A 113980-nucleotide genomic window follows, 5' to 3' on the forward strand; every position below is an offset into this window, starting at 1 on the left:
GTTTTGCAGCAGCAGTTTTAGCAGCTGGCTTCGCGGCAGGTTTTGCAGCAGCGGGTTTAGCGGCTGGCTTCGCAGCTGGTTTCGCAGCAGCGGTTTTAGCAGCTGGCTTCGCGGCTGGTTTCGCAGCAGCGGTTTTAGCAGTTGGCTTGGCAGCTGGTTTTGCAGCAGCGGTTTTAGCAGCTGGCTTGGCGGCTGGTTTTGCAGCAGCGGTTTTAGCGGCTGGTTTGGCGGCTGGTTTTGCAGCAGCGGTTTTAGCGGCTGGCTTGGCAGCTGGTTTTGCAGCAGCGGTTTTAGCGGCTGGTTTGGCAGCTGGTTTTGCAGCAGCGGTTTTAGCAGCTGGCTTGGCAGCTGGTTTTGCAGCAGCAGTTTTAGCCGCTGGTTTGGCAGCCGATTTAGCCGGTGCTTTTGCCGCAGGCTTGGCCGCAGCTTTTGCAGGTGCCTTGGCAGCGACTGCCTTGCTGGCTGGTTTTTTCGCCGCGCTGGCTGCAACGGCCTTAGCCGGAGCACGGGTGCTCAGCACTTTGCCTACAGCTTCCTTCACACGACCAACACCCTGGGCCAATTTCAGGCTCTCGGAAGCATCACGCTTGAGTTGGGAAATGTAGGTGCGGGTTTCGGATTGACGATCCTTGAGGGCGTCGAGCAAGTCCTCAAGTTCTTTGACGGCGTCCTTGGCCTTGGCTTGTGCCTTGGCTTTGCCAGCGGTCGCTGCGCCTTGCAGTTTGGTGCGGGATTTGTGCAGTTTTTCCTGAGCTTTGCCGCGTTGTTTTTCAAGCTTGGCGAGCAACTTCTCAGCATCAGCCAAGGCTTGTGAACAGGCGCTTTCCAAATGTTCGAGCAGGCTGCCCGAAAGTTGTTGGAGCAAATGCAACGGGGTATTTACAGGCTTCTGTTTGGCCGACATGGTTTACCTCCTGGCTGACGTGGGTGCGGCTCATACTAGCCCTCTGCTCTTACCGCCGCTAGGGCATGTTGACAGTATCGATTGGCTTGCGTTGCACCGCACGAAAATTCTTATTGATATAACGAAAATCCACGCCACTTTTTAAGCATTCACACTGGCATAATCCATCGCACTTTCGGCTGGAGAACGCCCATGTCGCGTTACCTTTTTTTAGTGTTGAGCGTGGTGCTTTGCGTGGCCAACGCAAGCGAGAAATCCCCCTCCAAAGATGACCACGACCTGGCCTACAGCCTGGGCGCGAGCCTGGGTGAGCGCCTGCGCCAGGAGATGCCTGGGTTGCAGGTAGAGGCGCTGATCGACGGACTCAAACAGGCCTATCAAGGTAAGCCACTGGCCCTGGACGACACACGCATCGAACAGATCCTTGCCCAGCACGAAGCACAAAACGCGCCGGACAATCGAGCACCACAAAGTGAAAAGGCACTCGCTGCCGAGCAACAATTTTTAGCCAGTGAAAAATCCAAAAGTGGTGTGCGTGAATTGGCAGACGGCATCCTGCTGACCGAACTGACCCCTGGCAGCGGGAAGAAACCGGCGGCCGATGATCGCGTGCAAGTGAATTATGTTGGGCGGTTACCCGACGGGACCGTCTTCGACAAGAGCACACAACCTCAGTGGTTTCGCCTGGACAGTGTGATCAATGGCTGGCGCAGTGCGTTGCAACAGATGCCGGTGGGCGCGAAGTGGCGCCTGGTGATTCCATCCGACCAAGCCTATGGCGCTGATGGCGCAGGCGAACTGATCCCGCCTTATACGCCGCTGGTATTCGAGATCGAATTGCTCAAGGCGGGCGCCTGAGCCCAAACGAAAAACGGTGCGCAATGCGCACCGTTTTCTTGTGTCGGGGGGAGTCAGGCCTTAGCCGTCAACTCTTCCTTGTGAGCGTTGTGCAGCACTTCGATCAGGCAATCTTCCAGCTCGAAACGCTCGTGAAGCAAACCACCCAGCTCTTTGAATTTTTCTGCAACGCACTGGCCGGCATCACACAGGTCGTTGAACGCCAGCAGCTTCTCGGTGATGACATCGATGCGCGGGTAAATCGTCTCCGCCAAATCGAGGCCACGTTGATCGTCGAAAGCCTCGGCCTCTTTGGTCAACTGCTCGTAGACACCGAAGTGCCCCGCCGATACGTAGTCCACCAATACGCCGCAGAATTCCTGCAATGGCTTGCGGTTCTCGCTGAGCGCTTCGGGCTTGGCACCGAGAGCATCAAAGGCCCGAACCAGTTCGTGACGCGCTTTCAACCAACCATCGATCAGTTTGTGCACCCCACCCCAGCGTTCCTGAGCATTCTGACAACTTTCCAGCATGATGATCTCTCTTCCCTATAGGGGCGCCGCACGCTGCCCGCGCATCACTTCAAGGTTAAAGCGGCAACCGGGCAAAGGTGCATCGAACAGTCTGTTTCAATAACGCGTGCGGGCCAGATTATGCCCGCACGACTATGTCATCAAGGTACGCAGGAGAGAAAGTTCATACAAGTGTTTAATCCCTTCCTACAACCTGCGGTTACCTGTCAGTGCCGTGCAAGGCCAAAACGCTGGCTCAGCAGCAACCGCGAGAACTGCGCGATGCCAAGGATCAGCATCGCCACGAAGAACAGCAGGCTCCACTCGGGAATACTCAAGTCGAACAGCGTCCAGTTGATTTCCACGCAGTCGACGGTGCCCTTGAAGATCAAGGCCAACGTCTCTCTCAGCGACAGGTTCTCGATCATGGATTGAAGGCCGGGCCAACAGGCAGGCAACTGTTCCGGCGGCGTATTTTGCAGCAGCACCTGGCGTACGGCGGTAATGGCGCCCAGCACTGCACACCCCATGCTCGCCGCCCAATACAGGTAGATCCCGGACCGCTTCGGCCCATGAATCGCCGCCACGAGATTGATCAGCGTGAAGGCAGCCACAAGAATTCGTTGCACCTGGCACAGGAAACAAGGCCGCAAAAACGCGGCGTATTCCAGGTAAAAGGACGCGCCCAGCGTCAGCGCACCAGCCAGGAACGCCAGGAGGAACAGGGAGCGTGAGGGGGCCAAAGACATTGTTTATCCGCAACGCAAGAGATAGGTAGTTACGGTAGAGGAAAGACCTTACCCCTTTCAATACGCGCCAGAGCAGACGATTCCGCGAGAGCGTAGGGATATCCCGTCAGAAGGCGAGCGATTAAACGCGCGTCTACGTAGGAGTTTACTACAAGCCGTATTGACTACAGCTATTTGCGTTATTGAAGGGTTGGCCACCAGACAATTCTGAGGCAACCCTTACTCTGTTTCCTACTTCAAACCCGTGCCGGTACCGGCAGCGGTGACGCCAGCAAACGCTTGTCCAGCAAGCCCAAGCCTTCCTGGAACAACTGGTTGCTGCGCTCGGTGTCGCCCAACTGCGCCAGCAGGCGTGCCAGCTCGGCGCAGGCCTCAGGGTTGCGCTGCACCTGCAGGCTGCTTTCAAGGTAATCCCGCGCCTTACCCCACAAGCTGTTTTGCAGGCACAGGCGCCCCAGGGTCAGCAGCAGGCTGGCATCGCCTGGATGGTCCTTGAGCCAGCCTTCGGCGAACTTCAACTGCTTCGCCGGATCGCTGCCACGCAGCAGCCCGTAGAGCCGGATCAGATGACTGTCGTACTCGCGCTTGAGGGCACCGCGCAGCACTTCTTCGGCCTTGGCGTCCGCGCCCAACTGGCGCAGTTGTTCGGCGTACGCCAGCACCAGTTGCGGCTCCTGGCGCTGGGCCGAAGTCAGTTGTTGCCAGGCCAGCTCCAGGGATTGCTGCCCGGCCTCGCCCTGCTCTTCGCGCTGGGCAGCCAGGGTCAGGTTCTCGCCCCAGGCGCGTCGCTCCAGGTCGGCCAACTCGGCAGGCGGCAACACCTTGTCCTTACGCAACTCCGGCAACAGCCGGATTACCGAAGACCAATCGCCACGCTGTTGATACAGCCGCTGCAGTTGGCGCAATACCTGGACGTTATGCGGATGACGCTCATGCATGGCCTGCAGGGTGACCAGGGCGCCATCGGTGTCACCGCGGTCCATCTGCAACTGCGCATGACTCAAGGCTACCGCCAGTTCGGCCTGGGGCTGGCGCTCAAGCGCGCGTTCCAGCAGGCCATCCGCTTCCTCATAACGGCCCTGTTCGTTGGCCGCACGGGCGGCGCCGAGGTAGTAGAGCAATGGCTGGCGTTCGGCTTCGGCCGCACGGTGCAAGTGGCGCTCGGCACTGGCCCAGCGCCCTTCGGCGAGGTCCATCTGGCCCTGCTCGATGGCAACCTGGACCCGACGGCTGCGGTTGCGCCGCGACCACGGATTGACCACGCCACCCGAGGTCAGCACCAGGCCCAGCAGCACCCTGGCCAAATAGATCACCAGGCCGATGGCAAACAACGCCACCAGCGTCGACCACAGCCCGGACTCGTAATGCAGCACATGGGGATAGGTAATCAGCACGTAGCCGGTATGTTTCGAAATGCCCACGGCCAGTGCCAGGGCGATCGCAATCGCCAGCACCAGGATCACATAGAAGCGCTTCATCGGCTTTACTCCTGGGTCGCCGGCTTGCCAGCGGAAGCCTTGGCTTCCTCGGCAGACAGGTGGCGACGGTCAAGGTAAGCCTGCACGGCAGCCAGGCTCGCGGCCAGGTCCGGCGTGACCACCGAGACGGCCTTGGGCTCAAGCTCGGCAATACGGGCCAGCATGGCTTTGCTTTGCGGGTTGTCTTGATTGAAGTTGTCCTGCAACACGCTGCGGGCCTCGCCCAGGGATCGGCTGTACACCGCCGGCTCGCCGTTGAGCGCCGCCCATTGCGCCTGCTCCAGTGCAAGGCTCAGGGCCAGGCGCACCTGGTTCAGGCCTTGCCCTGCCAGGAGCGGGCGAATGTTGTCATCAGGATTGAAGTCGATGCGGAAATACCGCGAGATCTGCGCCCACCACTGACTCCAACGGCTGTCCGTGTCGGTGGTCGGACGCCCATCATTGGCCGCTTCAGGGAGTTGGTATTCCGGCGCGATGGCCGCCAACTGCACGACCTGATCGCGCAATGCCGCCAGTTGCAGGTACAGCCCGGTACGGTCGGGCTGTTCGATATTGCGCAACGCGGCGAGGCTCTTGGCCAACTGCTCACGGGCGGCGTAGGAGCCAGGGTCACTTTGTTCGCGGAGGATTTCGTCAGCGCCCTGGACCAGTGCCTGGGCACTATTGATGTCCTGCAAGGCGGAAAGACGCAGGCTGGCCAGGCGGATCAAGTGCTCGGCCTCGGCCAGGCGCCAGTCCTGGCGGCTGGCCCCCAGCACGGTTTCCAGGCGCTGGCTCAGGCGTTGTTGATCACCCTGCAATTGCGCCACCAGCCGGCGACGCTCTTCCAGCTCATCGGCGCCGGGCAGTTGCCCCAGACGGGCCGACAGCTGCTGCTGGCTCTGCTTGAGGCTCTGGGATTGGTCGTCCAGGGTTTGCACTTGGCCCAGCTGTTGCTGGCTGCTCGCCTGCAGTGCGCGGACCTGCCAGATCCCCCAGCCACCGGCGGCAACGCCGGCGGCGCCGAGCAACAAGGCCACGATGGCCAGGCCGTTGCCACGGCGCGGGGCGGTGGTGACCGGTGTCTCAACAGGCGCATCAAGCGCGGGCTGAGCTTCATCTTTAGGCAAGGCTGTTTCGCTCACGTATCCATCCTTTGCGTATTAGAGAGTGGGAACGGAAACACTCCGTAACGCCACTAACAAAGCCGCGGCACTGGCGCCACGACAATCCACAACTTCTTTCGCGCCAGCGGCACGCGCCATCTCGGCGACTCGCGGGCTGGGCACGAACAACGGCAGCTGTGCCACCTGGGGCCAATCTGTACCGGCCAGCGCTTGCAGGTGTAAAAAACCCTGCCCACTGCTGACCACCACGCCGTTCAAGCGTTCCACGTTTATGCGCTGGGTCAGCGTTGCACGGTCGTAGTCCGGCAGGAAACGGCGATACAACTCCAGATAGTCGACACTAGCACCTTGCTCGCGTAAACGCTCAGCCAGCAGCTCTCGCCCGCCCTCGCCCCGCAGGATCAGCACCCGGGCGCAGGGCTTCGAGATAGCCTCGCGCAAGGCGACCAGTTCAAGCAAGGCTTCACTGTCGTCGCCGTCGTGGGGATAACTGACATCAAGGCCATGCTCGGCCAACACCTGCGCCGTAGCAGCGCCGACACTGAACCACGGTAACGCCGGCGGTTGCGGCCAGTGTTGAGCCAACAACTGCAAGCCCAGGCGCGCGGCCGGCTTGCTCACCACGATCACCGCGCAATAGCGGTCCAGCTCGCGAAAAACAGTCTGTTGTTCAGGCGTGACAGGCAGCGCTTCAACCTCCAGCAACGGCAGGCTGCTGCTGAAAACACCTTCTTCGGATAACGTCGCCGCCAGGGCCGCCGACTCCTCGGCAGGCCGCGTCAGCAGCACACGCCATTGCATCACTGCGGCCCGGCCTCGCCGTACACCGCTTGCAGAATGGCACCGGCGCCTTTTTCCAGCAGTTCCTCGGCGACCTTGATACCCAGGCTGGTGGCCTCGCTTTGCGGCCCGCGAATCTCTGCGGTGAGCAACAACCCACCGCTCGGGTCGCCCACCAGGCCACGCAGCCAGAGGTTCTCGCCCTCAAGCACGGCGTAACAGGCGATCGGTACCTGGCAGCCACCATTGAGGTGCTTGTTCAGGGCACGTTCGGCGGTGACGCGAATTTCGGTGTCCTGGTGATCCAGCGGCTTGAGCAGCGCATGAATTTCGCTGTCGGCGGTGCGGCATTCAATGCCCACAGCGCCCTGCCCGCCGGCCGGCAAGCTGTCTTCGACGCTGATGGCCGAGGTGATGCGGTCTTCAAAGCCCAAGCGGATCAAGCCGGCTGCCGCGAGAATGATCGCGTCATATTCACCGGCGTCGAGCTTGGCCAGGCGAGTATTGACGTTGCCCCGCAGGAAGCGGATTTGCAGGTCCGGGCGGCGGGTCAGCAACTGCGCCTGGCGACGCAGGCTGGAGGTGCCGACGACGCTGCCCAGCGGCAGCTCATCCAGGGAGGCATAGGTATTGGAAACGAAGGCGTCGCGGGGGTCTTCGCGCTCGCAGATGCAAAACAGGCCCAGGCCTTCAGGGAAGTCCATGGGCACGTCTTTCATCGAGTGCACGGCGATGTCGGCTTCGTTTTCCAGCAGCGCGGTTTCCAGCTCCTTGACGAACAGGCCCTTGCCGCCGATTTTCGACAGTGGCGAATCAAGCAGCTTGTCGCCGCGACTGACCATGGGCACCAGGGACACCTTCAGGCCAGGATGAGCCTGCTCAAGGCGTGCTTTGACGTATTCGGCCTGCCATAAGGCCAGGGCGCTTTTACGGGTGGCGATGCGGATTTCGCGAGAGGACATGGATCAATCCGTACTGAATAGATACGGCAGATAATAACAGCTCAGGCAAATGCGCTTTGATTTGAATCAGCAAGTGCGGGGCCTCCCTGGCCGCGTCGCACCGGGATATGGGCGGTGAAGCTCGCCTCGGCCCTCGGGCTAAAGCTGCTGCATCATCTTGCGCACACCAGCGACATGGCGCCGGCTGACGATCAAGGCGTCGCCATTGAGGCCCTTCAGGAACAGCTGAAAGTGCCCAAGCGGCGTGCGCTGCAGACGCTCGATGCGCTCCCGTGCCACCAGCGCGTTGCGGTGGATGCGCACAAAACGGTCGCCAAATTCGTCTTCCAGCGCCTTGAGTGGCTCATCGAGCAGCACTTCACCAGCCTCGTGACGCAAGGTCACGTACTTGTGATCGGCGATGAAGTAGACCACCTGGTCCAGGGGAATCAACTCGATGCCCTTGCGGGTACGGGCGCTGATATGGCTGCGAGGCCCGTTGCCGCCCTGGGCTGCGGGCTGGGTCAAGGCTGCCAGTTGGACACGATTGGGACGCTCGGCCTTTTTCAAGGCGCGAAGCAACGCATCGGCATTGATCGGCTTGACCAGGAAACTGGCGCCGCTGGCATCCAGGGCCTCGGAAGAGAACTCATCCTGGGAGGCGCACAGCACCACCGAAGGCGGCGATTCTCGCTCGCTCAGGCGGGCAGCCACCTGCAAGCCATCAAGGCCCGGCATGCGGATGTCGAGCAACACGACGTCCGGCTTGAGGCTGTCAATAAGGGCCAAGGCTTCCTCGCCACTGGTGGCGCTCGGCTCAAGGACATTGTAACCCTCGAGTTCACTGACCAAACGGCTCAGTCGCTCGCGGGCTTGGGGTTCGTCATCAACGATCAGGACATTCATATTGCGCTGGATTCCTGCGTGAGTCTCGCACAAGGATAGCGTAGACAGGTGCGGTGACTTCCGTCACGGCGATCCACGCTAAGACTAGCGCGAGCGGCAAAAAGTGCCCCGAGAGTGGCACCAATATTTACCCGGACCTGTTCAATCGCGCCCAAAGCCTGCTGCCTTCGGGCATCGTCGTAGGGTTTGCTGATACACAATACGAACACCCCCTCTCTAATGGATAGCCTGGAGTTCGACCTCATCGCCCGGCATTGGTGCAGTACACCTTCCGTCAGCGCGAAGCTCTATCAGTGCAACTGTAGACGCTGGCGAAGACGATATTGCTCAATCGTCAAATATCGTTTCAATAAACACGCTTTGTTTGACCGAGGACCGCAAGTTTCCCCCCCGATCGGTCCTGGCTCCAGTCTCGTCCTGCGCGAGTCCGGGGGCAAGGCACTTAGCCATCTTGGAAACAAATAAAAATGCCCCGCCCCGGCATCGTCGCCTCCGGGGGCAACCCTGTTATTATCGGCGCCACACTTTCATGCCCTCTTTCCAGCAGATCACGAGCGAATCCATGAGCACCGACAAGACCAACCAGTCCTGGGGCGGCCGCTTCAGTGAACCCGTCGACGCCTTCGTCGCGCGCTTCACCGCCTCCGTCACTTTCGACCAGCGCCTCTACCGCCACGACATCATGGGCTCGATCGCCCACGCCACGATGCTGGCCAAGGTCGGCGTGCTGACCGACGCCGAGCGCGACAGCATCATCGACGGCCTGACCACCATCCGTGGCGAGATCGAAGCCGGCACCTTCGACTGGCGCGTCGACCTGGAAGACGTGCACATGAACATCGAGGCCCGCCTCACCGACCGCATCGGTGTGACCGGCAAGAAACTGCACACCGGTCGCAGCCGTAACGACCAGGTGGCTACCGATATCCGCCTGTGGCTGCGGGACGAGATCGACCTGATCCTGGCAGAAATCACCCGCCTGCAAAAAGGCCTGCTGGAGCAGGCAGAGCGTGAGTCCGGCACCATCATGCCCGGCTTCACCCACCTGCAGACCGCACAGCCTGTGACGTTCGGCCACCACCTGCTGGCCTGGTTCGAAATGCTCAGCCGCGACTACGAGCGCCTGGTGGACTGCCGCAAGCGCGCCAACCGCATGCCTCTGGGCAGCGCTGCACTGGCTGGCACCACCTACCCGATCGACCGCGAATACACCGCGCAGCTGCTGGGTTTCGACGCTGTGGGCGGCAACTCCCTGGACGGCGTGTCGGACCGTGACTTCGCCATCGAATTCTGCGCCGCGGCCAGCATTGCGATGATGCACTTGTCGCGCTTCTCCGAAGAGCTGGTGCTGTGGACCAGCGCGCAATTCCAGTTCATTGACCTGCCGGACCGCTTCTGCACCGGCAGCTCGATCATGCCGCAAAAGAAAAACCCCGACGTGCCGGAGCTGGTACGCGGCAAGAGCGGCCGTGTATTCGGTGCGCTGATGGGCCTGTTGACCCTGATGAAAGGCCAGCCGCTGGCCTACAACAAGGACAACCAGGAAGACAAGGAACCGCTGTTCGACGCCGCCGATACCCTGCGCGACTCGCTGCGAGCCTTTGCCGACATGATCCCGGCGATCAAGCCCAAGCACGCCATCATGCGTGAAGCGGCCCTGCGCGGTTTCTCCACCGCCACAGACCTGGCGGATTACCTGGTACGCCGTGGCCTGCCGTTCCGCGACTGCCACGAGATCGTCGGGCATGCCGTGAAGTACGGCGTGGACACCGGCAAGGACCTGGCGGAAATGAGCCTGGAAGAACTGCGCCAGTTCAGCGACCAGATCGAGCAGGACGTGTTTGCGGTGCTGACCCTGGAAGGCTCGGTGAATGCCCGTAACCATATCGGCGGGACTGCGCCGGCGCAGGTGAAGGCTGCCGTGGTTCGCGGCCAGGCATTGCTCGCCAGCCGCTAAAAGCTTCGCGAGCAAGCCCGCTCCCACATTCGACTGCATTCCAAAGGTGGAACTCGGTCAAATGTGGGAGCGGGCTTGCTCGCGAAAGCCTCATCACAAACACCCAAGATCTATTTCTTCGCAGCAACCATCGCCATAAACGCCGGCATCGCCGCTTCCTTGTCCGCCGCCACCCGCTGGGCATTCGGCAGCGCCTGCAAGCGCTCCAGCAACGGCTTGGCCTTCGGCAACTCAGCCAACAGATCCAGCCCGAACAGCTTCCCGGCCACGGCACAGGCCAGGTCCACGCTGTACACAAAATACAAATCCGCAATCGTGAAACTGTCCCCCGCCACATACGGCGCAAACTTCCCGTGCCGCCCCAGCGATGCGATCCCCAGCAATAACTCCGCCCTGGACTTTTCCTTGATCGCCTCCGGCACCGGCATTCCGAAAAACGCCTCGGCAAAACACGCCCGGGCCGGCAACTCGATGTACAGCTCGATTTCCCTGCACAACGCCAGCACTTGGGCGCGCTGGAACGGCTCGCTCGGCAGCAGCGATCGCCCGCCCTGGGTCTGTTCGAGGTATTCGAGGATCACGCTGGTTTCGTTGATAAACCCTTGCTCGACACCCAGCACCGGCACCTTGCCCCGCGGGCTCACGGCCAGCGCTTCCGGGGTTTGGCCTGCGTAGAACGGCACCTCTTCGAAGGGCAGCCCTTTCTCCAGCAGCGCCAGTTTGACCATGTTGTAGTAGTTGCTGACCGAAAATCCATAAAGCTTGAGCATCACAAAGCCTCCAGGCCGTGTACGGGGTTGGCAGCAGTGGTTATAGATCGGGAGGCCGCGCCTGGCCAGCAGCATCAGCCGAGTGAATGGGGGTAGACTGGCGCCCTTTCCTCCAGGAGCCTGCCATGAGCGAGCCAACCGATATCGACAACGACGAAGAAGAGTTCGCCGAGACCACCTTGATTGAAGCGATCGAAAACCAGATCGAAAGCGACAACCCGCCCGCCGCCAAGGCCACGTTCAACAAGCTGACCCTGGTGGGCTACGAGCGCGAAGACATCCTGCAAATGATGGCCCACGTCCTCGCCATCGAAATTGACGCGCTGCTCGAAGAAGATCGCGCCTTCAATACCGAATGGTATGAAACTGCGTTGCGTGCGCTGCCGGAGCTGCCGCCCGAGAAGCAATAAGCCTCACACCGCGCTGGCCAGCAAACTCTTGCTGGCCACAATCCTGCCCCACATCAACACCGCATGAGTTCCGACTGGACAGCTCGCCCAAGTGCGTTCACCTTATGGCTGCTAACGTCTAAAAATTCCTAGAAAGTCTGGAGTCCTTATGTCGTATACCCCTGAGTTGGTTGCCGAACTGGAAATCCTTGCACTCTTCAACCTGGGCAGCTCCCAGGAAGGTCTGAAAGTTCATCAGACTGCCGCTCCCACTGCCATTGCCGCCGCCCGGCGCCTGTTTGATAAAGACCTGATCGACCAGCCAGACGGTGGTTACCTCACCAGCCTCGGCCGGGACGCTGCCGAACACGCACAAAGCCTGCTGACTATTCTGACGACCGCCAAAGAAGCCGCCTGACACCTCGTATCGCCCACGGGATCCTCTCTTCACGGATTCCGCGGGCATTCCCGCGCCCGGGATAAAATTCCGGCGTCAAAAACAAATTCCCTCTAAATCTCCTACGCTACTGGCTGTAAACTCCCACACGGCCGCCCACGTCGGGCCCTGCGAGCCACCGAGTTCGACATGACCCGCACCCACGAAATCCGCCCCGACCTGGACGAAGGCATCGACCGCAAGGTGCTGGCCCAGTTACGCGCGCGGTTTCTGGCCCTGAACGAAGGCCGCATGGCCCGGGCCGTCGAAGGACTGACACCACGCCAGCAAAGCGTATTGACCCTGCTGCCGCTGTTTTTCCACGTAAATCACCCGCTGTTGCCGGGCTATGTGTCGGGCAGCACGCCGGCCGGCCTGTCGAATTTTGAACCCGACGCGCAAGCCTTGGCCGAGGCCCAGCGCCTGACCCGCACGTTTTCCTACAAGCCCCGCCACGGCAACCCACCGCGGCCGATTCATGGCCTGTTCCTGATGGGCAGCCTGGGCACCCTGGCCCAGGCCGATCAAAGTGATATGGACGTGTGGGTCTGCCATGCGGCCGATCTCAGCGAGAACGAGCTGGCCGAGTTGCGCAAGAAATGCCAACTGCTCGAAACCTGGGCCCTGAGCATGGGCGCCGAGGCGCACTTCTTCCTGATCGAGCCGACGCGGTTTATCCAGGGCGAGCGCGACAGCCAACTGAGTTCAGAAGACTGCGGCACCAGCCAGCATTACCTGCTGCTGGACGAGTTCTACCGCACCGCCATCTGGCTGGCCGGGCGCACGCCGATCTGGTGGCTGGTGCCGGTGTACGAAGAAACCCGCTATGCCGACTTCACCCACGCGCTGATTTCCAAACGCTTTATTCGCGCCGATGAAACCCTCGACCTGGGCCACCTGGCGCACATCCCGCCGGGTGAATTTATCGGTGCCGGCTTGTGGCAGTTGTTCAAGGGCATCGAATCGCCCTACAAATCAGTACTGAAACTCCTGCTGACCGAGGTCTACGCCAGCGAGCACCCGAAGGTGCAGTGCCTGAGCCTGCGCTTCAAGCGCGCTGTGTTTGCCAATCATCTGGACCTGGACGAACTGGACCCGTACATCGTCGTCTACCGCCGGATCGAGGAGTACCTCAAGGCCCGTAATGAGCCGGAACGCCTGGAACTGGTGCGGCGCAGCCTGTACCTGAAGGTCAACCGCAAGCTCAGCGCGGGCCAGCGCACCGGGTGGCAGCGTTTGCTGCTGGAGCGCCTGGCCAGCGAATGGGGTTGGGACCAGCGCCAACTGGCCCTGCTGGACAGCCGCAGCCAATGGAAAGTCCGCCAGGTGGCCTCCGAACGCCGGGCGCTGGTCAACGAGCTGAACTACAGCTATCGCTTCCTGACCCAGTTTGCCCGCACCGAACAGACCGTCAGCCTGATCAACAAGCGCGACCTCAATGTGCTGGGCCGGCGCCTGTACGCCGCCTTCGAGCGCAAGGCCGGCAAGGTCGAATTCATCAACCCCGGCATTGCGCCCGACCTTGCCGAAGACACCCTGACCCTGGTGCAGTCGCCCAACCGCAAAGAGCCCGGCCAGCATCATTGGGGCTTGTACAACGGCAGCCTGACCGCCCTGGAATGGGAGCACTTCGCGCCGATCAAGCGCAGTCGCGATTTGCTGGAAATGCTCACCTGGTGCCACCGCAACGGCGTGATCGACAGCAGTACCCGCCTGGCGCTGCATCCCGGCAGCAGTGACATGACCGAATTCGAGCTGTTCAACCTGCTGGGCAGCCTGCAACAAACCGTCGTCCTGCCCCTGGCCAGCGTCGATGAAGACCGCCTGCTGCGCTCGGCAGTGCCCGAGGAAGTGCTGCTGCTGATCAACGTCGGCGTCGACCCGCTCAAGCATCATCGCGACCTGAACATCCTGATGACCACCGAGCGCACCGACTCCCTGAGTTACGCGGGCGTACGGGAAAACCTGGTGCTGACCCTGGACCAGGTCACGCTCAACAGTTGGAACGAGGTGATGGTCAGCCGCTATGACGGCCCTCACGCGCTGCTCGACTGCCTGCGCGACTACCTCAATCAGCTACCGCCCAATCACTTGCCGCGCTTGCGGGTGCGCTGTTTCTGCCACAACCGCGCGCAGTTCATTGCCCAGCGCGTGGAGGAAATCTTCGACACCGCGCAAAACCTACTGCTGGGCCAGGAAAACCACCGCTACCTGGTGCAGGTGCAGCAGCACTACCACGTGATGGAACTGACACCCGGCCAGGCCAACCATGTGTCACTGGCGACCCAGGACGCGCTGATCGCCTACCTCAGTGAGGAACTGGCCAGCTACAGCCCGCTGCACCTGGACACCATGGCCCTGGAAGACCACGACCTGGCGCTGCTGCTGCCCATGGGCCTGCCCGACTGTGTGCAGGTGTTCTACCGGATCAACGACGGAGTTGCCGAGCTGTACGTGCTGGATGAGTTCAACGCGCTCTGGCAGCAACACCTGCCGTTCCACGACGAGCAAAGCCTGTTGGTGCCGTTGCAGCGCTTCCTGCAGTCGATCATTTATCGCCGCGATGCGCTGCTGCCGCTGGATCCGCAACAGCCCTTCGGCGCGGTGCAAATCCTGTATTACCAGTTGCTGCCGTCAGGCAGCGGCCGCGCACGTCGGGCAGAACCGCGCCCAGCGCCGCAAACCCCGGCCAATAAGCCGTTCTACGACGTGCAGGCGATTATCGGCAAGGCAGCACCGGGCCAGGTGGGGATCACCTTGTACTGCAATCAACGGGAGTTTTCCGAGCTGGAATTTGGCGACCAACTGTTTGCGGTGGTCGCCCAGCAAATCGTCGGGCAACGCCGGGAAGCCGAGCGTTACCGCTGCTACATCACCGATCTGGACCTGTCCGGCCTGCTCGGTGATGTTCAAAGCCCGAGCAATCTGTACCTGCGCTACAAGGCTGATCTGGAACTGGCGCTCAATGAAGCGCTGAACCAGGTTTAGAGAGGAAAGGCGCCACCGTCTTTCGGCTGGCCTTCGACGCCGAGCAATTCAAGCTTGAGGGTCTTGCCACCCGGTGCTGGCCAGTCGATATGCTGGCCGACTTGCAGGCCCAGCAATGCACTGCCCACCGGCGCCAGGATCGAGATTTTGCCTTCGTCGGCGTTCGCGTCCTTGGGGTAGACCAGGGTCAGGTGATAGTCCTTGCCACTGCCTTGTTCACGGCAATGCACGCTGGAGTTCATGGTCACGACAGATGCAGGCACTTCATCGTGGCCAACCACTTCTTCGGCGCGGTCGAGTTCGTGTTGCAGGGCTTCAACGCCCGGCGACGCCTCGCCGACACGGTCGATCAGTTGCTCAAGACGCTGCACGTCAAGACGGGTGAGGATGATGGAAGGTGCGGTCATGATTCAGGCAGACTCCTTTTTTCTGCACAAAAAAGCAAAACCCCGCCAGGAAAAGGCGGGGTTCTCACGGACCTCGATGAGTTGAGGTGTATCCGGACACTACCACAGCACAATAAATAAACAAGACGGCCTCAGGCGCAGGTCCTGCGCTGCTCGGCCTGGGCGACGATCACGCGGCGTCGCGCATCGTCGGCAGAGCGCCATTCGCGGATGTCTTCCACATGACGGAAGCAACCGAGGCAGACTTTGTGCTCATCCAGCCGACATAAACTGATACAAGGTGACGGCACCGCCGGGCTGACATTGCTGAACAGCGGCTTGGGCGGGCGTACGGGAACGGGCTGCGTCACGATCAGATCTCGTCGAAGTCCAGCTCGACGCCGGCTTGTTCCTGGGTGAGGCGCGCGAGCATTTCGCTCAGCAGCTCATCGGTGGTGTCGTGGGTCCAGCGTTTTTCTTCTTCATCGTAATCGAAGTGAAAACCACCGGAACGCGCCGCCAGCCATAGCTGACGCAGGGGCTCCTGGCGGCTGAAAATCAATTGGGTGCCATTTTCAAACTTGACGGTGAGCACACCGGCCGAGTTCTCCAGGTCCACATCCAGACCGCTGTCGTCGAAAATATCCTCCAGCGCTTGCTGGGTCGCATCCACCAGGTCGTGAAAACGCGCTTCGGTCAAACTCATTGTGGGAACCTCGAAAAGTGTCTGGTCTCGCTCAAGCGCCGCACAATACGGACGCGCCATCATGATTGCAAAGGATACCGATTTCATTACCCACAGCCGTGTGAATTATCCTCGATTGGTGTAAGCACAATCGCGACGAACTCGGCAAAGCCCCGCCGGACGGGTATTTCGGCGCATAGGCAATCCGGCGGGTGGTCGGTATACTCGGGCGCAATTAATGCATATTCAAGGATTTCGCCATGAAGCGCCTGATCTCTTCCCTTGCTGCGCTCGTCGCGGTCGCTTGCCTCGTTAGTGCCTGTGGTCAAAAAGGCCCGCTGTATCTGCCCGATGACAGCAAAGACCCGAATGAACAGGCGCAATCGTCGCAAACCAAAGCGCACAAGCACGACACCTACTAAGGGAACATCATGGACGCTTTTAACTACCGGGACGGCGAGCTGTTCGCGGAAGGTGTCGCGCTGTCCGCCATCGCCGAGCGCTTTGGTACCCCGACCTACGTGTACTCCCGTGCCCACATCGAAGCGCAATACCGCTCCTTTGCCGATGCGCTGGAAGGCACGCCGAGCCTGGTGTGCTTCGCCGTAAAAGCCAACTCCAACCTGGGTGTACTCAATGTCCTGGCGCGCCTGGGCGCCGGTTTCGACATCGTGTCCCGGGGCGAGCTTGAGCGTGTACTGGCCGCCGGCGGCAAGGCTGACAAAATTGTGTTCTCCGGTGTCGGCAAGAGCCGCGAAGACATGCGCCGCGCCCTGGAAGTTGGCGTGCACTGCTTCAACGTCGAATCCACCGACGAGCTGGAGCGCCTGCAAGTGGTGGCCGCCGAGATGGGCGTTCGCGCGCCGATCTCCCTGCGGGTCAACCCGGACGTCGACGCCGGCACTCACCCGTACATTTCCACCGGTCTCAAAGAGAACAAGTTCGGCATCGCCATTGCCGACGCCGAGGACGTGTACATCCGCGCCGCGCAGTTGCCGAACCTGGAAGTCTTGGGTGTCGACTGCCATATCGGCTCGCAACTGACCAGCCTGCCACCGTTCCTCGACGCCCTCGACCGCCTGCTGGCGCTGGTCGACCGCCTCGGCGAGTGCGGCATCTACCTGCACCACATCGACCTCGGTGGCGGCGTGGGTGTGCGTTATCGCGATGAAGAGCCGCCGCTGGTGTCCGACTACATCAAGGCCGTGCGCGAGCGCCTCGAAGGCCGCGACCTGACGCTGATGTTCGAGCCGGGCCGCTACATCGTCGCCAACGCCGGCCTGCTGCTGACCCAGGTCGAGTACCTCAAGCACACCGAGCACAAGGATTTCGCCATCGTCGACGCGGCGATGAACGACCTGATCCGTCCGGCGCTGTACCAGGCCTGGATGAATGTGACGGCCGTCAAGCCACGCGCAGGCGAAGGCCGCAGCTACGATATCGTCGGCCCGATCTGCGAGACCGGCGACTTCCTGGCCAAGGAACGTCAGCTGGCCCTGGAAGAAGGCGACCTGCTGGCCGTGCATTCGGCCGGTGCCTATGGGTTTGTCATGAGCTCCAACTACAACACCCGCGGGCGTACCGCCGAGGTGCTGGTGGACGGTGATCAAGCGTTTGAAGTGCGTCGCCGCGAGACGGTAGCCGAGTTGTTTGCTGGCGAAAGCCTGCTGCCGGAGTAAGGTCATGTTGCTGCGTTTTACCAAGATGCACGGGCTGGGCAATGACTTCATGGTCCTCGACCTGGTCAGCCAGCACGCGCACATCCTGCCCAAGCACGCCAAGCTGTGGGGCGACCGGCACACCGGTGTCGGCTTCGACCAATTGTTGCTGGTGGAAGCGCCGAGTAACCCGGAAGTGGATTTCCGTTACCGGATCTTCAACTCCGATGGCTCCGAAGTGGAACAGTGCGGCAATGGTGCCCGCTGTTTCGCCCGTTTTGTCCTGGACAAGCGCCTGACCGCCAAGCGGCAGATTCGCGTCGAGACCAAAAGCGGCATCATCGAGCTGGATATTCGCAGCGACGGCCAGATCGGCGTCAACATGGGCGCGCCACGGCTGGTGCCGGCGGACATTCCGTTCCAGGCCACCGAGCAAGCCCTGAGCTACCCGGTGGACGTGGACGGCAAGACCGTCAACCTGGCCGCCGTGTCCATGGGCAACCCCCATGCCGTGCTGCGGGTGGATGACATCAACAACGCGCCGGTGCATGAACTGGGGCCGAAGATCGAAAACCACCCGCGCTTTCCCGCGCGGGTCAATGTGGGCTTCCTGCAGGTCATCGACCGTTCCCGTGCGCAGTTGCGCGTCTGGGAACGCGGGGCCGGCGAAACCCAGGCTTGCGGTACCGGCGCCTGCGCCGCTGCCGTAGCCGCGATCAGCCAGGGGTGGATGGATTCGCCGCTGCTGATCGACCTGCCCGGTGGACGCCTGTCCATCGAATGGGCAGGCCCCGGCCAACCGGTGAAAATGACCGGCCCGGCCACCCGCGTCTACGAAGGACAGGTCCGTCTATGAGTGAGCAAATCTAATGACTGATAAGCCTCAAGTACCCGCGCAAGCATCCCCAAGCGAAAGTCTGGAGGCCGCAGCCGTTGCGGCGTATCTGGAGGCTAACCCGGACTTCTTCGTCGAACACGAAGAACTGCTGCCGGCCCTGCGTATTCCCCACCAGCGCGGCGATACCGTGTCGCTGGTGGAGCGGCAGATGAAGATCCTGCGCGAGCGCAATATCGAAATGCGCCATCGGCTCTCGCAGCTGATGGATGTGGCCCGCGACAACGACCGCCTGTTCGACAAGACTCGCCGCCTGGTCCTGACCCTGATGGACGCCGCCAGCCTGGAAGAAGCGGTGATCGCCGTCGAAGACAGCCTGCGCCAGGATTTCCAGGTGCCCTTTGTCAGCCTGATCCTGTTCAGCGACAACCCGATGCCGGTGGGGCGTTGGGTCAGCGGCAGCGATGCCCAGACCGCGATTGGCGGCCTGCTGTCCGAAGGCAAGACCATCAGCGGCACCTTGCGCGAGCATGAACTGGACTTCCTGTTTGGCGCCGAGCAGCGCCAGCAGATCGGCTCCACCGCCGTGGTTGCCCTCAGTCATCAAGGTTTGCATGGCGTGCTGGCCATCGCCAGCCGTGATCCGCAGCATTACAAAAGCTCGGTGGGCACGCTGTTCCTGAGCTACATCGCCGAAGTGCTGGGCCGCGTCCTGCCACGCTTCACCAGCGCATTGCGCGCGGTGCGCTAGCCATGGAACGACAACTGGACGCCTACTGCGCTCACCTGCGCAGCGAGCGCCAGGTGTCGCCGCATACCCTGGAAGCCTACCGGCGGGACTTGAACAAGGTCCTGGCGTTCTGCGAGAAACAACACATCGGCAGCTGGAAGGCCCTGGACATCCAGGGTCTGCGCAGCCTGATCGCCCGCCTGCACCAGCAAGGCCAATCCTCCCGCAGCCTGGCGCGCCTGCTGTCGGCGGTACGCGGCCTCTATCACTACCTGAACCGCGAAGGCCTGTGCGACCACGACCCGGCCAACGGCCTGGCGCCGCCCAAGGGCGAACGCCGCCTGCCCAAGACCCTCGACACGGATCGCGCCCTGCAATTGCTCGATGGCGCCGTGGAGGACGACTTCCTGGCCCATCGCGACCAGGCAATCCTCGAACTCTTCTACTCCTCGGGCCTGCGCCTGTCGGAGCTGACCGGGCTTAACCTCGATCAACTGGACCTGGCGGATGGCCTGGTGCAAGTGCTCGGCAAAGGCAGCAAGACCCGCGTATTGCCGGTGGGCAAGAAGGCCCGCGAAGCCTTGCTGCTGTGGCTGCCCCTGCGCGCCCTGGCCAACCCGGCGGACGACGCGGTGTTTATCAGCCAGCAAGGCCGGCGCCTCGGGCCCCGGGCCATACAAGTGCGGGTCAAGGCCGCCGGCGAGCGCGAGCTGGGGCAGAACCTGCACCCGCACATGCTCCGGCACTCCTTTGCCAGCCACTTGCTGGAGTCCTCCCAGGACCTGCGTGCGGTGCAGGAACTGCTGGGCCACTCCGACATCAAGACCACCCAGATCTACACCCACCTGGACTTCCAGCACCTGGCAACGGTGTACGACAGCGCCCATCCACGGGCCAAACGCATTAAGGGCAGTGACTCATGAGCATCAAGCTGATCACCTTCGACCTGGACGATACGCTCTGGGATAACGTGCCGGTCATCATCAGCGCCGAGGCATCGATGCGCGAGTGGCTGGCGACCCACGCCACCAAGGTGGGCGACTTGCCCCTGGAGAAGTTTGCCAGCCTGCGCCAGCAGGTTCTGGAGCGTCATCCCGAGCTGAAATATCGCATCAGCGTGTTGCGTCACAAGGTGCTGCAATACGCCTTCGAGGAAGCCGGGTACACGCTGCCGGAAGCGGCGCAGATGGCGGATGTGTGCTTTGAAGCGTTCATCCATGCCCGGCATCAACTCACCGTATTCCCCGAAGCGGAACCGATGCTGCAAGCACTGCGCCGCGACTATCTGCTGGGGGTGATTACCAACGGTAATGCCGATGTGCAACGTGTGGGGTTGGCGGACTACTTCCACTTTGCACTCCGGGCTGAAGACATTGGTATTGCCAAGCCGGATGCGCGGTTGTTTCAGGAAGCCTTGCAGCGCGGTGGCGTAGCGCCGGGCGCGGCAGTGCATGTGGGTGACCATCCAGGGGATGACATTGCCGGTGCGCAGCAGGCGGGGCTGCGGGCGGTGTGGTTCAACCCGGCAGGCAAGGCCTGGGAGGCCGAGAAATTGCCGGATGCCGAGATTCGCAGCCTGACCGAGCTACCCGACGTGCTAGCCCGCTGGAATGCATAACCTGATGATGAAGGGCTTTTGTGGCGAGGGAGCTTGCTCCCGCTGGGCTGCGAAGCGGCCCCTGAACCAGCCACGACGGCCTTTCTGAAAGACCGCGTCGACCCAACCAGGGGCCGCTTCGCGCCCCAACGGGAGCAAGCTCCCTCGCCACACACGCTCTTCATCCTTGGATGGGTGTTAGCCCTGACCATTTTGTTTCGCCCATGAAAAAGCCCGCAGCGACGGCGGGCTTTTTCAGCAAGCAAACAGCAGGCCTTAGATAGGCCGGCTGCCGTACTTGTTATCCGGCTTCTTCGGTGGATCTGCCACCACGTTAGCCTCGACTTCCTGCACTTTGCCGCCTTTGGCGAGGAATTCTTCCATCGCCCGGGCCAGCGCATCGCGCTCTTTGTTCTTGGCTTCTACGCTCGGCAACTCGTCAACCGACACTGCAGCCTTGGCCTTGCCCTTGGCTGCCGGGACCGGTGCATCGTCGCCACCGTCGTCGTCAGCCACGTCTTCGGCAGCCGCCTCAAGACCTTCCTCGGTTTCGTCGTCGTCGCCTACTTCGAGGTCGTCGTTTTCCAGATCATCGTCGCTCATGTTCTACCTCATGACTTGCGAAAAGCAGATTAGTTATAGCCCAGCTTCGCCGCCTGTCGACGGCCGCCGGAAAAAAATCAACATCCACCGGTTAACCAGTGGCTTATGCCCCATCACCGTGCAAGGTGGCGAGGACTTTACGAGCACCGCCATGATCACGGTGCTCGCCCAGATAAACACCTTGCCAGGTCCCCATCGCCAAGCGGCCGGCCCTTACCGGCAAACTCAGCTGACAGCCCAGCAGACTGGCCTTGAAGTGCGCCGGCAGATCATCCGGACCCTCGTCGTTGTGTTCATATCCCGCCGTGCCTTGCGGCACCAGCGCATTGAAAAAACGCTCGAAGTCACGGCGAACCGCCGGGTCGGCATTCTCGTTGACCGTCAACGAGGCCGAGGTGTGCTGCAGCCACAAATGCAACAGTCCCACCCGACAGGCCTTCAATTCAGGCAGGCCGGCGAGCAACTCGTCCGTCACCAGATGAAAGCCCCGGGGCTTGGCCCGCAGGGTTATCAGGGTCTGTTGCCACATACAGTTCTCCGCCTATCGGCGCGCATTCTAGCGCGCTCAGGGAAAAAACAAAGTGCCGAATACGCCTACATGCCTGTAAGACATTCGCACACTGAAAAGTGCAGTGCGGATCCCATCACAAAGTCGCAAAAAAACCCATACACCTTTAGCCACAGACAAACCCAAGGCAAAAAAATGCCCGGCAAGCCGGGCATCTTTTTTTCGCGTACTTACAAGTTGTAGCCGCGCTCGTTGTGTTGCGCCAGATCGAGGCCAACCGCCTCTTCTTCTTCGGTCACCCGCAGGCCCATCACCACGTCCAGCACCTTGAGGATGATGTACGTCACGATAGCGGTGTAGATGACGGTGAAGCCGACGCCTTTGCACTGGATCCAGACTTGAGCCGCGATATCAGTGGTGGTGGCGTTGAAGCCGCCCATCGCCGGTGCCGCGAACACGCCGGTCAGGATCGCGCCGAGGATACCGCCGATACCGTGCACGCCGAAGGCGTCCAGGGAGTCGTCGTAGCCCAGTTTGCGTTTCAGGGTAGTGGCGCAGAAGAAGCACACTACACCAGCAGCCAGGCCGATCACCAGGGCACCCATCGGGCCCACGGTGCCAGCGGCTGGGGTGATTGCCACCAGGCCCGCAACCACACCCGAGGCGATGCCCAGTGCGCTCGGCTTGCCGTGGGTGACCCACTCGGCGAACATCCAGCCCAGGGCCGCAGCAGCGGTAGCGATCTGGGTCACCAGCATCGCCATGCCGGCAGTGCCGTTGGCCGCAGCAGCGGAGCCGGCGTTGAAGCCGAACCAGCCGACCCACAGCATGGCCGCGCCCACCAGGGTGTAACCGAGGTTGTGCGGGGCCATTGGGGTGGTTGGGAAGCCTTTACGCTTGCCGAGTACCAGGCACGCTACCAGGCCGGCCACACCGGCGTTGATGTGCACCACGGTGCCGCCTGCGAAGTCCAGCACGCCCCAGTCGCCCAGCAACGAACCCGGACCGCCCCATACCATGTGGGCAATCGGTGCGTAGACCAGGGTGAACCAGACGCCCATGAAGATCAGCATCGCGGAGAACTTCATCCGCTCGGCGAATGCACCAACGATCAGCGCCGGGGTGATGATCGCGAAGGTCATCTGGAAGGTCACGAACACGGCCTCAGGGAACAACGCCGCCGGGCCGGTGATGCTGGCCGGGGTCACACCCGAGAGGAACAGTTTGGACAAGCCACCCACAAACGAGTTGAGGTTGACGACGCCTGCTTCCATACCGGTGGTGTCGAACGCCATGCTGTAGCCGTACACGAACCACAGGATGGTGATCAGGCCGGTGATGGCAAAGCACTGCATCATCACGGAAAGAATGTTTTTGGAGCGAACCATGCCGCCGTAGAACAGCGCGAGGCCTGGAATGGTCATGAACAGCACCAGCGCGGTGGACGTGAGCATCCACGCGGTGTCGCCGGAATTGAGGACTGGAGCAGGTACTGGGTCCGCCGCCATGGCCAGGGCCGGCATTACGAGGGACAACAGGGCTCCTAGCCCTGCGAATTTACGCAGAGTCATATTGTTTTCTCCTGGGGCGTTGGGGTTTGGCGGCTTAGATTGCGTCGGTATCGGTTTCGCCGGTACGGATGCGAATAGCCTGTTCCAGATTGACCACGAAGATCTTGCCGTCACCGATCTTGCCGGTGTTGGCAGCCTTGGTTATCGCCTCGATAACCCGGTCAAGATCCTTGTCGTCAATGGCGACATCAATCTTCACCTTTGGCAGGAAATCGACCACGTATTCCGCGCCGCGATACAGCTCGGTGTGACCCTTCTGCCGACCGAAGCCTTTGACCTCAGTAACGGTAATGCCCTGCACGCCGATCTCGGACAGTGACTCGCGTACATCGTCCAACTTGAACGGCTTGATGATGGCAGTGACTAGCTTCATGAAAACTCTCTCCCGAATTGGTGGACTTGCCCCAGGAAAACAAACCCGTCTCAAGTCTAAGCGCAGTGCCTGGCTTTGTAACGCTTCGTCGCCCTGGCATTTGCCATTGCGACGCTCGCTAACCACTGGTGACGAAACATGTACCGCTGGTCCGTCGGCGCACTGCATCGTCACAGCGACTGCATCAGTGCATGGGTCATGATCGTCTAAGCAGAAAGCTTGCCAGCTCCGTAAAAATCACTGAAATCAGTCCTTTGTTCGCCTGTGCCCACCTACCGGGCGCCACGACAGCGAAGATACGCACGAAAACGGTGCGCGACCGCCCGTCCTCATGCGCGAAAAGCGTGCGCCGCAGGGGCTGGAAAAGACTATAGACGCTGCGTGATACACTGCCGGCCAACAGATTTTCCGGACTATTTCCCATGCTCGCGCCCAAAGACCTCCTCGACGCCCTGAGCGGCCACGCCTCCCGCCTGTTCAGCAGCGACACCCCGCTGCCACGCAATGAAATTGAAAGCCAGTTCAAGGCGCTGCTGCAAAGCGGTTTCAGCAAGCTGGACCTGGTAAGCCGGGAAGAGTTTGATAGCCAGATGGTGGTGCTGGCGCGCACTCGGGCGCGGTTGGAAAGCCTTGAGGCCAAGGTGGCGGAGCTGGAAGCGCGATTGACGCCTGCCGCCGAATAAGCCGGCCCAACCGGGGCAGGTTTCGCCTGTCCCCGTTAAACCGTTGCAACCCTCAGCTCACCCGCTGATACCCGCCGACAACCCCCTTCTTCGACAATACCCACTGCCACAGCTGGATATCCCGCGCGCGAAACGCCCCTGCACACGACAGCAGGTAATAGCGCCACATCCGGTAGAAACGCTGGCCAAAGGTGTCTGCGAAATCCGGCCACGCCAGTTCGAAGTTTTCGCACCAGGCCATCAGCGTCTTGTCGTAGTCGGCGCCAAAGTTGTGCAAATCCTCGGCAACAAATAACCCGTCCATGGCGTCGCCGATCTGCCCGATCGAGGGCAAATCACCGTTGGGAAAGATGTATTTGTCGATCCACGGATCCGGCGTGCTGTTGCGTTGGTTCTTGCCGATAGTGTGTAGCAGGAACAACCCATCGTCTTTCAGGCAGCGGTTGGCGACCTCCATATACGCCCGATGGTTCTTGCGCCCCACATGCTCGAACATGCCGACACTGGCGATATGGTCGAACTGCTCGTCGATATCCCGATAGTCCTGCAGACGAAACTCGATCGGCAGATGTGAATACTTGGCCCGCCCCCACTCCGCCTGCTCCTTGGAGATGGTCACGCCGACACACTCGACCCCATAGTGCTCGGCCGCATGGCTCATGAAACTGCCCCAGCCACAGCCGATATCCAGCACGCGCATGCCCGGCTTGAGCCCCAGTTTTTTACAGATCAGGTCCAGCTTGGCGAACTGCGCCTGCTCCAGGGTGGTGGCATCTTTCCAGTAGCCACAGGTGTAGGTCATGCGCGAGTCGAGCATGCGTGCGTAGAAGTCATTGCCGAGGTCGTAATGTGCTTCGCCGACTTGCCAGGCGCGTTTCTTGTTTTGCAGGTTCAGCCAGCGGGAGCTGAACGCGTGAAACAACAAGGTGGCCGGGTTGGCCTGGTCGATCACGCCGGAGCGCATGAGGCGGAAAAAAAACTCATCCAGCGCCTCGGCGTCCCAGCCGCCATCCATGTAGTCTTCGCCAAGGCCAAGATTGCCCTTGGCCAGGGCGAGATCAAATGTGGCACTGTGGTGCAGTTGCATATCGGCAGCCGATGGCCCGTTGACCTCGATCTGCGCCTGCGCCAGCAACTCCTTAACGAAGCGCGCTCCCTGAGACATCTCATCAGAACCGGAAAAAGAATGACGCGTTTTGTTAAGCACAGTTGCTCTCCAGAAATAGCGTTGCCTTTGATTCATACACTGCGAGAAATCTGGCCATGGAAGCGTCTGGCAAGGCCCTTAAGGCGTCATGGAAGCGCTGGCTGGGAACAGATGTAACAAATCTTATCCAGCCATTTTTTAAAGATATAATGAATTAATATTATGAAAACCATGCAAAATTGGAATGCAAGATGGACATCCGGGCGCTCCGTTATTTCGTAGAAGTCGTCGACCAGCAGAGCTTTACCAAAGCCGCTGTGAAGCTGCACCTGACCCAGCCAACAGTCAGCAAGATGGTGCAGCAATTGGAGTCGAGCCTGGGCCTGAAGCTGCTCGACCGCATGGGAAAACGCTTCACCCTGACGGACGCCGGGGAAATTGTGCTCAAGCGCGCCAAGGAAATGATCGCGCTGCACGATGAAATGACGGTAGAGCTGCAAGACTTGCAGCAAGTCGGGCGCGGCGCCCTGCGCATGGGGCTTTCGCCCTCCACCCACCTCGCACTGGCGCCGATTTTTGCGGAGTATCACGCCCGTTACCCGAAGATCGAACTGAAACTGTTCGAAAGCGGCGGCAATATCACCATCCAGGATCTGCGCCAGGGCACGCTGGAGTTCGGCACCATCCTGGACTCGCCGCGCGTGGCGGATATCTGGTCCGAATTCGAATCCATGCCCCTGTTCGAATCGCCACTGTGCCTGCTCGCGCCCCATGACTCGCCCTGGCAAGGCCGCAGCTCGGTGGAGTTGAGCGAACTGCAAGCCTGCGAATTCATCTTTTACGATGACACCTTCACCCTGAACCAATTCGTACTTGATGCCTGTGCGCAAGCCGGTTTTGAGCCGCGGATCAGTGGCCGCAGCAGCCAATGGGACTTTATCGCCTCCCTGGTACGACTGGGCGTGGGCATCACCCTGCTACCCCGGGCATTCTGCGAAACCCTTGATGCGAGCCAGTTCAGCATCGCGGAAATACAGTCGCCGGCGCTGAACTGGCGACTGATGCTGGCGTGGCGTCGGCAGTGCAAATTGTCGTTTGCGGCGCAGGCGTGGTTGACGCTGGCGAAAGAGTTTCTGTGTGTGCCGCCGTCGGACCGCTAGCGCGATACGTTCTGTAAAACCTCGCCGCCGCGCGTCGCCATCACTCAACTACCCTTGAAAAACCGCAGGAAGCGGCCACTCATTTCAAGGAACCAGCATGTCCCTCGCCATCGTCCACAGCCGCGCCCAGATAGGCGTCGAAGCGCCCGCCGTCACTGTCGAGGTGCACATGGCCAACGGCTTGCCGTCGCTGACGCTGGTGGGCCTGCCGGAAACCGCCGTCAAGGAAAGCAAAGACCGCGTGCGCAGTGCGATCCTCAACTCTGCGCTGCAATACCCGTCCCGTCGCATCACCCTCAATCTCGCACCCGCCGACCTGCCCAAGGACGGCGGGCGTTTTGATTTGGCGATTGCCCTGGGGATTCTCGCCGCCAGCGTGCAGGTACCGGCGCTGACCCTCGATAACGTGGAATGCCTGGGCGAGTTGGCGCTGTCCGGCGAGGTGCGGCCGGTGAAAGGTGTGTTGCCCGCAGCCCTGGCGGCGCGCAAGGTCGGGCGCACCTTGATCGTGCCGCGGGCCAATGCCGAGGAAGCCTGCCTGGCTTCGGGGTTGAAGGTGATTGCCGTGGATCACCTGCTGCAAGTGGTGGCGCACCTGAACGGTCACGTGCCGATCGAGCCCTTCGTTTCCAGTGGCCTGATGTACTTGAACAAACCCTACCCCGACCTGAGTGAAGTGCAGGGCCAACTGGCGGCCAAGCGTGCGCTGTTGATCGCTGCGGCGGGCGCCCACAACCTGTTGCTCAGCGGGCCACCGGGCACCGGCAAGACCTTGCTCGCCAGCCGTCTGCCGGGGTTGTTGCCGCCCTTGAGTGAACAGGAAGCGCTGGAGGTGGCGGCGATTCAATCGGTGGTCAGCCTGGCGCCGCTGAGCCATTGGCCACACCGGCCATTTCGCCAGCCGCATCATTCGGCATCCGGCCCGGCGCTGGTGGGCGGTGGCTCGAAACCGCAGCCGGGGGAAATCACCCTGGCCCATCACGGTGTGTTGTTTCTCGACGAGTTACCGGAGTTTGATCGCAAAGTCCTGGAGGTGCTGCGTGAGCCGCTGGAGTCCGGGCATATCGTGATTTCCCGCGCTCGCGACCGGGTGCGTTTCCCGGCGCGCTTTCAGTTGGTGGCGGCAATGAACCCCTGCCCTTGCGGCTATGTGGGCGAGCCCAGTGGGCGCTGTCGCTGCACGCCGGAGCAGATTCAGCGCTATCGCAACAAACTCTCGGGGCCGCTGCTGGACCGGATCGACCTGCACGTGACCGTCGCCCGGGAAAGCACCGCGCTGAACCCGGGCATACAGTCCGGTGATGACACCGCCAGCGCCTCCGTCCTCGTCGCCAATGCCCGGGACCGCCAACAACGGCGCCAGGGCTGCGCCAATGCGTTTCTCGACCTGCCGGGGCTACGCCAGCACTGCAAACTGGAAAAGGCTGATGAAGGCTGGCTGGAAAGCGCCTGCGAACGGCTGACGCTGTCGTTGCGGGCGGCCCATCGCCTGCTCAAGGTCGCCCGCACCCTGGCCGACCTGGAACAGGTGGAAGCCATCGCCCGCCATCATCTGGCGGAGGCCTTGCAGTACCGCCCTGCTAGCGCGTCCTAGGCAACGCCAGGAGCAGCCCCGCCACTTCCATCACCTCATCCATCACCGCTTCAGCGGATTCAACGGAGGGTTTGAGCATCAAGTCATCGGCATACCCCATGGCGACGGCGAACAGTTGCCGCGCGGCGCGCTTGGGCGACTCACAGCGAAACACCTTGGCCGCTACACCGTGCTCGATGATCTCGGCGAGCATGGCTTGCCATTGGGCGTTGATCACCAGGTAGGCCTGGGCCAATGGCTCGTCATGCATGGCTTCGTCCCAGGCATCCAGCCATAGCGCCCAACCGGCGTCTGCCGTGGAGGGCAGGCAGTCACGCAGGAAACCTTCGAGGGCTTCCAATGGCGGCAGATCCACCAGCGGCGCCCTCACCTCGTCCAGTTGCTCGTTGGCGAACCGCACGAACGCTTCGCGGCGCAGTTCTTTCCAGTCGCTGAAGTAGTGATAGACGTGGCTGCGGGACAGCCCGGCATGCTCCGCCAGGTCGCGGGTGGAAACATCGGCAAACCCTTTGCTGCGAAACAGCTCCAGGGCGGCGGCGATGATCTGGTCTTTGCGGTCGATACGCGACATGAGGCTTTTCCTTCAGGCACCGGCAGATCGACGGCGCTTGCTTTTTGAGCGGTCGCTCAAGGATACTTGAGCAGTCGCTCAATAATAGCGTTTATCTCACTCTCGGTGCACCCCATGTCATCCGTAACACCCCAGATCCTGATCGAAGAAAGCAAAAAGATCGGGCAACAATCCGCCAGCCAAACCCTCAAGGCGATCGCCAAGGCCTATCCCGGCAAGTTGTTCTGCACCTTGTCGCTGGTGGCCCTGGAGAACGCATTGCTGCTGGCCTACCCACTGTTTGCGGGGTTCGCGGTGGACTCGATCATCCGCGGCGATGCCGGCAGCGCGCTGTTCTACGCCGCCGTGGTGCTGGCGTTCTGGGTGGTCGGGGCGGCGCGACGGGCGCTGGATACGCGCACCTTCACCCGTATCTACGCGGACCTTGCGGTGCCGGTGATTCTTAACCAGCGCCTGCAAAACCACAGCACTTCCCGGGCGGCGGCGCGGGTGGTGCTGGCGCGGGACTTTGTCGACTTCTTCGAAAAACACGTGCCGATCATCGCGACGGCGCTGGTTTCCATCGTCGGTGCGGCAGTGATGCTGTTGGTGATCGAGCCGTGGATAGGCCTGGCGTGCCTGACGGCGCTGGTGCTGTGCACAACCCTGCTGCCACGCTTTGCCCGGCGCAATCAGGAACTGCATGAGCGCTTGAATGACCGCCTGGAAAAGGAAATCGGCCTGGTGGAAAAGGTCGGCGCACAGACCTTGCAGCGCCACTACCAGGTGCTGTCACGCCTGCGCATCTGGCTGTCGGACCGCGAGGCCGCAGCGTTCCTGTTTATCGGCACGCTGGCGGCGCTGTTGTTTGTGGTCGCCATCAGCCAGTTGGCGCTGTCGCCGGCGGTCAAGGCCGGCCATGTGTATGCGGTGATGACTTACCTGTGGACCTTTGTCAGCAGCCTGGATGAAGCGCCAGGGATGGTTGATCAACTGGCGCGACTCAAGGACATTGGCAAGCGTGTGGACCCGGGGCTGGGCGACCGATCCGACGTTTGACGCGTCGGGTCGGCCGTCATCGCGGGCAAGCCCGGCTCCCACAGTGGACCGCGTACTCCAGAACAACACGGTCAACTGTGGGAGCGGGCTTGCCCGCGATGAGGCCCGAACAGTCAATCAACGAAACCGGTCAACCTCATGCCGCAAGCCCGCCGCCAGGGTCTCCAGTTCCTTGGCGGTGATCGCCAGGTTGGACACCACTTCACGCTGCTCGCTGTTGGCCAGGGCGATGCTCTGCAAGTTGCTGCTCAGCAGGGTCGCCGTGCTGCTCTGCTCCTGGGTCGCCGTGGTAATGGCCGCAAACTGCTGGCCCGCCGAGCGGCTTTGCTCGTCGATCCGCGCCAGCGCAGAGGCGACGTCAGCGTTGCGAGCCAGGCCTTCCTGCATCAGCACGTTGCCTTGTTCCATGGTGCTGATGGCGTTGCCGGTTTCCTGCTGGATACTCTGGATCATCCCGGAAATCTCATCCGTGGCCTGACGAGTGCGCGATGCGAGGTTGCGCACTTCATCGGCCACCACCGCAAACCCACGCCCCTGCTCACCGGCCCGCGCCGCTTCGATGGCTGCGTTGAGCGCCAGCAGGTTGGTCTGTTCGGCAATCGCGGTGATCACCCCGACGATCCCGCCGATTTCCTGGGAGCGCTGGCCCAAAGTGTTGATCACCTTGGCCGTGCTGTTCAGCGCGGTGGCGATGTGTTCCAGGGACGACGAAGCTTCCTGCATCGAGGTGCGGCCGATCTTGGTTTGCTGGGCATTGTCCTGGGCCAGGCGTTCGGTGTTGCCCATGTTGTCGGCGATGTTCAGCGAGGTGGCGCTGAACTCCTCCACCGCGCCGGCCATGCTGGTGATCTCGCCGGACTGTTGCTCCATGCCTTCATACGCACCGCCGGACAACCCCGACAGTGCCTGGGCGCGGCTGTTCACGTCTTCAGCCGCCTTGCGGATATGCGACACCATGGTCGACAGCGCTTCGCCCATCTGGTTGAAACTGCGGGCTAGTTGGCCGATTTCATCATGGCTGGAAACGTTCAGCCGTGCGCTCAAATCACCGGCGCCCAGGGCTTCGGCCTGACGCACCAGGTCGCCCAACGGCTGCAACTTGCTGCGCAGCAACCAGACCGCCGCGCCCACCGCCAGCAGCATCGCGAGCAAGCTGCCGATCGCCAGGCGAATCCCCACCGACCAGGTCACCGCGCGAATTTCGGCTTTCGGCATGCTCGCCACCACCGACCACGGGCCGCCTTCAAACGGCACGGCAACGCTGTAGAAATCTTCGTTCTTGTCGCTCCAGAAACGGCCTTTTCCAGGTTTGGCGGCCAGGTCGAGCATCACCGGAATCGACTGATCCAGCGCCTGCACGCCAGCGGGCGGTACCAGCCAGTGCTTCTGTTCGTCCAGCAGCGCCAGGGAACCGGTCTGGCCGATGCGGAAACGCTTGAGGTTGTCGAACTGGGCGTTCTGCGCATCGGTGTAGTCGAAGCCGACAAACAGCACCGCAATCACTTTGCCGCTGGCGTCCCGCACCGGGCTGTACTGGGTCATGTAGGAGCGATCGAACAATACCGCACGGCCAACGTAGCCCTGCCCGCCCAGCAAGCGTTGATAGGCCGGATGCTGGTGATCCAGCGCCGTACCGATGGCGCGGCTGCCATCCTGCTTGGTCAGGGAGGTGCTGACGCGGATAAAGTCCTCGCCGCTGCGTACGAACAAGGTCGCCACGCCGCCGGACATCTGCTTGAACTCATCGACTTCAGCGAAGTTGTTGTTGAGCACTTCCTCGCCCAGGTACAGGCCCGGCGTCTGCACGCCCGCCACCGTCACCGGTTGCTCAGGGCGCGTACTCAAGCCGGCGCTGAAGCGCTTTTCAAACAGCCCGCTCAAACGCTGGGTACTTTCGCGCAAGGTGCTGTGGAAGGTATTGAGTTGGTCGGCCAGCAAGCGGGCCTCGCTGGCCAGGTGCTCCTCGCGGGTGTCGAGGTTGGCGGAATCCAGCGAACGCAACGCGAATACCGTGCTGCCGCTGATGACGACAGCCAGTATCACGGCGAGGGCAAGCCCCAGTTGAGAGGCAATCCGGGCGCGAGGTTGAGACATGAAGGCTCCTGGCCGAGGCCAGGATCATCCTGATCTCATAGCGCTGCTCGGCAAAATTCTAATAGGGGAAACGTTGCAGAACGGTAGTTCCAACAACCCTACTTCGGCGGGCAGGCTCAATACTTGAGCGAATCACAGGGGTATCGCGCAAACGATTGCTGGCCGGTGCGCAATCCACTCAGTCGAGGCGCTCGACCTGGGGCAATTCCATGGCCTGCACTTCGCCCTGGAGAAAGTCACCCAGCCGTCGCAAACGCTCGCCACCCGGCCGGGTCTTCGGCCACACCAGATAGTAATTTTCCCCACTGGCCACAGCGGTGGGCCATGGCAGACTCAGGCGGCCCTGGGCCACGTCTTCGGCCACCATCAGCAAGTCGCCCATGGACACGCCGTACCCTCGGGCGGCGGCGATCATGCCCAACTCCAAGGTGTCGAACACCTGCCCGCCCTTGAGCGAAACCTGGGATGACAGCCCCATGCGCTCCAGCCAGTTGCGCCAGTCACGCCGGTCCGGCGTCGGGTGCAGCAGTTCGGCAGAGGCCAGGCGCGCAACGTCCCAGGGTCCGTCGCTCAACAGGTTCGGCGCGCCCACCGGAATCAGCAACTCCGGAAACAGGTAGCTGGCTTCCCAGTCCGGCGGGAAATGCCCGTTGCTCAGCAACACCGCGCAATCGAATGGTTCCTGGTTGAAATCCACCTCATCGACGCTCATCCAGGCGCTGGTCAGTTGCACTTCATTGCCCGGCTGCAGGTGCCGGAAGCGACTGAGCCGCGCCAGCAGCCAGCGCATGGTCAGGGTGGACGGCGCCTTCATGCGCAGGATGTCGTCCTCGGCATTCAAGGTATGGCAGGCGCGCTCCAGGGCCGCAAAGCCTTCACGCACGCCCGGCAGCAACAGGCGCGCTGCCTCGGTGAGTTGCAAGGTGCGGCCGCTGCGCTGGAACAGGCGGCAGGCGAAATGCTCTTCCAGGGTACGAATGTGCCGGCTCACCGCACTTTGGGTGATCGACAACTCTTCCGCCGCGCGGGTGAACGAGTTGTAGCGGGACGCAGCTTCAAACGCGCGCAAGGCGTAAAGAGGAGGAAGACGACGAGACATGGCGAAAACTCCGACGGCGCAATATCGAAACCCTACCAGAATCATTCAGGCATGAGTTTTAATCATGCGAACCATCGGATTTATCCCTTTGTGCAATGCGCTGTGAGCGCCGAGAATCAACCCTTCCACCCTTCCCTGACTTTTTGAGCGTGATGATCATGCAGCATCCGGCACGTACCGAACTCTGGGCCATTCTGCGGCTGTCAGGGCCGCTGATTGCCTCACAGTTGGCCCACATGCTGATGGTGCTGACCGACACCCTGATGATGGCCCGCCTGAGCCCCGAGGCCCTGGCCGGCGGAGGCCTGGGTGCGGCGAGCTATTCGTTCGTGTCGATTTTCTGCATCGGCGTGATCGCTGCCGTGGGCACGCTGGTCGCGATCCGCCAGGGCGCCGGCGACATCGAAGGCGCCACCCGCCTGACCCAGGCTGGGCTGTGGCTGGCCTGGTTGATGGCGCTGGTGGCTGGTTTGCTGCTGTGGAACCTCAAGCCAGTGCTGCTGATGTTCGGCCAGACCGAAACCAACGTCGCGTCCGCCGGCCAGTTCCTGACCATCCTGCCGTTCGCCCTGCCCGGCTACCTGACGTTCATGGCGCTACGCGGCTTCACCAGCGCTATCGGCAAGGCCACGCCGGTGATGGTGATCAGCCTGTGCGGCACGGTGATCAACTACCTGCTCAACCACGCGTTGATCGAAGGCATGTTCGGCCTGCCGAAACTCGGGCTGGTGGGCATTGGCCTGGTCACCGCCATCGTTGCCAACTGCATGGCCCTGGCGCTGATCTGGTACATCAAATACAACCGTGCCTACGACGCGTATCCGCTGCGCAAGGGTCTGCTGCGGCCCAACCTGCATTACCTGCGGGAACTGTGGCGCCTGGGCCTGCCGATTGGTGGCACCTATGCGGTGGAAGTCGGGCTGTTTGCGTTCGCCGCGCTGTGCATGGGCACCATGGGCAGTACGCAATTGGCTGCGCACCAGATCGCCCTGCAGATCGTGTCGGTGGCGTTCATGGTGCCGGCGGGCATGTCGTACGCGATCACCATGCGTATCGGCCAGCATTATGGTGCTGGGCAGTTGCTGGAAGCGCGGCTGGCCGGGCGAGTTGGCATAGGCTTTGGCGCGGTGGTGATGCTGGGCTTTGCAGCGGTGCTGTGGTTGTTCTCGCACCAACTGATCAGCCTGTTCCTCGACCAGCATGACCCGGCGTTTCGCGACGTGATCAACCTCGCCGTCAGCCTGCTGGCGGTGGCCGCATGGTTTGAGCTGTTCGACGGCGTGCAGACCATCGCCATGGGCTGTATTCGCGGACTCAAGGATGCCAAGACCACCTTCCTGGTCGGGCTGGGCTGCTACTGGCTGATCGGCGCACCGGCCGCATGGTTGATGGCGTTCAATCTCGGCTGGGGGCCGACGGGCGTTTGGTGGGGCCTGGCCCTGGGCCTGGCGTGCGCGGCAGTCAGCCTGACCTGGGCGTTTGAACGGAAGATGAAGCGGATGATTCGCCAGGAGCCTGAAACCCACCAAGGATTTCAAGCCGCGCAGCCGGAGTAACGGCTGTACTCGGTCAAATGTGGGAGCGGGCTTGCTCGCGAATGCGGTGGGTCAGCCATGAATTGGTTGGCTGAAATACCGCATTCGCGAGCAAGCCCGCTCCCACATTTTTGATCGGGTTCACAACATCAGATCACGCCGCCCACCAGTTCCTGGCTGTCACCAAACGTCAGGTAGTCCACCAGTTCCGCCAACGGCAACGGCTTGCTGATCAGGTAACCCTGGGCCTGATCGCAGCCGAACAACCGCAGCAACGCCAGTTGCTCGGCGGTTTCCACGCCCTCGGCGACCACTTCCAGGTTCAGGTTATGAGCCAGGTTGATCATGGCGTGCACCAGCTTGCGATTCTCTTCGCGCTCTTCCATGCCGCCGACAAAGCTCTTGTCGATCTTCAGCAAGGCAATCGGCAGGCTGTTGAGGTGCACGAACGACGAAAAGCCGGTGCCAAAGTCATCCAGGGAAAAGCGCACACCCAGGCGGCCCAGCGCATCCATGGTCTGCTTGACCAGGTCGCTGCGGCGCATCACGGCGGTTTCCGTCAGCTCAAATTCCAGCCACTGGGCTTCCACGCCGCGCTCGGCAATCAGCCGGCTGAGGGTGCTGAGCAGTTGGCTGTCCTGAAACTGGCGGAACGACAGGTTGACCGCCATGTGCAACGGCGCAATCCCGCGTTCGCGCAGGTCCTGCATGTCGCGCAGGGCCCGGGAAATCACCCAGTAGCCCAGCGGCACGATCAAGCCGCTCTGCTCGGCCAGCGGCACGAACTCGCTCGGCGGCAACAGGCCGCGCTCACCGTGGCGCCAGCGCACCAGTGCTTCCAGGCCGACGATATGCCCATCGTCGAGGTCCAGGCGGGGCTGGTAATGCAGTTCCAGTTCGTCACGGCGCAACGCCCGGCGCAGTTCGCTCTCAAGGTCGGCGAGGCTGCGGGCATTGCGGTTGATGCGTTCGTTGAAGATATGAAAGGTGCAGCCCTGGGTGCTTTTGGCTTGCTGCATGGCGATGTGGGCGTGCCACATCAACGGGTCGGCGCCGGCCTTGGCGCGGGCATGGGCCACGCCGAGGCTACAACCGATCAGCAGGCTTTCGCCATCGACCCAATAGGGTTCGGCCATGGCTTCGACGATGCGCTCGGCCATCCATTCGGCGCGCTGGGGCGCACGGCGGGTGTCGATCAGCAGGGCAAATTCGTCGCTGCCCAGGCGCGCCAGTTGATCGCCGGCCTCCAGCTGGCTCTTGAGCCGCGAGACCACTTGCAGGATCAGCCGGTCGCCGGCCTGGTGGCCGAGGGCGTCGTTGGCGTGACGGAAGTTGTCCAGGTCGAGGTGGCCGAGGGCAACGCCACGGCCTTCGTTTTCCGCCAGGCGGGCGGTCAGCAGGGTCTGGAAGCCCTGGCGGTTGGCGATACCGGTCAGCGGGTCCTGTTCGGCCAGGCGTTGCAGGGTGTTTTCCAGCACACCGCGCTCGCGCACATGCCGCAGGCAACGGCGCAATGTATCGACATCCAATGCATTCAGGATCAGCCAGTCGCTGACGCCGAGGGGCGAAACCAGGGGTTCCTCTTCCAACAGCAATACCGTTGGCAAGCTGCAGCGACCGGGGCCGGGCTGAAGGTTGGCCGTGGTCAACAGCACCGCGCTGTGATCGTCGTCGAACAGGTTGCTCACAGACTCCCAGTTTGGCGCGCTGATCAGCACAGCTCCGTCGCCCATCGGCGCCAGGCACTCGCGCAATAACGCTGCCCACGCTGGCTCATCGGCCAGTAGCAGCAAACGCAAGGGTTCGACAGGCGTAGACAAGCTAGCTCCCTAGACTCTGCAAAATTTCGTTGGCGGCGGGCATTATGACGTGCGCCCCGATAATGACCAATGATATGGGTTATCAAATGCGCACTGTGCAGCTCTAGACCGAACAATAGTCCTAAATACCCTGCACATCCTGCGGCAAAGTAACAAAACCGGCAAATTTAGATCGAGTGGTACGTCACACTGTCGTTCAGAGGCAGCAGAATCTTGCCAGCCTGTTAAAATGCCCGCCCTTTTGATCAATGACCTCCTGAATTTCGTATGTCCCGACTCAATCCCCGGCAGCAAGAAGCCGTGAACTACGTCGGCGGCCCTCTATTGGTGCTCGCCGGTGCCGGTTCCGGCAAGACCAGCGTGATCACCCGCAAGATCGCGCACCTGATCCAGAGCTGTGGCATCCGTGCCCAGTACATCGTCGCCATGACCTTTACCAACAAGGCGGCGCGGGAAATGAAAGAGCGCGTCGGCACCCTGCTCAAGGGTGGCGAAGGCCGTGGCCTCACCGTGTGTACCTTCCACAACCTGGGGCTGAACATCATCCGCAAGGAGCACGTGCGGTTGGGCTACAAGCCGGGCTTCTCGATCTTTGACGAGACAGACGTCAAGGCGCTGATGACCGACATCATGCAGAAGGAATACGCGGGCGACGACGGCGTCGACGAGATCAAGAACATGATCGGCTCGTGGAAAAACGACCTGATCCTGCCCGCCGAAGCCCTGGAAGCTGCGCGCAACCCCAAGGAGCAGACTGCCGCCATTGTCTACACCCACTACCAGCGCACGCTCAAGGCGTTCAACGCAGTGGACTTCGACGACCTGATCCTGCTGCCGGTGAAGCTGTTCCAGGAACATGCCGACATCCTCGAAAAGTGGCAGAACAAAGTCCGCTACCTGCTGGTGGACGAGTACCAGGACACCAACGCCAGCCAATACCTGCTGGTGAAGCTGCTGATCGGCAAGCGCAACCAGTTCACCGTGGTGGGCGATGACGACCAGTCGATCTACGCCTGGCGCGGCGCCCGCCCGGAAAACCTGATGCTGCTCAAGGACGACTACCCGTCCCTGAAAGTGGTGATGCTGGAGCAGAACTACCGCTCCACCAGCCGCATCCTGCGTTGCGCCAACGTGCTGATCTCCAACAACCCCCACGAGTTTGAAAAGCAACTGTGGAGCGAGATGGGCCACGGCGACGAGATCCGCGTGATCCGCTGCCGCAACGAAGACGCCGAAGCCGAGCGCGTGGCCGTCGAACTGCTCACGCTGCACCTGCGTACCGACCGGCCCTACAGCGATTTCGCGATCCTGTACCGCGGCAACTACCAGGCCAAGCTGATCGAGCTGAAGCTGCAGCACCACCAGATTCCTTATCGCCTGTCGGGCGGCAACAGCTTTTTCGGACGCCAGGAAGTGAAAGACCTGATGGCCTACTTCCGGCTGATCGTGAACCCGGACGACGACAACGCCTTCCTGCGGGTGATCAACGTCCCACGCCGGGAAATCGGTTCGACTACCCTGGAAAAGCTCGGCAACTACGCCACCGAACGCAAGATCTCGATGTACGCCGCCACCGACGAAATCGGCCTGGGCGAGCACCTCGACACTCGTTTCACCGACCGCCTGGCGCGCTTCAAGCGCTTCATGGACAAGGTGCGCGAGCAGTGCGCCGGCGAAGACCCGATCAGCGCCCTGCGCAGCATGGTCATGGACATCGACTACGAGAACTGGCTGCGCACCAACAGCTCCAGCGACAAGGCTGCCGATTACCGCATGGGCAACGTGTGGTTCCTGATCGAGGCGTTGAAAAATACCCTGGAGAAGGACGAAGAAGGCGAGATGACCGTCGAGGACGCCATCGGCAAGCTTGTGCTGCGGGACATGCTTGAACGCCAGCAGGAAGAGGAAGACGGCGCCGAAGGCGTGCAGATGATGACCTTGCATGCGTCCAAGGGCCTGGAATTCCCCTACGTGTTCATCATGGGCATGGAAGAGGAAATCCTCCCGCACCGCTCCAGCATCGAAGCCGACACCATCGAGGAAGAACGGCGCCTGGCCTACGTGGGCATTACCCGCGCGCGTCAGACATTGGCCTTCACCTTTGCCGCCAAGCGCAAGCAGTACGGCGAGATCATCGATTGTGCCCCCAGCCGGTTCCTCGACGAACTGCCGCCGGACGACCTGGCCTGGGAAGGCAACGACGACACACCGACCGAAGTCAAAGCCGTTCGCGGCAACACCGCCCTGGCGGATATACGCGCGATGTTAAAGCGCTAGAATCGACTACTTTTTAATCTACTTTCGGCGCGTGTTGCGCCAACAGAGGAAGCTTTCGTGGAAGCACTGCACAAGAAAATTCGCGAAGAAGGCATCGTGCTTTCCGATCAGGTACTCAAGGTCGACGCCTTTCTGAACCACCAGATCGACCCGGCGCTGATGAAACTGATCGGTGACGAGTTTGCTGCGTTGTTCAAGGATTCGGGGATCACCAAGATCGTCACCATCGAAGCCTCGGGCATTGCACCGGCGATCATGACCGGCCTGAACCTCGGCGTACCGGTGATTTTCGCGCGCAAGCAACAGTCCCTGACCCTGACCGAAAACCTGCTGTCGGCGACGGTGTATTCCTTCACCAAGAAAACCGAAAGCACCGTGGCGATTTCCCCGCGCCACCTGACCAGCAGCGACCGCGTGCTGATCATTGACGACTTCCTGGCCAACGGTAAGGCGTCCCAGGCGCTGATCTCGATCATCAAACAGGCCGGCGCGACCGTTGCAGGTTTGGGGATCGTGATCGAGAAGTCGTTCCAGGGCGGCCGTGCGGAGCTGGATGCCCAGGGTTACCGGGTTGAGTCGCTGGCACGGGTGCAGTCGTTGGCGGGTGGGGTTGTGACCTTTATCGAGTAATCGGTGCGGGCACGGTTAAACATGTGGGAGCGGGCTTGCTCGCGAAAGCGGTGTGTCAGTCACCGGATAGGTCGACTGATCCACCGCTTTCGCGAGCAAGCCCGCTCCCACATTTGATCTCCTGTGTTTGTTAGTGCGCTGTAGCTTGTAGGCCCGCTAGCAACAGGCGCTGATACAAGTCCTCCTTCAACCCCTCCGGCTTATCCAGTCGCATCCGTACCAAATGCTCGGGAAACGCTTCCGGCTCCGGTGCATCCAGCGCTGCCTTGCCCAGCTCCAGAATCTCCGTCAGCTTGAATTTGCTCTTGAGCCAGTTCAACGCCCGCAACAAATCCCGCTCTTCATCCGTGAAGTCACTGCCCAGCGGATACTCCGGGAACAGCCGTGGATGCCGCGCCTGAATCCCCTGCAAACGCTCCGGCGTGTTGTCGGCAAACCGCGGATCCAGCTGGAAATCCTTCGGCAACTTCCCGGCCTTCTGCGCCTGTTCGATCAAATCTTCCTGGAACCGTGAGTCGGTGATATTCAGCAGCGCCTCGATTACCCTGGCATCGGTCTGCCCACGTAAATCCGCGATGCCGTATTCGGTGATGACGATGTCTCGCAGGTGCCGGGGAATCGTACAGTGCCCGTATTCCCAGACGATATTGGAACTGACCTCGCCGCCCGATTCGCGCCAGCTGCGCAGGATCAGGATCGAGCGCGCGCCTTCCAGCGCATGGCCCTGGGCGACAAAGTTGTATTGCCCGCCAACACCGCTGAGCACGCGGCCATCTTCCAACTGGTCGGCCACGCCCGCGCCCAACAGGGTCACGGTAAACGCGCTGTTGATGAAGCGCGCATCCAGGCGCTGCAAACGCTTGAGTTCTTCCTGGCCGTACAGCTCGTTGATGTAGCTGATGCGGGTCATGTTGAATTCCAGGCGCTTGCTCTGTGGCAAGTCCCGCAAACGCTCGTAAAAGCTACGAGGCCCGAGGAAGAAGCCGCCATGCACAGAGATGCCGTCGGTCTGTGCCGCTTCGTCCAGGGTGCCGGCGTTGGCCCGCTCCTGGGTCGCGACGTCCGGGTATACCTTGCGCCGCACAATCCCGGCATCGGCCAGCACCAGCAGGCCATTGACGAACATTTCGCTGCAACCGTACAGCCCACGGGCAAACGGCGCGACTCCGCCTTCGTGGCTGATCAGCGGTGCCCATTGGTACACATCCAGGTCGGTGAGCAACAGGCGATACGCCTCGTTATCGGCCTGGCGCGCCAGCAAGGCCGCAGTCAGTGCATCGCCCATGGAGCCGATGCCGATCTGCAAGGTACCGCCGTCGCGCACCAGGGTGCTGGCGTGCAAACCGATAAAGTGATCCTGGAAACCCACCGGCATGTTCGGGGTGGAGAACAGCGTGGTGCTGTCCTTCTCGTCGATCAGGAAGTCGAACTCATCCATGCCCAGCTCGGCGTCGCCGGGCATGTAGGGCAAATCACTGTGAACCTGGCCCACCACCAGGATGGTTTCACCGGCATCGCGGCGCTTGGCGATCATCGGCAACAGGTCGAGGGTGATGTCGGGGTTGCAGCTCAGGCTCAGGCGATCCGGATGTTCGGCACTGCTGGCCACCAATTGCGCGACGAGGTTCAGGCCGGCGGCATTGATATCACGGGCAGCGTGGCTGTAGTTGCTGCTGACGTAATCCTGCTGCGCCGAAAGGCTGTGGAGCAAACTGCCGGGCTGCATGAAGAACTGCTGCACGTGAATGTTCGACGGCAGGCTGTCCTTGCGCAGTGCGGCGAGGAAGTCCAGCTCGGGATAGTCACCGAAGACCCGTTCGATAAAGGGCTCGAGAAAGCGCTTCTGCAAACCATCGCCCAAGGTAGGGCGACCCAGGGCCAGGGCTGTGTAGATGGTCAGCGCCCGGTCCGGCAACTTGGCGATACGCCGGTACAGCGCGTTGACGAACAGGTTGGGTTTGCCCAGGCCCAGGGGCATGCCCATGTGAATATGCGCCGGCAGCCGTGCCAGTACGTCGTCGACTGCTTGCTCGATTGAACACAACTGCACCATCCGACTTCTCCCGAACATTCCATGAATTGGGGTTGGACCGAGCTTGCCGGGTCTTTGCTGCAAAGAACAGCCTCAAAAGGCAAATCGCGGGCACAAAAAAGCCGCTGGTCAGCGGCTCTTTTGGCGAAGATCGGTTTATTTCAGCCCCGACATCTTCTCGATCGCGCCTTTAAGCTCGGCATCCGAGCAATCGGCGCAGGTGCCTTTTGGCGGCATGGCGTTCAGACCGGTAATGGCCTTGGCCAGCAGGCCATCGAGGCCACCCTGATGGTCCGCGCGGTCTTTCCAGGCGGCGGTGTCACCGATTTTCGGTGCGCCCAACAGGCCGGTACCGTGGCAAGCGTTGCAGTGCTTGGCGATTACGTCATCCGGCGATTTCGCACCGCCGCCACCGCCCGCAGCCACTGCCACTTCCATCCCCTTGCACTCTTGCCCCTGGACGCACACCTGGCCTACAGGCTCCAGGCGCTTGGCAATTTCATCATTGGTCGCAGCTTGAGCGCTGACAGCCCATAGGGCCAGTACGGTTGCTGGTGCAGCCAGCATTTTCATAATTAGGTTCACGCGTTCACCCTCAATGGTGGCTATTCACGCCTGCGGCCACGGTTTCGCAGGCGGCGAAAGTATAACGGTTAGCCCGCCCCGCCGAAACAACCCTATTAACCAAGGGGAGATTCAGCAAGACAGAATGCTGCTGCGGGCGTCTCTGCGACATAGGCAGGACGCCTCTTTTCTTAAAAGTTCGCGGGTGTGGCTGCGCTGATTAGTCGCGCCGGCACTTCGAACGGATTGCGAAAACGGTGCGGCTTGGTGCTTTCAAAGTAGTAGCTATCGCCGGCTTCGAGCACAAAAGTTTCAAGGCCGACCACCAGCTCCAGGCGACCTTCCACCAGGATCCCGGTTTCCTCGCCCTCGTGGGTGAGCATCTCTTCGCCGGTATCAGCACCTGGCGGGTAGATCTCGTTGAGGAACGCAATCGCCCGGCTCGGATGCGCGCGGCCCACCAGTTTCATGGTGACGGCGCCGTCGGAGATATCGATCAGCTCATTGGCTTTATAGACGATCTGGGTCGGTTTTTCCTGGAGGATCTCCTCGGAAAAGAACTCCACCATCGACATGGGAATGCCGCCCAGCACCTTGCGCAAGGAGCTGATGGAGGGGCTGACACTGTTTTTTTCGATCATCGAAATGGTGCTGTTGGTGACGCCCGCGCGCTTGGCTAGCTCACGCTGGGAAAGACCTTTCAGTTTACGGATGGATTGCAGTCGTTCGCCGACGTCCAATGCAGGAGCCTCCTAGGATTCAGGCGTTGTTGTAATTGAGCGTTATCATGGCGACAGCGTTCAGTATTTACAACACTTTGGCCTAAATCCCGGGATCTGCCATTCGTGGGTGCCGCTCAAGCGCCGGAATAGAGCCGTGGCACTCGGCGCAGGTTGCAGAAGATCTGGTACGGAATGGTGTCGGCGGCGGTGGCAACGTCACTGGCGAGGATGTTTTTGCCCCACAATTCGACGGTGGAACCGAGCCCGGCCTGGGGCACGTCGGTCAGGTCGACACACAGCATGTCCATCGACACACGGCCCAGCAACTGGCTGCGCTGGCCGGCCACCAGCACCGGGGTGCCGGTGGGTGCGTGGCGCGGGTAGCCGTCGGCGTAGCCCATGGCAACTACCCCGATGCGCATCGGTTTCGGGGTAATGAACCTGGCGCCGTAGCCCACAGGTTCGCCGGCCGGCAGTTCACGTACGCAGATGACTTTCGATTCGAGGGTCATCACCGGCTGCAAGCGTGCGGCGATGGCCTGGTCTTCGCCAAACGGCGTGGCGCCGTAGAGCATGATGCCCGGGCGTACCCAGTCACTGGAAACGTTCGGCCAGCCCAGCACCGATGGCGAATTGCGCAGGCTGACCTGGGCCGACAAGCCCTGGCGCGCCGCTTCAAACACCGCCACTTGCTCTTCGCTGCTGGTACTGTCCAGCTCATCGGCACGGGCGAAGTGGCTCATCAGCACGATCTTCGCGACTTTGCCGCTGGCCAGCAGGCGCTGGTAAGCGTCGTGATAATCCTTGGGGTGCAAGCCAACGCGGTGCATGCCCGAATCAAGCTTGAGCCAGACGGTCAGCGGCTTGCTGAGTTGCGCCTGTTCAATCGCGTCCAGCTGCCACAGCGAATGCACCACGCACCAGAAATCATGCTCGATGATCAGCGGCAGCTCGTCGGCTTCGAAAAAACCTTCGAGCAACAGCACCGGCCCGCGAATCCCGGCGGCCCGCAGCTCCAGCGCTTCCTCGATGCAGGCCACGGCAAACCCGTCCGCCTCGGCTTCCAGCGCCTGGGCAACACGCACGGCACCGTGGCCGTAGGCATCCGCCTTGATCACGGCGAGGGCCTTGGCCCCACCCGTGACTTCACGGGCCAGTTGGTAGTTATGGCGCAGGGCTTGGAGGTCGATCAGGGCACGGGCAGGACGCATGGCGGCAGGCTTCTAGGCGGCGGTGGGAAGAAAAAACCGGTACCCGCTGACAACGCAGGCACCGGGAGAGGATTTTTTGCTTACGGCAGAGCGGCCACAACCGACAGCTCCACCAGGATTTCCGGTTCGCAGAGTTTCGCTTCAACCGTGGCACGGGCCGGCGCGACGCCTTTTGGCAGCCACTTGTCCCATACCGCGTTCATCCCGGCGAAATCGGCGTCAATGTCTTTCAGGTAGATGGTCACCGACAGCAGCTTGGTCTTGTCGGTACCGGCCAGGTCCAGCAAACGCTCGATGTTGACGAGGGTTTCGCGGGTCTGCTGTTCAATCCCGGCACTCATGTCGTCGCCGACCTGCCCTGCCAGATACACGGTACCGCTGTGAACAACGATCTGGCTCATGCGCTCATTGGTGAGCTGGCGCTGGATTGACATGTTTTGCAGACTCCTGGTGGTTGCCATAACGGGAAATATCGAGGCCTTCGGCACTGATTTGCGGGGTTTTCTTCGCCATCAGGTCGGCCAGCAAACGACCAGAGCCACAGGCCATGGTCCAACCGAGGGTGCCGTGGCCGGTGTTCAGAAACAGGTTTTTGAACGGGGTAGCACCGACAATCGGCGTGCCGTCTGGCGTGGTCGGGCGCAGGCCGGTCCAGAAACTGGCCTGGCTCAAATCACCGCCCTGAGGATAAAGGTCGTTGACGATCATCTCCAGGGTTTCCCGCCGACGCGGGTTCAGCGACAGGTCAAAACCGGCTATCTCAGCCATGCCACCGACGCGAATACGGTTGTCGAAACGGGTGATCGCGACCTTGTAGGTCTCATCGAGAATGGTCGAGGTCGGGGCCATCGCCGGGTTGGTGATCGGCACGGTCATCGAGTAACCCTTGAGCGGGTACACCGGCGCCTTGATTCCCAGTGGCTTGAGCAGCTTCGGCGAGTAGCTGCCGAGGGCCAGCACGTAGCGGTCGGCAGTTTCCAGCTTGCCGTCGATCCACACGCCGTTGATCCGGTCACCGGCGTAGTCCAGGCGCTGGATATCTTGCTCGAAGCGGAATTCGACACCCAGTTGCTTGCACATGTCGGCAAGGCGGGTGGTAAACATCTGACAGTCGCCGGTTTGGTCGTTCGGCAGGCGCAGGGCACCGGCAAGAATATCGGTGACGCTCGCCAGGGCCGGCTCGACGCGGGCAATCCCGGCGCGGTCCAGCAGCTCGTAAGGCACACCGGACTCTTTCAATACCGCGATGTCCTTGGCGGCACCGTCCAGTTGGGCCTGGGTGCGGAACAGCTGGGTAGTCCCCAGAGTGCGGCCTTCATAGGCAATGCCGGTCTCGGCACGCAGCTCGTCGATGCAATCGCGGCTGTATTCGGACAGGCGCACCATACGCTCCTTGTTCACCGCATAACGGCTGGCGGTGCAGTTGCGCAGCATCTGCGCCATCCACAAGTACTGGTCGATATCGGCGGTGGCCTTGATCGCCAGGGGCGCATGGCGCTCCAACAGCCATTTGATAGCCTTGAGCGGCACACCCGGCGCAGCCCATGGCGAGGCGTAGCCTGGCGAGATCTGCCCGGCGTTGGCGAAACTGGTCTCCATGGCCACAGCCGGCTGACGGTCGACCACGACCACTTCAAAACCAGCTCGTGCCAAATAGTAGGCACTGGCCACGCCAATGACACCGCTACCCAAGACCAGAACGCGCATTTTTATTCCCTCATCACGGCTTGACCGCTGACGTTTGTTGTTCAGCACAAATATGTGGGCAGTATAAAAAGCAATCACCAGTGCATTTCACTATATAACTGCCTATATTTGGCGACAATTCTCGGCAAAAACCCTTTTCACGGAGGAGCATCCCCTATGCGGACCAACACTCAGACCAAGCGGGAGCTGGACAAGATCGACCGCAACATCCTGCGCATCCTGCAGGCCGACGGGCGAATTTCGTTTACTGAACTGGGGGAAAAGGTCGGGCTGTCGACCACGCCGTGCACCGAGCGGGTCCGGCGCCTGGAGCGCGAAGGGATCATCATGGGCTACAACGCCCGGCTCAACCCGCAGCATCTGAAGGGCAGCCTGCTGGTGTTTGTCGAGATCAGCCTCGACTACAAGTCCGGCGACACCTTTGAAGAATTCCGACGCGCCGTGCTGAAACTGCCCCACGTGCTGGAGTGCCACCTGGTGTCGGGGGATTTCGACTATCTGGTGAAGGCGCGCATTTCGGAGATGGCGTCGTACCGCAAGTTGCTCGGCGATATCCTGCTCAAGCTGCCCCACGTTCGGGAGTCCAAGAGCTATATCGTGATGGAAGAGGTGAAAGAGAGCCTGAACCTGCCGATCCCGGATTAAGACAGCACCACAGGCCAATGTGGGAGCGGGCTTGCTCGCGAATGCGGAGTGTCAGTCACCTGATGTATTGACTGATCCACCGCATTCGCGAGCAAGCCCGCTCCCACACTAGTTGATCGGGGACATCCGCTAGACCAATACCTGACGCGTCGACGCCATGTACGCATGAATCTGCTTTTCCACCCGTGGGTGGATCAACTCCACCGGGCGGCGGTCGTTGGGGCATGGCAAGGTCGGCGTGGTGCCGAACAAGCGGCAAATCAGCGGGCGCTCGTCGTACACGGTGCAGCCATTGGGGCCAAGGTGCACGCAGTTGAGTTCGTCCATCGCCGCTTCCTGCTCGGCAGCGGTCTTGCGCGGCAGGCGCGACATTTCCTCGGGGGACGTGGTCACCGGCCCACAGCAGTCGTGGCAACCCGGGACACACTCGAACGAGGGAATCTGCCGGCGCAGCGCGTTGACTTTCTGACTGTTGCAACTCATCGACACAGGGACCGAACGGCGAATAGGCGTGGATTCTGCCCTAAAAGCCCCCGGTGAGACAGCTTCGCCCGACCGCTGTATCCTGCGTCAAATTTTCCAAACAGGGATGCTCCCCATGACCGCCAGCGCCCGGCACGCCAATTCCTACTACGCCGCCAGCAGTTTCCCGCAGCCTGATTATCCGGTGCTGACAGGTGAAATCGTGGCCGATGTGTGCGTGGTCGGCGGCGGCTTTTCGGGGCTCAACACCGCTCTGGAACTGGCTGAACGGGGTTTCAGCGTGGTCCTGCTGGAAGCCCGCAAGATTGCCTGGGGCGCCAGCGGGCGCAATGGCGGGCAACTGATTCGTGGCGTCGGTCATGGCCTGGATCAGTTCACCAACGTCATCGGCACCGAGGGCGTGCGCCAGATGAAATTGATGGGCCTGGAAGCCGTGGAAATCGTGCGCCAGCGGGTCGAACGTTCGCAGATCGCCTGCGACCTGACCTGGGGCTACTGCGACCTGGCCAACAAACCCCGCGACCTGGAACACCTGGCCGCCGACGCCGAAGAGCTGCAAGGCCTTGGCTATCGCCATGAAGTACGCCTGCTGCAAGCCAGCGAGATGCGCAGTGTGATCGGCTCCAACCGCTATGTTGGCGGCATGATCGACATGGGCTCCGGCCACCTGCACCCGCTGAACCTGGCCCTCGGCGAGGCAGCCGCTGCACAGCAGTTGGGCGTCCAGTTGTTCGAGCATTCCGAGGCGGTGCGGATCGATTACGGCCCGGAGGTCAACGTACACACCGCCCAGGGCAATGTGCGCGCCAAGACCCTGGTGCTGGGCTGCAATGCTTATTTGAACGGCCTCAACCCGCATCTGAGCGGCAAGGTGCTGCCCGCCGGCAGCTACATCATCGCCACCGAGCCCTTGAGCGAAGCCCAGGCAGCCGAGTTGCTGCCGCAAAACATGGCGGTGTGTGACCAGCGGGTGACGGTGGATTACTTCCGGCTGTCAGCCGACCGACGCTTGCTGTTCGGCGGTGCCTGCCATTACTCCGGACGGGATCCGAAGGACATCGGTGCCTATATGCGTCCGAAAATGCTGCAGGTGTTCCCACAACTGGCCAACGTGAAAATCGACTACCAGTGGGGTGGGATGATCGGCATTGGCGCCAACCGCCTGCCGCAGATTGGCCGGCTGGCCGACCAGCCCAATGTGTATTTCGCCCAGGCCTATGCCGGCCATGGCCTCAACGCCACCCACCTGGCAGGCAAACTGTTGGGCGAAGCCATCAGCGGCCAGCAAAGCGGGCGCTTTGATCTGTTTGCCAAGGTGCCGCACATCACTTTCCCGGGCGGCAAGCATTTGCGCTCGCCGCTGCTGGCGCTGGGAATGCTCTGGCACCGATTGAAAGAACTGGTCTGAATCAGCCGCGCCAGAAGGGCTTCAAGCCTTCCCGGCGCGCCTGCTCGGCACTCAAGCCTACGTCTCGCAGTTGCTCGGGGGTCAGCTCCAGCAAGGTTTTGCGCGTATGCATGCGGTGCCAGAACAACGCCCATGAACTGAGTGTGGGGGCCTTGGTACGCGCCGCCATGCGCCGCTCCTGCCCGGCTTCCAGTTCCTGACTGTGTAACGCCAACCGCACATCGCTCATACCGCTCATTTTCCTGCCCCTCATTAACGTGTTGCCATGAGTACGTAGGATGAGCCGGCGCGTAAAACCATGACAGATTCAACCACCCTGTATTAAATCCATACAGATACTGCCTATCGGCCGCTGAATCCTGTATTTTCGGCCTATCTGTACTGGTAACCGGGAAGCACCGCCATGACCCTATACGTCAACCTCGCCGAACTGTTGGGCACGCGCATCGAGCAGGGCTTCTATCGCCCGGGCGACAGATTGCCGTCAGTTCGGGCCTTGAGTGTGGAGCATGGGGTCAGCCTGAGCACCGTGCAGCAGGCCTACCGCGTACTGGAAGACAACGGCCTGGCGATGCCCAAACCCAAATCCGGCTACTTCGTACCGGTGGGCCGCGACTTGCCGGCATTGCCCGCCGTAGGCCGCCCGGCCCAGCGCCCGGTGGAAATTTCCCAGTGGGACCAAGTGCTGGAGCTGATCCGCGCGGTGCCACGCAAAGACGCCATACAGTTGGGCCGGGGCATGCCGGATGTATTGTCGCCGACCATGAAACCCCTGCTACGCAGCCTCGCCCGGATCAGTCGGCGCCAGGACATGCCGGGGCTGTATTACGACACTATCCACGGCAACCTGGACCTGCGTGAACAGATTGCCCGCCTGATGCTCGATTCAGGCTGCCAACTGACGCCCCAGGACCTGGTGATCACCACCGGCTGCCACGAGGCCCTGTCCGCCAGCATCCACGCCATTTGCGAGCCCGGCGACATCGTTGCCGTCGACTCGCCAAGCTTCCACGGCGCCATGCAAACCCTGAAGGGCCTGGGCATGAAAGCCCTGGAAATCCCGACCGACCCACTCACCGGTATCAGCCTGGAAGCGCTGGAACTGGCACTGGAACAATGGCCGATCAAAGTCATACAGTTGACCCCCAACTGCAACAACCCACTGGGCTACATCATGCCGGAGTCGCGCAAACGCGCACTGCTGACCCTGGCCCAGCGCTTTGACGTGGCGATCATCGAAGACGACGTGTATGGCGAACTGGCCTACAGCTACCCGCGGCCACGCACCATCAAGTCCTTCGACGAAGATGGCCGCGTCGTACTGTGCAGCTCTTTCTCGAAGACCCTCGCACCCGGCCTGCGGATTGGCTGGGTCGCACCCGGTCGCTATCTGGAGCGTGTGCTGCACATGAAATACATCAGCACCGGCTCCACCGCGACCCAGCCGCAGATCGCAATTGCCGAGTTTCTGAAAGGTGGACATTTCGAGCCACATTTGCGGCGGATGCGCACGCAATACCAGCGCAATCGCGACCTGATGCTCGATTGGGTCAGCCGCTATTTCCCGGCGGGCACCCGCGCCAGCCGCCCCCAGGGCAGTTTCATGCTGTGGGTGGAACTGCCGGAAGGCTTCGATACCCTGAAACTCAACCGGCTGCTGGTGGATGAAGGTGTACAGATTGCAGTGGGAAGTATCTTTTCCGCCTCCGGCAAGTACAGGAACTGCCTGCGCATGAACTACGCTGCCAAACCAACGCCGCAGATTGAAGAGGCTGTACGCAAGGTCGGCGCGACCGCCATCCGGTTGCTGGCCGAAGCGATGGACTGACCTTTTACGGGAAATAGCCGTCATATGCCGACAATCGCCCTGATTCGGAACCCATGTCATTGATGACCCACCGGCTATTACCGTTTTTCCTGCTGGGCATCCTGGCCCTGGGCGGCTGCGCCACCATCGACGCGCCACGCACACCCAGCGAGGCGCTGCCGGCCAGCGAATCTTCCTTCGGCCGCTCGATCCAGGCCCAGGCCGCACCCTACAAAGGCCGCTCCGGGTTCCGCCTGCTGCCCAACAGCAGCGAAGCCTTCATGGCCCGCGCCGAACTGATCCGCAACGCCCAGACCAGCCTCGACTTGCAGTACTACATCGTCCACGACGGCATCAGCACCCGCATGCTCGTGGATGAACTGCTCAAGGCCGCCGACCGTGGCGTGCGCGTGCGCATCCTGCTGGACGACACCACCAGCGACGGCCTGGACCAGATCATCGCCACCCTCGCCGCCCACCCGCAGATCCAGATTCGCCTGTTCAACCCGCTGCACCTGGGCCGCAGCACCGGCGTGACGCGGGCCATGGCGCGGCTGTTCGACCTGTCGCTGCAACACCGGCGCATGCACAACAAGCTGTGGCTGGCAGACAACAGCGTGGCCATCGTTGGCGGGCGCAACCTGGGGGATGAGTATTTCGACGCCGAGCCCAACCTCAACTTCACCGATATCGACATGCTCAGCGTGGGCCCGGTGGCCGAGCAACTGGGCCACAGTTTCGATCAGTACTGGAACAGTGCCCTGAGCAAACCCATTGGTGACTTCGTCAGCAGCGCTTCCAAAGGCGACCTGGCCAGTGCCCGCGTACGCCTGGAAGATTCCCTTGCCGAGTCTCGCCAACAAAACCATGCCCTGTACAACCGCCTGCGCACCTACAAGACCCAGCCGCGCATGGACATCTGGCGTCGCGAGCTGATCTGGGCCTGGAACCAGGCGCTGTGGGATGCGCCGAGCAAGGTGCTGGCCAAGGCCGATCCGGATCCACGGCTGCTGCTGACCACCCAACTGGCGCCGGAGTTGGAAGGTGTCAGCCATGAGCTGATGATGATTTCGGCTTACTTCGTGCCCGGGCAGCCCGGGCTGGTGTACCTGACCGGTCGCGCGGACGCCGGCGTATCGGTAAGCCTGCTGACCAATTCCCTGGAAGCCACCGACGTACCGGCCGTGCACGGCGGTTATGCGCCCTATCGCAAGGCGCTGCTGGAACACGGGGTGAAGCTATACGAGTTGCGCCGCCAGCCGGGAGACGGTGGCGGCAGCGGCCCTCATCTGTTCCGCAAAGGTACATTCCACGGTTCGGATTCCAGCCTGCACAGCAAGGCGATCATCTTTGATCGGGAGAAATCCTTCATCGGCTCATTCAACTTCGACCCGCGCTCGGTGCTGTGGAACACCGAAGTCGGGGTGCTGGTGGACAGTCCCGAACTGGCGGAACACGTGCGCAACCTGGCACTGGAGGGCATGGCGCCCCCGTTGAGCTACCAGGCGAAGCTGCAGGATGGCCAGGTGGTATGGGTGACCGAAGACAACGGCCAACTGCACACCCTGACCCGCGAACCCGGCAGTTGGTGGCGTCGGTTCAATGCCTGGTTTGCTACATCCGTCGGGCTGGAACGCATGCTTTAAGAACAGCGACGGGACCTGTGGGAGCTGGCTTGCCTGCGATGGCGGAGTGTCAGTTTACGTATCCGGTGCTGACACTCCGCCATCGCGGGCAAGCCCGGCTCCCACAGGTGATCGCATTTCAAGTTCAGGCGGGTTGTGCGGCGCCGAACGCACCTTGGCGCAGCAACAGGATCACCAACCCCAACGCCCCCGCCGCCATCAACAACGGCAACGCATGCCCGCTGATCCACTGGCTGCCGGCACCGGCCACCAGCGGGCCGATCAGGCAGCCAATGCCCCACAGCTGCGCGATATGCGCATTGGCGCGCACCAGTGCGTCGTCGCGGTAGCGCTCGCCAATCAGGATCAGCGACAGGGTGAATAACCCGCCGGCGCTGGCCCCGAACAGCACCCACACCGGCCAGATCATCAGCGTATCGAGCAACAGCGGAATCGCCAGGCTCGTCACCAGCAGCATCAGCGCGCAGCCGAGAAACAGCGTGCGCCGAGGCAGGTAGTCCGCCAGCGCGCCAATCGGCAGTTGCAGCAACGCATCACCGACCACCACCGTGCTGACCATCGCCAGAGCAATCTCGGCGGTGAAACCCTGTTGCAGGCAATACACCGGCAACAACGTAAGAATCATCGCCTCGAATGCGGCGAACAACGCCACCGCCCAGGCAATCGCCGGCAAGCCCTGGCAGAAGCGCAGCAGGTCGCCAAAGGTCACGCTGAAAGACTCGGCAGTCGGCGCACCGGAACGGCCCAGCAGCAGGATCGGCGAGCACGTCAGCAGGCCGACACCCACCCAGAAGCCAATATCGTTGTCCGTACCCAGCGCGCCCAGCAGCAACGGGCCCGACAGCTGGCTCAAGGCATAGCTGCAGCCATACAGCGCCACCAGACGGCCGCGCCAGCGTTCGATCACCAGTTGGTTGATCCAGCTTTCGCCGAGGATAAACACGATGGTCAGGATCACCCCGATCATCAGCCGCAACACCAGCCATACCGGGTAGCTGGGCAATACCGCCAGCAAGCCGATGGAAATCGCCCCCGCCCACAGGCACAGGCGCATCAGGTTCGCCGTGCCCAGGCGCGAGGCCAGGCCGCTGGAGACCTTGGCACCCAGTAGCACACCGAAGGCCGGCATCGCCGCCATGACTCCGATGGCGAAGCTGCCATAGCCCCAGCTTTCCAGGCGCAGGGACACCAGCGGCATGCTCACGCCCAAGGCCAGGCCCACGCTCAAGACCGACGCCAACACGGCGAAATAGGTCGCCCAACGCATTTCCACGCTCCTGTGGATGATTTGGAGATCACACAAAACAGTGTGGGAGCGGGCTTGCTCGCGAATGCGGTGTACCAGTCAATACATCAGCGACTGTGATACCTCATTCGCGAGCAAGCCCGCTCCCACATTTTTTACAGCGGTGTTCCTGGAGGCTTACAACTTGATCCAGGTCGCCTTCAGCTCGGTGTACTTGTCGAACGCGTGCAGCGACTTGTCGCGGCCGTTACCCGACTGCTTGAAACCACCGAACGGTGCGGTCATGTCGCCGCCATCGTACTGGTTGACCCATACGCTGCCGGCACGCAGGGCCTTGGCAGTCAGGTGCGCCTTGGAGATGTTCGACGTCCACACCGCAGCGGCCAGGCCGTATTGGGTGTCGTTGGCGATCGCAATGGCTTCTTCCACGCTGTCGAAGGCAATCACCGACAGCACCGGGCCGAAGATTTCTTCCTGGGCGATCTTCATGGCGTTGGTCACGCCGTCGAAAATCGTCGGCTCGACATAGGTGCCACCGCTTTCCTGCAGCGTGCGCTTGCCGCCGGCCACCAGCTTGGCGCCATCGGCATGCCCGGCTTCGATGTACGACAGCACGGTGTTCATCTGCTGGGTATCCACCAGCGCACCGACCGTGGTGGCCGGGTCGAGCGGGTTGCCCGGCTTCCAGGCCTTGAGGGCCTCGATCACCAGCGGCAGGAATTTATCCTTGATCGAACGCTCCACCAGCAGGCGCGAACCGGCGGTGCACACTTCGCCCTGGTTGAAGGCGATGGCGCCGGCCGCGGATTCGGCGGCGGCTTGCAGGTCCGGGGCATCGGCAAACACGATGTTCGGGCTCTTGCCGCCAGCTTCCAGCCAGACGCGCTTCATGTTCGACTCGCCGGAGCGAATCAGCAGTTGCTTGGCGATCTTGGTGGAACCGGTGAACACCAGGGTGTCGACGTCCATGTGCAGCGCCAGGGCGTTGCCCACGGTATGGCCATAACCCGGCAGCACGTTGAACACGCCTTTCGGAATGCCGGCTTCAACCGCGAGGGCAGCGATGCGGATGGCGGTCAGCGGTGATTTTTCAGACGGCTTGAGGATCACCGAGTTACCGGTGGACAACGCCGGCCCGAGTTTCCAGCAGGCCATCATCAGCGGGAAGTTCCACGGCACGATGGCCGCGACAACGCCGACGGGCTCACGGGTCACCAGGCCCAGCTGGTCGTGAGGGGTGGCTGCGACTTCATCGTAGATCTTGTCGATGGCCTCGCCGCTCCAGCTCAGCGCTTGCGCCGCGCCTGGGACGTCGATGTTCAGGGAGTCGCTGATCGGCTTGCCCATGTCCAGGGTTTCAAGCAGTGCCAGCTCTTCGGCGTTGGCCTTGAGCAGGCCGGCGAAACGGATCATGGTGGCTTTGCGCTTGGCTGGCGCCAGGCGCGACCAGGCACCGGAATTGAACGTGGCACGGGCGTTTTCTACGGCACGCTGGGCGTCGGCAACGTCACAGCTGGCAACGGTTGCCAGCAGGCGGCCATCGACTGGGCTCAGGCATTCGAACGTGTCGCCGGAAACGGCGGCGGTGTATTCGCCATTGATGTAGGCGCGGCCTTCGATCTTCAGATCCTTGGCGCGTTGTTCCCAGTCGGCACGGGTCAGGGTGGTCATGCGAGTGTCCTCCTCTTATTGAATACAAGGGCCGGGCGATGTACCCAGGCACCTTCGAAGAATTCTTGCCCGGCCAGCCAGCTGTTCGGCTCAAGGCAGCTGCCACCCTAAACCAGCGGCGATGGATGTTTCAATATATTTGACATAACGGCAGCAAACGCCCTTGCGATGTTCATTTTAATAAACATAGACTTTGAGCTCTCCAACCGCAGGCCAGACGGGACACGCCCATGAACATCCAGAATATCGTCGACTTCAGCCAGGCCAGGACCGAGCCTGATCGCTACCGTCCGGCTGCGGAGAAAATCCTCAAGGGCGACCCGGAGCAAACCGTCTACAACCACTACAACAGTCCGTGCGGCCAGATGAGCGCCGGGGTCTGGGAAGGTGAAGTCGGACAGTGGAAGGTCAACTACACCGAGCATGAGTATTGCGAGATCGTGCAGGGTGTTTCGGTGTTGCGCGATGCCGACGGCAACGCCAAGACCTTGCGGGCCGGTGATCGCTTCGTCATTCCGGCCGGCTTCAGCGGCACCTGGGAAGTGCTGGAACCCTGCCGCAAGATCTACGTGGTGTTCGAAGAAAAGGCCTGATCATTTATCAGGCACAAAAAAAAGCCCGCATCGTGAGATACGGGCTTTTTTTCACAAGAAAGAAAACCAATTACTTGATTTTGCCTTCTTTGTAGATCACGTGCTTGCGAACGCGCGGGTCGAACATTTTCTTTTCGAGCTTGTCCGGGGTAGTACGCTTGTTCTTGTCGGTAGTGTAGAAGTGACCAGTACCGGCGCTAGAGATCATTCGAATCAATTCACGCATGATTTAGCTCCTTAGATTTTGCCGTCGCGGCGCAGTTCGGCCAGCACGACAGTGATGCCGCGCTTGTCGATAACACGCATGCCTTTGGCAGATACGCGCAGACGAACAAAACGTTTCTCTTCTTCAACCCAAAAGCGGTGATGCTGCAGGTTTGGCAGGAAACGACGACGGGTTTTGTTGTTTGCGTGGGAAATGTTATTCCCAGTCACCGGACCCTTACCGGTAACTTGACAGACTCTCGACATGCCTCAGCCCTCTAAAACCACATGCCCAACCCGGCATGGGTTGGCCGCTTAATCTCTCAGTCATTTGGCGCCAGGCGCCGCGTTTCTTTAGGGTCTTACCGGCTACACCTACTAGCGAAGGAACCGGGCCCCTAGAAAAGAGCGCTGCTTTATACCAGAAAGACCCCAGTGCAACAACAGGCCGTGTACTTTTATACGCGTAAATCCAGGCCATGGACGCCTGAACCGTTGCCAGGGTGGGCCGCTATAGAAGCTAACCGCTCGTCGCACAGAATGATTTACAGCGCCCGCGCGCACTGCAAAGTGCTCGGCAAAACGACCTGAGGCGCCATCAAAACAGTATTTGCGGCAAAAGCACAGGCAAAAATGGGCTAGTCATTTGTCAATCAGCCCACTACGGTAGGACTTTTCCAGACTGCACTCGCAGATGGGCCTTCGATCTGCAAAGGAAACCGAATATGCGCCTCGCTGCCCTACCGCTATTGCTAGCCCCTCTTTTTATTGCTGCACACGCCCAGGCGGCCACTACCCTGAGCGTCTGCACCGAAGCCAGCCCCGAAGGCTTCGACGTGGTGCAATACAACTCGCTGACCACCACCAACGCCTCGGCAGACGTATTGATGAACCGCCTGGTGGACTTCGACGCCACCAGCGGCAAGCTGGTCCCGAGCCTCGCGGACAGCTGGGAAGTGTCGCCGGACGGCCTCACCTACACCTTCAAGCTGCACCCGGACGTTAAATTCCACCGTACCGACTACTTCACGCCAAGCCGCAGCCTGACCGCCGAAGACGTGCGCTTCAGCTTCGAGCGCATGCTCGACCCGGCCAACCCCTGGCACAAGATCGCCCAGAGCGGCTTCCCCCACGCCCAGTCGCTGCAGTTGCCCACGCTGATCAAGAAGATCGACGCCCTCGACCCGCTGACCGTGCGCTTCACCCTGGACCACGCCGATTCGACCTTCCTCGCCGCCTTGAGCATGGGCTTTGCCTCGATCTACCCGGCGGAATATGCCGACAAACTGCTCAAGGCCGGCACCCCGGAGAAGCTCAACAGCCAGCCTATCGGCACCGGGCCGTTCATTTTCGGGCGTTTCCAGAAGGACGCGACGATTCGCTACAAGGCCAACCCGGATTACTTCGCCGGCAAGCCTGCGGTGGATAACCTGATCTTTGCGATCACCCCGGACGCCAACGTGCGCCTGCAGAGACTGCGTCGCGACGAGTGCCAGATCGCCTTGTCGCCCAAGCCCCTGGATATCGATGCCGCCCAGAAAGACGCCGATCTGAAGATCGAGAAAACCGCGGCCTTCATGACCGCGTTTGTCGCCATCAACAGCCAGCATCCGCCACTGGACAAGCCGGAAGTTCGCCAGGCGATCAACCTGGCCTTCGACAAGGCCAGCTATCTGAAGGCCGTATTCGAAGGCACCGCCGAAGCCGCCAACGGCCCTTACCCACCCAATACCTGGAGCTATGCCAAGGACCTGCCGGGCTATCCGCAGGACATTGCCAAGGCCAAGCAACTGCTGGATCGCGCCGGGCTCAAGGATGGCTTCAAGACCACGATCTGGACCCGGCCGTCGGGCAGCCTGCTGAACCCCAACCCCAGCCTGGGCGCACAACTGCTGCAGGCGGACCTGGCCAAGGTCGGCATCCAGGCTGAAATCCGTGTGATCGAGTGGGGCGAACTGATCCGCCGCGCCAAGGCCGGCGAGCACGACTTGCTGTTCATGGGCTGGGCCGGTGACAACGGCGACCCGGATAACTTCCTGACGCCGCAGTTCTCCTGCGCGGCCGTGAAGTCCGGCACCAACTTCGCCCGCTACTGCGACCCGGCGCTGGACAAGCTGATCAGCGCCGGCAAGACCACTAGCGAACAAGGTGTGCGCAGCAAGCTGTACCAGCAGGCACAGGCGCAGATCCAGCAACAGGCGCTCTGGCTGCCACTGGCGCACCCGACCGCGTTTGCGCTGACCCGCAAGAATGTCGAGGGGTATCAGGTGAGCCCGTTCGGGCGTCAGGATTACTCCAAGGTCAGCGTCAAGCCCTGACCCCTGCCAGGGGCTGGCATGCCAGCCCCTACATCCACCCAAATTCCGCCATCGACAGCGGGTCGCCTTCCCCCACAATGATGTGGTCCAGCACACGCACGTCCACCATCTCCAGCGCCTTTTGCAGCACCTTGGTCAATTTTCGATCAGCGATGCTGGGCTCGGGGCTGCCGGAAGGATGGTTGTGGCACAGGATCAGCGCCGCGGCGTTGTAGTCCAGCGCGCGCTTCACCACTTGTCGCGGGTAGACGATGGCGTTGTCGATGGTGCCTTGAAACAGCTTTTCGAAGCCCAGCACTCGATGCTTGGCGTCGAGAAACAGGCAGCCGAATATCTCGTGAGGCTCGTGGCGCAGCAGTGCCTTGAGGTAGTCGCGCACGGCCTCCGGGCTTTCCAGCACCGAATCGTTGCGCAGGCGTTCAGCCAAATGACGGCGCGCCATCTCCAGTACGGCTTGAAGCTGGGCGAACTTCGCCGGCCCCAACCCCAAATGCTGGCTGAACACCGGCTGCCTCGCCTCCATCAGCGCCCGAAGGCTGCCAAATTGCGCCAGCAGATGGCGCGCCAGGTCCACGGCACTTTTGCCTGACACCCCGGTGCGCAGGAAAATCGCCAGCAATTCCGCGTCGGAAAGGTTCTCCGCTCCCAGCTCCAACAGCTTCTCCCGCGGACGCTCTGCCGCAGGCCAATCGCGAATACTCATGGCACCTCCGTGTGCATGTGCGCCGCTGTTGCATGGCGGACGCTGTGGTATCTTAGGCCATCTTTTTGCGTGCGATTTCACCTGGGGAGGGGGCATCGCAACGCCATCACTGAACTGGAAAGGCAAGCCAATGCAGCGTCTGTATCGGAAACGCATCGTTCTCGGCGTCGGCGGCGGCATTGCCGCCTACAAGAGCGCAGAGCTGGTTCGCAGGCTTCTCGACCAAGGCGCCGAAGTGCGCGTGGTCATGACCCGTGGCGGCAGTGAATTCATTACCCCGCTGACCATGCAGGCCCTGTCCGGCCACCCGGTTCACCTCGACCTGCTGGACCCTGCGGCCGAAGCCGCCATGGGCCACATCGAGCTGGCCAAGTGGGCCGACCTGGTGCTGATCGCCCCGGCCACCGCCGACCTGATCGCCCGCCTGGCCCAAGGCATTGCCGACGACCTGCTGACCACCCTGGTACTGGCCACCGACGCCACCGTCGCGATCGCCCCGGCCATGAACCAGGCCATGTGGCGCGACCCGGCCACCCAGGCCAACACCCAACTCCTGCAAAGCCGCGGCCTTAAGGTTTTCGGCCCGGCCTCCGGCAGCCAGGCCTGCGGCGACGTGGGCATGGGCCGCATGCTCGAAGCCACCGACCTGGCCCAATGCGCCGCCGACTGCTTCCAGCACCTGGCCCTGACCGGCAAGCACGTGCTGATCACCGCCGGCCCGACCCAGGAAAACATCGACCCGGTGCGCTACATCACCAACCATAGCTCAGGAAAAATGGGCTTTGCCCTGGCGGAAGCAGCGGTCGAGGCAGGCGCCCGTGTGACGTTGATCACCGGCCCGGTGCATCTGCCGACCCCGGATCGCGTCACCCGAATCGACGTAGTCAGCGCCCGCGACATGCTGGCGGCCTGTGAAGCGGCGATTCCCTGCGACCTGTTCATCGCTTCGGCTGCGGTAGCGGACTACCGCCCCGAGGTGGTTGCGCCGCAGAAACTCAAGAAAGACCCTACAAGCGGCGACGGCCTGCTCCTGCAAATGGTCCGTAACCCGGACATCCTGGCGACCATCGCCACCCGTGAGGACCGCCCGTTCAGCGTCGGTTTTGCTGCCGAAACCGAGCATTTGCTGGACTATGCCGCACGCAAATTGAAAGACAAAAACCTCGACCTGATTGTCGCCAACGATGTCGCCAACCCGAGCATCGGCTTCAACAGCGAGGAAAATGCCATCAGCGTGATCGACCGCGAGTTGCACGCTACCGTTTTCGCCCAGACCAGCAAGGGCAAGATTGCCCGCCAACTGATCTCTTTTATCGCCCAACGGCTGAACCAGGTTTAATTTCCATGCACGCTTTGCAAGCCAAGATCCTCGACCCCCGCATCGGCAACGAATTCCCGCTGCCGGCCTACGCCACACCAGGCTCCGCCGGCCTCGACCTGCGCGCCATGCTCAAGCAGGACACCGTGCTTGAACCAGGCCAGACCATTCTGATTCCGACAGGCCTGTCGATCTACGTGGGCGACCCGGGCCTGGCGGCGCTGATCCTGCCGCGCTCCGGCCTGGGCCACAAACACGGCATCGTCCTCGGCAACCTGGTGGGGCTGATCGACTCGGACTACCAGGGCGAGTTGATGGTGTCCTGCTGGAACCGTGGCCAGACCGCGTTCAATATCGCCGTCGGCGAGCGCATTGCCCAACTCGTGCTGGTACCGGTGGTGCAGGCGCACTTCGAGCTGGTCGAAGAGTTCGACGAAACACAACGCGGCGCAGGTGGCTTCGGGCATTCCGGCAGCCACTGACTAAGCTGAATTGACTTAGCCGAACAAGCCGGGTGCCTCACCCGGCCTGATGCCAACGCATGGCCTTTCAGGATGAAGAATGCGCGGAACTTACCAGCAAGGTTTCCCCAGTGAAATCAGGGCATTAAGGGGGCAAAAGGGCGGAGCTTCGGCGCCGATGGCACTTTTGCACCACGAACTCTATGCCAAAAACGCCGTCTTACCCTTCAGTTTGAGCCTGCCGGTCAGCACCCTTGAGGCCAGCCCAGCCCCTTATCGATGGAGTTCCCCCCCGCAATGAGCAACCCAGCCCGAGTCGCCCCGACATTTCCCGACAGCATTTTCCGCGCCTATGACATTCGTGGCGTGGTCCCCAAGACCCTGACCGCCGAGACCGCCTACTGGATCGGCCGCGCCATTGGCTCCCAGAGCCTGGCACAGGGCGAGCCCAACGTTTCCGTAGGCCGTGATGGCCGCCTGTCCGGCCCCGAGCTGGTCGAGCAACTGATCCAGGGCCTGGCCGACAGCGGTTGCCACGTCAGCGACGTGGGCCTGGTGCCGACGCCTGCGCTGTACTACGCAGCCAACGTACTGGCCGGCAAGTCGGGCGTGATGCTCACCGGCAGCCATAACCCGTCGGACTACAACGGCTTCAAGATCGTCATCGCTGGCGATACCCTCGCCAACGAACAGATCCAGGCCCTGCACACCCGCCTGAAGACCAACGACCTGACCAGCGGCGAAGGCAGCGTCACCAAAGTCGACATCCTGCAGCGCTACTCTGACCAAATCACCGGCGACGTCAAACTCGCGCGCCGCCTCAAAGTGGTGGTGGACTGCGGCAATGGCGCGGCCGGCGTGATCGCCCCGCAACTGCTCGAAGCCCTGAACTGCGAAGTGATCCCACTGTTCTGTGACGTAGACGGCAACTTCCCGAACCATCACCCGGATCCAGGCAAGCCCGAGAACCTGGTGGACCTGATCGCCAAGGTCAAGGAGACAGGGGCTGACGTCGGCCTGGCCTTCGACGGTGACGGCGACCGCGTTGGCGTGGTGACGGACACCGGCGAAAACGTGTTTGCGGACCGCCTGCTGATGCTGTTTGCCCGCGACGTGGTTGCGCGCAACCCAGGTGCCGAAATTATCTTCGACGTGAAGTGCACCCGCCGCCTCACACCGCTGATCAAGGAATACGGCGGTCGCCCGCTAATGTGGAAGACTGGCCACTCGTTGATCAAAAAGAAAATGAAAGAAACCGGCGCGCTATTGGCCGGCGAAATGAGCGGCCATGTGTTCTTCAAGGAGCGCTGGTTCGGCTTTGACGACGGCATTTACAGCGCCGCTCGTCTGCTGGAGATCCTCAGCAAGGAAAAATCGACCGCGCAGGAGCTGTTCCAGACCTTCCCGAATGATATTTCTACGCCAGAGATCAATATCCATGTGACCGAGGAGAGCAAATTCAGCATCATTGACGCACTGCACGATGCGCAATGGGGCGAAGGCGCCGACCTGACCAGCATTGATGGTGTGCGAGTCGATTACGCCAAAGGCTGGGGCCTGGTTCGCGCATCCAACACCACACCGGTGCTGGTGCTGCGTTTCGAGGCGGATACCGAGGCTGAGTTGCAGCGCATCAAGGACGTGTTCCACGCCCAGTTGAAACGTGTTGCCCCTGATCTCCAATTACCGTTCTGATTTTTTACCGGAGCCCTGAATGACCCTCGAACGCGAAGCCGCCGCCAATACCGCCAAGGTCCTTTCCGAAGCGTTGCCTTACATTCGACGCTACGTCGGCAAGACGCTGGTGATCAAGTACGGCGGCAATGCCATGGAAAGCGACGAGCTGAAAACCGGCTTTGCCCGTGACATCGTGTTGATGAAAGCCGTCGGGATCAACCCGGTGGTGGTACACGGTGGCGGCCCGCAAATCGGTGACCTGCTCAAGCGCCTGTCCATCGAGAGTCACTTCATCGACGGCATGCGTGTGACCGACGCCCAGACCATGGACGTGGTGGAGATGGTCCTGGGCGGCCAGGTGAACAAAGACATCGTCAACCTGATCAACCGCCATGGCGGCAGCGCCATCGGCCTGACCGGCAAGGACGCCGAACTGATCCGGGCGAAGAAGCTCACCGTGACCCGCAAGACCCCGGAGATGACCCAGCCGGAAATCATCGACATCGGCCAGGTGGGCGAAGTGATCGGCATCAACACCGACCTGCTGAACCTGCTGGTGAAAGGCGATTTCATTCCGGTGATCGCGCCGATCGGTGTCGGTGCCAACGGTGAGTCCTACAACATCAACGCCGACCTCGTGGCCGGCAAGGTGGCCGAGGCGCTGAAGGCCGAGAAGCTGATGCTGCTCACCAACATCGCCGGCTTGATGGACAAGGAAGGCAAGGTCTTGACCGGCCTGACGACCCAGCAAGTGGACGACCTGATCGCCGACGGCACCATCTACGGCGGCATGCTGCCGAAGATCCGCTGCGCGCTGGAAGCGGTGCAAGGCGGCGTTGGCAGCTCGTTGATCCTGGATGGCCGGGTGCCGAATGCGATCCTGCTGGAAATCTTCACCGATACCGGTGTGGGTACCCTGATCAGCAACCGCAAGCGCCCCTAAGCGCTGGTAAACAAAAAGGCCCCGTTCAATTCGATTGAACGGGGCCTTTTCTATGTACTCGGTCTAAAAATGTGGGAGCGGGCTTGCTCGCGAAAGCGGCGGGTCAGTCGACACATATATCAACTGACAAGCCGTATTCGCGAGCAAGCCCGCTCCCACATGGATCTTCTAAACGCCGAACTGCTCGCGATAAGCCTTGACCGCCGGCAAATGCTGCTTGAGCTGCGGGTCATCTTCCAGGAACTGCAACACCTGGTTCAGGGACACGATGCTCACCACTGGAATCGCGAAATCACGTTCCACTTCCTGGATCGCCGACAATTCACCGTTGCCGCGCTCCTGGCGGTTCAGCGCGATCAACACGCCGGCCGCCTTGGCGCCGTCCTGGGAAGCGATGATCTGCATCACTTCGCGAATCGCCGTACCGGCAGTGATCACGTCGTCGATGATCAGCACGTCGCCCTTGAGCGGCGCCCCCACCAGGCTGCCGCCTTCGCCGTGGGCCTTGGCCTCCTTGCGGTTGAAGCACCAAGGCAGATCCAGCCCGTGATGTTCAGCCAACGCCACGGCGGTCGCGGCCGCCAGGGGGATGCCTTTGTAGGCAGGGCCGAACAGCACGTCGAAGGAAATGCCGCTTTCAACGATGGCGGCCGCATAGAAACGACCCAGCTGCGCCAGGGCAGAACCCGAGTTGAAAAGGCCGGCATTGAAGAAGTAAGGGCTGGTGCGCCCGGACTTCAAAGTGAACTCACCGAAGCGCAATACGCCGCGATCGATGGCAAAACGAATAAAATCGCGTTGATACGCCTGCATGAAAAAAGCCTCAGATACCACGGATTTAGCTAATTAGGTAGACGGCGTGTATCATACACGCACGCGATTTTTGGGGCCATTTATGCGGATCATCAGTGTGAACGTCAATGGTATTCAGGCTGCAGTCGAGCGTGGTTTGCTCAGTTGGCTGCAAGCCCAGAATGCCGACGTCATCTGCCTGCAGGACACCCGCGCCTCCGCCTTTGAACTGGACGACCCAGCCTTCCAACTGGATGGCTACTTCCTTTATGCCTGTGATGCCGAAGTTCCCGCCCAAGGCGGCGTGGCTTTGTATTCGCGGTTGCAACCCAAGGCGGTCATCAGCGGCCTCGGCTTCGAGACAGCCGACCGCTACGGGCGCTACCTGCAAGCCGATTTCGATAAGGTCAGCATTGCGACCTTGCTGCTTCCATCAGGGCAGAATGGCGATGAAGACTTGAACCAGAAGTTCAAGCTAATGGACGACTTCGCCCGTTATCTGGATAAACAGCGACGCAAACGTCGCGAGTACATTTACTGTGGCTCGCTGTACGTGGCGCAACAGAAGCTGGATATCAAGAACTGGCGCGACAGCCAGCAATCACCGGGCTTTCTCGCGCCGGAACGGGCCTGGATGGACGAGATTGTCGGCAATATGGGCTATGTCGATGCCCTGCGGGAAGTCAGCCGCGAAGGCGACCAGTACAGCTGGTGGCCGGATAACGAACAGGCCGAGATGCTCAACCTCGGCTGGCGTTTTGACTACCAGCTGCTGACGCCAGGCTTGCGTCGCTTCGTGCGCAGCGCACGTCTGCCACGCCAGCCGCGCTTCTCGCAGCACGCGCCGCTGATCGTGGACTACGACTGGACCTTGACCATCTAAGGTCTTTTTCCAGGCACAAAAAAACCGACATCACTGTCGGTTTTTTTGTGGGCGGTGGTTATTTGATCAACCGCAATGTCCACGGATAACGATAAGCCACGCCCTTGTTGGCCTTGATGCCCGCAATGATCGTCATCACCACCGCGCCGATCACCAGCACGGTCATCAACACGAAGCCGATCACGATAAAACCCAGCAGGAAGCAGACCGCCCAGGCAATGCCCACGGTGATCTGGAAATTCAGCGCTTCCTTGCCCTGGTCATCAATGAACGGGTCTGCATCCTTCTTCACCTGCCAAAGAATCAAGGGCCCCAGCAGGCTGCCGAACGGGAACATCAGCCCGAAGAACGCCGCAAAATGACAGAGCATCGCCCACTGGCGAACTTCCTTGGACGGTGTCGGCAGTGGAAGTTGGCTGTCACTCATGGCGTCGCTCCTTGGGATTGAATCAGTCGGCCAATGCGGCGTTCTGCAGTTCGAAGATTTCGGTCATGCCCTTCTGGGCCAGGGCCAGCATGGCATTCAGGTCCGCCGGCTGGAATGGCGCGCCTTCGGCGGTGCCCTGCACTTCGATGAAACCACCGGTACTGGTCATCACCACGTTCAGGTCGGTCTCGGCAGCCGAATCTTCAAGATAGTCCAGATCCAGCACCGGCTCGCCCTGATACATGCCGACCGATACAGCCGCGATCATCTGCTTGAGCGGATCGCCGCCTTTCAGGCCGCCACGTTTCTTGATGACCTTGAGCGCGTCGACCAGGGCAACCATGGCGCCGGTGATGGAGGCAGTACGGGTGCCACCGTCGGCCTGGATCACGTCGCAGTCGACGTACAGGGTCACGTCGCCCAGCTTGGACATGTCCAGGGCTGCACGCAGGGAGCGACCGATCAGGCGCTGGATTTCCAGGGTGCGGCCGCCTTGCTTGCCACGGCTGGCTTCACGCTGGTTACGCTCGCCGGTGGCGCGCGGCAGCATGCCGTATTCGGCGGTCAACCAACCCTGGCCCTGGCCCTTGAGGAAACGCGGCACGCCGTTTTCGACGCTGACGGTGCAGATAACCTTGGTATCGCCAAACTCGACCAGTACAGATCCCTCGGCGTGTTTGGTGTAGTTGCGGGTGATGCGGATCGAGCGGAGCTGATCGGCAGCGCGACCACTTGGACGTTTCATAGGGGATACCTGTACGGAGGACGAAAAACTGCCGAGCATTATAGAGCCGCCAGCCCTGATCGGCACGGCTAAAAAATCCTGTTACAAACCCGGGCACCGAAGCCACTGTTTGGGGCCACCCGTCCCCTTGAGCTACAATCCTGCGCCTTCGCAGCCTGTCGGCTTCAATCTACCCATCAGCCCGCCTGTTTGCGGGACTGCATCGCGAGGTACCTCCATGGTGCACAGCATGACCGCCTTCGCCCGCGTCGAAAAAGCCGGCGTCCAAGGCACCCTGAGCTGGGAATTGCGCTCGGTCAACAGCCGCTACCTGGAGCCGCACCTGCGCCTACCGGAATCGTTTCGCGACCTCGAAGGCGCGGTTCGTGAGGCACTGCGCCAGGGCATCTCCCGCGGCAAGCTGGAATGCACCCTGCGCTTTACCGAGGAAACCACCGGCAAGCCGTTGCAGGTGGATCGCGAGCGCGCCGCCCAATTGGTCGCCGCCGCCGAAACCATCGCCGGCCTGATCAAGCAGCCTGCCGCCATCAACCCGCTGGAAGTCCTGGCCTGGCCCGGCGTGCTGGTGGCCGATGCCACTGACCCACAGGCGTTGAACGCCGAGGCGCTGACCCTGTTCAACCAAGGCTTGAAAGAACTCAAGGCCGGCCGCGAGCGTGAAGGGGCCGAACTGGCCCGCCTGATCAGCGACCGCCTGACCTCCATTGAAGAAGACGTGGTGACCCTGCGCGAACTGGTGCCGCAGATGCTTGCCACCCAGCGCCAGAAGGTCCTGGACCGCTTCGCCGACATGCAGGCCGAACTGGATCCGGTGCGCCTGGAGCAAGAGATGGTCCTGCTGGCGCAAAAAAGCGACGTGGCCGAAGAACTCGACCGCCTGAGCACCCACATCCTGGAAGTGCGCCGCGTGCTCAAGTCTGCCGGTGCCGCCGGTCGGCGCCTGGACTTCCTGATGCAGGAACTCAACCGCGAAGCCAATACACTGGGCTCCAAAGCCTTTGATCCGCGCAGTACCCAGGCGGCGGTCAACCTCAAAGTGTTGATCGAGCAAATGCGCGAACAAGTACAGAATATCGAGTAAGGCACCCTGACATGACCCACAGCACCGGCACCCTTTACATCATTTCCGCCCCATCGGGCGCGGGCAAAAGCAGCCTGGTCAAGGCCCTGACCGACGCTGACGAGCAGATCCGCATCTCGGTGTCCCACACCACCCGCGCCATGCGCCCGGGTGAAGTGAACGGCGTGCACTACCACTTCGTCGAGCGCACCGAGTTCGTCAAGATGATCGAGCACGGTGATTTCCTGGAGCGCGCCGAGGTCTTCGGCAACCTCTACGGAACCTCCCAAAGCCACCTGCAGCAGACCCTGGACGAAGGCCACGACCTGATCCTGGAAATCGACTGGCAGGGCGCCGAGCAAGTGCGCCAGCTGATGCCCAAAGCTCGCTCGATCTTCATCCTGCCGCCTTCGCTGGAAGCGTTGCACCAGCGCCTGACCAATCGTGGCCAGGACAGCGACGAGATCATCGAAGGTCGCATGCGTGAAGCCGTCAGTGAAATGAGCCACTACGTCGACTACGACTACCTGATCATCAACGACGATTTCGCTCACGCGCTGGACGATCTGAAAGCGATTTTCCGCGCCAATCAGCTCCAGCAAAAGCGTCAGCAGCAGCGTTTCGGCAAATTATTGGCCGAACTGCTCGGCTGATTGGCTCTTCCCAAAACCGCTGCAGGGGCTTTACATTGGCACTTGTAGCGCGTTTGCGATGGCCTGCGAAAAATCAGCGCTTCCCTAAACGCTGGTGATTTTTTAAACTGTTCAGTCCGCTCGCCCAACCGGGCAGCGCGCATATTGCATTCGCTCCGAGGAATACCATGGCCCGCGTAACCGTTGAAGACTGCCTAGAACACGTGGATAACCGCTTTGAGCTGGTCATGCTCTCTACCAAGCGTGCCCGTCAACTGGCCACTGGCGGCAAAGAGCCCCTGGTCCAGTGGGAAAACGACAAGCCTACCGTTGTAGCCCTGCGTGAAATCGCTGAAGGCCTGATGAGCTACGAGTTCATCGCCAACGCCGAAATCGTTGAAGACGAACCGCTGTTTGCAGCGTTCGAGGACGAGTCCAACGAGGCCGTCTAAGCCTATGCCTGGTCGACGTAGCACGGCGCGGGGTCACAGCCAACGGCAGGAGTTAATACTTTGCCGAGCATAGACGCCCTCGCCGATCGCTTATCGACCTACCTCGGCCCAGACCAGGTCAACCTGGTCCGCCGAGCGTATTTCTACGCCGAACAAGCCCACGACGGCCAACGCCGCCGCAGTGGCGAGGCGTATGTCACGCATCCTCTTGCCGTGGCCAATATTCTTGCCGACATGCACATGGACCATCAGAGCCTGATGGCCGCGATGCTGCATGACGTGATCGAAGACACCGGCATTGCCAAGGAAGCGCTCAGTGCGCAATTTGGCGAAACCGTGGCCGAACTGGTCGACGGGGTCAGCAAACTGACCCAGATGAACTTCGAGACCAAGGCCGAAGCCCAGGCGGAAAACTTCCAGAAGATGGCCATGGCCATGGCCCGGGACATCCGGGTGATCCTGGTCAAGCTGGCCGACCGGCTGCACAACATGCGCACGCTGGAAGTGCTGTCCGGTGAAAAACGCCGGCGCATCGCCAAGGAAACCCTGGAAATCTACGCGCCCATCGCCAACCGGCTGGGCATGCACGCCATTCGTATCGAGTTCGAAGACCTCGGCTTCAAGGCCATGCACCCGATGCGTTCCGCGCGCATCTACCAGGCAGTGAAACGCGCCCGGGGCAATCGCAAGGAAATCGTCAACAAGATCGAAGAATCCCTGAGCCATTGCCTGGCGATCGATGAGATCGAGGGCGAGGTCAGCGGCCGGCAGAAACACATCTACGGCATCTACAAGAAGATGCGCGGCAAGCGCCGGGCCTTCAACGAGATCATGGACGTGTACGCGTTCCGGATCATCGTCGACAAGGTCGATACCTGCTACCGCGTGCTGGGTGCTGTACATAATTTGTACAAGCCCCTGCCGGGACGCTTCAAGGATTACATCGCGATTCCCAAGGCCAACGGCTATCAGTCGCTGCATACCACGCTGTTCGGTATGCACGGGGTGCCGATCGAGATCCAGATCCGCACCCGCGAAATGGAAGAGATGGCCAACAACGGCATCGCCGCCCATTGGCTGTACAAATCCACCGGCGACGAGCAGCCAAAAGGCACCCATGCCCGCGCCCGCCAGTGGGTCAAGGGCGTGCTGGAAATGCAGCAACGTGCCGGCAACTCCCTGGAATTTATCGAAAGCGTGAAGATCGACCTGTTCCCGGACGAGGTCTACGTGTTCACGCCCAAAGGCCGGATCATGGAGCTGCCCAAAGGCTCCACGGCGGTCGACTTTGCCTACGCGGTGCACACCGACGTGGGTAACAGCTGCATAGCCTGTCGGATCAATCGTCGACTGGCCCCGCTGTCGGAACCGCTGCAAAGCGGTTCCACGGTGGAGATTGTCAGCGCACCGGGCGCGCGCCCGAACCCGGCCTGGCTCAACTTTGTGGTCACCGGCAAGGCTCGCACCCACATCCGTCATGCCCTGAAACTGCAACGCCGTTCCGAGTCCATCAGCCTGGGCGAACGCCTGCTGAACAAGGTGCTCAACGGCTTCGACAGCTCCCTGGACAAGATCCCGGCCGAACGCGTGCAGGCGATGTTGCACGAGTACCGCCAGGAACTGATCGAAGACTTGCTGGAAGACATCGGCCTGGGCAACCGCATGGCCTATGTGGTCGCGCGCCGCCTGCTGGGCGAAGGCGAACAGTTGCCAAGCCCCGAAGGCCCGCTGGCGATTCGCGGCACCGAAGGCCTGGTGCTCAGCTACGCCAAGTGCTGCACGCCGATCCCTGGCGACCCGATTGTCGGCCACCTGTCCGCGGGCAAAGGCATGGTGGTGCACCTGGACAACTGCCGCAATATCAGTGAAATCCGCCACAACCCCGAGAAATGCATCCAGCTTTCGTGGGCAAAGGATGTCACTGGCGAATTCAACGTCGAGCTGCGGGTCGAGCTGGAACACCAGCGCGGCCTGATCGCCCTGCTGGCCAGCAGCGTGAACGCGGCCGACGGCAATATCGAGAAAATCAGCATGGACGAACGCGATGGCCGCATCAGCGTGGTCCAACTGGTGGTCAGCGTGCACGATCGCGTGCACCTGGCCCGCGTGATCAAGAAACTGCGCGCCCTGACCGGGGTCATCCGCATCACCCGCATGCGCGCCTAGCCCATCCATTACAAGGAGTCATTCATGACCAAGACTGTTATCACCAGCGACAAGGCACCAGCAGCAATCGGTACTTATTCCCAGGCGATCAAGGCGGGCAATACCGTCTACATGTCCGGCCAGATTCCACTGGACCCAAAAACCATGGAGCTGGTTGAAGGCTTTGAAGCCCAGACCATCCAGGTCTTCGAAAACCTGAAGTCGGTTGCCGAAGCTGCGGGCGGTTCGTTCAAGGACATCGTCAAACTGAACATCTTCCTCACCGACCTGAGCCACTTCGCCAAGGTCAACGAGATCATGGGCAAATACTTCGAACAGCCGTACCCAGCCCGCGCCGCCATCGGCGTTGCCGCCCTGCCAAAGGGCGCGCAGGTTGAGATGGACGCCATTCTGGTCATCGAGTAAAACATCCGGCGCAGCGCTTCCACGGGAAGGCTGCGCCGAATTGGTTCTTGGAAGGATTTCGTAATGCGCAAAGCGCTCGTTGCCTCTTCGTTGCTCGCCCTGTTGCTCGGCGGCTGCGCCAGCAATCCCGCCGACCTGGATGTGAGCGGCACCTGGATCAACCAGGCCGCCATCGACGCGGCAGCCAAGGGCGGCCCTTTGCGTGAAGCCCTGCAGAGCTATGGTCCGAACCTCGAATGGGAGGTGAACACCAAAGCGTCCCAGGCCCGCTACTACAACGGTTTTGAAGTAGCTGAAGGCAAATTGCTGGGTGAAAAATCCGGCGCCTGGAGTGTCGATTTCTACGGCAGCTCCGCCACTGAACTCAAGCGTAAAGGCAAGCTGCTGCTGCAAGGGGCCAATGATAACGAGCCCGAGCAACTGTTCGCCCGTGCCAAGGATCCAGCCCCCGAAGGCGCGCCACTGGGTGCCAACTTCGAACGCACCCTGTACGCCGCCTACATGGGCGGCACCTGGAAAATCAGCAGCGGCATTGGCGAAGGCGCCACCGTACAGTTCCAGGCCAATGGCCAGGTAACCGGCTTGCCCGGCGCCGATCAGTACTCGCTGTGCCTGGCGGGCGATTGCGCCTCCATGAGCGGCGGCTACGACAGTATCTGGCTACAGTTGAACGGCCAGGGCAACCCGTGGATCTTTGCGCGCAAGGGCAAGCAACTGGAGATCTTCCAGGCGATCAACACCGCCCAGGCCGACGAGGTACCCTCGTTTACCCCCGGGCCACGACAGTGGTTGCTGGAAAAACATTGACGCAAAAAAAGGAGCCCTCAGGCTCCTTTTTCTTCACGCCGCGATCAACCCTCCAGGATCGCCGCATACCCTTCGCGATAACTCGGATAACGCGGCACCCAGCCCAACGCCTTGGCCCGGGCATTGCTGCACTGTTTGCTCCCAGCACGGCGGACGCTGGCGTTCTCGGCCCATTCGGTCACGCCAAGGTACTCGCGCAACCAGGCAACCACCTCGGCCAGCGGGGCCGGAGCGTCGTCGACGCCGATGTAGCACTGATCCAGCACACCGCCCTGCTCCACGTGCTGCAGCAAAAACGCCAGCAAACCCGCCGCGTCATCGGCGTGAATCCGGTTGCCATATAAAGGCGGATCAATCGCCACGCGATAACCCTGGCGCACCTGGCTCAGCAGCCATTCCCGGCCCGGGCCATAGATACCGGTGAGGCGCACCACGCTCGCGGGAATGCCGCTATTCAACGCCACTTGCTCGGCTTCCAGCATCACTTGTCCGGAATAACCGCCTGCCTTGGTCTCGGAGCTTTCGTCGACCCACTCACCGTTCTGCTGCCCATACACACTGCTGCTGGACACAAACAGCAGGTGCTTGGGCTCCTGGCCGTAGTCGTTCAGCCACTCCAGCACATGCCGCAACCCTTGCACGTATGCCGCACGATAGCCCGCCTCGTCGTGATCGGTGGCGGCCGCGCAATACACCAGGTAATCCACCCCGCCCACCGGCCAGGTATCGGGGCAGTCTTCATTGAACAGGTCGCCGGCAATCCCGATAACGCCCTTGGGAAGGCGCGAAATATCCCGCCGCAGGCCATGAACCTCCCAGCCCTGGGCCAGCAATTGGGTGGCCAGACGGCTACCGACATCGCCGCAACCGGCAATCACCACAGAAGGCGCAGACATCACAAAACTCCGTTCTTAAAGGTCAAGGTTAGCCCCCGCAGATGACCAGCGGCCAGCAAAACGACAAATAAAGTAACTGTATTACTTCTGTTAACAAGAATTACTTGCAATAATAACCGCCCATTTGTCCTCGACCCGTTACGGTCTGGAAGGACGCTCACTCATTTTTTCTCTCAGGTCCGGCCAGCATGACACGCAATACATCCCCCGCTTCGCCAACCAAGCCTCACAGCCCATCCCGCGCCTGGCGTGCGATTGCTGCAGTGCTGTTCAGCGTCCTGCTGGCACCGACCGCCGCGTTCGCCGACAACACCGCGCCGGCCGCCCCGCCTGCAGCGAGCGCGCCAGCTACAGAGCAAAACGCTCCTGCGCCAGCCGCTGCACCGGCCGCGACCGACCCGGCCCTGGCCGCCGAAGGCGCACCGGCTGACGATTCCGGCGTCGTGCTGGAAGAAGACAACAGCCTGGGCATGGCCCACGACCTGTCGCCGTGGGGCATGTACCAGAACGCTGACATCATCGTGAAGATCGTGATGATCGGCCTGGCCATCGCTTCGATCATCACCTGGACCATCTGGATCGCCAAGGGCTTCGAACTGCTGGGCGCCAAGCGTCGCCTGCGCACTGAAATCGTCCACCTGAAAAAAGCCACCACCCTGAAAGAAGCCAGCGAAAGCGCGGCGAAGAAGGGCACCCTGGCGCACCTGCTGGTTCACGACGCACTCGAAGAGATGCGCCTGTCTGCCAACACCCGTGAAAAGGAAGGCATCAAGGAACGCGTCAGTTTCCGTCTTGAGCGCCTGGTTGCCGCCTGCGGTCGCAACATGAGCAACGGCACCGGCGTGCTGGCCACCATCGGTTCCACCGCGCCCTTCGTCGGCCTGTTCGGTACCGTGTGGGGCATCATGAACAGCTTCATCGGCATCGCCAAAACCCAGACCACCAACCTCGCCGTCGTGGCTCCCGGCATCGCCGAAGCCCTGCTGGCAACCGCACTGGGCCTGGTTGCCGCGATTCCTGCGGTGGTGATCTACAACGTCTTCGCCCGTTCGATCGCCGGCTACAAGGCGCAGGTGTCGGACGCTTCGGCAGAAGTCCTGTTGCTGGTCAGCCGTGACCTCGATCACCTGCCTACCGAGCGCAGCTCGCAACCGCATATGGTGAAAGTGGGGTAATCGGCCATGGGCCTGCATTTGAATCAAGGCGACGACGAGCTCGTCGAGAACCACGAAATCAACGTCACGCCGTTTATCGACGTGATGCTGGTGCTGCTGATCATCTTCATGGTGGCTGCACCGTTGGCCACCGTGGATATCAAGGTCGACCTGCCCGCTTCCAGCGCGAAACCTGCGCCGCGGCCGGAGAAACCGATATTCCTCAGCGTGAAGGCGGACCAGCGTCTGTTCCTGGGCGAAGAAGAAGTCAAATCCGACACCCTGGGCGCGGTGCTCGACGCCAAGACCCAGGGCAAGAAAGACACGACCATCTTCTTCCAGGCCGACAAGGGCGTGGACTACGGCGACCTGATGAGCGTGATGGATGCCCTGCGGGCAGCCGGCTACCTCAAGGTAGGCCTGGTCGGACTTGAGACGGCAGCCAAGAAATGATCACGACGCGCCACAAACTGACGCGTTATGGCACCAGCCTTGCCGTCGTGCTGGGCGTCCACGCCGTCGCGATCATCATCGCGCTCCAGTGGTCGGCGCCACATATGGTCCAGCTGCCTCCGGCCGCCATGGTCATCGACCTGGCACCGATGCCGGCGCCACCACCTCCGGCCCCGCCGAAGGTGATCACGCCGCCACAGCCGCCTGCGCCAGTCGAAGAGCTGCCATTGCCGAAACTGGCCGAGGCACCTAAGCCGACGATCCAGGTGCCAAAGCCGGTCAAGCCCAAGCCAAAACCACAGCCGCCCAAGCCTGTGGAGAAGAAGCCCGATCCGCCCAAGGAAAAACCTTCCGAAGAGCCGCCGAGCGAAACTCCGCAGAACAACGCGCCTACGGAAAAATCCGCCCAGCCACAACCGGGCCCTTCACCGCAGCAGATCGCGGCCAAGGCCACCTGGGAAAGTACCCTGCTGGGCCACCTGCAGAAGTACAAGAAGTACCCGCCGGGCGCCCAGGCGCGTGGCAAGGAAGGCCTGAACCGCCTGCGTTTCGTGGTGGATGCCGATGGCAACGTGCTGTCCTACGAACTGGTGGGCCGCTCCGGCAACGCCGACCTGGACCGCGCCACCCTCGACATGATCCGTCGTGCCCAGCCGCTGCCCAAGCCGCCGGCCGACATGTTGAAAGGCGGGAGCATCGAGATCGTTGCACCATTCGTTTACAACATCGAAAAACGTCGCCGCTAAACCCTACCGTGGGCACTTTCGGGTGCCCACGGCTGCTGTTCCCTCCCCCGCGCATCACCGCAACCTGAACCAGGCTTGAACGAATCGACACCTAACTCGATCTTCACTTGTAACAATTAAAGACAACGCTAATTATCCGCGAATCGTTCTCATTAGCGGACATTCGGCATGCCCAACCTTGCCCGGCTGGCTCTCCTCCTACTGGCTTTACCCGTCGCTGCACAGGCGGATCAGCTGGTCACCCTGGCCATTCAGAACCACACCTTCAGCCCCTCGACGTTCGAGGTGCCGGCCGGTGAGCGCTTTCGCATTCAACTCACCAGCCACGATGAAAGCGTCGACGAGTTCGAAAGCTACGACATGAAATTCGAAAAAATCATCGTCCCCGGCAACACCATCACGGTGTTTGCCGGCCCGCTGCATCCCGGCACCTACACCTTCTTCGATGACTACCACCCCGACCAGGCCAAAGGCACGGTCACCGCCGTCGCGGCCAAGGAGTAAGCCATGCTGGCCTGTCTGTTGATCGTGTTTCGAGAAGTGCTGGAAGCCGGGATTGTGGTGGGCATCGTGATGGCCGCCACCCAGGGCCTGGCAAGACGTGGGCTGTTCATTGGCGGCGGAATCGCAGCCGGCGTGCTCGGTGCCGGCATCCTCGCACTATTTACCGGCGCAATTACCCAGGCGCTGCAGGGCTTTGGCCAGGAGATTTTCAACGCAGCCATCCTGGTGGTCGCCGTGGTCATGCTGGGCTGGCACAACTTGTGGATGGCCAGTCATGGTCGCGAGCTGGCGACCCAACTGCGCAGCGCAGGCAATTCAGTACTCAAGGGTGAAAAATCACTCTGGGCCCTGGCCGTGGTCATCACCGTGGCCGTGCTGCGCGAAGGCTCGGAAATCGTGCTGTTCCTCTATGGCATCGCCGCATCCAGCCAGACAGACCCACTGTCGATGCTGGCCGGCGGCGTGCTCGGCATCGTCGCCGGCGCCGCGCTGTCCTGGCTGATGTACCGCGGCCTGGTCGCCATCAGCCTCAAGCGCCTGTTCTCGATTACCGGCTGGATGATCGCCTTGCTTGCCGCCGGCATGGCTGGCCGGGCCGCCGCGATCCTCGCCGGTATCGACCTGATTCCCGCCTGGGGCTACCAGCTCTGGGACACCTCCTGGCTGGTCTCCGATGGCAGCCTCACCGGCCGCGCATTGACCGCGCTGGTGGGCTACACCGACCGACCTCTGGGCGTTCAATTGGTGGCGTGGCTCGTCACCCTCTCGCTCCTGGTGCAGGGTAACCGTTTACTGCATTCACGCCCGACACAATCACATTAACCGCCCCAGGAGCCCCACCATGAAACACCTGCGCAACCCCTTCGCCGCCGCACTGCTGCTCGTCAGCGCCGTGGCCGCTTCCTCCCTCGCCCAAGCCCGCGAATACCCGATTGGCGGACCGGTGCAGATCAATGACATGGAGATCGCCTCCTCGTACTTGGTGGGCATCGAAATGGCGCCCATGCCGCCAGGCATGGTGATGAGCAAGGACTCGGTACACCTTGAGACCGATGTGCACGCCACTGCCGACAACAAATACGGCCTGTCCAACGGTGAGTGGGTGCCCTACCTGACCATCAGCTACTCACTGGTCAAGGAGGGCTCGCCCGACTACAAGGAAATCGGCACGCTGTTGCCGATGGTGGCCAAAGACGGCGCCCACTACGCCAACAACGTGAAAATGGACGGCCCCGGCACCTACACCGTGGTGCTGCGCTATGAAAGCCCACAGATCAAGGGCTTCTTCCACCATGTAGACAAGGAAACCGGCGTGCCTGAATGGTGGGCTCCCTTCACCGAAACCTTCACCTTCAAGTACCCGCAAAAGTGAAATACGGGGCGGCGATACCCGATTAACCGGTGTCGCGGCCCCTACGCTGTCTGATAACGTGCGTCTATCGATTGCAGCCGGTATGCTTGGCCCGCAACCTCATGGACGCCCGCTATGACTCTTACAGAATTACGCTACATCGTTACCCTCGCCCAAGAGCAGCACTTCGGCCACGCGGCCGAGCGTTGCCACGTCAGCCAGCCGACGCTGTCGGTGGGTGTGAAGAAGCTTGAAGACGAACTCGGTGTGCTGATTTTCGAGCGCAGCAAAAGCGCCGTGCGCCTGACGCCCGTCGGCGAAGGCATCGTCGCCCAGGCCCAGAAGGTTCTGGAACAGGCCCAGAGCATTCGCGAGCTGGCCCAGGCCGGCAAGAACCAGCTGACCGCCCCGCTGAAAGTCGGCGCCATCTACACCGTCGGCCCGTACCTGTTCCCGCACTTGATTCCGCAACTGCACCGCGTCGCGCCGCAGATGCCGCTGTATATCGAAGAAAACTTCACCCACGTGCTGCGCGACAAACTGCGCAACGGCGAGCTGGACGCGATCATCATCGCCCTGCCGTTCAACGAGGCGGATGTGCTGACCCTGCCGCTCTACGATGAGCCGTTCTACGTGCTGATGCCGGCGTCCCACCCATGGACGCAGAAAGACACCATCGACGCGGGCCTGCTCAACGACAAGAGCCTGCTGTTGCTGGGCGAAGGCCATTGCTTCCGCGACCAGGTGCTGGAAGCCTGCCCGACCCTGACCAAGGGCAACGACGGCGCCAAGCACACCACCGTGGAGTCCAGCTCCCTGGAAACCATTCGCCATATGGTCGCCTCCGGCCTGGGTATCTCGATCCTGCCGCTGTCGGCGGTCGACAGCCATCACTACGCCCCCGGCGTGATCGCCGTGCGCCCACTGACGCCGCCGGTACCGTTCCGCACTGTGGCGATTGCCTGGCGTGCGAGCTTCCCGCGTCCGAAAGCGATTGAAATCCTCGCCGACTCGATCCGCCTGTGTTCGGTGGCCAAGCCGCCTGCTGCGAGCTAATTAACGGTATGACTGAGCTGTCCCAGGTATCGGTGACGGCACTCAAGGGTGTCGGGGAGGCCATGGCCGAGAAGTTGGCCAAGGTCGGGCTGGAAAATCTCCAGGACGTGCTGTTCCACCTGCCCCTGCGTTACCAGGACCGCACCCGCGTGGTGCCCATCGGCCACTTGCGCCCTGGGCAGGACGCCGTGGTTGAAGGCACCGTCAGCGGCGCCGACGTGGTCATGGGCAAGCGCCGCAGCTTGGTGGTGCGCCTGCAAGACGGCACCGGCGGCCTGAGCCTGCGCTTCTACCACTTCAGCAACGCCCAGAAGGAAGGCCTCAAGCGTGGTACCCGCGTGCGCTGCTACGGCGAAGCCCGGCCCGGCGCTTCGGGGCTGGAAATCTATCACCCGGAATACCGCGCGATTACCGGCGACGAACCGCCGCCGGTAGACACCACCCTCACGCCAATTTACCCGCTCACCGAGGGCCTGACCCAGCAGCGCTTGCGCCAACTGTGCATGCAGACTCTGACGATGCTCGGGCCAAAAAGCCTGCCCGACTGGCTGCCCCAGGAACTGGCGCGCGACTATCAACTGGCGCCGCTGGATGATGCGATCCGCTACCTGCATCACCCACCCGCCGACGCCGACGTCGACGAGTTGGCTCTCGGGCATCACTGGGCCCAGCATCGCCTGGCGTTCGAAGAACTGCTGACCCATCAACTGTCCCAGCAGCGCCTGCGCGAGAGCATGCGTTCGCTGCGCGCGCCGGCCATGCCCAAGGCCAAGCGCCTGCCTGCGCAATACCTGGCCAACCTGGGGTTTGCACCGACGGGCGCCCAGCAACGGGTCGGCAACGAAATTGCCTACGACCTGAGCCAGAAAGAACCGATGCTGCGGCTGATCCAGGGCGACGTGGGCGCGGGTAAAACCGTGGTCGCCGCCCTCGCCGCGTTGCAGGCCCTCGAAGCCGGCTATCAGGTGGCGCTGATGGCGCCCACCGAGATTCTCGCCGAGCAGCACTTCATCACCTTCAAGCGCTGGCTCGAACCGCTGGGCCTGGAAGTCGCGTGGCTGGCCGGCAAGCTCAAGGGCAAGAACCGCGTAGCCGCCCTGGAGCAGATCGCCGCCGGCGCCCCGATGGTGGTGGGCACCCACGCGTTGTTCCAGGACGAAGTGAAGTTCAAGAATCTGGCGCTGGTGATCATCGACGAACAGCACCGCTTCGGTGTGCAGCAGCGCCTGGCCCTGCGCCAGAAAGGCGTGGGCGGCCGCATGAGCCCGCACCAGTTGATCATGACCGCCACACCGATCCCACGCACCCTGGCCATGAGCGCCTACGCCGACCTCGACACTTCGATCCTCGACGAACTGCCGCCGGGCCGAACGCCGGTCAACACCGTGCTGGTCACCGACACCCGCCGCGTCGAAGTCATCGAACGGGTACGCGGCGCCTGCGCCGAAGGCCGTCAGGCGTATTGGGTGTGCACGCTGATCGACGAATCCGAAGAGCTGACCTGCCAGGCCGCCGAAACCACCTATGAAGACCTCACCAGCGCCTTGGGTGAACTCAAGGTCGGGCTGATTCACGGTCGCATGAAGCCGGTGGAAAAGGCCGCGGTAATGGCCGAGTTCAAGGCCGGCAACCTGCAATTGCTGGTGGCGACCACGGTGATTGAAGTCGGCGTCGACGTCCCCAACGCCAGCCTGATGATCATCGAGAACCCCGAGCGCCTGGGCCTGGCGCAACTGCATCAATTGCGCGGCCGCGTCGGCCGGGGCAGCGCCGCCAGCCACTGTGTGCTGCTGTACCACCCGCCGCTGTCGCAGATCGGTCGCCAGCGCCTGGGGATCATGCGCGAAACCAACGACGGCTTCGTGATCGCCGAAAAAGACCTCGAACTGCGCGGCCCCGGCGAGATGCTCGGCACCCGCCAGACCGGCCTGCTGCAATTCAAGGTCGCCGACCTGATGCGCGATGCCGACTTGCTGCCCGCCGTGCGCGACGCGGCCCAGGCGTTACTGGAGCGTTGGCCGGAACACGTCAGCCCGCTGCTGGATCGCTGGCTGAGACATGGGCAGCAATACGGCCAAGTGTGACGGCTGACTCACTTAGACAACCCTCACTTGTATCAAGCTGGTTATACTCCAATGACTGTAGGAAATTGGATTCAGGCCATGTCAGAAGTTGCCCTCGCCACAGCCCCACCGACTGCACCCTCGGTGATTCGGACGCTGCTTGCAAAGCTCGCCATCAGCTACACGGAAGTTGCCGAACGCCCCGGCCTGAACCCGGCGCAGAAGGTTCAAGCCGCACTGCTCGATGATGCCGTGGGTGCACTCATGGTGCTGTTTCCACAGAACCAGTTGCTGGACCTTAATCGCCTCGCCGAGCTCACCGGTCGGCGCCTCACGGCCGTGTCGCCGGAGCGCCTGGAGCGCATGCTCGGCAAGCACAGCCTGAGCCTGCTGCCCGGCCTGCCGCCGCTGACCAGTTCTCCCTGCCTGTACGAAGAAAGCCTGTTGCGTGAGCCGACCGTGCTGGTGCACTCGGGCGAATCCGGGCTGCTGCTGGAGATTTCCAGCGACGCGTTCAAGAGCATGCTGACCAAGGCCAGCGCCGCGCATTTCGGCGAGCCGCTGAGCAACATCCGGCCAAACCTGGATCGCCCCAATGACGACCGCGAGGAAATCACCCAGGCGATGCAGGCGTTCACCGCCCGCCGTATCCAGCAGCGCCTGGAAGCCACCATCGAAATTCCGCCGCTGGCCGATACCGCGCAAAAGATCATCAAGCTGCGGGTCGACCCCAACGCCACCATCGACGACATCACCGGCGTGGTCGAAACCGACCCGGCCCTGGCCGCCCAGGTGGTGAGTTGGGCCGCGTCGCCCTACTACGCCTCGCCGGGCAAGATCCGCTCGGTGGAAGACGCCATCGTGCGCGTGCTGGGCTTTGACTTGGTGATCAACCTCGCACTCGGCCTGGCCCTGGGCAAGACCTTGAGCCTGCCCAAGGACCACCCGCAACAGGCCACGCCGTACTGGCACCAGTCGATCTACACCGCTGCCGTCATCGAAGGCCTGACCCGCGCCATGCCCCGCGCCCAGCGCCCGGAAGCCGGGCTGACGTACCTCGCCGGCCTGCTGCACAATTTCGGCTACCTGTTGCTGGCCCACGTCTTCCCGCCGCACTTCTCACTGATCTGCCGGCACCTGGAGGTCAACCCGCACCTGTGCCACAGCTACATCGAGCAGCATCTGCTGGGCATCAGCCGCGAGCAGATTGGTGCGTGGTTGATGCGCTATTGGGACATGCCGGACGAACTGTCCACCGCCCTGCGCTTCCAGCACGACCCGACCTACGACGGCCAATATGCGGAATACCCGAACCTGGTGTGCCTGGCCGTGCGCTTGTTGCGCAGCCGCGGCATCGGCTCCGGGCCGGATGAATCCATCCCGGACGAACTGCTTGAGCGCCTGGGGCTGACCCGGGACAAGGCAGAGGATGTGGTGAGCAAGGTGCTGGACGCGGAAACGTTGTTGCGCGAGTTGGCGTCGCAGTTCAGCCAGGGATAAATCTGGCGCCTGTTACACCGTATTCGCGAGCAAGCCCGCTCCCACATTCGACCGAGTTCCAACTTTGGAATGGGATTGAATGTGGGAGCGGGCTTGCTCGCGAATGCAGGCGACGCAGTATTGCTGAAGAACCCCCTAGCCTTTGGGCTTTTTCTTCGGCTTCAAATACTTGGTCAACCCCTGGAACCAGATCACCAGCGCCGGGTTGCCCTTGATCTGGATCGACTTGTCCTGAATCCCCGTCATGAACGCCAGTTGCTTGTTCTTCGCCTGCATCGTGGCGAAGCCGTAGGCGGCGTCTTTGAAGGCGATGGCAAACGCAGGCGCGGGATGAACACCCGAGCGGCTGGTAATGCGCTGGTCTTTGACGATGAAGTGACGGGCAACCTTGCCGTCGAGGGTCTGCAACTGGAACGCCAGGTCCTTGTCACCCAACTGCTGCTGGAACGCAGGGTTGGTGCGGCTGGCTTTGCCCATCAACAGGCCAAGCATCCAGAGAAGAAAACGAAATTTCATGCACACGGCCTCAGTGTAATTATTGGGTGGCCGCAGCAGTTTAACGATTTGTGCAAATAACGCTACCGATCTCCCGTTTTAGCAGGAGATCGGCTGGCGTTTAACGCTTATAGCAACAACTTTCCTCAGACGTTAGGGCAAGGAACCGGTGCCCAATCCGCCAGGTTCGGATCACGGCAAGTGCCTTCGATCTGCGCTTTACCGGCGCTGGCAACCTGCTTGCTTTCAGCTTGTTTGGTCTGGGCGGTCTGGATGGTTTTCTCGGTGGCTACGGCTTCTTTCGGCACGGTTGGCAGTACCGGCTTTTTCGCGACTTTTACCGGCTTCTTACCTTTGGCTGGCGTCACCACCGGCGTGGTATCGGCAGTCGCAACAGTGACCACGTCAGCACGTTGTACGCCCACTTGTTGCAGATCCTGCTCGTACGCCTGGGTGTAGTTGTTCAGGTCTTCGCTGGCCTTGCCGTTCACCGCGACGATCAGGTCGTTGGACTCTTTCAGGCCCGAGACGATTTCTGCCAGGCGCTTGCGGCCTTCAACGTCGTTGACGGTCTTGGCCTTGCGGTCGGCCACCAGCTTGGTGAACGCGCTCTGGTAGCACTGCTGGGACGCCTTGGCGTACGCGGTGCTGCGGTCGATGTCGGAGGCACGCTTGTTGACGTCGGTGGCGTAGGAGGCGATGCGCTGGTTGTCATCGGTGATCTGCTTCTGGCGCTCGGTGTAGTAACCCGCAGCACCACCGGCCAGGGCGCCGCCCGCTGCACCGATGGCAGCGTTGCGGCCACGCTTGTCGGAGTCGCCGGTCAGGGCGCCCAGCAAAGCACCACCGGCCGCACCCAGGGCGGCGCCGGTGACCACCGACTTGGTCAGGTCCGAATCGGTAGCACGCAGGTGCTGCACCGGCTCGTAGCAGTTCGGGTAGTACTCGACCTTGGTGGTCGAGGCGACCTTGTTGGTCGGCGACGTTGCGCAACCGGTCAGCACCGTGCTGAAGCCTGCGGCAATCAGCAGCAGATGACGCTTGGAAACCGCCTTACGGGAAAAAATCATCGTTGTGTTCTCTTTTAAGTTTGACTTGCCCAGCACGGCCCACCGCCGCCTGAGTCCCTTCCAAGCTCGCTGTACAACCAGCGGTCAAGACCGCTGACCGCTCGCTGCGAGCAATTCCTTCAAAATCGTCGCCGGGTCGGCCCGCTGTTGCTTGCGGTAGTTGCCCACATGGCGAACGAATAACGTCGCACGCGTCACCAGGCTCTTGCCCAGTACCGGCTTGCGATCCAACTCTTCCTTGATCCGTTGAAACTGCGCCTGGATCACCGCATCGGTGTAGCGCGTGCCGGTGGCCAGGTTGTCGATGTAGATCGCCACCGCGCCGTCCAGCGCACTGCGCCCATTGGTGATCGCCGTGGCGAACAGCTGCGCGCTGGCCTCGTCCTTAGCGTCGATGGCCTGCTGGCGGCTCTTCTGCAAATTGATCAGGCGGATGTTGTAGTTGTTGATGGTCTCGGCCACCAGGGCCGCGGACTGAATCAGGTTGCCGGCCGCTTCTTCGCGCTGCTGGGCGATCAGCGAGACGTTGCGCTTGAGCTCTTCGTTGACCAGGCCGAGCTCCGCTTGCAGGCGCGGGTCGACGCTGGCGGCGATGATGCTGTCCAGGCGCTTGGTCGGGTCCTGGGCGTCGTCGATGGCATCGGTCAGCGAGGCCAGGCGACCTTCCTTCTGCCACTGGGCGAACAGTTCCTTGTAGCGCGAACGCGGTGCCGACAAGGCGCCAATCGCCACGCGAAAGCCGGTGGTCTCGTTGCTTTGTTCGGTACCGTCGGCGGCGAACAACGGGTACTCGCGGCGCATGCCGGTGAACAGCGTGCCCTCGCCTTCCAGGTAGTTGCCGCCCTTGACCACGAACCCACCATAGGTGCCCTGGCGACGCCCGGCGTGCACCAGTTGAAAGGACTCCTGGACCATTTCCGCTGCGTTGCCGATCACATCGAACATGCCGATCGGGTTGGGCAGCTTGGTGCCGATGGGCATCAGCCGTGCGGCCTGGCCGGTGCCACCCGCGACCTGATTGAACACCGCGTAATCGGCAAGGGGACCATCGCTTTCGCTGCCCTCGGTACGCCGTGGAAACAGTCGGCCTTCAAGGTCCTGACGGCTGACCGCCTGGCCACCGCGCGCGGCAAACTCCCACTCCACTTCGGTAGGCAGGCGCACAAAGCCCAGGCCGCCGTCGTCCGCCGAAGCACCGCGACCACTCACCGGCAGCAGCTCGCGGTGATATTTCATCAACCAGGCGCTGTACACCGCCGAGAAACGTTCGGCTTCAAAGCGCGACAGCTTGACCTTGGGCAAGCGCGCCGCCATCCCGGTAGGTACATCGCACGCCGGGGCGGGTTCGCCACTGGCCAGGGATTGCGCCTGGGACATGACCTGCGCATATTGCCGCGCAGTGACTTCGTACTTGCCGATGAAGTACAGCATCGGCTTGAGCGGGGTCTTGGCGTCGGTCTTCGGCATCAGCGGCGCAATGACCTTGTTCCAGTCCTTGGGCAGGTCCTTGAGGGTGAACTGGCCGTTGATGAAGTCGCGGCGATAACCGGAAATGAACGATTGCTGATAGCCCGCTTCACCTTCGCTGAACGGGTAGCCGAGGCTGATCTCGCGGTCATCCAGGGTGCCCTGGGCCAGCACGTAGGCATAGCGGAACACCATGTTGCCTTCGCAAGGCAGCGGCAGGCTGACGTCATCCGGCAACGGCTTGGGGTTGTCCAGCTTGTCGCTCGCCTCATCGGCCCAGGCCACGCAGGACAGGGTCAGCGCCATGGCGGCGCCCAGTAACTTATACATCTCTGATTCCTTCAGAAGCCTGGATACGCGCCACACGCCAACCACCACACGCCGCCGCCACGGCGCTGACGCCGAGGACAGCTGCCAGGGCCAGGCCGTAGTGACGCGCCAGCAGGTGGCTGGCGTATTCGCCCGGCACCTGCACGAATAATTGGTTCAGGCCGGACTCTGCCAAGCCATATAAAAGCCCACTCAATGCAGCGGCAAACCCCGCGCTGTAGAGCGCCTGCAACACCACAAACAGCAACAACCCGGCGGTGGAAAACCCCAACAACCGCAATACCGACAGCTCCCGGCGCTTGCGTGCAACCGACGCCAGCGCCGCGGCAAAGATCGCGGCAAACGCGCCCGCCAACGCCAGCCCGGCGATGATCCAGAACACGATCGACAGGTTGCGGCTCAACGACTGCACCTGGGCGATGGTCTGGGCCTGGGTCGACACCAACAGATTCTGCCCGGCGAAATACACCCGCAGCGGCTCCACATCCACCAGGCGCCGCGCATACAAACGGAACGCCGGGTATACCCGTTGCTCGCTGACGCCCACCGCATCGCCGTCCCAGCCAAACGCCGGCACCGCGCGGCCATCGCGATAATCTTCCGCTGCTTCCAGCAAGCCCAAGGGTGCAAACAATCCATCCCGGGCGAAGGCTTCCAGCGGCGCTACCTGCAGCACTTGAACCCGCAGGCGTTGCGACTCGATGCGCCCCGCCACCTGGCGCCCAAAACTCGCCTCCAGCCAACCCCCGGCCTTTGCCCCGAGCTTTTCGGCAGCGGTGTGGCTCAGCACGATCTGATCCAGGCCCTTGGGCATCGGCAGGCCGGCCAGCAATGGGTCGTTGGCGGCGGTCGGCAGCATCTCCACCGTCACCGCCCCCAACTGCGCCGTCGCCGCAATCTGCCGGGTGCGCGGCAAGGCGAACGCCACGTCGTTGCGCTGGCGGAGCTGCTCGACAAATTCACTGCTGAATCGACCACCGCCCAACGGAATAATTTCCCGGGTGGCCGGGTCGTTCTCCAAACGTTCGGTCAAACTGCTAACCAGTCCAAATTTCAGGCCGAACAACACCAGCAACGGCGCGATCACCGCCACCAGCGCCAGCACCGAACACACCGACAGCCACGCATCGTTGCGGTAATCCTGCCAGGCCAGGGAAGCCACCAGGGCGATACGCATCAGCACGCCTCCCCAAGGGTGGCGGTGACGCCGCCGTCGGCGTCGCGACGGCAACTGATGCGCCGCACCTGCAAGCCGCTGGCCCGGGCCAGGGGTTCATCATGGGTGGCGATCACGCAGCACGCGCCGTTATGCCGGGCCTGGGCCAACAGCGCCTGCATCACCCGCTCGGCGTTCAACGGGTCGAGCGCAGCGGTGGGCTCATCCGCCAGCAACAGCTGCGGACCGTGGGCCAGGGCTCTTGCGCAACTGACCCGCTGACGCTGGCCGACGGACAACGCCGCCGGCTTCTTGTCCAACTGATCAGTGATTTCCAACTGCTCGGCCAACCGCGCCACGCTGCCGTCGTCTTTCAAACCCAGGAGTTGCCGCGACAACGCAATGTTGCCGCGCACATCGAGAAAGCCCAGCAGGCCGCCGGTTTGCAGCACGTAACCCAGGTGCCGACTGCGTAGCTCCGCCAGCGCGCTTTGCTGGTTACCACGCCAAAGCCCGGCAATGTCGACGCGGTTGAAATCGAACTGCCCGACCTGATCCGGCGCCAACACCAGCGCGAGCAAATCCAGCAAGGTGCTCTTGCCACAGCCACTCGGCCCGACCACCGCCAACTGTTCACCCGCACGCAGTTGCAAGCCCGGTATCACCAGGCTGTAGCGCTGGGCACCAACGCCCCGGCTCTTGTGCACTGCGCTCAAGTTCAGCATTACGGCAGCGTCGACAGCGGCACGCGGTACAACGCATCACCCGGCTCGGCATCGCCGAAACGGACCCAGTTGGCCACATCGTTATGGAAGGTTTCGTAGAGGCGGATCTTCGAATCCAGCTCGTCGATAAAGTCTTCCTGCTCGGCCACGCTCAACGACAGCCACAAATCCTGGGTCATGTTCAGCGACTTGCTGCGGTACGGCAGGCCTTCCAGGTATTCGCCAAGGATGCCGCCGTCCGCCAGGTTGCCGCCCTTTTTCAAGGCCTGTGGATCACGGCTCATATAGGCCGAGGCGCTGGCGATTTCCTGGAAGAAATCCTTCGGTGAGGTCTGGGTTTTGCGCGCGGCGTCGACGATCAGTTTCAAGGACTGCTGCAATTCGTTGAGCTGCAATTTGGTCAGCATCACGCACACCTGAAAGGCCGGCAGCGCGGTGTTGGTCAGGTCGCGATCGGCGGTCCAGGCACTCACCAGTTGCGGTGCCTGGCTCGCGGTTTTGCGGCCAAGGAAATCCATGTGCATCGCGTAACCGACGGCGGCGGATTTGTCCGCCAGGGTCGGCGCGGCACTGAGCAGCGGCACCGGCTGCGGCGTGTTGCTGCGCACCTGATGCACCAGGTTGGCGAACACCGTGCCGATCTCGTCGACCCGCTCGCCGAACTTGCGCACATCGCCACCGGGCACCGGCGTGTACAGGTCGCCGATCTGCGGGTTGGCGTCGGCGGTCAGGGTGCGGTACTGGGTTTCGGCGCCGCTGTGGGTTTTCTTCCCGGCATCGGTGCGCAGGTGCAAAGCGTAGATCTTGATCTGCTTGCCCAATGCAGCCTGGCGTACTTCGGCTTCGTTCATCTGGGTGGTGGCGAACGGGTCGTTCTTGCGCAGCGCACCGGCGTCGGTCACCAGCAGGATCAAGCGCCCGCCGTAGCCGGACCAGTCCATGCCTTCCACCGCCTGCATGACACCGGCGAACGCGTCTTCGTTGAACGAGTGGCTGGACACCGTCGACGCTTTGACCTGCCGCGCCATGTCGAGGAAGCGCTGCGGGTCGCGCCCTTGGTCGAGGGTGATCAGGGTCTTGGCCACATACTCCAGGCCGGGGGTTTTCTTGATGCTGTTGCGAAAACCCACCAGGCCAAAGCTCACGCTGTCCAGTTCGCCACGCTCGGCGATGCGGGTTTGCAGCTCGTGGACCACGTCGCGAACCTGGTCGATGTAGGGCTGCATCGACACCGTGGTGTCGACCACCAGCACCACGGCCGTGCGGAAGGCATCGGCATTGGCATCAATCACCGGCGTTCGACCGACAGCCTTGGCGATGACATCAGGTGTGCTGCCAGGGTCGATGGAGGCGACGTTGAGCAACTGCACCGGCTGGCCGTTTTCGTCGAAGCTCTCCTTGGAGTCGAAGATCGGCAGCAAATAGAACTGGTTCTGCGGGACGGCGCTGGCGGTCGGCTCCAGGGCCAGAACCTGCTGGTTGTCCTCGGTGTTTTTCTGCACCTTGAGCAGCAGGTTTTTCGCCGCTGCGGGATCGGCTAAAAGCTTCTCCACTTCAGCGGACTGACGCAGGAACATCACCGGCGCCCGGCCCGAACGCTCGGTGAACTTGAGCACCAGGCTCTGCTTCCAGTCGCTGGCTTGCGCCGCCGGCAGCCAACCGTCGCTGCGCCCGCCGGTGGCGGCGCCAACCCGCAGCCAGGGGCTGCCGTCGACGTCCTTGCGTTGGTAGACATAGAGCACGGAAAACGCCGGCAAACCTTCGCCAGGCGCCCCGCCCGCTTCGTGGGAAAGCTTGGCGCCAGGCTTGCTCAGTACCCGCTGGAACAGGGTTTTCTTGCCGGCCATCAGCAACGGGCGTTGGCCGCCGTCGGCCTGCGCCGCGACCGGTTGCGCGGCAGTCGGCGTGGCAGTCGGCGCGGCGGTCTTGGCCGCCTCGACAACCGACGGCGCGGCGGGCGCGTCATCTTTCAACCACCAGTAACTCGCGCCCCCAATCGCCAGCGCCACTGCCACGGCAACCGCTGCCAACGCCAGTACCGGCCCACGGTTTTGTTCGGACACGGCGGAGTGTTGCGTCGGCGTCACCACCGGTTGACGCACCGGTTGCGGCTGCGGCTTATCGGTCGGGATTTCGATGGAGACCGGCGTGAGTCCGGCCAGGTCATTCGAGACCGCCACCGGAATCGGCAGAGGCCGAATCAACGTCGCCTCGACCTGCTCTTCCTTCGGCAACTGATCCAACGCCCGCAACAACGCCGCCGCATCCGGGAAGCGTTCCGCCGGGTCTTTGGCCAGCAGCTTGCGCAGCACCTCCTGATAGCGCCCGTGGTGCACCGGCAATTCCGGCAGCGGTTCAGTCAGGTGTGCCAGTGCTGTGGAAAGCGCATCGGTGCCGTTGTAAGGCAACTTGCCCACGAGGATTTCATAGAGCACCACGCCCAACGCATACAGGTCGGCGCGCCCATCAATCTCCTGGCCCCGGGCCTGCTCCGGGCTCATGTAGCTCGGCGTGCCGACGGCAAATCCGGCCTGGGTGAACTGCGTGCGGTCATCCAGGGACTTGGCGATACCAAAGTCCGACAACACCGCCGTGCCATCCGCGCGGAACAGAATGTTCGCCGGCTTCACATCGCGATGCACCAGACCCTGAGCGTGGGCGTAGCCCAGCGCCGACGCGATCTGGCGGATATACGTCAGCCCCTGCTCCGGCGTCAGTCCCGCGGCGATGCGCTCCTTGAGCGTGCCATTGGGCAGGTATTCCATGGCCATGTAGTACAGCTCACCGACATTGCCGATGTCATGGATGGTCACGGTGTGCGGGTGGGACAGGCGCGCCAGGGTCTTGCCTTCGCGCAGGAAGCGCTCGCAGAAGCTCGGGTCGGCCGCCAGCGCCGCCGCCATGATCTTCAGCGCCACCTTGCGCTCCAGGGAACGCTGGGTCGCAAGGTACACGCTGGCCATGGCGCCAACGCCGATTTCGCCTTCGATGTCGTAGCCGGGAATGATGATGTTCATGTCGACACCTTCACAACGATGGCGGTGATGTTGTCCGGCGCGCCGCGATTGAGCCCCAGGTGCACCAGGCTGCGGACGATTTCGTCCGGCTCGGCATGGCTCAGTACTTCGCGGATCTCGTGGTCTTCGACGGTCTTGTTCAGGCCGTCGCTGCACAGCAGGTAACTGTCGCCGGGGGCGATCAACAGGTCGACCGACGACAACGCCAACTGTGCTTCCACGCCAATCGCGCGGGTGACGATATTCGCCCGTGGATGCACCCGCGCATCGGCTTCGCTGAGCAGGCCGCTGTCCTGCAAGTCCTGCACGTAGCTGTGGTCGCGGGAAATGCTTTCCAGCAGGCCGTCGCGCAGGCGATACAGGCGGCTGTCGCCGGCCCACAGGCACACGCCGCGCAAGCCTCGGGTGGCGAGCAACACCACGGTACTGCCCATCATGGTCACGCCACGGTGGGCGGTTTCTTCGCGCACCGCGCCGTTGACTCGCAGCAGGTCGCTGCGCAACGCCGCCGTGTATTCCTCAAGGGAACGGCCCACGGGAATGCTGCGCAGGCTGTCGACAATCAGGCTGCTGACGTAATCCCCCGCCGCGTGCCCGCCCATGCCGTCGGCCACCACCCACAGGCCGTTTTCCGGCAGGTCGAGGCAAGCGTCTTCATTGACTTGGCGAACCATGCCGACGTGGCTTTTGCTGGCGGATTTGAACGTGGACCGCATCTACACAACACCTTCTTGGCCGAGCAAAAATTGCGCAAAATCGTCGGCAGCAGGCAAGCCCTGACACCGCATTAAACCGGGAGAAATCTGTTGCGAACCACGGCCCCACCACAGGCTCGCGCCTTCGCAGGCCTGTTCGGCAAGCGCAGTCATCCGCGCCTGCGGGTCTGTGGCGTTGACACGCTGCAAACCCGCAAAGCGACTACCCAAGGTGCGAGGTTGGCAGGCTGGAGCGCCGAGGGATTCGATCCCGCCGCTGAAACCTTCGAAGCTGGCGCCGGCGTCCAGCGTGCTCAGCAACAACTCTTCCACCTGTTCAAACCAGGTGTCCGGGCCGCCAACGACGGAGGCCGGGTCGGTGTCGTGATCCAACAGCGCAGCCACCGTCAGCGGGAAATAGCGCCCCACCCGGTCGATGCTCGGCATCACCACGCCCACCGCCGCGTCCGGCCCGCACACACCCGGCGCCAACACGAAGCGCCACAATGGGCTGACCAGGTAGGCGTTCAACCAGTCAGCCCCGAGGCGGGTCTGGCTGGCGAGCAATCCGGACGCCAGCCAACTGTCCCAAGGGCCGATAAAACTCTGGGGCAGCGCGCGGCTGACAAAGTCGCCGCGGCACGCCAACTTGCCGTAGAAACCCAGCGTGGTCATAGCCGCTCCGGCAGGCTGAAGCCGTTAAGCACGCGGCTCTTGAACGGGTTGAAGGCACTGTTGGCCCGCAACTCGTAGGAGATGCTCGCGCCGTCGACCCGCAGACGCAGGTTGAAGCGGTCCGGCGAATTGCCGGCGGTCAGGTCCGATTGCTCCAGCAGGCGAAACCAGGCCCACGGGCCATCCAGCGTTACACCGGAGCGCCCGCTGGCTGACGGCGGCATGATGGAAATGCGCACCACGCCAATGCTGCCGGGATTCGGCCACTGCATCGCGACCGGGCGGCTCGGGCCGTGGTCGTAGCTCAGTTGCTGGCCGTCCAGGTCCAGCAGGAACTGGGTGATGGTCGCGTCCATCGCCACCGGCTTGAGTTCAAAGCGCACGATCGGCTGGGTGCCACCGGCGCGGAAAAACGCGTCACGAATAGTCGCCGCCCGCTGGAAGGTTTGCAGCACACCCGGCGCGATGCCGAGCTTCTGCGCCGCGCCCGGCTGCCAGCGCCAGGTTTGCGTGGAGGTGTCGACGTAAGGTTGCAGGTACTTGCGGAAGTAATTGTCCATCACCCCGCCCACCCCGAAGAACTGGCCGAAGTCATCCAGGGTCGCGTCCCGCGCACTGCCGGGCGACATCGGATAACGCCCGGCCAGGGACTGGCGATACACGTTCACCACTTCGCTGACCCACGCCGCATTCAGCTGGTTACGCACCCCGCCCATCATGCTGTTGGTGGTGGAGTTGACCACTGACTTGACCATGCCCTGCACAAGCGGCGGCTGGCGTTCGGCATTCAGGCTGACCCGCGTGGCCGCAGCCGCCGCCTGGTTTTTCGCTTCGCCGAGCAACGCATCGCCACTGGCGCCGACCATGGCGCTGACCTGCACATACAGCGCGTTCATGTCCGCCAGCAGGCCATCGATGGCCGCCGGTTCGCCTTCGTTCTTGCTGACGATGCTGTTGAGTTCGGCGAAGTGCGCGGTCACCGGATCTTCACTGGCCGCTGGTGCATTCGCAGTTGGCTGGTCCTGGCCAAGCAGGCTGCCGAGACGTTCCTTGAGCTTGTCCACGCCGCCTTCCACCGGCGCGCCCTTGGCAGCCAGCAGGCGTTCTTCCGCTTGCAAGTCGGTCTCTTTGGAGACCGCCACCAGCAGCTTCTTCAGCGGCGAGGTCGGCCCGGAAATCACCCGCAAGACGTCGGCCGCCTGGGCCACGCTGGTGATCGGCACAAAGTCGATATCCGCCAGCAACGCATCCCACTGGCGTTGATAGTCCTGGAAGTACAGGCGGCGCACATCGGCGGCGAGGCTAACGACGTTTTGTTGGTCGGCCTGCTCGCGGCCCAGTACCCACTGCTCTTCCGCAAGGGTGCCGGTCTGGTTCAGGCTGGCCAGCAGGAAGCCCTGGCGATAGCCCTTGGCGGTGAAGAAACCGCTCAACGGTTCGCCCAACGGCTTGCCGCTCTTGCGACTGAACACCAGCGCGGCATCGCGGCCCGCCGCTTCGTTGATGCGAAAGTCCGGCACGCCTTCCGGCAGTTTCTGGCGCTTGATGCGGTCGTAGACGCGCTGGGCCACCGGCAGTTGCTGCAGTTGCCGACGCAGGTCGTCGATCAAGCGCGGGTCGAGACGGGCGCTGGGCGGATGCCGCTCGAACAGGGCCTGCAAGTGCCCGATCAGGGCCTGGCGTTGGTCCGCCGGCAGGTCGCGCGGCAGGTTGCGGTCCCAGTCGAGGGCGATCCAGGCCTTGATGAAGTCCGGGTCGTAATGCTCGCTGTCGGCGAGCATCAGGTAGGCCTTCAAACCTTCGTAGAGGAAGTCGGAATTGCCGCCACCGTGCAGTTGCTCTTCGATGCGCGTCACCAAACGGGGCGCGAACACGGCGATCAACAGCTTGCGGTAGACGCTGGCGGATTCGGCTTCGAGCATGTCGCCCTGATACAGGCCCAAGCCTTCGGACCAGCTCGGCGAGTCGCCCGCCAGGTTCTTCACGGCGTTAAGCAGGGGTAGCACCGCGAGTACTTCGCGCTGTGCCGGGCTGAGGTTCTGCACGGTCTGGCCCAACGGCGCGACCTTCTGGTCAACCTGGGCGATGTAGGCCTGGTTGGCGCGATAACTCACCCACCACAACGTGCTGACGACCAGTACCAGCGCCACGGTTGCGGCCAGCACACCCCGGGCAATCCACTTGCGACGGCGCTCGACCTTCGGGTTGACGCCCACCAGGCCACGCTCGGCAAACGCCACGGCGGTGAACAGTTTTTCGATGAAGTAACTGCGCCCGGTGCCGGTCTGGCGCGCCAGGTGCTGGCGGTCCAGGTTCATGCTCTGGGCCATGGCGCCGATCAAGCGGTCAATCGGGCTGCCTTCCTGGGTGCCGCTGGTGAAGTACACACCGCGCAGCAAGACGCGCTCTTCAAAGGCGTTGGGTTTGAACACGCCTTCGAGGAAGCCTTGCAGGCAATCCTTCAACGCGCCGAACTGCTGCGGGAAACCGTAGATCAGGTCGCGCCGCGCCGGGTCGCGTTCCTGTTGCAGGCGCTCCACCAGGCGCTCGTTGAGGCGCTGTTCCAGGCCGGCGAACTCGCTTTGCAGATGGGCCAGCGGGCTGTCGCTGTTCTTGCCGTCGTCCAGGGCGAAGGTCATGCCCCACACTTGGGCGCGCTCTTCCTTGCTCAGGTTGTCGAAGAACTCCATGAAGCCCGGCACCAGGTCGAGCTTGGTGAGCATCAGGTAGATCGGGAAGCGCACGCCCAGTTGGGTGTACAGTTCCTGGATGCGCAGGCGGATCGCGGCGGCATGGGCGGCACGCTCGGCGTCGCTGCCCAGCAGCAGGTCCGAGAGGCTGATGGCGATAAACGCACCATCAATCGGGCGCCGGGAACGCTGCTTTTTCAGCAGGTCGAGAAAGCCCAGCCAGGCGGCTTTATCCACCGTGGAGTTGCTGTCCTGGGTGGTGTAGCGGCCAGCGGTGTCGAGCAACACGGCCTGGTCGGTAAACCACCAATCGCAATTGCGCGTACCGCCCACGCCCCGTACCGCACCGGCACCCAACTGCGCCGCCAAGGGAAAGTGCAGCCCGGAATTGACCAGCGCGGTGGTCTTGCCCGAGCCCGGCGGGCCGATGATCACGTACCACGGCAGCTCATACAGGTTGCGGCGCTCGTCACCGCCCAGCTTGGCCTTTTTCAACAGGGCCAGGGCTTCGTCCATGCGCTGGCGCAGGGTCGCCAGCTCTTCGGCGGTGGCGACGCTGGCAGGGTCTGGCGGGGTTTCCGCCGCGAGGCTGCGCATCACTTCGGCGGCCTGGCGCCGGGCCTGGATAATCCGGAATACGCGGTAGGCAATCCACACCGCGAACACCAGGATGATCAGCGCCCAGCGGCGCCCTTCCGGCACCAGCACATCGAGCAACGGGCCCACAAACCAGATGATCAGGCTCAAGGCGATCAGGCCCAGCAGCGGGATCACCCAGCGAATCACAAAACTGAAAAACGCCTTCACTCGACGCCCTCCGCCAATACGGTGATTTCTACCCGGCGATTGCGCGCACGGCCTTCGGCTGTGGCGTTGGTCGCCACCGGCTCGGTGTCGCTGCGGCCTTCGGCGCTGAAGCGTTCCGGCTGGCCGGTCTTGGCCGCGAGAATCTCCAGCACCGACTTGGCCCGTGCTTCGGACAGCGCCCAGTTGGACGGAAAGCGCAGGGTCGCAATCGGACGGTTATCGCTGTGGCCGGTGACCCGCACCTGGCCCTTGACCTTGCGGATGGCGTCGGCAATACGCAGCATCAGCGGCTGGAAGTCATCGACGATGCTGGAGCTGGCCGAGGCGAACAGTTCATCACCACGGATGGTCACCACGGAGCGGTCGACGGCATCTTCCACGGCTACGCGACCGGCCTTGATGTCTTCCACCAGGAAGCCCGCCAGACGCGGTCGCTCAATGATTTTCGGCTGGGCCACCGGACGGTCGATGGCCTGCACCGGGATCTCGCCCAGGGCATGAATATTCTTGAACACCGGCTCGGCATCCGACGCCAGTTTCATCCGCAACCCGAACAGCAATGCCAACAGCAGTGCCAGGCCGATGGCCACGGCGATCCATGGCGGCATGAACTGCGCCAGGCGATCACGGGCCACGGTCACGCCGCGCCAATGGGGTGACAGCTCGCGCTCATGCTCGCCACGGGCACTGCGAATCGCCGCCGCGGTACGCTCGCGCAAGGCTTCCAGCTGGCTGCGGCCATCGTTCATCACGCGGTAGCGACCTTCGAAACCCAGGCACAGGCACAGGTACAGCAGTTCCAGCAGGTACAGGCGTTCCCGCGGGCTTTGCAGGCAGTGATCCAGCAATTGGAAGACCTTTTCGCCGCCCCAGGCTTCGTTGTGCACGGTGATCAGCAGGCTCTGCTTGCCCCAGTCACTGGCACTGCCCCACGGCGTACTCAGCACGGCTTCATCGAGGGCGGTGCACAGCGCGTAACGCGCCAGCAGCACATCGTTGCGGGCCACGCCGGCCGCCTCGGCACGTTCTTCGAACTGGCGCAGGTAAGCCAGCAGCTGCGCACGCAGGCTCGCTGGCGCAGGGTGCGAGATCGTGTTGCGCAGGCGCGTCAGCAGCGACAACAACGGGCCGGCAGCGCTTTCCAGCGGGTTCAGGCCCTGGGCCTTGCCGGTCAGGATCGGCGCAGCGGGCATCGACAGCGGCGCCGGCTCTGCGCGAACAGGCTCCGGCGCGCGGCCACCGGGACGCGGCATGAACTGGGTGCGGTCATCGTCATTCGGATGCATCGCGGATTACCCTCGGATGGCCCAGAAAGCCAGGTTCAACCCCGGGAACTGGCCGGCGATGTGGAACGCAAAGCCACCGGAATTACCCAGTTGCTGCCAGTGCTCGCTGCCCCGGTCCAGCTCGTAGTAGGTGGAGCCTGCGTGGTACGGAATCTGCCGTGGCGCCACCGGCAGCGGCAGCAGGCCGATGCCCGGCAGTTGCAGGTTGACCAGGTCGCGGATGTGTTCCACCGAGCCGACTTTGCTTTGCTGGCCGAAGCGTGCGCGCAGGGTTTCGCCCGGCACATCGGCGCGCACCACCAGGATGAAACTGGCGCTGTCGATCAGGGTTTTGTCGGCCAGCATCGCCACGTGCACGCCGTAGGCTTTCTCGACAATCGGGATCGGCGTGGCCTTGCTGTCGATCAGCATCGACAGCGCCTCGCGCAGGGCCTGCATCACCGGGGTGAAGCTCAAGGCCAGGTCGTCATGCTGGTATTGCGGGTATTCGTGGGGGCGGCGACCCGTGGTGGAGAAGGTCGAGAACTCGCCGGCCAGGCTCACCAATTCACTGAAGAAACGCTCCGGGTGCAGCGGGCTCAACTGACTCAGGTGCTGGATCAGCGGCTGGGCGCGGTTGACCAGTTGCAGCAGCATGAAGTCGGCAATCTCCGAAGCACCACCGGCGCCCGAAGCCACCACGCGCCCGGCCAACGCTTCGCCGCGCTGGTGCAGCAGGCCCAGCAGTTCGCTGCGAAACGCGGTCAGCGGTTTGCTGGCCGTCACGTCGAGGACCGGCGGGATGTAGCTCTCGTCCAGCACCAGGGCGCGGTCGGCGCGTTTTTCCTTGATGCGCACCAGGCCAATGGCCGCGTAATCGCTGATGCCATCCTGGGCGGTCAACAGGCGCAAGGCGCGGGAGCCGACCGCCACCGGCGCACGGTTTTCGAAGGGCGCGTTGTCGTCGCGCACTTCACGCACCTGGCTGACATAGCGCGCGGCTTCCAGGGCCTCGCCTTCGTCGACGGTGTCGCGGGCGCCGGCACGCTTGAGGGGCAACGCCAGGTACACCAGGCCATCGCGCAAGTTGTCGTCGATATTCAGCGGGCTCGGCGCCAGGTCGTCCTGGGGGATATCGAACGGCGTGCCATCCGGTAACAGGCCACGTGCCGAGACGATCGCCAGCTTGCCCTGGGCCAGCAGGCCCTGGTCGATCAACAGTTCGGAAAAGCCCCAGGCCCCCGCCGACAACGGGCGGCTGCGCGCATCGATCAGGTTTTCCAGGTAACGGTCATGCTGCTGGAAGTGCTGCGTTCCGATGAACATGCCTTCCGACCAGACCACGCGATTGTTCCAGGACATGGGGGCTCCGATTCTTATTGGGCAGGGCTGGATGGGGGGACCACGACGTCGGCACGCACGGCATGCACATCGAGGCTGATCTGGTATTCGGTGTATTGGCGTGCCGGCACGTTGAGCACCGTGCGCCACTCGGCGCGGTCCAGTTCGCGATAGCCCACCAGCAGGCCGATCTGGCGGGTGGACGGGTCGAGGTCGCGCTGGATGCTCAATTGCTGGCCGGGCAGGATCACCACTTCGTCCTGGTCGAGCAGGTCGAGGCCGAGGGTCGACTGTGCGCGATCGGCCAGGGCGAAGTAGTCGGAACGGCTGAAGGTGGCGGCGTTTTTCAGTTCGAAAATCCGCACCCGTACCGGGGCTGCCTGGCCATTGGCGCCGGGGTTGAGCCCGGCGATGGCATGGAAATGCAGCTCGACGGCGGCGGTGTCTGCCTCAGCTTCGGCGGCCTCGGGCTTGGCCGCATCCTTGGCACACGCCGTCAGCAGAAGCGCGGTGGCGACTGCGAGTAAAAACCTGGGAATCATCCTGCGTCCTCAATGACGTACTTAGCTATCCGTTGTTCCATGTACTGCGTTGTTAGTGACGCTGTCGGCTGCTGTGCGCTTCGTAGGCACGGCTGAATTCACGCCCGAACAGGTCCTGGAAATCTTCCTGGGCCTCCCGGGAAATATTGCTGTAGAGCTCGGTGAACTGCTGCCAGTACTGGGCCTGGCGCGAGCCGTTGAAAATGCTCGACAGCCCGCCGGGCTTGCCCATGCGCTCTTCGAGCTGCGCCGGTTCAAAGCGCGTCAGCAGGTGCTTGATGGCGGCTTCGACCCCGGCCATGACGGCCAGTTGGTGGGCGCGCAGATCGTCGAAACTGTCGCGCACGGCCAAGTCCGGTGCCATAAACGCCTGATTGCTGTGGCGTAGGAGCAGCAGTAGCGCTTCATCGGCATTCGGGGCGAATTTCAACGGATTGTTTTCCACCGGTTGAATCACCGTCTGCTGCATGCGGAACTCGCCCTTGAGGCTGCTGCGGGCACGCAACACGTCGATCAGGCCTTCGACCATCAGCCGGTAACTGCGGCCGATGCTTTCCATCTGGGCTTCGGCCTGGGCCTTGTCCAGGCGCAACTGATCGAGGCCCGCACCACGCAGGAAGGCTTGCAACAGGTCGGGTTGGCTGGCATCAGCCACCGGGAGCGGGCGCTCGACCTTGGGCGGCTCGATGACCGGCGGCTGTGGCGGTGTTGGCGGCGGCGGTGCAACAGGCCTGGGTGCCGGGGCATCGCCGAACAGATCCCAGTCTTCGGGGATTACTGAGCCCGAGACCACCGGCGCAGGCGGCTCAGCCACGGGCAGCGGTGTCGGCGGGCGGAAGTCGTGCTGCTCGGCCGGCACGTGATCGTGCACGGTGGCCGGCGGTACGCTGGTGGGCGCGAGGAAGTCGAACAGGTCCGGCAGGGTGTCCATCGACGAGGCGCCCTGGAACTGCGGCGCGATCACCGGAGGTGGCGTCGGGGCCTTCACGGCGGCACCCATCAGGGCTTCGAAACTGTTGGAAGCGTCACCGGTGAAAGACGGGGTATCTGTCACTTTCAGGTTGAAATCGATACGCGCCTGGATCTCGTAATCGCCGATGCGGATCAGTTCGCCGTCCTGCAATGGCTCGCTGCTTCCCCGCCGCAAACGAATACCGGCATGCACTAACTCAACTCCATTAGTGCTGTTATCAGTTAAGTAGTAACGACCATCTTTGTACTGAATAACGCAATGTTGCGTGGAAACAAGACGTTCTGGATCAGGCAGTACCCAGTCATTTTCGGAACCGCGGCCAATAGCCATCACTCCCTGGTCCAGGGACTTTTCAGAACACTGGCCAGGGGTAATCTTGTGATAACTAGTGATAGTCAAGCACAGCGACATCTTGCCTCCTTGCTGATACTTCCCGCGCGGCCGTTCCCTGGGAGAAATGCTCCGAGAGATCCACGACAGATCCTTTCAAAACCTTGAAAGCCTGCTTCAACCCGCGTAATTGCTGATCTTAACCGGCCTGTATGACAAAAATCCTGCCTCGGCACCTGCTTCGACTGATCAGTCGCACAAGATGTTAAGCACCGCACATCTGTCATAGAGGGCGAATAGCTTACCTTGACAAGGCATAAGTACTACACCAAAAATGCACAACTTCTTGAACACCAATGATGGCACTTTGAAATCAACATGATGTCAAAGCGCTAAATAAGACCAAGAAAACATGCAAAGTTCCTCGCGCAACTAATGCATGAGTTGCCCGTCATCTAACGGGCTGATAGGGAGATCGAATTTAGTGGATGTGCCTCTGCTGCTCGCCGCCGTTTCCGCGACTTCGCCCTGTGGCGAAGACTTGGAATATGACGCCGATTACTTGCATCTTGAGCGTGCCGCACAGGGTCAACCCGAGCGCAGCATGGGCGACTCGATCCTGCCTGCCGAACCTCCGGAATGGCGCAGCATCCAGCAGCAAAGTCTCGACCTCCTGCAACGCAGCAAAGACCTGCGCATCACCCATTTCCTGTTGCAAGCCGCCCTCGCCCTCCAGGGCATTGCAGGTCTTGCCGACGCACTCGCGCTGATCAACGCGCTGCTGCGCGAATACTGGGCCGACCTGCATCCGCGCCTGGATGCCGATGACGACAACGACCCCACCGTGCGCATCAATGCCCTCAGCGGCGTGGCCAGCGACGCGAACATCCGCCTGCTGCGTGAGGCCATTCTCACCCGTTCGCGCACCTTCGGGCCCGTCAGCCTGCGCGCCGCGCTGAATGCCAGCGGGCTGCAGAGTTTCCCCGGCGAAAACCTCGGTGCCGAACAGCTTAACGGCGCATTCCTCGACAGCGATGCCGAGCAACTGCAAGCCACCCGCGACGCGCTGAACGCCGCCCGCGACGCCTGTGAGGCCATCGAACAATACGTCAGCGACCAGGTAGGTTCCGCCCAGGGCGTGGACCTCGGCCCCTTGAAGCAACTGCTCAAGCAGGCCGCGCAGATACTTAACCAATACGCCCCACACAGCGGCGCTGCCAGCGAGCCCGAGGTTGTCAGTGACGACAATGCCCCCTCGGTTGAATACGCCGCCGCGCCCGTTGCAGCACGCCCGACCGGCGACATCGCAAGCCGCGATGAAGTGCTGCGCAGCCTCGACAAGATCCTTGCGTACTACACCCGGCACGAGCCTTCGAGCCCGCTGCCGGTGCTGTTGAACCGAGCGAAGAATCTGGTGCACGCCGACTTTGCGGCCATCGTGCGCAACCTGATTCCCGACGGCATGTCCCAATTTGAAAATCTGCGCGGGCCGGACAGCGAATAAGCGTACGGATCGCGCAGTTACAACACCGTCGCTCAAGCGACCAGGAGCAGCAACGTGGCGAAGCAAAGTTCTCAGAAATTCATCGCGCGCAACCGTGCGCCTCGGGTGCAGATCGAGTACGACGTCGAGCTCTACGGCGCCGAGAAAAAGGTCCAGCTGCCCTTCGTCATGGGCGTGATGGCCGATCTCGCCGGCAAGCCCGCCGAGCCTCTGGCGCCTGTGGCCGACCGCAAGTTCCTTGAAGTGGACGTCGACAACTTCGACTCGCGCCTCAAGGCCATGCAGCCACGCGTCGCGTTCCACGTGCCCAACGAGCTGACCGGCGAAGGCAACCTGAGCCTGGACATCACCTTCGAAAGCATGGACGACTTCAGCCCCGCCGCTGTGGCGCGCAAGGTCGATTCGCTCAAGCAACTGCTCGAAGCCCGCACCCAGCTGGCCAACCTGCTGACCTACATGGACGGCAAGACCGGCGCTGAAGAAATCATCATGAAGGCGATCAAGGACCCGGCACTGCTTCAGGCACTTGCCAGCGCGCCCAAGCCTGCAGGGGAGCAGTAATCATGACTGACAATACCGCCCGCGAAGGCACCCAGATCCTGGGTACCACCGAAGAAGCCAGCGAGTTCGCGAACCTGCTGCTGCAAGAATTCAAACCCAAGACCGAGCGTGCCCGCGAAGCCGTGGAAACCGCTGTGCGCACCCTGGCCGAGCAGGCTCTGGCCCAGACCGACCTGGTGTCCAACGACGCGATCAAGTCGATCGAATCGATCATCGCCGCCATCGACGCCAAGCTCACCGCCCAGGTCAACCAGATCATCCATCACCAGGATTTCCAGCAGCTGGAAAGCGCCTGGCGTGGCCTGCACTACCTGGTGAACAACACCGAGAGCGATGAGCAGCTGAAGATTCGCGTGCTCAACATCTCCAAGCCGGACCTGCACAAGACCCTGAAGAAATTCAAGGGCACCGCGTGGGATCAGAGCCCGATCTTCAAGAAGATGTACGAAGAAGAATACGGCCAGTTCGGCGGCGAACCCTACGGTTGCCTGGTGGGCGACTACTACTTCGACCAGTCGCCTCCCGACGTGGAGCTGCTGGGGGAGCTGTCGAAAGTCTGCGCCGCCATGCACGCACCGTTCATTGCCGCCGCTTCGCCAACCGTGATGGGCATGGGCTCGTGGCAGGAACTGTCGAACCCGCGCGACCTGACCAAGATCTTCACCACCCCGGAATACGCCGGCTGGCGCTCGCTGCGTGAATCGGAAGACTCGCGCTACATCGGCCTGACCATGCCGCGCTTCCTGGCGCGCCTGCCGTACGGTGCCAAGACCGATCCGGTGGAAGCCTTCGCCTTCGAAGAAAACACCGACGGTGCCGACAGCTCCAAGTACACCTGGGCCAACGCCGCTTACGCGATGGCGGTGAACATCAACCGTTCGTTCAAACACTTCGGCTGGTGCTCGCGCATCCGTGGCGTGGAGTCGGGCGGTGAAGTCGAGAACCTGCCGGCCCACACCTTCCCGACGGATGACGGCGGTGTGGACATGAAGTGCCCGACCGAAATCGCTATCAGCGACCGCCGCGAAGCGGAACTGGCGAAGAACGGTTTCATGCCGCTGCTGCACAAGAAAAACACCGACTTTGCCGCCTTCATCGGCGCCCAGTCGCTGCAGAAACCGGCCGAATACGATGACCCGGATGCCACCGCCAACGCCAACCTGGCCGCGCGCCTGCCGTACCTGTTCGCCACCTGCCGTTTCGCCCACTACTTGAAATGCATCGTGCGCGACAAGATCGGTTCCTTCAAAGAGAAGGACGAGATGCAACGCTGGTTGCAGGACTGGATCCTCAACTACGTCGACGGTGACCCGGCGCACTCCACCGAAACCACCAAGGCCCAGCATCCATTGGCTGCCGCCGAAGTGATCGTGGAAGACGTCGAAGGCAACCCGGGGTACTACAACTCCAGGTTCTACCTGCGCCCGCACTACCAGCTCGAAGGGCTGACCGTGTCGCTGCGCCTGGTATCGAAGCTGCCTTCGGCGAAAGGCGCGTAACACCGTCGCTCGTTCCCACGCTCCGCGTGGGAATGCCGCCCGGGACGCTACGCGTCCCAGTGACGCAGAGCGTCACAAGATGCGTTACCACGCAGAGCGTGGGAACGATCAGCGTTAACAAATTCTGTGGCTGAGACCACACAGGGAGAAAACATGGCTGTTGATATTTTCATCAAGATCGGCGACATCAAGGGCGAGTCCATGGACAAGGCCCACAAGGACGAAATCGACGTATTGAACTGGAGCTGGGGCATGGCCCAGTCCGGCAACATGCACGTGGGCGGTGGCGGCGGTGCGGGCAAGGTGAACATCCAGGACCTGTCGCTGACCAAGTACGTCGACAAGGCCTCGCCCAACCTGATGATGCACTGCGCGAGCGGCAAGCACATCGACAAGGTCACGCTGACCGTGCGCAAGGCCGGCGGTGAAAGCCAGGTCGAGTACATGATCATCAACCTCGAAGAAGTGCTGGTCACTTCCCTGAGCACCGGCGGTTCGGGCAGCGATGACCGCCTGACCGAAAACGTGACCCTGAACTTTGCCCAGGTGATGGTGGACTACCAGCCACAGAAAGCCGACGGCACCAAAGACGGCGGCGCGATCAAGTTTGGCTGGAACATTCGCTCCAACACCAAACGCTGATTGCCCCTGTAGCCGCCACCCCAAGTGGCGGCTGCAAGCCCCCTGTTCCTCTCGCAACCCGTCCGTGGAGCTGCTTTGGTGGTAACTGAAATTGCTTCCCGCGATCGCCTGCAACCGTCCCTGCTGGACCGGTTGACCGACGATGACCCGACCAATCCCAAGGAAAGCGCCGACAAACGCGTGCTGTCCCTGAGCCAATTGAAAGCCTCGGTGCTGCGTGACCTGACGTGGCTGCTCAACACCACTTCACTGCTCAACGCCGATGCCACGCTGCACACGCCTGCCGGTACGTCGGTGGTCAATTACGGGCTGCCGGCGCTGGCGGGCAACAGTGTCTCCAGTGTCGACATCAGCGCCCTGGAGGCCTTGATTCGACAAGCCATCGCCACCTTCGAGCCGCGCATCCTGCGCCACACCTTGCGGGTCAAGGCACGCGTCGGCCACGGTGAGATGAACCACAACGCCCTGAGTTTCGAGATCGAAGGCGACCTGTGGGCGCAGCCGGTGCCGTTGCGCCTGTTGCTGCAAACCGACCTGGACCTGGAGTCCGGCCATGTGCGTGTGGTCAATGCCGACCAGCGGAGACGCCCATGAACCCGCGCTTGCTGGAGCTGTATAACCAGGAACTGCACCACGTGCGCGAAAGCGCCGCCGAGTTCGCCAAGGAATACCCGAAGATCGCCAGTCGGCTGACCCTGTCCGGCATGGACTGCGCCGACCCGTACGTCGAGCGTTTGCTCGAAGGCTTTGCGTATCTCACGGCCCGGGTCCAGCTCAAGCTCGACGCCGAGTACCCGACCTTCACCAACAATCTGCTGGAGATCGCCTACCCGCACTACCTGGCGCCGACCCCGTCGATGACCGTGGTGCAGTTGCAGGCCGATCCCGATGAAGGCTCCCTGGCCAGTGGTTTTCCACTGCCCCGCGACACCGTCCTGCGCGCCGCCTTGGGCCGCGAAACCCAGACCTGCTGCGAATACCGCACCGCGCACCCGGTGACGCTGTGGCCGTTGCAGGTCGCCCAGGCCGAGTACTTCGGCAACCCGTCCGCCGTACTCGGGCGTTTGGCTGCCAGCGAACCCAAGGCCAAGGCTGGCCTGCGCCTGACCTTGCGTACCGGCGCCGAGCTGCCGTTCAACAGCCTGGCGCTGGATAATTTGCCGTTGTACCTCAGCGGTGCCGACGAACAACCGTTCCGCCTCTACGAACAACTGCTGGGCAATGCCTGCGCGGTGTTCGCGCGCAAGCCCGGCGGTGACTGGGTTGAGCGCCTGCCGCCGGAGGCCTTGCGCTCCCGGGGTTTCGATGACGCCGATGCGGCGATGCCGGTGGTGCCGAGAGCGTTCCAGGGCTATCGCTTGCTCCAGGAATACTTCGCCCTGCCCCACCGTTTTCTGTTCGTCGAATTCGCTGAACTGAGCCGTGCAGTCAAACGCTGTGACGGCCAGGAACTGGAACTGATCGTGCTGTTCGACCGTCACGATCCAAGCCTGGAAGGCAGCGTCGGCAAGGCGCAATTCGTGCCGTTCTGCACCCCGGCAATCAACCTGTTTCCCAAGCGTGTGGACCGGATTCATTTGTCCGAGCGGGTCAACGAACACCATGTGATCGCCGACCGCACACGACCGATGGATTTCGAGATTCACTCCTTGAGCGGCATCACGGGCCACGGCACCGGACCGGAGCAACCGTTTTTGCCGTTCTATGCAGTACGCGATCCGTCGCGCTATGGCCGTGACCAGGCTTACTACACGGTGCGTCGCGAACCCCGCGTGTTGTCCAGCGACCAGCGCCGCAACGGGCCGCGCTCCACCTATGTGGGAAGCGAAACCTTCGTCAGCCTGGTGGACACCCAGCAAGCCCCGTACCGCCATGACCTGCGCCAACTGGGCGTGACCGCACTGTGCACTAACCGCGACTTGCCGCTGTTCATGAGCGTGGGCAACGGCAAGACCGACTTCACCCTGGCCGACAGTGCGCCGGTCTTGGCCGTGCGCTGCGTCGCCGGGCCAAGCCGCCCGCGCGCCAGCCATGCCCATGACGCCAAGGCCTGGCGTCTGATCAGCCAGTTGTCGTTGAACTACCTGTCGCTGAGCGAGCAAGGCCAGGGCGCCGCCGCGCTGCGTGAACTGCTGCGCCTGTATGGCGACAGCAACGACGCCGCCCTGCAATTGCAGATCGAAGGCCTGCGGGAAGTCAGCAGCAAGGCGGTGACCCGGCGCCTGCCGATGCCCGGCCCGATTGTGTTTGGCCGCGGCCTTGAGATCACTCTGGAATTTGATGAAAACGCGTTCCGCGGCACCGGCGTGTTCCTGCTCGGTGCGGTGTTTGAACGGTTCCTGGCACGCTACGTGTCGATCAACAGTTTTACCGAGACGGTGATCCGTACCACCGAACGCGGCGAGATCATGCGATGGAAAGCCAAGCCCGGACGCCGTCCGACCCTGTGAGTACCCTGGATGCGATGCATCAGGAGCCCTGGGAATATGACTTCTTCCAGGCGCTGCGGCGCATCGAGTGCGAATCGCCGGACCTGCCACGCCTGGGGCATTCCCTGCGCCTGGCGGATGACCCGCTGCGTCTCGGGCAGCAGGCCGATTGCACCTTTGCGCCGGCCACATTGGCCTCGGTCGAACCTGGGGCTGAAGGCCAGCCGGCACGGCTGGAGCAGTTCTTCTTCGGCCTCGGCGGCCCCAACGGCCCGCTGCCGCTGCACATCACCGAGTACGTGCGTGAGCGCCAGCGCAACAACGCCGACAGCACCAGCAAGCGCTTCCTGGATGTGTTCCACCACCGCCTGCTGACCCTGTTTTATCGCGCCTGGGCCGAGGCGCGGCCGACCGTCAGCCATGACCGCCCGGACGATGACTACTGGTCGGCGCGCCTCGCCGCATTGAGCGGTCGCGGCACCCCGAGCCTGCTCAACCAGGGCCTGATCCCCGACACGGCGAAGCTGCATTACAGCGGCCACCTGTCGGCACAAACCCGCTATCCGGACGGCCTGAAGGCGATTCTCGGCGAGTACTTCGGCCTGCCGGTGGAGATCGAAGAGTACGTCGGACAATGGCTGGAGCTGCCCGAACGCAGCCGCGTGAGTGTCAGCGCCAACCAGCTGGGCGTGGACTTTTGCCTCGGCAGCCACGTGTGGGACCGCCAGCATAAATTCCGCATTCGCCTGGGCCCGCTGAAGCTCGATGACTACATGGGCATGCTGCCCGGCAGCCAGCCGTTCAACGAGCTGGTGGCGTGGGTCGCCGAGTACCTGGGCCACGAACTGGACTGGGACCTGAACCTGGTTCTGCAACAACCGGAAGTGCCGGCCCTGCAACTCAACGGCCAGTTCCGCCTGGGCTTCAACACCTGGCTCGGCCAACCCGAGCATGACGCCAACGACCTAATCCTGGCCCGGCATTACGCCGAACACGCCAACACCTCAAGGAATCCAGAGCATGGGTGAAATCAGTCGCGCCGCACTGTTCGGCAAACTCAACAGCGTGGCCTACAAGGCCATCGAAGCCGCCACCGTGTTCTGCAAGCTGCGGGGCAACCCGTACGTGGAACTGGCCCACTGGTTTCACCAGTTGCTGCAACTGCAGGACTCGGACCTGCACCGCATCATTCGACAGTTCAATGTCGAGCCGGCGCGTCTGGCGCGCGACCTGACCGAAGCCCTGGACCGCCTGCCCCGTGGCTCGACGTCGATCACTGACTTATCGTCCCATGTGGAAGAAGCGGTCGAGCGTGGCTGGGTCTACGGCAGCCTGATGTTTGGCGAAAGCCAGGTGCGCACCGGTTACCTGGTGCTGGGAATTCTCAAGACGCCGAGCCTGCGCCATGCGCTGTTGGGCTTGTCCGGTGAGTTCGACAAGATCAAGGCCGAAGCCCTGAGCGAACGCTTTGACGAATACGTCGGCGACTCGCCGGAGAATGCACTGAGTGCCAGCGACGGCTTCAATGCCGGTGCTGTACCGGGCGAGGCCAGCGGCGCCATGGCCCCGAGCGCGATGGGCAAGCAGGAAGCCCTCAAGCGCTTCACCGTCGACCTGACCGAACAGGCCCGCAGCGGCAAGCTCGACCCGATCGTCGGGCGTGACGAAGAGATCCGCCAACTGGTGGACATCCTCATGCGTCGCCGCCAGAACAACCCGATCCTTACCGGTGAAGCCGGCGTCGGCAAGACCGCCGTGGTCGAAGGCTTCGCCCTGCGCATCGTCGCCGGCGACGTACCACCCGCGCTGAAAGATGTGGAACTGCGCAGCCTCGATGTCGGCCTGCTGCAAGCCGGCGCGAGCATGAAAGGCGAGTTCGAACAACGCCTGCGCCAGGTCATCGAAGACGTCCAGGCTTCGCCGAAACCGATCATCCTGTTTATCGACGAAGCCCACACCCTGGTAGGTGCCGGTGGCGCCGCCGGGACCGGTGACGCGGCCAACCTGCTCAAGCCTGCCCTGGCCCGTGGCACCTTGCGTACCGTGGCCGCCACCACCTGGGCCGAGTACAAGAAGCACATCGAAAAAGACCCGGCCCTGACCCGCCGTTTCCAGGTGGTGCAAGTGGCCGAGCCGTCGGAAGACAAGGCGTTGCTGATGATGCGCGGCGTGGCTTCGACCATGGAAAAACACCATCAGGTGCAGATCCTCGACGAAGCGCTGGAAGCGTCAGTGAAGCTGTCCCACCGCTACATTCCGGCGCGTCAATTGCCGGACAAATCCGTGAGCCTGCTGGACACCGCCTGCGCCCGCGTCGCCATCAGCCTGCACGCGGTGCCGGCAGAAGTCGACGACAGCCGCCGCCGTATCGAGGCACTGGAAACCGAGCTGCAAATCATCGCCCGCGAGCACGCGATCGGCATCGCCATCGGTGCGCGCCAGACCAACAGCGAAGTGCTGCTGAGCACCGAACGCGAGCGCCTGGCCACCCTGGAAAGCCGTTGGGCCGAAGAGAAAACCCTGGTGGATGAGTTGCTCGCCACCCGTGCGACGTTGCGCGAAAAATCCGGTGTCGTGGACAGCGGCGATGATCAATTGCGTGCCCAATTGGTAGACCTGCAACAACGCCTTAGCACCCTGCAAGGCGAAACCCCGCTGATCCTGCCGACCGTGGACTACCAAGCGGTGGCCTCGGTGGTCGCCGACTGGACCGGCATCCCGGTGGGCCGCATGGCCCGCAACGAACTGGAGACGGTGCTCAACCTCGACCAGCACCTGAAGAAACGCATCATCGGCCAGGACCACGCCTTGCAGATGATCGCCAAGCGCATCCAGACCTCCCGCGCCGGCCTCGACAACCCGAGCAAGCCGATTGGCGTGTTCATGCTCGCCGGCACCTCCGGCGTGGGCAAGACCGAAACCGCCCTGGCCCTGGCCGAAGCCATGTACGGCGGTGAGCAGAACGTGATCACCATCAACATGAGCGAGTTCCAGGAAGCCCACACCGTGTCCACCCTCAAGGGTGCGCCACCGGGCTACATCGGCTATGGCGAAGGTGGCGTGCTGACCGAAGCCGTGCGGCGCAAACCCTACAGCGTGGTGCTGCTGGACGAGGTGGAAAAAGCCCACCCGGACGTGCATGAAATCTTCTTCCAGGTGTTCGACAAAGGCGTGATGGAAGACGGCGAAGGCCGGGTGATCGACTTCAAGAACACCTTGATCCTGCTGACCACCAACGCCGGTACCGAGTTGATTTCCCAGGTCTGCAAAGACCCGGCGAACATCCCCGAGCCCGAGGAAATCGCCAAGGCCCTGCGCCAGCCGCTGCTGGAGATTTTCCCGCCGGCGCTGCTCGGCCGCCTGGTGACCATTCCGTACTACCCGCTCAGCGACGAGATGCTCAAGGCAATCACCCGCCTGCAACTCAACCGCATCAAGAAGCGTGTGGAGAACACCCACAAAGTCGCCTTCGATTACGACGACGACGTGGTCGACCTGATCGTGTCCCGCTGCACCGAAACCGAAAGCGGCGGGCGGATGATCGACACCATCCTCACCAACAGCCTGCTGCCGGACATGAGCCGCGAATTCCTCACCCGCATGCTCGAAGGCAAGGCGCTGGCGGGCGTGCGAATCAGCACACGGGATAACGAATTGCACTACGACTTCAACGATTGACCTGACGGAATGCGATCAAAACTGTGGGAGCGGGCTTGCTCGCGAAGACGGCGTATCAGTTGATGCATCCGGTGACTGATTCACCGCGTTCGCGAGCAAGCCCGCTCCCACAGTTGGAGCTGGTTCCTACAGTTATTACGCTATTTACGGGTTAACCGATGTTATTCAACCAAGCCTCACGCCTGGCCAAGATCACCAGCCCCCTGGGGCCGGATGTGCTGCTGCTCAATGAAATGGGTGGCGGCGAAGAGCTGGGTCGGCTGTTCAATTTCGAACTGCAGCTGACCTCGCTGGACGCCAACATCGACCTCAACCAGTTGCTGGGCAAGCCCATGAGCCTGAACCTGCAAATGGCGGACGGTGGCGAGCGGCACTTCCACGGCATCGTCGCCCGCTGCAGCCAGAACATCGACCAGGGCCAGTTCGCCAGCTATCAGGTGACTTTGCGCCCGTGGTTGTGGCTGCTGAGCCGCACCTCCGACTGCCGGATTTTCCAGAACCTGAGCATCCCGCAGATCATCAAGCAGGTGTTTCGCGACCTGGGCTTTTCCGACTTCGAAGACGCCCTGAGCCGGCCGTACCGCGAGTGGGAATACTGCGTGCAGTACCGCGAGACCAGCTTCGATTTCGTCAGCCGCCTGATGGAACAGGAAGGCATCTACTACTTCTTCCGCCACGAGCAGGACCGCCACGTGCTGGTGCTGGCCGATGCCTACGGTGCCCACGCCAACGTGCCCGGCTACGCCTCGGTGCCTTACTACCCCAAGGACGAGCAGCAGCGCGAACGCGACCATATGCACAACTGGCACCTGGCACAGGAAGTACAGCCCGGCTCCCTTGAGCTCAACGACTACGACTTCCAGCGCCCCAGCGCGAGCATCGACGTGCGCTCGGCCATGCCGCGCCCGCACACCGCCGGCGACTACCCGCTGTACGACTACCCCGGCACCTACGTCAAAAGCGAAGACGGCGAACACTACGCCCGCACCCGCATCGAAGCCCTGCAAACCCTGCACGAACAAGTGGAGTTCAGCGGCAATGCGCGCGGCCTGGGTTCCGGCCACCTGTTCAGCCTCACCGGCTTCAGTCGCCGCGACCAGAACCGCGAATACCTGATCGTCGGCGCCCGCTACTACATCTCCCAGGAAAGCCTCGAAAGCGGCGGTGGCGCGCCTTCGGCCCAGTTCGAAAGCACCCTCACCTGCATCGACGCACAACAGAGTTTCCGCCCGCTGGCCAACACCTACCGGCCCATCGTCAAAGGCCCGCAGACCGCGCTGGTGGTGGGCCCCAAGGGCGAAGAAATCTGGACCGACCAATATGGCCGGGTCAAGGTGCATTTCTATTGGGACCGCCACGACCAGTCCAACGAAAACAGCTCATGCTGGATTCGCGTATCGCAGTCCTGGGCCGGAAAAAACTGGGGCTCGATGCAGATCCCGCGAATCGGCCAGGAAGTGATTGTGAGCTTCCTGGAAGGCGATCCCGACCGGCCGATCATCACCGGCCGGGTGTACAACGCCGAGCAGACCGTGCCTTACGACCTGCCGGAAAACGCCACCCAAAGCGGGATGAAAAGCCGCTCCAGCAAAGGCGGCACGCCGGCCAACTTCAATGAAATCCGCATGGAGGACAAGAAGGGGTTGGAGCAGCTGTACATCCATGCAGAGCGTAATCAGGACATCGTGGTAGAGGTGGATGAAAGTCATTCGGTGGGGCATGACCGGAACAAGAGTATTGGGCATAACGAGACGGTGACGATTGGGAACAATCGAGTGCGCATCGTCAAGCATCAAGACATCCTCTCGGTGGGCCAGAGAAAGACCGACAGCATCAGCCAGAGCTACGTGATTGAAGTGGGCGAAAACCTGCGATTGGTCTGCGGTAAAAGCATCCTGGAGTTGAACGCCAGCGGGCAGATCAACCTGAGTGGCGTAAATATCAGCTTCCACGCCAGCGGCGATGCCGAATTCAATACCGGCGGCGTCCTGCACCTGAACAACGGCGGCGGCCCCGGCGCAACACCCGATGGTCAGGGCATGAAAGCCAGCATCGACGCCAATATCAAAGCCGCGTTCCCCGCGCCTAAAAGCTCCTGACGAGACCTGTTTTCCATGACGTACCGAATTAACGAATTTCAGTTCCAACTGCCGGCCGGCGAGCTGCAGGACGCTACGATCAATATCCTCAAGTTCCCCGAGCTGGGCACTTCCTTGATCATCAGCCGCAGCTTCCTCACCGATGGCGAAACCCTGCACAGCAACTTCGACGAACAGCTCAAACGCCTGGAAAAACAGGTGCAGGATTTGCGCTATCAACCGGGCGTCGGTGTCCGTCTAGGTGCAACAAAGGAAGTAGAAGGCATAGAGCTCCGCAGCCAGTTCAGCAAGGGCAGTGACAAGGTGTTCCAGTACCAACTGGCTCTGGTAATCCCGGGCACACGCAAGATGCTCGCCTTGAGTTATGTGAAGGCAGACAAGCTGGGCGATGCCGAGGCGGCGCACTGGGCGACGATCAAAAACTCATTGTCGTTCGACGCGATTTCCTGATGGGCACCATGCATGTCTGATGCTCTATGGGCCGCTCGCATGGGCGACGCGCTCTCCCACACCTCAATGATGGCCGACATCCTCGGCGGTGTGTTGGAGGTGGCGGCCAATATCGCGATCACTGCAGTAGCGACTGCTGCCGTGGTGGCTGCTACCGGTATCACCGTCGCTACCGGCGGACTCGGATGCGTCCTGCTCGGCGCAGTGGTGGGCACAGTTGTCGGCCTTCTCATGAGCAAGAGCGGGGCGGACAAAGGCCTCACCAATTTATGCGACAGCTTCAGCAACGCCCTGTTTCCGCCCACGGTACAGGCGAATATTCTCACCGGTGCCACCGATACCCTGACCAACAACCTTCCCGCCGCACGTGCCGCGGGGGCGATCAGCTCGCATGTCGCGCCAGCCGGAACCGAACTGGAAGAACCCGCACCCGAACCAGAAGCCAGTTATCTGGATATGGCCGAGAGCTTCTTCTCCCAAATGTGGCGCCCCACGGTGGCTACTCCCACACCAGGAGCCGTGCCCAAGCCTCTGGACTTGGTCACCTGCATGAAGCATCCACCGATGCCTCCGCAGTTCCTGGCCGAGGGTTCGGATAAGGTCACGATCAATGGCCAGCCTGCGGTGCGCAGTGGTGATCGTAGTACCTGCGATGCAACAGTGGTGTCGTCCGGGTTGATTTCATCGAACGTGACCATTGGCGGCGGGTCAGTGGTGGTGCGGGAAATACGCAGTGGCAAGACGCCGGGCGTGGGGTTGGCGGTCACCGCGTTACTGATGCTCAAGGGCGGCAAGGGCAAGTTCTTCAGCAAGTTGCCGTGCATGCTGATTGGCGGGGCTACTTCGATGGCCGTCAGCAGCGCGATGGACGCGATGACCAACGCTGCCATGGGCTCGTCGAATCCGGTGCATGCTGCAACGGGAGCGAAGGTGCTGGGCGGCACCGATGAACTGGATTTTGTACTGCCCGCCATCCTGCCGATTGACTGGCAACGCTTCTACAACAGCCGCGACGAACGCCCAGGCACACTGTTCGGTACAGGCTGGAGTGTGGCTTATGAAGTATGCGTCGAAATCCAACCTCATCCAGAAGGCGGTGAAGCGCTGGTCTACACCGACGAGCAGGGGCGCCCTATCGACATGGGCTCGATCCCGTTGGGGGGGGCGGTGTTCAGCCCCGGCGAAGGGCTCTCTGTGCGTCGGCACCTCAACGGGCAGTTGCTGATTGAAAGTGACGACGGCCTATATCGTTTGTTTGAGCCCACAGCCAACCCGTCGCTGCTGCGCCTGATTCAACTTGGCGACCGCAACGACAACCGCATTCATCTCGACTACGACCAGGCCGGACGCCTGGTACGCCTGCGCGATACCTTCGACTTGGTGCAGGTCGAGTTGATACGCGAACATGAGCACGTCACTCGCGTCGAACGCCTATTCCCAGATCAACGTCGCGAAGTGCTCGTCAGCTACGGCTATGACGCCAGGGCCAATCTGGCAGAGGTGCGCGATGCCTCTGGCCAGGTGCAGCGGCGCTTCACGTACGATGCCGGGCACCGAATGGTGGAGCATCAGTTACCCACCGGGTTGCGGTGCTTCTATGAATGGGCACTGATTGAAAACTCAGAGTGGCGAGTCGTCCGACACTGGACCGATGAAGGTGACTCCTACCAGTTCGACTATGACTTGAAGGCGGGCCTCACCCGTATCATCGACGGCTTACAGCGCGTCAGCACCCGACATTGGAATACTCAGCACCAGATCATTCAATACAGCGATAAGCTGGGGCAAACCTGGCTGTTCGAGTGGAATGACGAACGCCAACTTCTCAGCGCCACCGACCCGCAAGGTGGACGCTATGAATACAAGCATGATGACGCCGGCAACCTGATCGGCGAAACGGACCCGTTGGGCCGCAGCGATTCAACGTTGTGGCTTGAACACTGGGCGTTACCCCTGGTGGAGACCGACGCCGCCGGCAACAGTTGGCAGTATCGCTATGATCCTCGCGGCAATTGCGTTGCCGAAACCGACCCGCTGGGCCACATCACCCGCTATCGCTATGACGCCCACGGCCAGGTCGTGGAAATCATCGACGCCTCCGGTAAAAGCAAAAAACTGCGTTGGAATCCGTTCGGGCAATTGGTCGAACACATTGATTGCTCGGGTTATCCCACGCGTTTCAGCTACGACGAGCGCGGCTATCTGCAGGTGATCACCGACGCGCTTGGCGAGCGCACTCAATTCAGCTACGACCTCCAGGGGCGCTTACTCAGCAACCAACTGCCGGACGGTCGCATCGAGCTGTTTCAACGCGATGTCAGCGGCCAACTCGTGGGGTACACCGACCCTGCCGGACATACCACGCTCTACCAGCACAATCGACGTGGCCAGATAAGCCTGCGCACCGACGCTCATGGCCGGCAGGTGAAGTTCGGCTATGACAGCTATGGGCGCCTGCAAGCACTGACCAACGAGAACGGCGAACGTTATCTCTTTGCCTGGGACGCCGGGGATCGGCTGACTGAGCAGCAAGACCTCGATGGCAGTGCCAAAAGCTACACCTACAATCCACTGGACCATATCACCACGGTGACCGCCACTCCGGCCCCCTACGGCAACGGGCTAGGCCTGGTTCCCGAGACGCCGCCAGCGCCCATTGTCCATCAAATGGAACGTGACGCAGTAGGTCGGCTGATCGCCAAAACCACCGACGATGGGCGCACCGACTACGCCTACGACCCG

105 protein-coding genes and 1 pseudogene (1 of these 106 cut by a window edge) are annotated in these 113980 nt (G+C 62.0%); 55 read left to right on the forward strand and 51 right to left on the reverse strand.

The window, feature by feature from the left end; translation table 11 throughout:
- Positions 1 to 904 (reverse strand): AlgP family protein (locus tag HX818_RS13920; RefSeq protein ID WP_256350110.1); only part of this gene is annotated, 904 nt, incomplete at its 3' end.
- A gap of 192 nt (positions 905 to 1096) precedes the next feature.
- Between HX818_RS13920 and HX818_RS13925 the strand changes: the two genes are divergently transcribed.
- Positions 1097 to 1762 (forward strand): FKBP-type peptidyl-prolyl cis-trans isomerase, encoded by a 666-nt coding sequence (locus tag HX818_RS13925; protein WP_003208833.1) that lies wholly within the window; start codon positions 1097 to 1099, stop codon positions 1760 to 1762.
- A 53-nt stretch (positions 1763 to 1815) separates the two neighbouring features.
- On the opposite strand, the gene rsd is transcribed toward HX818_RS13925, so the two are convergent.
- The 7 genes from rsd to HX818_RS13955 form a co-directional block, all read right to left on the reverse strand.
- A complete protein-coding gene (gene rsd, locus HX818_RS13930; RefSeq protein ID WP_102604072.1) occupies positions 1816 to 2274 on the reverse strand; it encodes a sigma D regulator in 459 nt (152 codons plus the stop codon).
- A 206-nt stretch (positions 2275 to 2480) separates the two neighbouring features.
- On the reverse strand, positions 2481 to 3002 hold the full coding sequence (locus HX818_RS13935; protein ID WP_102604071.1) for a disulfide bond formation protein B: 522 nt from the start codon (positions 3000 to 3002) through the stop codon (positions 2481 to 2483).
- 236 nt (positions 3003 to 3238) lie between these two features.
- Positions 3239 to 4480 (reverse strand): heme biosynthesis protein HemY, encoded by a 1242-nt coding sequence (locus tag HX818_RS13940; RefSeq protein ID WP_003208828.1) that lies wholly within the window; start codon positions 4478 to 4480, stop codon positions 3239 to 3241.
- A 5-nt stretch (positions 4481 to 4485) separates the two neighbouring features.
- Positions 4486 to 5604, reverse strand: coding sequence for a uroporphyrinogen-III C-methyltransferase (locus HX818_RS31240; protein WP_003208826.1), 1119 nt, complete (start codon positions 5602 to 5604; stop codon positions 4486 to 4488).
- A gap of 18 nt (positions 5605 to 5622) precedes the next feature.
- A complete protein-coding gene (locus tag HX818_RS31245; RefSeq protein ID WP_177031314.1) occupies positions 5623 to 6390 on the reverse strand; it encodes a uroporphyrinogen-III synthase in 768 nt (255 codons plus the stop codon).
- The gene (gene hemC / locus HX818_RS13950) at positions 6387 to 7328 is read right to left on the reverse strand and encodes a hydroxymethylbilane synthase (protein WP_008439333.1); all 942 of its coding nucleotides are present in this window, start codon (positions 7326 to 7328) and stop codon (positions 6387 to 6389) included. The genes HX818_RS31245 and hemC overlap by 4 nt, the downstream gene beginning before the upstream one ends.
- Before the next feature lie 138 nt (positions 7329 to 7466).
- Positions 7467 to 8213, reverse strand: coding sequence for a LytTR family DNA-binding domain-containing protein (locus HX818_RS13955; RefSeq protein ID WP_003208820.1), 747 nt, complete (start codon positions 8211 to 8213; stop codon positions 7467 to 7469).
- A 562-nt stretch (positions 8214 to 8775) separates the two neighbouring features.
- Here HX818_RS13955 and argH point away from each other — a divergent pair.
- Complete coding sequence (gene argH / locus HX818_RS13960) at positions 8776 to 10170, forward strand: argininosuccinate lyase (RefSeq protein WP_003208818.1); 1395 nt, start codon at positions 8776 to 8778, stop codon at positions 10168 to 10170.
- Between the two features lie 110 nt (positions 10171 to 10280).
- Here the strand turns inward: argH and HX818_RS13965 are convergent, their stop codons facing one another.
- Entirely contained in the window at positions 10281 to 10940 is a 660-nt protein-coding gene (locus tag HX818_RS13965) for a glutathione S-transferase family protein (RefSeq protein ID WP_177020284.1), read from the reverse strand.
- A gap of 125 nt (positions 10941 to 11065) precedes the next feature.
- Here HX818_RS13965 and HX818_RS13970 point away from each other — a divergent pair, with 125 nt between their 5' ends.
- From HX818_RS13970 to HX818_RS13980, 3 genes are all read left to right on the forward strand, one after another.
- A complete protein-coding gene (locus HX818_RS13970) occupies positions 11066 to 11350 on the forward strand; it encodes a hypothetical protein (protein ID WP_003208814.1) in 285 nt (94 codons plus the stop codon).
- Positions 11351 to 11498: 148 nt separating this feature from the next.
- Positions 11499 to 11747 carry a TIGR02647 family protein gene (locus HX818_RS13975; protein WP_003208812.1) on the forward strand — a complete coding sequence of 83 codons (249 nt, stop codon included), beginning with the start codon at positions 11499 to 11501 and terminating at the stop codon, positions 11745 to 11747.
- Positions 11748 to 11915: 168 nt separating this feature from the next.
- Entirely contained in the window at positions 11916 to 14753 is a 2838-nt protein-coding gene (locus HX818_RS13980) for a class I adenylate cyclase (RefSeq protein WP_177020285.1), read from the forward strand.
- On the opposite strand, the gene rnk is transcribed toward HX818_RS13980, so the two are convergent.
- From rnk to cyaY, 3 genes are all read right to left on the reverse strand, one after another.
- Positions 14750 to 15160, reverse strand: coding sequence for a nucleoside diphosphate kinase regulator (gene rnk / locus HX818_RS13985; protein ID WP_003208808.1), 411 nt, complete (start codon positions 15158 to 15160; stop codon positions 14750 to 14752). The two genes, HX818_RS13980 and rnk, sit on opposite strands and share 4 nt — an antisense overlap.
- A 131-nt stretch (positions 15161 to 15291) precedes the next feature.
- On the reverse strand, positions 15292 to 15510 hold the full coding sequence (locus HX818_RS13990) for a DUF1289 domain-containing protein (RefSeq protein WP_003208805.1): 219 nt from the start codon (positions 15508 to 15510) through the stop codon (positions 15292 to 15294).
- A gap of 2 nt (positions 15511 to 15512) precedes the next feature.
- Positions 15513 to 15845 (reverse strand): iron donor protein CyaY, encoded by a 333-nt coding sequence (cyaY, locus tag HX818_RS13995; protein ID WP_003208803.1) that lies wholly within the window; start codon positions 15843 to 15845, stop codon positions 15513 to 15515.
- A gap of 239 nt (positions 15846 to 16084) precedes the next feature.
- Between cyaY and HX818_RS14000 the strand changes: the two genes are divergently transcribed.
- From HX818_RS14000 to HX818_RS14025, 6 genes are read left to right on the forward strand one after another with little or no spacing between them, the layout of a single operon-like run.
- On the forward strand, positions 16085 to 16246 hold the full coding sequence (locus HX818_RS14000) for a lipoprotein (protein ID WP_003208801.1): 162 nt from the start codon (positions 16085 to 16087) through the stop codon (positions 16244 to 16246).
- 9 nt (positions 16247 to 16255) lie between these two features.
- A complete protein-coding gene (gene lysA, locus HX818_RS14005) occupies positions 16256 to 17503 on the forward strand; it encodes a diaminopimelate decarboxylase (RefSeq protein WP_008439346.1) in 1248 nt (415 codons plus the stop codon).
- 4 nt (positions 17504 to 17507) lie between these two features.
- Positions 17508 to 18338 carry a diaminopimelate epimerase gene (dapF, locus tag HX818_RS14010; protein ID WP_008439347.1) on the forward strand — a complete coding sequence of 277 codons (831 nt, stop codon included), beginning with the start codon at positions 17508 to 17510 and terminating at the stop codon, positions 18336 to 18338.
- A 13-nt stretch (positions 18339 to 18351) separates the two neighbouring features.
- Positions 18352 to 19068, forward strand: coding sequence for a DUF484 family protein (locus HX818_RS14015; RefSeq protein WP_003208796.1), 717 nt, complete (start codon positions 18352 to 18354; stop codon positions 19066 to 19068).
- Positions 19069 to 19070: 2 nt separating this feature from the next.
- Positions 19071 to 19970 carry a tyrosine recombinase XerC gene (gene xerC / locus HX818_RS14020; RefSeq protein ID WP_008439350.1) on the forward strand — a complete coding sequence of 300 codons (900 nt, stop codon included), beginning with the start codon at positions 19071 to 19073 and terminating at the stop codon, positions 19968 to 19970.
- Positions 19967 to 20665 carry an HAD family hydrolase gene (locus tag HX818_RS14025; RefSeq protein ID WP_003208792.1) on the forward strand — a complete coding sequence of 233 codons (699 nt, stop codon included), beginning with the start codon at positions 19967 to 19969 and terminating at the stop codon, positions 20663 to 20665. The genes xerC and HX818_RS14025 overlap by 4 nt, the downstream gene beginning before the upstream one ends.
- A 255-nt stretch (positions 20666 to 20920) precedes the next feature.
- On the opposite strand, the gene sutA is transcribed toward HX818_RS14025, so the two are convergent.
- From sutA to glnK, 4 genes are all read right to left on the reverse strand, one after another.
- A complete protein-coding gene (gene sutA, locus HX818_RS14030) occupies positions 20921 to 21247 on the reverse strand; it encodes a transcriptional regulator SutA (RefSeq protein ID WP_003208791.1) in 327 nt (108 codons plus the stop codon).
- Positions 21248 to 21350: 103 nt separating this feature from the next.
- Positions 21351 to 21776, reverse strand: a complete 426-nt coding sequence (locus tag HX818_RS14035; RefSeq protein WP_003208787.1) for a secondary thiamine-phosphate synthase enzyme YjbQ — start codon at positions 21774 to 21776, stop codon at positions 21351 to 21353.
- A gap of 209 nt (positions 21777 to 21985) precedes the next feature.
- Positions 21986 to 23326: an ammonium transporter gene (locus HX818_RS14040; protein WP_177020286.1), complete on the reverse strand. Its 1341-nt coding sequence runs from the start codon at positions 23324 to 23326 to the stop codon at positions 21986 to 21988.
- A 34-nt stretch (positions 23327 to 23360) separates the two neighbouring features.
- Positions 23361 to 23699, reverse strand: a complete 339-nt coding sequence (glnK, locus tag HX818_RS14045; RefSeq protein ID WP_002555808.1) for a P-II family nitrogen regulator — start codon at positions 23697 to 23699, stop codon at positions 23361 to 23363.
- 473 nt (positions 23700 to 24172) lie between these two features.
- On the opposite strand from glnK, the gene HX818_RS14050 reads away from it, so the two are divergent.
- Positions 24173 to 24382, forward strand: a complete 210-nt coding sequence (locus tag HX818_RS14050) for an accessory factor UbiK family protein (protein ID WP_371103568.1) — start codon at positions 24173 to 24175, stop codon at positions 24380 to 24382.
- A gap of 52 nt (positions 24383 to 24434) precedes the next feature.
- Here the strand turns inward: HX818_RS14050 and cfa are convergent, their stop codons facing one another.
- The gene (gene cfa / locus HX818_RS14055; RefSeq protein ID WP_003208781.1) at positions 24435 to 25517 is read right to left on the reverse strand and encodes a cyclopropane fatty acyl phospholipid synthase; all 1083 of its coding nucleotides are present in this window, start codon (positions 25515 to 25517) and stop codon (positions 24435 to 24437) included.
- A gap of 263 nt (positions 25518 to 25780) precedes the next feature.
- Here cfa and HX818_RS14060 point away from each other — a divergent pair, with 263 nt between their 5' ends.
- Positions 25781 to 26689, forward strand: coding sequence for a LysR family transcriptional regulator (locus tag HX818_RS14060; RefSeq protein ID WP_177020287.1), 909 nt, complete (start codon positions 25781 to 25783; stop codon positions 26687 to 26689).
- A 97-nt stretch (positions 26690 to 26786) separates the two neighbouring features.
- Positions 26787 to 28283 (forward strand): YifB family Mg chelatase-like AAA ATPase, encoded by a 1497-nt coding sequence (locus HX818_RS14065; RefSeq protein ID WP_177020288.1) that lies wholly within the window; start codon positions 26787 to 26789, stop codon positions 28281 to 28283.
- Here the strand turns inward: HX818_RS14065 and HX818_RS14070 are convergent.
- Positions 28270 to 28854, reverse strand: a complete 585-nt coding sequence (locus HX818_RS14070; RefSeq protein ID WP_177020289.1) for a TetR/AcrR family transcriptional regulator — start codon at positions 28852 to 28854, stop codon at positions 28270 to 28272. The two genes, HX818_RS14065 and HX818_RS14070, sit on opposite strands and share 14 nt — an antisense overlap.
- Before the next feature lie 114 nt (positions 28855 to 28968).
- Here HX818_RS14070 and HX818_RS14075 point away from each other — a divergent pair, with 114 nt between their 5' ends.
- A complete protein-coding gene (locus HX818_RS14075; protein WP_008439408.1) occupies positions 28969 to 29892 on the forward strand; it encodes an ABC transporter six-transmembrane domain-containing protein in 924 nt (307 codons plus the stop codon).
- 117 nt (positions 29893 to 30009) lie between these two features.
- Here the strand turns inward: HX818_RS14075 and HX818_RS14080 are convergent, their stop codons facing one another.
- Entirely contained in the window at positions 30010 to 31986 is a 1977-nt protein-coding gene (locus HX818_RS14080) for a methyl-accepting chemotaxis protein (RefSeq protein ID WP_177020290.1), read from the reverse strand.
- Between the two features lie 178 nt (positions 31987 to 32164).
- Entirely contained in the window at positions 32165 to 33085 is a 921-nt protein-coding gene (locus HX818_RS14085; protein ID WP_003208769.1) for a LysR substrate-binding domain-containing protein, read from the reverse strand.
- Positions 33086 to 33237: 152 nt separating this feature from the next.
- On the opposite strand from HX818_RS14085, the gene HX818_RS14090 reads away from it, so the two are divergent.
- Positions 33238 to 34641: a NorM family multidrug efflux MATE transporter gene (locus HX818_RS14090; RefSeq protein ID WP_003208767.1), complete on the forward strand. Its 1404-nt coding sequence runs from the start codon at positions 33238 to 33240 to the stop codon at positions 34639 to 34641.
- A gap of 128 nt (positions 34642 to 34769) precedes the next feature.
- Here HX818_RS14090 and HX818_RS14095 read toward each other — a convergent pair whose 3' ends face one another.
- Positions 34770 to 36440, reverse strand: coding sequence for a bifunctional diguanylate cyclase/phosphodiesterase (locus HX818_RS14095; protein WP_008439412.1), 1671 nt, complete (start codon positions 36438 to 36440; stop codon positions 34770 to 34772).
- Positions 36441 to 36707: 267 nt separating this feature from the next.
- Here HX818_RS14095 and rep point away from each other — a divergent pair, with 267 nt between their 5' ends.
- Positions 36708 to 38717 (forward strand): DNA helicase Rep, encoded by a 2010-nt coding sequence (gene rep / locus HX818_RS14100; RefSeq protein WP_008439414.1) that lies wholly within the window; start codon positions 36708 to 36710, stop codon positions 38715 to 38717.
- A gap of 57 nt (positions 38718 to 38774) precedes the next feature.
- Entirely contained in the window at positions 38775 to 39347 is a 573-nt protein-coding gene (locus tag HX818_RS14105; RefSeq protein WP_008439415.1) for a xanthine phosphoribosyltransferase, read from the forward strand.
- A 130-nt stretch (positions 39348 to 39477) separates the two neighbouring features.
- On the opposite strand, the gene HX818_RS14110 is transcribed toward HX818_RS14105, so the two are convergent.
- From HX818_RS14110 to dadA, 6 genes are all read right to left on the reverse strand, one after another.
- Positions 39478 to 41400 (reverse strand): acetyl-CoA hydrolase/transferase family protein, encoded by a 1923-nt coding sequence (locus HX818_RS14110; RefSeq protein WP_177020291.1) that lies wholly within the window; start codon positions 41398 to 41400, stop codon positions 39478 to 39480.
- 135 nt (positions 41401 to 41535) lie between these two features.
- The gene (locus HX818_RS14115; RefSeq protein ID WP_003208757.1) at positions 41536 to 41952 is read right to left on the reverse strand and encodes a cytochrome c5 family protein; all 417 of its coding nucleotides are present in this window, start codon (positions 41950 to 41952) and stop codon (positions 41536 to 41538) included.
- 182 nt (positions 41953 to 42134) lie between these two features.
- Positions 42135 to 42683, reverse strand: coding sequence for a cupin domain-containing protein (locus tag HX818_RS14120; RefSeq protein ID WP_003208755.1), 549 nt, complete (start codon positions 42681 to 42683; stop codon positions 42135 to 42137).
- 116 nt (positions 42684 to 42799) lie between these two features.
- On the reverse strand, positions 42800 to 43876 hold the full coding sequence (gene alr, locus HX818_RS14125) for an alanine racemase (protein WP_102370158.1): 1077 nt from the start codon (positions 43874 to 43876) through the stop codon (positions 42800 to 42802).
- 80 nt (positions 43877 to 43956) lie between these two features.
- Entirely contained in the window at positions 43957 to 44310 is a 354-nt protein-coding gene (locus HX818_RS14130; protein WP_003208752.1) for a RidA family protein, read from the reverse strand.
- Positions 44282 to 45583 carry a D-amino acid dehydrogenase gene (dadA, locus tag HX818_RS14135; protein ID WP_003208750.1) on the reverse strand — a complete coding sequence of 434 codons (1302 nt, stop codon included), beginning with the start codon at positions 45581 to 45583 and terminating at the stop codon, positions 44282 to 44284. The genes HX818_RS14130 and dadA overlap by 29 nt, the downstream gene beginning before the upstream one ends.
- 156 nt (positions 45584 to 45739) lie before the next feature.
- Here dadA and HX818_RS14140 point away from each other — a divergent pair, with 156 nt between their 5' ends.
- Complete coding sequence (locus tag HX818_RS14140) at positions 45740 to 46228, forward strand: Lrp/AsnC ligand binding domain-containing protein (protein WP_003206849.1); 489 nt, start codon at positions 45740 to 45742, stop codon at positions 46226 to 46228.
- A gap of 129 nt (positions 46229 to 46357) precedes the next feature.
- Here the strand turns inward: HX818_RS14140 and HX818_RS14145 are convergent, their stop codons facing one another.
- Positions 46358 to 46711, reverse strand: a complete 354-nt coding sequence (locus tag HX818_RS14145) for a YkgJ family cysteine cluster protein (RefSeq protein WP_003208747.1) — start codon at positions 46709 to 46711, stop codon at positions 46358 to 46360.
- Between the two features lie 115 nt (positions 46712 to 46826).
- Between HX818_RS14145 and HX818_RS14150 the strand changes: the two genes are divergently transcribed.
- On the forward strand, positions 46827 to 48119 hold the full coding sequence (locus HX818_RS14150; protein WP_003208746.1) for an FAD-binding oxidoreductase: 1293 nt from the start codon (positions 46827 to 46829) through the stop codon (positions 48117 to 48119).
- A 1-nt stretch (position 48120) separates the two neighbouring features.
- Here HX818_RS14150 and HX818_RS14155 read toward each other — a convergent pair whose 3' ends face one another.
- Positions 48121 to 48357, reverse strand: coding sequence for a DUF1127 domain-containing protein (locus tag HX818_RS14155; RefSeq protein WP_023659297.1), 237 nt, complete (start codon positions 48355 to 48357; stop codon positions 48121 to 48123).
- Positions 48358 to 48522: 165 nt separating this feature from the next.
- On the opposite strand from HX818_RS14155, the gene HX818_RS14160 reads away from it, so the two are divergent.
- Positions 48523 to 49947: a PLP-dependent aminotransferase family protein gene (locus HX818_RS14160; RefSeq protein WP_008439421.1), complete on the forward strand. Its 1425-nt coding sequence runs from the start codon at positions 48523 to 48525 to the stop codon at positions 49945 to 49947.
- A gap of 62 nt (positions 49948 to 50009) precedes the next feature.
- On the forward strand, positions 50010 to 51572 hold the full coding sequence (locus HX818_RS14165; RefSeq protein WP_003208738.1) for a phospholipase D family protein: 1563 nt from the start codon (positions 50010 to 50012) through the stop codon (positions 51570 to 51572).
- A 124-nt stretch (positions 51573 to 51696) separates the two neighbouring features.
- Here the strand turns inward: HX818_RS14165 and HX818_RS14170 are convergent, their stop codons facing one another.
- Together HX818_RS14170 and HX818_RS14175 are read right to left on the reverse strand one after the other, a co-directional pair.
- Positions 51697 to 52839, reverse strand: coding sequence for an MFS transporter (locus tag HX818_RS14170; protein WP_102370161.1), 1143 nt, complete (start codon positions 52837 to 52839; stop codon positions 51697 to 51699).
- 156 nt (positions 52840 to 52995) lie between these two features.
- The gene (locus HX818_RS14175; protein ID WP_003213259.1) at positions 52996 to 54489 is read right to left on the reverse strand and encodes an aldehyde dehydrogenase; all 1494 of its coding nucleotides are present in this window, start codon (positions 54487 to 54489) and stop codon (positions 52996 to 52998) included.
- Between the two features lie 230 nt (positions 54490 to 54719).
- Between HX818_RS14175 and HX818_RS14180 the strand changes: the two genes are divergently transcribed.
- Positions 54720 to 55082 carry a cupin domain-containing protein gene (locus HX818_RS14180; protein ID WP_003213261.1) on the forward strand — a complete coding sequence of 121 codons (363 nt, stop codon included), beginning with the start codon at positions 54720 to 54722 and terminating at the stop codon, positions 55080 to 55082.
- Positions 55083 to 55152: 70 nt separating this feature from the next.
- Here the strand turns inward: HX818_RS14180 and rpmG are convergent, their stop codons facing one another.
- Positions 55153 to 55308 carry a 50S ribosomal protein L33 gene (gene rpmG, locus HX818_RS14185; RefSeq protein WP_003176906.1) on the reverse strand — a complete coding sequence of 52 codons (156 nt, stop codon included), beginning with the start codon at positions 55306 to 55308 and terminating at the stop codon, positions 55153 to 55155.
- Positions 55309 to 55319: 11 nt separating this feature from the next.
- Positions 55320 to 55553 carry a 50S ribosomal protein L28 gene (gene rpmB, locus HX818_RS14190; protein ID WP_003213263.1) on the reverse strand — a complete coding sequence of 78 codons (234 nt, stop codon included), beginning with the start codon at positions 55551 to 55553 and terminating at the stop codon, positions 55320 to 55322.
- Positions 55554 to 56011: 458 nt separating this feature from the next.
- On the opposite strand from rpmB, the gene HX818_RS14195 reads away from it, so the two are divergent.
- Positions 56012 to 57604, forward strand: a complete 1593-nt coding sequence (locus HX818_RS14195) for an ABC transporter substrate-binding protein (protein ID WP_008439424.1) — start codon at positions 56012 to 56014, stop codon at positions 57602 to 57604.
- A gap of 28 nt (positions 57605 to 57632) precedes the next feature.
- On the opposite strand, the gene radC is transcribed toward HX818_RS14195, so the two are convergent.
- Positions 57633 to 58307, reverse strand: coding sequence for a DNA repair protein RadC (radC, locus tag HX818_RS14200; protein WP_087693709.1), 675 nt, complete (start codon positions 58305 to 58307; stop codon positions 57633 to 57635).
- Positions 58308 to 58437: 130 nt separating this feature from the next.
- On the opposite strand from radC, the gene coaBC reads away from it, so the two are divergent.
- The 4 genes and pseudogenes from coaBC (at position 58438) to argB (ending at position 62706) form a co-directional block, all read left to right on the forward strand.
- A complete protein-coding gene (coaBC, locus tag HX818_RS14205; protein ID WP_003213269.1) occupies positions 58438 to 59646 on the forward strand; it encodes a bifunctional phosphopantothenoylcysteine decarboxylase/phosphopantothenate--cysteine ligase CoaBC in 1209 nt (402 codons plus the stop codon).
- Between the two features lie 5 nt (positions 59647 to 59651).
- Positions 59652 to 60107, forward strand: coding sequence for a dUTP diphosphatase (dut, locus tag HX818_RS14210; RefSeq protein ID WP_003213270.1), 456 nt, complete (start codon positions 59652 to 59654; stop codon positions 60105 to 60107).
- Between the two features lie 252 nt (positions 60108 to 60359).
- Positions 60360 to 61781: pseudogene (locus HX818_RS14215) on the forward strand (phosphomannomutase/phosphoglucomutase); the annotation flags it as partial.
- Positions 61782 to 61800: 19 nt separating this feature from the next.
- On the forward strand, positions 61801 to 62706 hold the full coding sequence (argB, locus tag HX818_RS14220) for an acetylglutamate kinase (RefSeq protein ID WP_003213275.1): 906 nt from the start codon (positions 61801 to 61803) through the stop codon (positions 62704 to 62706).
- Between the two features lie 168 nt (positions 62707 to 62874).
- Here argB and pyrE read toward each other — a convergent pair whose 3' ends face one another.
- Entirely contained in the window at positions 62875 to 63519 is a 645-nt protein-coding gene (pyrE, locus tag HX818_RS14225; RefSeq protein ID WP_017476704.1) for an orotate phosphoribosyltransferase, read from the reverse strand.
- Between the two features lie 82 nt (positions 63520 to 63601).
- Here pyrE and HX818_RS14230 point away from each other — a divergent pair, with 82 nt between their 5' ends.
- Positions 63602 to 64381, forward strand: a complete 780-nt coding sequence (locus HX818_RS14230; RefSeq protein ID WP_003176915.1) for an exodeoxyribonuclease III — start codon at positions 63602 to 63604, stop codon at positions 64379 to 64381.
- Between the two features lie 58 nt (positions 64382 to 64439).
- Here HX818_RS14230 and HX818_RS14235 read toward each other — a convergent pair whose 3' ends face one another.
- Positions 64440 to 64808 carry a DUF4870 domain-containing protein gene (locus HX818_RS14235; RefSeq protein WP_003213278.1) on the reverse strand — a complete coding sequence of 123 codons (369 nt, stop codon included), beginning with the start codon at positions 64806 to 64808 and terminating at the stop codon, positions 64440 to 64442.
- Between the two features lie 22 nt (positions 64809 to 64830).
- Complete coding sequence (rph, locus tag HX818_RS14240) at positions 64831 to 65553, reverse strand: ribonuclease PH (protein ID WP_003213280.1); 723 nt, start codon at positions 65551 to 65553, stop codon at positions 64831 to 64833.
- 217 nt (positions 65554 to 65770) lie between these two features.
- On the opposite strand from rph, the gene HX818_RS14245 reads away from it, so the two are divergent.
- The 6 genes from HX818_RS14245 to HX818_RS14270 all read left to right on the forward strand — a co-directional run bounded on the left by HX818_RS14245 (position 65771) and on the right by HX818_RS14270 (position 71075).
- Positions 65771 to 66634, forward strand: a complete 864-nt coding sequence (locus HX818_RS14245) for a YicC/YloC family endoribonuclease (protein WP_102604063.1) — start codon at positions 65771 to 65773, stop codon at positions 66632 to 66634.
- Positions 66635 to 66645: 11 nt separating this feature from the next.
- The gene (gmk, locus tag HX818_RS14250; RefSeq protein ID WP_003213284.1) at positions 66646 to 67266 is read left to right on the forward strand and encodes a guanylate kinase; all 621 of its coding nucleotides are present in this window, start codon (positions 66646 to 66648) and stop codon (positions 67264 to 67266) included.
- Between the two features lie 167 nt (positions 67267 to 67433).
- The gene (rpoZ, locus tag HX818_RS14255; protein WP_003176920.1) at positions 67434 to 67697 is read left to right on the forward strand and encodes a DNA-directed RNA polymerase subunit omega; all 264 of its coding nucleotides are present in this window, start codon (positions 67434 to 67436) and stop codon (positions 67695 to 67697) included.
- A 60-nt stretch (positions 67698 to 67757) separates the two neighbouring features.
- On the forward strand, positions 67758 to 69863 hold the full coding sequence (gene spoT, locus HX818_RS14260; protein WP_008439435.1) for a bifunctional GTP diphosphokinase/guanosine-3',5'-bis pyrophosphate 3'-pyrophosphohydrolase: 2106 nt from the start codon (positions 67758 to 67760) through the stop codon (positions 69861 to 69863).
- Between the two features lie 24 nt (positions 69864 to 69887).
- Positions 69888 to 70268 carry a RidA family protein gene (locus HX818_RS14265; RefSeq protein ID WP_003213288.1) on the forward strand — a complete coding sequence of 127 codons (381 nt, stop codon included), beginning with the start codon at positions 69888 to 69890 and terminating at the stop codon, positions 70266 to 70268.
- Positions 70269 to 70331: 63 nt separating this feature from the next.
- Positions 70332 to 71075 (forward strand): hypothetical protein, encoded by a 744-nt coding sequence (locus HX818_RS14270; protein WP_177020292.1) that lies wholly within the window; start codon positions 70332 to 70334, stop codon positions 71073 to 71075.
- Positions 71076 to 71119: 44 nt separating this feature from the next.
- On the opposite strand, the gene HX818_RS14275 is transcribed toward HX818_RS14270, so the two are convergent.
- Positions 71120 to 71971, reverse strand: a complete 852-nt coding sequence (locus tag HX818_RS14275) for an SDR family oxidoreductase (RefSeq protein ID WP_177020293.1) — start codon at positions 71969 to 71971, stop codon at positions 71120 to 71122.
- Positions 71972 to 72159: 188 nt separating this feature from the next.
- Between HX818_RS14275 and exbB the strand changes: the two genes are divergently transcribed.
- The 9 genes from exbB (at position 72160) to HX818_RS14320 (ending at position 80798) form a co-directional block, all read left to right on the forward strand.
- Positions 72160 to 73146, forward strand: coding sequence for a tonB-system energizer ExbB (exbB, locus tag HX818_RS14280; protein WP_177020294.1), 987 nt, complete (start codon positions 72160 to 72162; stop codon positions 73144 to 73146).
- A gap of 6 nt (positions 73147 to 73152) precedes the next feature.
- Entirely contained in the window at positions 73153 to 73578 is a 426-nt protein-coding gene (exbD, locus tag HX818_RS14285) for a TonB system transport protein ExbD (RefSeq protein ID WP_003213296.1), read from the forward strand.
- The gene (locus HX818_RS14290) at positions 73575 to 74324 is read left to right on the forward strand and encodes an energy transducer TonB (RefSeq protein ID WP_003213297.1); all 750 of its coding nucleotides are present in this window, start codon (positions 73575 to 73577) and stop codon (positions 74322 to 74324) included. The genes exbD and HX818_RS14290 overlap by 4 nt, the downstream gene beginning before the upstream one ends.
- A gap of 168 nt (positions 74325 to 74492) precedes the next feature.
- Entirely contained in the window at positions 74493 to 74828 is a 336-nt protein-coding gene (locus tag HX818_RS14295) for a cupredoxin domain-containing protein (protein WP_177020295.1), read from the forward strand.
- A 3-nt stretch (positions 74829 to 74831) separates the two neighbouring features.
- Complete coding sequence (locus HX818_RS14300) at positions 74832 to 75650, forward strand: FTR1 family protein (protein WP_177020296.1); 819 nt, start codon at positions 74832 to 74834, stop codon at positions 75648 to 75650.
- A 19-nt stretch (positions 75651 to 75669) separates the two neighbouring features.
- On the forward strand, positions 75670 to 76200 hold the full coding sequence (locus HX818_RS14305; RefSeq protein WP_087693714.1) for an iron transporter: 531 nt from the start codon (positions 75670 to 75672) through the stop codon (positions 76198 to 76200).
- A 114-nt stretch (positions 76201 to 76314) separates the two neighbouring features.
- Entirely contained in the window at positions 76315 to 77235 is a 921-nt protein-coding gene (locus HX818_RS14310; RefSeq protein WP_003213305.1) for a hydrogen peroxide-inducible genes activator, read from the forward strand.
- An 8-nt stretch (positions 77236 to 77243) separates the two neighbouring features.
- Positions 77244 to 79319: an ATP-dependent DNA helicase RecG gene (recG, locus tag HX818_RS14315; RefSeq protein WP_177020297.1), complete on the forward strand. Its 2076-nt coding sequence runs from the start codon at positions 77244 to 77246 to the stop codon at positions 79317 to 79319.
- A gap of 78 nt (positions 79320 to 79397) precedes the next feature.
- Positions 79398 to 80798: an aminoacyl-tRNA deacylase and HDOD domain-containing protein gene (locus HX818_RS14320; RefSeq protein ID WP_177020298.1), complete on the forward strand. Its 1401-nt coding sequence runs from the start codon at positions 79398 to 79400 to the stop codon at positions 80796 to 80798.
- A 135-nt stretch (positions 80799 to 80933) separates the two neighbouring features.
- Here HX818_RS14320 and HX818_RS14325 read toward each other — a convergent pair whose 3' ends face one another.
- From HX818_RS14325 to tagH, 13 genes are all read right to left on the reverse strand, one after another.
- Positions 80934 to 81314: a hypothetical protein gene (locus HX818_RS14325; RefSeq protein WP_008439448.1), complete on the reverse strand. Its 381-nt coding sequence runs from the start codon at positions 81312 to 81314 to the stop codon at positions 80934 to 80936.
- A gap of 125 nt (positions 81315 to 81439) precedes the next feature.
- A complete protein-coding gene (gene tagQ, locus HX818_RS14330) occupies positions 81440 to 82363 on the reverse strand; it encodes a type VI secretion system-associated lipoprotein TagQ (protein ID WP_003213311.1) in 924 nt (307 codons plus the stop codon).
- An 84-nt stretch (positions 82364 to 82447) separates the two neighbouring features.
- A complete protein-coding gene (locus HX818_RS14335; RefSeq protein ID WP_003213313.1) occupies positions 82448 to 84160 on the reverse strand; it encodes an SUMF1/EgtB/PvdO family nonheme iron enzyme in 1713 nt (570 codons plus the stop codon).
- Entirely contained in the window at positions 84153 to 85337 is a 1185-nt protein-coding gene (locus tag HX818_RS14340; RefSeq protein WP_177020299.1) for an FtsX-like permease family protein, read from the reverse strand. Before HX818_RS14340 ends, HX818_RS14335 begins: the two co-directional genes overlap by 8 nt.
- Positions 85337 to 86041: an ABC transporter ATP-binding protein gene (locus HX818_RS14345; RefSeq protein ID WP_177009050.1), complete on the reverse strand. Its 705-nt coding sequence runs from the start codon at positions 86039 to 86041 to the stop codon at positions 85337 to 85339. Before HX818_RS14345 ends, HX818_RS14340 begins: the two co-directional genes overlap by 1 nt.
- The gene (locus tag HX818_RS14350) at positions 86041 to 89058 is read right to left on the reverse strand and encodes a serine/threonine-protein kinase (RefSeq protein WP_177020300.1); all 3018 of its coding nucleotides are present in this window, start codon (positions 89056 to 89058) and stop codon (positions 86041 to 86043) included. Before HX818_RS14350 ends, HX818_RS14345 begins: the two co-directional genes overlap by 1 nt.
- Positions 89055 to 89774, reverse strand: a complete 720-nt coding sequence (locus HX818_RS14355; protein ID WP_003213320.1) for a PP2C family serine/threonine-protein phosphatase — start codon at positions 89772 to 89774, stop codon at positions 89055 to 89057. Before HX818_RS14355 ends, HX818_RS14350 begins: the two co-directional genes overlap by 4 nt.
- Complete coding sequence (tagF, locus tag HX818_RS14360; protein ID WP_008439457.1) at positions 89775 to 90428, reverse strand: type VI secretion system-associated protein TagF; 654 nt, start codon at positions 90426 to 90428, stop codon at positions 89775 to 89777.
- Positions 90425 to 93925 carry a type VI secretion system membrane subunit TssM gene (tssM, locus tag HX818_RS14365; RefSeq protein ID WP_177020301.1) on the reverse strand — a complete coding sequence of 1167 codons (3501 nt, stop codon included), beginning with the start codon at positions 93923 to 93925 and terminating at the stop codon, positions 90425 to 90427. Before tssM ends, tagF begins: the two co-directional genes overlap by 4 nt.
- Positions 93922 to 95211, reverse strand: coding sequence for a DotU family type VI secretion system protein (locus tag HX818_RS14370; protein ID WP_008439459.1), 1290 nt, complete (start codon positions 95209 to 95211; stop codon positions 93922 to 93924). The genes tssM and HX818_RS14370 overlap by 4 nt, the downstream gene beginning before the upstream one ends.
- A gap of 6 nt (positions 95212 to 95217) precedes the next feature.
- Positions 95218 to 96552, reverse strand: coding sequence for a type VI secretion system baseplate subunit TssK (gene tssK / locus HX818_RS14375; RefSeq protein WP_177020302.1), 1335 nt, complete (start codon positions 96550 to 96552; stop codon positions 95218 to 95220).
- 14 nt (positions 96553 to 96566) lie between these two features.
- Positions 96567 to 97073 carry a type VI secretion system lipoprotein TssJ gene (gene tssJ, locus HX818_RS14380; protein WP_003213332.1) on the reverse strand — a complete coding sequence of 169 codons (507 nt, stop codon included), beginning with the start codon at positions 97071 to 97073 and terminating at the stop codon, positions 96567 to 96569.
- A gap of 52 nt (positions 97074 to 97125) precedes the next feature.
- Positions 97126 to 98457 carry a type VI secretion system-associated FHA domain protein TagH gene (gene tagH, locus HX818_RS14385; RefSeq protein ID WP_023659289.1) on the reverse strand — a complete coding sequence of 444 codons (1332 nt, stop codon included), beginning with the start codon at positions 98455 to 98457 and terminating at the stop codon, positions 97126 to 97128.
- A 403-nt stretch (positions 98458 to 98860) separates the two neighbouring features.
- On the opposite strand from tagH, the gene tssA reads away from it, so the two are divergent.
- The 11 genes from tssA to HX818_RS14440 form a co-directional block, all read left to right on the forward strand.
- Positions 98861 to 99880 (forward strand): type VI secretion system protein TssA, encoded by a 1020-nt coding sequence (gene tssA, locus HX818_RS14390; protein ID WP_102370171.1) that lies wholly within the window; start codon positions 98861 to 98863, stop codon positions 99878 to 99880.
- 54 nt (positions 99881 to 99934) lie between these two features.
- Complete coding sequence (tssB, locus tag HX818_RS14395) at positions 99935 to 100441, forward strand: type VI secretion system contractile sheath small subunit (RefSeq protein WP_003213340.1); 507 nt, start codon at positions 99935 to 99937, stop codon at positions 100439 to 100441.
- 2 nt (positions 100442 to 100443) lie between these two features.
- Positions 100444 to 101940, forward strand: coding sequence for a type VI secretion system contractile sheath large subunit (tssC, locus tag HX818_RS14400; protein ID WP_003213343.1), 1497 nt, complete (start codon positions 100444 to 100446; stop codon positions 101938 to 101940).
- A 153-nt stretch (positions 101941 to 102093) separates the two neighbouring features.
- Positions 102094 to 102582: a type VI secretion system tube protein Hcp gene (locus tag HX818_RS14405; protein ID WP_003213345.1), complete on the forward strand. Its 489-nt coding sequence runs from the start codon at positions 102094 to 102096 to the stop codon at positions 102580 to 102582.
- 78 nt (positions 102583 to 102660) lie between these two features.
- Positions 102661 to 103176, forward strand: a complete 516-nt coding sequence (gene tssE, locus HX818_RS14410) for a type VI secretion system baseplate subunit TssE (protein WP_003213348.1) — start codon at positions 102661 to 102663, stop codon at positions 103174 to 103176.
- Complete coding sequence (gene tssF, locus HX818_RS14415) at positions 103173 to 105032, forward strand: type VI secretion system baseplate subunit TssF (protein WP_003213350.1); 1860 nt, start codon at positions 103173 to 103175, stop codon at positions 105030 to 105032. The genes tssE and tssF overlap by 4 nt, the downstream gene beginning before the upstream one ends.
- Positions 104996 to 106039 (forward strand): type VI secretion system baseplate subunit TssG, encoded by a 1044-nt coding sequence (gene tssG / locus HX818_RS14420; RefSeq protein WP_177020303.1) that lies wholly within the window; start codon positions 104996 to 104998, stop codon positions 106037 to 106039. The genes tssF and tssG overlap by 37 nt, the downstream gene beginning before the upstream one ends.
- Positions 106032 to 108689: a type VI secretion system ATPase TssH gene (gene tssH / locus HX818_RS14425; protein ID WP_177020304.1), complete on the forward strand. Its 2658-nt coding sequence runs from the start codon at positions 106032 to 106034 to the stop codon at positions 108687 to 108689. Before tssG ends, tssH begins: the two co-directional genes overlap by 8 nt.
- 158 nt (positions 108690 to 108847) lie before the next feature.
- On the forward strand, positions 108848 to 110788 hold the full coding sequence (locus tag HX818_RS14430; RefSeq protein ID WP_177020305.1) for a type VI secretion system Vgr family protein: 1941 nt from the start codon (positions 108848 to 108850) through the stop codon (positions 110786 to 110788).
- A gap of 15 nt (positions 110789 to 110803) precedes the next feature.
- Complete coding sequence (locus HX818_RS14435; RefSeq protein WP_003213356.1) at positions 110804 to 111238, forward strand: DcrB-related protein; 435 nt, start codon at positions 110804 to 110806, stop codon at positions 111236 to 111238.
- A 12-nt stretch (positions 111239 to 111250) separates the two neighbouring features.
- A protein-coding gene (locus HX818_RS14440; RefSeq protein WP_177020306.1) for an RHS repeat-associated core domain-containing protein crosses the window boundary here: on the forward strand, positions 111251 to 113980 show its 5' portion. Its footprint extends 1578 nt past the window's final position; only the first 2730 of its 4308 coding nucleotides appear in the window; the start codon lies at positions 111251 to 111253; its stop codon lies beyond the right edge, outside the window.

This window comes from Pseudomonas sp. F9001, from assembly GCF_013385435.1.
In the GTDB taxonomy this organism is placed as follows: Bacteria; Pseudomonadota; Gammaproteobacteria; order Pseudomonadales; family Pseudomonadaceae; genus Aquipseudomonas.

What these genes read in the sequence shown, in the direction of transcription:
- argB (WP_003213275.1), top strand. Translation starts at nt 61,801, where the DNA reads ATGACCCTCGAACGCGAAGCCGCCGCCAATACCGCCAAGGTCCTTTCC.
- HX818_RS13925 (WP_003208833.1), top strand. Translation starts at nt 1,097, where the DNA reads ATGTCGCGTTACCTTTTTTTAGTGTTGAGCGTGGTGCTTTGCGTGGCC.
- rsd (WP_102604072.1), bottom strand. Translation starts at nt 2,274, where the DNA reads ATGCTGGAAAGTTGTCAGAATGCTCAGGAACGCTGGGGTGGGGTGCAC.
- HX818_RS14070 (WP_177020289.1), bottom strand. Translation starts at nt 28,854, where the DNA reads ATGTCGCGTATCGACCGCAAAGACCAGATCATCGCCGCCGCCCTGGAG.
- HX818_RS14370 (WP_008439459.1), bottom strand. Translation starts at nt 95,211, where the DNA reads ATGCATCCGAATGACGATGACCGCACCCAGTTCATGCCGCGTCCCGGT.
- HX818_RS14195 (WP_008439424.1), top strand. Translation starts at nt 56,012, where the DNA reads ATGCGCCTCGCTGCCCTACCGCTATTGCTAGCCCCTCTTTTTATTGCT.
- HX818_RS14150 (WP_003208746.1), top strand. Translation starts at nt 46,827, where the DNA reads ATGACCGCCAGCGCCCGGCACGCCAATTCCTACTACGCCGCCAGCAGT.
- rpoZ (WP_003176920.1), top strand. Translation starts at nt 67,434, where the DNA reads ATGGCCCGCGTAACCGTTGAAGACTGCCTAGAACACGTGGATAACCGC.
- tagQ (WP_003213311.1), bottom strand. Translation starts at nt 82,363, where the DNA reads ATGATTTTTTCCCGTAAGGCGGTTTCCAAGCGTCATCTGCTGCTGATT.
- HX818_RS14320 (WP_177020298.1), top strand. Translation starts at nt 79,398, where the DNA reads ATGTCAGAAGTTGCCCTCGCCACAGCCCCACCGACTGCACCCTCGGTG.
- HX818_RS14340 (WP_177020299.1), bottom strand. Translation starts at nt 85,337, where the DNA reads ATGCGTATCGCCCTGGTGGCTTCCCTGGCCTGGCAGGATTACCGCAAC.
- HX818_RS14345 (WP_177009050.1), bottom strand. Translation starts at nt 86,041, where the DNA reads ATGCTGAACTTGAGCGCAGTGCACAAGAGCCGGGGCGTTGGTGCCCAG.
- rph (WP_003213280.1), bottom strand. Translation starts at nt 65,553, where the DNA reads ATGAAACGTCCAAGTGGTCGCGCTGCCGATCAGCTCCGCTCGATCCGC.
- HX818_RS14075 (WP_008439408.1), top strand. Translation starts at nt 28,969, where the DNA reads ATGTCATCCGTAACACCCCAGATCCTGATCGAAGAAAGCAAAAAGATC.
- HX818_RS13940 (WP_003208828.1), bottom strand. Translation starts at nt 4,480, where the DNA reads ATGAAGCGCTTCTATGTGATCCTGGTGCTGGCGATTGCGATCGCCCTG.
- HX818_RS14235 (WP_003213278.1), bottom strand. Translation starts at nt 64,808, where the DNA reads ATGAGTGACAGCCAACTTCCACTGCCGACACCGTCCAAGGAAGTTCGC.
- HX818_RS13965 (WP_177020284.1), bottom strand. Translation starts at nt 10,940, where the DNA reads ATGCTCAAGCTTTATGGATTTTCGGTCAGCAACTACTACAACATGGTC.
- rep (WP_008439414.1), top strand. Translation starts at nt 36,708, where the DNA reads ATGTCCCGACTCAATCCCCGGCAGCAAGAAGCCGTGAACTACGTCGGC.
- HX818_RS14040 (WP_177020286.1), bottom strand. Translation starts at nt 23,326, where the DNA reads ATGACTCTGCGTAAATTCGCAGGGCTAGGAGCCCTGTTGTCCCTCGTA.
- HX818_RS14160 (WP_008439421.1), top strand. Translation starts at nt 48,523, where the DNA reads ATGACCCTATACGTCAACCTCGCCGAACTGTTGGGCACGCGCATCGAG.
- HX818_RS13935 (WP_102604071.1), bottom strand. Translation starts at nt 3,002, where the DNA reads ATGTCTTTGGCCCCCTCACGCTCCCTGTTCCTCCTGGCGTTCCTGGCT.
- HX818_RS14300 (WP_177020296.1), top strand. Translation starts at nt 74,832, where the DNA reads ATGCTGGCCTGTCTGTTGATCGTGTTTCGAGAAGTGCTGGAAGCCGGG.
- cyaY (WP_003208803.1), bottom strand. Translation starts at nt 15,845, where the DNA reads ATGAGTTTGACCGAAGCGCGTTTTCACGACCTGGTGGATGCGACCCAG.
- HX818_RS14405 (WP_003213345.1), top strand. Translation starts at nt 102,094, where the DNA reads ATGGCTGTTGATATTTTCATCAAGATCGGCGACATCAAGGGCGAGTCC.
- glnK (WP_002555808.1), bottom strand. Translation starts at nt 23,699, where the DNA reads ATGAAGCTAGTCACTGCCATCATCAAGCCGTTCAAGTTGGACGATGTA.
- rpmG (WP_003176906.1), bottom strand. Translation starts at nt 55,308, where the DNA reads ATGCGTGAATTGATTCGAATGATCTCTAGCGCCGGTACTGGTCACTTC.
- HX818_RS14115 (WP_003208757.1), bottom strand. Translation starts at nt 41,952, where the DNA reads ATGAAAATGCTGGCTGCACCAGCAACCGTACTGGCCCTATGGGCTGTC.
- hemC (WP_008439333.1), bottom strand. Translation starts at nt 7,328, where the DNA reads ATGTCCTCTCGCGAAATCCGCATCGCCACCCGTAAAAGCGCCCTGGCC.
- HX818_RS14110 (WP_177020291.1), bottom strand. Translation starts at nt 41,400, where the DNA reads ATGGTGCAGTTGTGTTCAATCGAGCAAGCAGTCGACGACGTACTGGCA.
- tssH (WP_177020304.1), top strand. Translation starts at nt 106,032, where the DNA reads ATGGGTGAAATCAGTCGCGCCGCACTGTTCGGCAAACTCAACAGCGTG.
- HX818_RS14230 (WP_003176915.1), top strand. Translation starts at nt 63,602, where the DNA reads ATGCGGATCATCAGTGTGAACGTCAATGGTATTCAGGCTGCAGTCGAG.
- rnk (WP_003208808.1), bottom strand. Translation starts at nt 15,160, where the DNA reads ATGACCGCACCTTCCATCATCCTCACCCGTCTTGACGTGCAGCGTCTT.
- HX818_RS14435 (WP_003213356.1), top strand. Translation starts at nt 110,804, where the DNA reads ATGACGTACCGAATTAACGAATTTCAGTTCCAACTGCCGGCCGGCGAG.
- HX818_RS14085 (WP_003208769.1), bottom strand. Translation starts at nt 33,085, where the DNA reads ATGTCTCGTCGTCTTCCTCCTCTTTACGCCTTGCGCGCGTTTGAAGCT.
- HX818_RS14060 (WP_177020287.1), top strand. Translation starts at nt 25,781, where the DNA reads ATGGACATCCGGGCGCTCCGTTATTTCGTAGAAGTCGTCGACCAGCAG.
- HX818_RS14325 (WP_008439448.1), bottom strand. Translation starts at nt 81,314, where the DNA reads ATGAAATTTCGTTTTCTTCTCTGGATGCTTGGCCTGTTGATGGGCAAA.
- tssF (WP_003213350.1), top strand. Translation starts at nt 103,173, where the DNA reads ATGAACCCGCGCTTGCTGGAGCTGTATAACCAGGAACTGCACCACGTG.
- HX818_RS14000 (WP_003208801.1), top strand. Translation starts at nt 16,085, where the DNA reads ATGAAGCGCCTGATCTCTTCCCTTGCTGCGCTCGTCGCGGTCGCTTGC.
- HX818_RS14265 (WP_003213288.1), top strand. Translation starts at nt 69,888, where the DNA reads ATGACCAAGACTGTTATCACCAGCGACAAGGCACCAGCAGCAATCGGT.
- recG (WP_177020297.1), top strand. Translation starts at nt 77,244, where the DNA reads ATGACTGAGCTGTCCCAGGTATCGGTGACGGCACTCAAGGGTGTCGGG.
- HX818_RS14275 (WP_177020293.1), bottom strand. Translation starts at nt 71,971, where the DNA reads ATGTCTGCGCCTTCTGTGGTGATTGCCGGTTGCGGCGATGTCGGTAGC.
- argH (WP_003208818.1), top strand. Translation starts at nt 8,776, where the DNA reads ATGAGCACCGACAAGACCAACCAGTCCTGGGGCGGCCGCTTCAGTGAA.
- HX818_RS14035 (WP_003208787.1), bottom strand. Translation starts at nt 21,776, where the DNA reads ATGTGGCAACAGACCCTGATAACCCTGCGGGCCAAGCCCCGGGGCTTT.
- dut (WP_003213270.1), top strand. Translation starts at nt 59,652, where the DNA reads ATGCACGCTTTGCAAGCCAAGATCCTCGACCCCCGCATCGGCAACGAA.
- exbB (WP_177020294.1), top strand. Translation starts at nt 72,160, where the DNA reads ATGACACGCAATACATCCCCCGCTTCGCCAACCAAGCCTCACAGCCCA.
- HX818_RS14335 (WP_003213313.1), bottom strand. Translation starts at nt 84,160, where the DNA reads ATGTATAAGTTACTGGGCGCCGCCATGGCGCTGACCCTGTCCTGCGTG.
- rpmB (WP_003213263.1), bottom strand. Translation starts at nt 55,553, where the DNA reads ATGTCGAGAGTCTGTCAAGTTACCGGTAAGGGTCCGGTGACTGGGAAT.
- radC (WP_087693709.1), bottom strand. Translation starts at nt 58,307, where the DNA reads ATGAGTATTCGCGATTGGCCTGCGGCAGAGCGTCCGCGGGAGAAGCTG.
- tssK (WP_177020302.1), bottom strand. Translation starts at nt 96,552, where the DNA reads ATGTCCTGGAACAATCGCGTGGTCTGGTCGGAAGGCATGTTCATCGGA.
- HX818_RS14145 (WP_003208747.1), bottom strand. Translation starts at nt 46,711, where the DNA reads ATGAGTTGCAACAGTCAGAAAGTCAACGCGCTGCGCCGGCAGATTCCC.
- HX818_RS14065 (WP_177020288.1), top strand. Translation starts at nt 26,787, where the DNA reads ATGTCCCTCGCCATCGTCCACAGCCGCGCCCAGATAGGCGTCGAAGCG.
- HX818_RS13975 (WP_003208812.1), top strand. Translation starts at nt 11,499, where the DNA reads ATGTCGTATACCCCTGAGTTGGTTGCCGAACTGGAAATCCTTGCACTC.
- HX818_RS13980 (WP_177020285.1), top strand. Translation starts at nt 11,916, where the DNA reads ATGACCCGCACCCACGAAATCCGCCCCGACCTGGACGAAGGCATCGAC.
- HX818_RS14170 (WP_102370161.1), bottom strand. Translation starts at nt 52,839, where the DNA reads ATGCGTTGGGCGACCTATTTCGCCGTGTTGGCGTCGGTCTTGAGCGTG.
- HX818_RS14140 (WP_003206849.1), top strand. Translation starts at nt 45,740, where the DNA reads ATGCGGACCAACACTCAGACCAAGCGGGAGCTGGACAAGATCGACCGC.
- HX818_RS14430 (WP_177020305.1), top strand. Translation starts at nt 108,848, where the DNA reads ATGTTATTCAACCAAGCCTCACGCCTGGCCAAGATCACCAGCCCCCTG.
- HX818_RS13955 (WP_003208820.1), bottom strand. Translation starts at nt 8,213, where the DNA reads ATGAATGTCCTGATCGTTGATGACGAACCCCAAGCCCGCGAGCGACTG.
- HX818_RS14305 (WP_087693714.1), top strand. Translation starts at nt 75,670, where the DNA reads ATGAAACACCTGCGCAACCCCTTCGCCGCCGCACTGCTGCTCGTCAGC.
- dadA (WP_003208750.1), bottom strand. Translation starts at nt 45,583, where the DNA reads ATGCGCGTTCTGGTCTTGGGTAGCGGTGTCATTGGCGTGGCCAGTGCC.
- tssC (WP_003213343.1), top strand. Translation starts at nt 100,444, where the DNA reads ATGACTGACAATACCGCCCGCGAAGGCACCCAGATCCTGGGTACCACC.
- HX818_RS14080 (WP_177020290.1), bottom strand. Translation starts at nt 31,986, where the DNA reads ATGTCTCAACCTCGCGCCCGGATTGCCTCTCAACTGGGGCTTGCCCTC.
- HX818_RS14015 (WP_003208796.1), top strand. Translation starts at nt 18,352, where the DNA reads ATGACTGATAAGCCTCAAGTACCCGCGCAAGCATCCCCAAGCGAAAGT.
- HX818_RS14130 (WP_003208752.1), bottom strand. Translation starts at nt 44,310, where the DNA reads ATGTCAATCCAGCGCCAGCTCACCAATGAGCGCATGAGCCAGATCGTT.
- sutA (WP_003208791.1), bottom strand. Translation starts at nt 21,247, where the DNA reads ATGAGCGACGATGATCTGGAAAACGACGACCTCGAAGTAGGCGACGAC.
- HX818_RS14025 (WP_003208792.1), top strand. Translation starts at nt 19,967, where the DNA reads ATGAGCATCAAGCTGATCACCTTCGACCTGGACGATACGCTCTGGGAT.
- coaBC (WP_003213269.1), top strand. Translation starts at nt 58,438, where the DNA reads ATGCAGCGTCTGTATCGGAAACGCATCGTTCTCGGCGTCGGCGGCGGC.
- tssG (WP_177020303.1), top strand. Translation starts at nt 104,996, where the DNA reads ATGGAAAGCCAAGCCCGGACGCCGTCCGACCCTGTGAGTACCCTGGAT.
- lysA (WP_008439346.1), top strand. Translation starts at nt 16,256, where the DNA reads ATGGACGCTTTTAACTACCGGGACGGCGAGCTGTTCGCGGAAGGTGTC.
- HX818_RS14290 (WP_003213297.1), top strand. Translation starts at nt 73,575, where the DNA reads ATGATCACGACGCGCCACAAACTGACGCGTTATGGCACCAGCCTTGCC.
- tagH (WP_023659289.1), bottom strand. Translation starts at nt 98,457, where the DNA reads ATGTCGCTGTGCTTGACTATCACTAGTTATCACAAGATTACCCCTGGC.
- HX818_RS14180 (WP_003213261.1), top strand. Translation starts at nt 54,720, where the DNA reads ATGAACATCCAGAATATCGTCGACTTCAGCCAGGCCAGGACCGAGCCT.
- HX818_RS14155 (WP_023659297.1), bottom strand. Translation starts at nt 48,357, where the DNA reads ATGAGCGGTATGAGCGATGTGCGGTTGGCGTTACACAGTCAGGAACTG.
- HX818_RS14175 (WP_003213259.1), bottom strand. Translation starts at nt 54,489, where the DNA reads ATGACCACCCTGACCCGTGCCGACTGGGAACAACGCGCCAAGGATCTG.
- HX818_RS14270 (WP_177020292.1), top strand. Translation starts at nt 70,332, where the DNA reads ATGCGCAAAGCGCTCGTTGCCTCTTCGTTGCTCGCCCTGTTGCTCGGC.
- HX818_RS14355 (WP_003213320.1), bottom strand. Translation starts at nt 89,774, where the DNA reads ATGCGGTCCACGTTCAAATCCGCCAGCAAAAGCCACGTCGGCATGGTT.
- HX818_RS14165 (WP_003208738.1), top strand. Translation starts at nt 50,010, where the DNA reads ATGACCCACCGGCTATTACCGTTTTTCCTGCTGGGCATCCTGGCCCTG.
- tssJ (WP_003213332.1), bottom strand. Translation starts at nt 97,073, where the DNA reads ATGATTCCCAGGTTTTTACTCGCAGTCGCCACCGCGCTTCTGCTGACG.
- alr (WP_102370158.1), bottom strand. Translation starts at nt 43,876, where the DNA reads ATGCGTCCTGCCCGTGCCCTGATCGACCTCCAAGCCCTGCGCCATAAC.
- gmk (WP_003213284.1), top strand. Translation starts at nt 66,646, where the DNA reads ATGACCCACAGCACCGGCACCCTTTACATCATTTCCGCCCCATCGGGC.
- xerC (WP_008439350.1), top strand. Translation starts at nt 19,071, where the DNA reads ATGGAACGACAACTGGACGCCTACTGCGCTCACCTGCGCAGCGAGCGC.
- exbD (WP_003213296.1), top strand. Translation starts at nt 73,153, where the DNA reads ATGGGCCTGCATTTGAATCAAGGCGACGACGAGCTCGTCGAGAACCAC.
- HX818_RS13970 (WP_003208814.1), top strand. Translation starts at nt 11,066, where the DNA reads ATGAGCGAGCCAACCGATATCGACAACGACGAAGAAGAGTTCGCCGAG.
- tagF (WP_008439457.1), bottom strand. Translation starts at nt 90,428, where the DNA reads ATGACCACGCTGGGTTTCTACGGCAAGTTGGCGTGCCGCGGCGACTTT.
- HX818_RS14245 (WP_102604063.1), top strand. Translation starts at nt 65,771, where the DNA reads ATGGTGCACAGCATGACCGCCTTCGCCCGCGTCGAAAAAGCCGGCGTC.
- HX818_RS14295 (WP_177020295.1), top strand. Translation starts at nt 74,493, where the DNA reads ATGCCCAACCTTGCCCGGCTGGCTCTCCTCCTACTGGCTTTACCCGTC.
- HX818_RS14090 (WP_003208767.1), top strand. Translation starts at nt 33,238, where the DNA reads ATGATCATGCAGCATCCGGCACGTACCGAACTCTGGGCCATTCTGCGG.
- HX818_RS14350 (WP_177020300.1), bottom strand. Translation starts at nt 89,058, where the DNA reads ATGAACATCATCATTCCCGGCTACGACATCGAAGGCGAAATCGGCGTT.
- HX818_RS14310 (WP_003213305.1), top strand. Translation starts at nt 76,315, where the DNA reads ATGACTCTTACAGAATTACGCTACATCGTTACCCTCGCCCAAGAGCAG.
- dapF (WP_008439347.1), top strand. Translation starts at nt 17,508, where the DNA reads ATGTTGCTGCGTTTTACCAAGATGCACGGGCTGGGCAATGACTTCATG.
- pyrE (WP_017476704.1), bottom strand. Translation starts at nt 63,519, where the DNA reads ATGCAGGCGTATCAACGCGATTTTATTCGTTTTGCCATCGATCGCGGC.